Source organism: Polaribacter marinivivus (assembly GCF_042651285.1).
GTDB classification, from domain to species: domain Bacteria; phylum Bacteroidota; class Bacteroidia; order Flavobacteriales; family Flavobacteriaceae; genus Polaribacter; species Polaribacter marinivivus.
The window spans coordinates 1,321,574-1,436,916 of sequence record NZ_JBHSCY010000001.1; the positions used below are offsets into that span (position 1 = coordinate 1,321,574).

The 115,343-nt window shown below is 29.5% G+C and carries 117 protein-coding genes, 1 tRNA gene, 1 other RNA gene and 1 pseudogene (2 of these 120 running past the window's edge); 84 read left to right on the top strand and 36 right to left on the bottom strand.

Annotated features, from left to right (window positions below):
• A protein-coding gene (locus tag ACFOWD_RS06185; protein WP_377408995.1) for a GLPGLI family protein crosses the window boundary here: on the top strand, window positions 1–114 show its end. 699 nt of this gene lie to the left of the window's left edge; the window shows 114 of its 813 coding nt (coding positions 700–813); the start codon falls outside the window, past its left edge; its stop codon occupies window positions 112–114.
• 57 nt (window positions 115–171) lie between these two features.
• On the opposite strand, the gene ssrA is transcribed toward ACFOWD_RS06185, so the two are convergent.
• Window positions 172–565, bottom strand: a transfer-messenger RNA (tmRNA) gene (gene ssrA, locus ACFOWD_RS06190).
• A gap of 149 nt (window positions 566–714) precedes the next feature.
• On the opposite strand from ssrA, the gene ACFOWD_RS06195 reads away from it, so the two are divergent.
• The 4 genes and pseudogenes from ACFOWD_RS06195 to ACFOWD_RS06210 all read left to right on the top strand — a co-directional run bounded on the left by ACFOWD_RS06195 (window position 715) and on the right by ACFOWD_RS06210 (window position 4,480).
• Window positions 715–1,923, top strand: coding sequence for an NAD(P)-dependent oxidoreductase (locus ACFOWD_RS06195; RefSeq protein ID WP_377408997.1), 1,209 nt, complete (start codon window positions 715–717; stop codon window positions 1,921–1,923).
• A gap of 135 nt (window positions 1,924–2,058) precedes the next feature.
• Window positions 2,059–2,283, top strand: a pseudogene (locus ACFOWD_RS06200) (DUF3820 family protein).
• A gap of 55 nt (window positions 2,284–2,338) precedes the next feature.
• Entirely contained in the window at window positions 2,339–3,220 is an 882-nt protein-coding gene (locus ACFOWD_RS06205; protein WP_377408999.1) for a mechanosensitive ion channel family protein, read from the top strand.
• A 48-nt stretch (window positions 3,221–3,268) separates the two neighbouring features.
• Entirely contained in the window at window positions 3,269–4,480 is a 1,212-nt protein-coding gene (locus ACFOWD_RS06210; protein WP_377409001.1) for a mechanosensitive ion channel family protein, read from the top strand.
• Here the strand turns inward: ACFOWD_RS06210 and ACFOWD_RS06215 are convergent.
• On the bottom strand, window positions 4,477–5,040 hold the full coding sequence (locus tag ACFOWD_RS06215) for a hypothetical protein (protein WP_377409002.1): 564 nt from the start codon (window positions 5,038–5,040) through the stop codon (window positions 4,477–4,479). The two genes, ACFOWD_RS06210 and ACFOWD_RS06215, sit on opposite strands and share 4 nt — an antisense overlap.
• A 31-nt stretch (window positions 5,041–5,071) precedes the next feature.
• Between ACFOWD_RS06215 and ACFOWD_RS06220 the strand changes: the two genes are divergently transcribed.
• Window positions 5,072–5,443: a DUF1801 domain-containing protein gene (locus ACFOWD_RS06220; RefSeq protein ID WP_377409003.1), complete on the top strand. Its 372-nt coding sequence runs from the start codon at window positions 5,072–5,074 to the stop codon at window positions 5,441–5,443.
• Between the two features lie 2 nt (window positions 5,444–5,445).
• Here the strand turns inward: ACFOWD_RS06220 and ACFOWD_RS06225 are convergent, their stop codons facing one another.
• Window positions 5,446–6,396: a transglutaminase domain-containing protein gene (locus ACFOWD_RS06225; protein WP_377409006.1), complete on the bottom strand. Its 951-nt coding sequence runs from the start codon at window positions 6,394–6,396 to the stop codon at window positions 5,446–5,448.
• Window positions 6,397–6,435: 39 nt separating this feature from the next.
• Window positions 6,436–7,254 carry a 3-deoxy-8-phosphooctulonate synthase gene (gene kdsA / locus ACFOWD_RS06230; RefSeq protein WP_377409008.1) on the bottom strand — a complete coding sequence of 273 codons (819 nt, stop codon included), beginning with the start codon at window positions 7,252–7,254 and terminating at the stop codon, window positions 6,436–6,438.
• A gap of 66 nt (window positions 7,255–7,320) precedes the next feature.
• On the opposite strand from kdsA, the gene ACFOWD_RS06235 reads away from it, so the two are divergent.
• Window positions 7,321–8,346: a M28 family peptidase gene (locus ACFOWD_RS06235; RefSeq protein ID WP_377409010.1), complete on the top strand. Its 1,026-nt coding sequence runs from the start codon at window positions 7,321–7,323 to the stop codon at window positions 8,344–8,346.
• Window positions 8,347–8,350: 4 nt separating this feature from the next.
• A complete protein-coding gene (locus tag ACFOWD_RS06240; RefSeq protein ID WP_377409012.1) occupies window positions 8,351–8,869 on the top strand; it encodes a DUF4136 domain-containing protein in 519 nt (172 codons plus the stop codon).
• Window positions 8,870–8,902: 33 nt separating this feature from the next.
• On the opposite strand, the gene ACFOWD_RS06245 is transcribed toward ACFOWD_RS06240, so the two are convergent.
• On the bottom strand, window positions 8,903–9,349 hold the full coding sequence (locus tag ACFOWD_RS06245) for a hypothetical protein (RefSeq protein WP_377409014.1): 447 nt from the start codon (window positions 9,347–9,349) through the stop codon (window positions 8,903–8,905).
• A 168-nt stretch (window positions 9,350–9,517) separates the two neighbouring features.
• Between ACFOWD_RS06245 and ACFOWD_RS06250 the strand changes: the two genes are divergently transcribed.
• Entirely contained in the window at window positions 9,518–10,879 is a 1,362-nt protein-coding gene (locus tag ACFOWD_RS06250; RefSeq protein ID WP_377409016.1) for a UDP-N-acetylmuramate--L-alanine ligase, read from the top strand.
• On the opposite strand, the gene ACFOWD_RS06255 is transcribed toward ACFOWD_RS06250, so the two are convergent.
• From ACFOWD_RS06255 to trkA, 5 genes are all read right to left on the bottom strand, one after another.
• Window positions 10,876–12,015, bottom strand: a complete 1,140-nt coding sequence (locus tag ACFOWD_RS06255) for a hypothetical protein (protein WP_377409018.1) — start codon at window positions 12,013–12,015, stop codon at window positions 10,876–10,878. The genes ACFOWD_RS06250 and ACFOWD_RS06255 overlap by 4 nt on opposite strands.
• An 83-nt stretch (window positions 12,016–12,098) precedes the next feature.
• On the bottom strand, window positions 12,099–12,263 hold the full coding sequence (locus ACFOWD_RS06260; RefSeq protein WP_298992027.1) for a hypothetical protein: 165 nt from the start codon (window positions 12,261–12,263) through the stop codon (window positions 12,099–12,101).
• Window positions 12,264–12,285: 22 nt separating this feature from the next.
• On the bottom strand, window positions 12,286–14,577 hold the full coding sequence (locus ACFOWD_RS06265) for a T9SS type A sorting domain-containing protein (protein ID WP_377409020.1): 2,292 nt from the start codon (window positions 14,575–14,577) through the stop codon (window positions 12,286–12,288).
• A 135-nt stretch (window positions 14,578–14,712) separates the two neighbouring features.
• The gene (locus tag ACFOWD_RS06270; protein ID WP_377409022.1) at window positions 14,713–16,212 is read right to left on the bottom strand and encodes a TrkH family potassium uptake protein; all 1,500 of its coding nucleotides are present in this window, start codon (window positions 16,210–16,212) and stop codon (window positions 14,713–14,715) included.
• Complete coding sequence (gene trkA / locus ACFOWD_RS06275) at window positions 16,212–17,558, bottom strand: Trk system potassium transporter TrkA (protein ID WP_298992036.1); 1,347 nt, start codon at window positions 17,556–17,558, stop codon at window positions 16,212–16,214. The genes ACFOWD_RS06270 and trkA overlap by 1 nt, the downstream gene beginning before the upstream one ends.
• Before the next feature lie 114 nt (window positions 17,559–17,672).
• On the opposite strand from trkA, the gene radC reads away from it, so the two are divergent.
• Genes radC through ACFOWD_RS06290 form a run of 3 tightly spaced genes read left to right on the top strand, consistent with a single transcriptional unit; the run spans window position 17,673 to window position 20,619 of the window.
• Window positions 17,673–18,359, top strand: coding sequence for a RadC family protein (gene radC, locus ACFOWD_RS06280; RefSeq protein ID WP_377409024.1), 687 nt, complete (start codon window positions 17,673–17,675; stop codon window positions 18,357–18,359).
• A 46-nt stretch (window positions 18,360–18,405) separates the two neighbouring features.
• Window positions 18,406–19,710: a polysaccharide deacetylase family protein gene (locus tag ACFOWD_RS06285; protein WP_377409026.1), complete on the top strand. Its 1,305-nt coding sequence runs from the start codon at window positions 18,406–18,408 to the stop codon at window positions 19,708–19,710.
• Between the two features lie 3 nt (window positions 19,711–19,713).
• Window positions 19,714–20,619, top strand: coding sequence for a hypothetical protein (locus tag ACFOWD_RS06290; protein ID WP_377409028.1), 906 nt, complete (start codon window positions 19,714–19,716; stop codon window positions 20,617–20,619).
• Here ACFOWD_RS06290 and ACFOWD_RS06295 read toward each other — a convergent pair.
• Window positions 20,599–21,864, bottom strand: coding sequence for an oligosaccharide flippase family protein (locus tag ACFOWD_RS06295; RefSeq protein WP_377409030.1), 1,266 nt, complete (start codon window positions 21,862–21,864; stop codon window positions 20,599–20,601). The genes ACFOWD_RS06290 and ACFOWD_RS06295 overlap by 21 nt on opposite strands.
• Window positions 21,861–23,006 carry a glycosyltransferase family 4 protein gene (locus ACFOWD_RS06300; RefSeq protein ID WP_377409031.1) on the bottom strand — a complete coding sequence of 382 codons (1,146 nt, stop codon included), beginning with the start codon at window positions 23,004–23,006 and terminating at the stop codon, window positions 21,861–21,863. The genes ACFOWD_RS06295 and ACFOWD_RS06300 overlap by 4 nt, the downstream gene beginning before the upstream one ends.
• Window positions 23,007–23,082: 76 nt before the next feature.
• Between ACFOWD_RS06300 and ACFOWD_RS06305 the strand changes: the two genes are divergently transcribed.
• The 4 genes from ACFOWD_RS06305 to ACFOWD_RS06320 are packed head-to-tail and all read left to right on the top strand — an operon-like array spanning window position 23,083 to window position 26,496.
• Entirely contained in the window at window positions 23,083–23,766 is a 684-nt protein-coding gene (locus tag ACFOWD_RS06305) for a YjjG family noncanonical pyrimidine nucleotidase (RefSeq protein ID WP_377409033.1), read from the top strand.
• 24 nt (window positions 23,767–23,790) lie between these two features.
• A complete protein-coding gene (locus ACFOWD_RS06310) occupies window positions 23,791–24,336 on the top strand; it encodes a hypothetical protein (RefSeq protein ID WP_377409035.1) in 546 nt (181 codons plus the stop codon).
• Window positions 24,337–24,338: 2 nt separating this feature from the next.
• Complete coding sequence (locus tag ACFOWD_RS06315) at window positions 24,339–25,715, top strand: DUF5723 family protein (protein WP_377409037.1); 1,377 nt, start codon at window positions 24,339–24,341, stop codon at window positions 25,713–25,715.
• Between the two features lies 1 nt (window position 25,716).
• Window positions 25,717–26,496 carry a hypothetical protein gene (locus ACFOWD_RS06320; RefSeq protein ID WP_377409039.1) on the top strand — a complete coding sequence of 260 codons (780 nt, stop codon included), beginning with the start codon at window positions 25,717–25,719 and terminating at the stop codon, window positions 26,494–26,496.
• On the opposite strand, the gene ACFOWD_RS06325 is transcribed toward ACFOWD_RS06320, so the two are convergent.
• Window positions 26,493–27,764 (bottom strand): replication-associated recombination protein A, encoded by a 1,272-nt coding sequence (locus ACFOWD_RS06325; protein WP_377409040.1) that lies wholly within the window; start codon window positions 27,762–27,764, stop codon window positions 26,493–26,495. The genes ACFOWD_RS06320 and ACFOWD_RS06325 overlap by 4 nt on opposite strands.
• Before the next feature lie 75 nt (window positions 27,765–27,839).
• On the opposite strand from ACFOWD_RS06325, the gene ACFOWD_RS06330 reads away from it, so the two are divergent.
• Window positions 27,840–28,499: a rhomboid family intramembrane serine protease gene (locus tag ACFOWD_RS06330; RefSeq protein ID WP_377409042.1), complete on the top strand. Its 660-nt coding sequence runs from the start codon at window positions 27,840–27,842 to the stop codon at window positions 28,497–28,499.
• Between the two features lie 11 nt (window positions 28,500–28,510).
• Here the strand turns inward: ACFOWD_RS06330 and rlmB are convergent, their stop codons facing one another.
• The 7 genes from rlmB to ACFOWD_RS06365 all read right to left on the bottom strand — a co-directional run bounded on the left by rlmB (window position 28,511) and on the right by ACFOWD_RS06365 (window position 41,453).
• Window positions 28,511–29,248 carry a 23S rRNA (guanosine(2251)-2'-O)-methyltransferase RlmB gene (rlmB, locus tag ACFOWD_RS06335; RefSeq protein WP_377409044.1) on the bottom strand — a complete coding sequence of 246 codons (738 nt, stop codon included), beginning with the start codon at window positions 29,246–29,248 and terminating at the stop codon, window positions 28,511–28,513.
• Window positions 29,249–29,310: 62 nt separating this feature from the next.
• Complete coding sequence (locus ACFOWD_RS06340) at window positions 29,311–30,075, bottom strand: hypothetical protein (RefSeq protein WP_377409045.1); 765 nt, start codon at window positions 30,073–30,075, stop codon at window positions 29,311–29,313.
• 60 nt (window positions 30,076–30,135) lie between these two features.
• Complete coding sequence (locus ACFOWD_RS06345) at window positions 30,136–31,629, bottom strand: RagB/SusD family nutrient uptake outer membrane protein (RefSeq protein WP_377409047.1); 1,494 nt, start codon at window positions 31,627–31,629, stop codon at window positions 30,136–30,138.
• A gap of 24 nt (window positions 31,630–31,653) precedes the next feature.
• Entirely contained in the window at window positions 31,654–34,923 is a 3,270-nt protein-coding gene (locus ACFOWD_RS06350; RefSeq protein WP_377409049.1) for a SusC/RagA family TonB-linked outer membrane protein, read from the bottom strand.
• A 149-nt stretch (window positions 34,924–35,072) separates the two neighbouring features.
• A complete protein-coding gene (locus ACFOWD_RS06355) occupies window positions 35,073–36,512 on the bottom strand; it encodes a SusD/RagB family nutrient-binding outer membrane lipoprotein (protein WP_377409051.1) in 1,440 nt (479 codons plus the stop codon).
• 17 nt (window positions 36,513–36,529) lie between these two features.
• The gene (locus tag ACFOWD_RS06360; protein WP_377409053.1) at window positions 36,530–39,685 is read right to left on the bottom strand and encodes a SusC/RagA family TonB-linked outer membrane protein; all 3,156 of its coding nucleotides are present in this window, start codon (window positions 39,683–39,685) and stop codon (window positions 36,530–36,532) included.
• A 154-nt stretch (window positions 39,686–39,839) separates the two neighbouring features.
• Window positions 39,840–41,453, bottom strand: coding sequence for a hypothetical protein (locus ACFOWD_RS06365; protein ID WP_377409055.1), 1,614 nt, complete (start codon window positions 41,451–41,453; stop codon window positions 39,840–39,842).
• A 218-nt stretch (window positions 41,454–41,671) separates the two neighbouring features.
• On the opposite strand from ACFOWD_RS06365, the gene rpsL reads away from it, so the two are divergent.
• The 36 genes from rpsL (at window position 41,672) to ACFOWD_RS06545 (ending at window position 64,326) form a co-directional block, all read left to right on the top strand.
• The gene (gene rpsL / locus ACFOWD_RS06370; RefSeq protein ID WP_015482216.1) at window positions 41,672–42,046 is read left to right on the top strand and encodes a 30S ribosomal protein S12; all 375 of its coding nucleotides are present in this window, start codon (window positions 41,672–41,674) and stop codon (window positions 42,044–42,046) included.
• A 26-nt stretch (window positions 42,047–42,072) separates the two neighbouring features.
• Window positions 42,073–42,549, top strand: a complete 477-nt coding sequence (gene rpsG, locus ACFOWD_RS06375; protein ID WP_298992083.1) for a 30S ribosomal protein S7 — start codon at window positions 42,073–42,075, stop codon at window positions 42,547–42,549.
• Between the two features lie 5 nt (window positions 42,550–42,554).
• Complete coding sequence (gene fusA / locus ACFOWD_RS06380; protein ID WP_377409058.1) at window positions 42,555–44,672, top strand: elongation factor G; 2,118 nt, start codon at window positions 42,555–42,557, stop codon at window positions 44,670–44,672.
• A 19-nt stretch (window positions 44,673–44,691) separates the two neighbouring features.
• Entirely contained in the window at window positions 44,692–44,997 is a 306-nt protein-coding gene (rpsJ, locus tag ACFOWD_RS06385) for a 30S ribosomal protein S10 (RefSeq protein ID WP_068363283.1), read from the top strand.
• A 281-nt stretch (window positions 44,998–45,278) separates the two neighbouring features.
• Window positions 45,279–45,896 (top strand): 50S ribosomal protein L3, encoded by a 618-nt coding sequence (gene rplC / locus ACFOWD_RS06390; protein ID WP_288955401.1) that lies wholly within the window; start codon window positions 45,279–45,281, stop codon window positions 45,894–45,896.
• Entirely contained in the window at window positions 45,896–46,525 is a 630-nt protein-coding gene (rplD, locus tag ACFOWD_RS06395) for a 50S ribosomal protein L4 (RefSeq protein ID WP_288955402.1), read from the top strand. Before rplC ends, rplD begins: the two co-directional genes overlap by 1 nt.
• A 4-nt stretch (window positions 46,526–46,529) precedes the next feature.
• The gene (rplW, locus tag ACFOWD_RS06400; protein ID WP_288955403.1) at window positions 46,530–46,820 is read left to right on the top strand and encodes a 50S ribosomal protein L23; all 291 of its coding nucleotides are present in this window, start codon (window positions 46,530–46,532) and stop codon (window positions 46,818–46,820) included.
• Window positions 46,821–46,831: 11 nt separating this feature from the next.
• Window positions 46,832–47,656, top strand: coding sequence for a 50S ribosomal protein L2 (gene rplB, locus ACFOWD_RS06405; protein ID WP_288955404.1), 825 nt, complete (start codon window positions 46,832–46,834; stop codon window positions 47,654–47,656).
• A gap of 7 nt (window positions 47,657–47,663) precedes the next feature.
• The gene (gene rpsS / locus ACFOWD_RS06410) at window positions 47,664–47,942 is read left to right on the top strand and encodes a 30S ribosomal protein S19 (RefSeq protein WP_288955405.1); all 279 of its coding nucleotides are present in this window, start codon (window positions 47,664–47,666) and stop codon (window positions 47,940–47,942) included.
• A gap of 5 nt (window positions 47,943–47,947) precedes the next feature.
• Window positions 47,948–48,352: a 50S ribosomal protein L22 gene (gene rplV / locus ACFOWD_RS06415; RefSeq protein ID WP_288955406.1), complete on the top strand. Its 405-nt coding sequence runs from the start codon at window positions 47,948–47,950 to the stop codon at window positions 48,350–48,352.
• Window positions 48,353–48,364: 12 nt separating this feature from the next.
• Entirely contained in the window at window positions 48,365–49,081 is a 717-nt protein-coding gene (rpsC, locus tag ACFOWD_RS06420) for a 30S ribosomal protein S3 (RefSeq protein WP_298992099.1), read from the top strand.
• 22 nt (window positions 49,082–49,103) lie between these two features.
• Window positions 49,104–49,535, top strand: coding sequence for a 50S ribosomal protein L16 (gene rplP / locus ACFOWD_RS06425; protein WP_288955408.1), 432 nt, complete (start codon window positions 49,104–49,106; stop codon window positions 49,533–49,535).
• A gap of 11 nt (window positions 49,536–49,546) precedes the next feature.
• Window positions 49,547–49,738 (top strand): 50S ribosomal protein L29, encoded by a 192-nt coding sequence (gene rpmC / locus ACFOWD_RS06430; RefSeq protein WP_288955409.1) that lies wholly within the window; start codon window positions 49,547–49,549, stop codon window positions 49,736–49,738.
• A 20-nt stretch (window positions 49,739–49,758) separates the two neighbouring features.
• Window positions 49,759–50,016, top strand: coding sequence for a 30S ribosomal protein S17 (gene rpsQ, locus ACFOWD_RS06435; RefSeq protein ID WP_298947886.1), 258 nt, complete (start codon window positions 49,759–49,761; stop codon window positions 50,014–50,016).
• A gap of 1 nt (window position 50,017) precedes the next feature.
• The gene (gene rplN, locus ACFOWD_RS06440; protein WP_088323513.1) at window positions 50,018–50,386 is read left to right on the top strand and encodes a 50S ribosomal protein L14; all 369 of its coding nucleotides are present in this window, start codon (window positions 50,018–50,020) and stop codon (window positions 50,384–50,386) included.
• 11 nt (window positions 50,387–50,397) lie between these two features.
• Complete coding sequence (gene rplX / locus ACFOWD_RS06445) at window positions 50,398–50,700, top strand: 50S ribosomal protein L24 (RefSeq protein WP_298992111.1); 303 nt, start codon at window positions 50,398–50,400, stop codon at window positions 50,698–50,700.
• A gap of 8 nt (window positions 50,701–50,708) precedes the next feature.
• The gene (gene rplE, locus ACFOWD_RS06450) at window positions 50,709–51,260 is read left to right on the top strand and encodes a 50S ribosomal protein L5 (protein WP_298992113.1); all 552 of its coding nucleotides are present in this window, start codon (window positions 50,709–50,711) and stop codon (window positions 51,258–51,260) included.
• Window positions 51,261–51,263: 3 nt separating this feature from the next.
• On the top strand, window positions 51,264–51,533 hold the full coding sequence (gene rpsN / locus ACFOWD_RS06455; protein WP_068363324.1) for a 30S ribosomal protein S14: 270 nt from the start codon (window positions 51,264–51,266) through the stop codon (window positions 51,531–51,533).
• Window positions 51,534–51,694: 161 nt separating this feature from the next.
• Window positions 51,695–52,093: a 30S ribosomal protein S8 gene (gene rpsH / locus ACFOWD_RS06460; protein ID WP_377409066.1), complete on the top strand. Its 399-nt coding sequence runs from the start codon at window positions 51,695–51,697 to the stop codon at window positions 52,091–52,093.
• An 11-nt stretch (window positions 52,094–52,104) separates the two neighbouring features.
• Window positions 52,105–52,650 (top strand): 50S ribosomal protein L6, encoded by a 546-nt coding sequence (gene rplF, locus ACFOWD_RS06465; RefSeq protein ID WP_377409068.1) that lies wholly within the window; start codon window positions 52,105–52,107, stop codon window positions 52,648–52,650.
• An 11-nt stretch (window positions 52,651–52,661) separates the two neighbouring features.
• On the top strand, window positions 52,662–53,012 hold the full coding sequence (rplR, locus tag ACFOWD_RS06470) for a 50S ribosomal protein L18 (RefSeq protein WP_298992125.1): 351 nt from the start codon (window positions 52,662–52,664) through the stop codon (window positions 53,010–53,012).
• 3 nt (window positions 53,013–53,015) lie between these two features.
• Window positions 53,016–53,540 carry a 30S ribosomal protein S5 gene (rpsE, locus tag ACFOWD_RS06475; protein ID WP_298992568.1) on the top strand — a complete coding sequence of 175 codons (525 nt, stop codon included), beginning with the start codon at window positions 53,016–53,018 and terminating at the stop codon, window positions 53,538–53,540.
• An 11-nt stretch (window positions 53,541–53,551) separates the two neighbouring features.
• Window positions 53,552–53,734 carry a 50S ribosomal protein L30 gene (gene rpmD / locus ACFOWD_RS06480; protein ID WP_068363336.1) on the top strand — a complete coding sequence of 61 codons (183 nt, stop codon included), beginning with the start codon at window positions 53,552–53,554 and terminating at the stop codon, window positions 53,732–53,734.
• A gap of 10 nt (window positions 53,735–53,744) precedes the next feature.
• Window positions 53,745–54,200 (top strand): 50S ribosomal protein L15, encoded by a 456-nt coding sequence (gene rplO, locus ACFOWD_RS06485; RefSeq protein ID WP_298992129.1) that lies wholly within the window; start codon window positions 53,745–53,747, stop codon window positions 54,198–54,200.
• Between the two features lie 13 nt (window positions 54,201–54,213).
• Window positions 54,214–55,533 (top strand): preprotein translocase subunit SecY, encoded by a 1,320-nt coding sequence (gene secY / locus ACFOWD_RS06490; protein ID WP_377409617.1) that lies wholly within the window; start codon window positions 54,214–54,216, stop codon window positions 55,531–55,533.
• A 1-nt stretch (window position 55,534) separates the two neighbouring features.
• Window positions 55,535–55,750 (top strand): translation initiation factor IF-1, encoded by a 216-nt coding sequence (infA, locus tag ACFOWD_RS06495; RefSeq protein ID WP_015482241.1) that lies wholly within the window; start codon window positions 55,535–55,537, stop codon window positions 55,748–55,750.
• A 12-nt stretch (window positions 55,751–55,762) separates the two neighbouring features.
• Window positions 55,763–55,879, top strand: coding sequence for a type B 50S ribosomal protein L36 (gene ykgO, locus ACFOWD_RS06500; protein ID WP_004568720.1), 117 nt, complete (start codon window positions 55,763–55,765; stop codon window positions 55,877–55,879).
• On the top strand, window positions 55,879–56,244 hold the full coding sequence (rpsM, locus tag ACFOWD_RS06505; RefSeq protein ID WP_377409073.1) for a 30S ribosomal protein S13: 366 nt from the start codon (window positions 55,879–55,881) through the stop codon (window positions 56,242–56,244). Before ykgO ends, rpsM begins: the two co-directional genes overlap by 1 nt.
• A gap of 81 nt (window positions 56,245–56,325) precedes the next feature.
• Window positions 56,326–56,715 (top strand): 30S ribosomal protein S11, encoded by a 390-nt coding sequence (rpsK, locus tag ACFOWD_RS06510; protein WP_298992138.1) that lies wholly within the window; start codon window positions 56,326–56,328, stop codon window positions 56,713–56,715.
• A gap of 78 nt (window positions 56,716–56,793) precedes the next feature.
• Window positions 56,794–57,399, top strand: coding sequence for a 30S ribosomal protein S4 (gene rpsD, locus ACFOWD_RS06515; RefSeq protein ID WP_298992141.1), 606 nt, complete (start codon window positions 56,794–56,796; stop codon window positions 57,397–57,399).
• A gap of 96 nt (window positions 57,400–57,495) precedes the next feature.
• Entirely contained in the window at window positions 57,496–58,488 is a 993-nt protein-coding gene (locus tag ACFOWD_RS06520; protein ID WP_298992144.1) for a DNA-directed RNA polymerase subunit alpha, read from the top strand.
• Window positions 58,489–58,553: 65 nt separating this feature from the next.
• A complete protein-coding gene (gene rplQ / locus ACFOWD_RS06525; protein ID WP_298992147.1) occupies window positions 58,554–59,039 on the top strand; it encodes a 50S ribosomal protein L17 in 486 nt (161 codons plus the stop codon).
• Window positions 59,040–59,193: 154 nt separating this feature from the next.
• Window positions 59,194–60,312: a glutamine-hydrolyzing carbamoyl-phosphate synthase small subunit gene (gene carA / locus ACFOWD_RS06530; RefSeq protein ID WP_377409076.1), complete on the top strand. Its 1,119-nt coding sequence runs from the start codon at window positions 59,194–59,196 to the stop codon at window positions 60,310–60,312.
• A 274-nt stretch (window positions 60,313–60,586) separates the two neighbouring features.
• Window positions 60,587–61,873 carry a phosphopyruvate hydratase gene (gene eno / locus ACFOWD_RS06535; protein ID WP_377409078.1) on the top strand — a complete coding sequence of 429 codons (1,287 nt, stop codon included), beginning with the start codon at window positions 60,587–60,589 and terminating at the stop codon, window positions 61,871–61,873.
• A 185-nt stretch (window positions 61,874–62,058) separates the two neighbouring features.
• Window positions 62,059–63,345 (top strand): citrate synthase, encoded by a 1,287-nt coding sequence (locus ACFOWD_RS06540; RefSeq protein WP_298992156.1) that lies wholly within the window; start codon window positions 62,059–62,061, stop codon window positions 63,343–63,345.
• Between the two features lie 66 nt (window positions 63,346–63,411).
• A complete protein-coding gene (locus tag ACFOWD_RS06545) occupies window positions 63,412–64,326 on the top strand; it encodes a dimethylarginine dimethylaminohydrolase family protein (protein WP_377409080.1) in 915 nt (304 codons plus the stop codon).
• A gap of 50 nt (window positions 64,327–64,376) precedes the next feature.
• Here ACFOWD_RS06545 and ACFOWD_RS06550 read toward each other — a convergent pair whose 3' ends face one another.
• Complete coding sequence (locus ACFOWD_RS06550) at window positions 64,377–65,327, bottom strand: fasciclin domain-containing protein (RefSeq protein ID WP_377409082.1); 951 nt, start codon at window positions 65,325–65,327, stop codon at window positions 64,377–64,379.
• 164 nt (window positions 65,328–65,491) lie between these two features.
• On the opposite strand from ACFOWD_RS06550, the gene ctlX reads away from it, so the two are divergent.
• Both ctlX and ACFOWD_RS06560 read left to right on the top strand, forming a co-directional pair.
• Window positions 65,492–66,427 (top strand): citrulline utilization hydrolase CtlX, encoded by a 936-nt coding sequence (ctlX, locus tag ACFOWD_RS06555; protein WP_377409083.1) that lies wholly within the window; start codon window positions 65,492–65,494, stop codon window positions 66,425–66,427.
• A complete protein-coding gene (locus tag ACFOWD_RS06560; protein ID WP_298992168.1) occupies window positions 66,427–67,101 on the top strand; it encodes a PrsW family intramembrane metalloprotease in 675 nt (224 codons plus the stop codon). The genes ctlX and ACFOWD_RS06560 overlap by 1 nt, the downstream gene beginning before the upstream one ends.
• On the opposite strand, the gene ACFOWD_RS06565 is transcribed toward ACFOWD_RS06560, so the two are convergent.
• Both ACFOWD_RS06565 and pafA read right to left on the bottom strand, forming a co-directional pair.
• On the bottom strand, window positions 67,091–68,209 hold the full coding sequence (locus tag ACFOWD_RS06565) for a T9SS type A sorting domain-containing protein (RefSeq protein WP_377409085.1): 1,119 nt from the start codon (window positions 68,207–68,209) through the stop codon (window positions 67,091–67,093). The two genes, ACFOWD_RS06560 and ACFOWD_RS06565, sit on opposite strands and share 11 nt — an antisense overlap.
• Before the next feature lie 5 nt (window positions 68,210–68,214).
• Window positions 68,215–69,861, bottom strand: coding sequence for an alkaline phosphatase PafA (gene pafA / locus ACFOWD_RS06570; RefSeq protein WP_377409087.1), 1,647 nt, complete (start codon window positions 69,859–69,861; stop codon window positions 68,215–68,217).
• 103 nt (window positions 69,862–69,964) lie between these two features.
• Between pafA and ACFOWD_RS06575 the strand changes: the two genes are divergently transcribed.
• The 6 genes from ACFOWD_RS06575 to glpK all read left to right on the top strand — a co-directional run bounded on the left by ACFOWD_RS06575 (window position 69,965) and on the right by glpK (window position 76,950).
• Window positions 69,965–70,705 carry an MlaE family ABC transporter permease gene (locus tag ACFOWD_RS06575; protein WP_298992178.1) on the top strand — a complete coding sequence of 247 codons (741 nt, stop codon included), beginning with the start codon at window positions 69,965–69,967 and terminating at the stop codon, window positions 70,703–70,705.
• Between the two features lies 1 nt (window position 70,706).
• Entirely contained in the window at window positions 70,707–71,474 is a 768-nt protein-coding gene (locus tag ACFOWD_RS06580) for an ABC transporter ATP-binding protein (RefSeq protein ID WP_377409089.1), read from the top strand.
• Between the two features lie 62 nt (window positions 71,475–71,536).
• A tRNA-Lys gene (locus tag ACFOWD_RS06585) sits at window positions 71,537–71,609 on the top strand.
• A gap of 83 nt (window positions 71,610–71,692) precedes the next feature.
• Window positions 71,693–72,220: a CIA30 family protein gene (locus tag ACFOWD_RS06590; protein ID WP_377409091.1), complete on the top strand. Its 528-nt coding sequence runs from the start codon at window positions 71,693–71,695 to the stop codon at window positions 72,218–72,220.
• 58 nt (window positions 72,221–72,278) lie between these two features.
• Window positions 72,279–73,754 (top strand): DUF389 domain-containing protein, encoded by a 1,476-nt coding sequence (locus ACFOWD_RS06595; RefSeq protein ID WP_298992185.1) that lies wholly within the window; start codon window positions 72,279–72,281, stop codon window positions 73,752–73,754.
• Between the two features lie 22 nt (window positions 73,755–73,776).
• A complete protein-coding gene (glpK, locus tag ACFOWD_RS06600; RefSeq protein ID WP_377409093.1) occupies window positions 73,777–76,950 on the top strand; it encodes a glycerol kinase GlpK in 3,174 nt (1,057 codons plus the stop codon).
• Here the strand turns inward: glpK and ACFOWD_RS06605 are convergent.
• Together ACFOWD_RS06605 and ACFOWD_RS06610 are read right to left on the bottom strand one after the other, a co-directional pair.
• Window positions 76,947–77,546, bottom strand: coding sequence for a SprT-like domain-containing protein (locus ACFOWD_RS06605; RefSeq protein WP_377409094.1), 600 nt, complete (start codon window positions 77,544–77,546; stop codon window positions 76,947–76,949). The genes glpK and ACFOWD_RS06605 overlap by 4 nt on opposite strands.
• A gap of 12 nt (window positions 77,547–77,558) precedes the next feature.
• A complete protein-coding gene (locus ACFOWD_RS06610; RefSeq protein ID WP_377409096.1) occupies window positions 77,559–78,239 on the bottom strand; it encodes an SDR family NAD(P)-dependent oxidoreductase in 681 nt (226 codons plus the stop codon).
• Between the two features lie 65 nt (window positions 78,240–78,304).
• Here ACFOWD_RS06610 and ACFOWD_RS06615 point away from each other — a divergent pair, with 65 nt between their 5' ends.
• Window positions 78,305–79,579, top strand: a complete 1,275-nt coding sequence (locus ACFOWD_RS06615) for a metal-dependent hydrolase family protein (RefSeq protein WP_377409098.1) — start codon at window positions 78,305–78,307, stop codon at window positions 79,577–79,579.
• A gap of 306 nt (window positions 79,580–79,885) precedes the next feature.
• On the opposite strand, the gene ACFOWD_RS06620 is transcribed toward ACFOWD_RS06615, so the two are convergent.
• Together ACFOWD_RS06620 and ACFOWD_RS06625 are read right to left on the bottom strand one after the other, a co-directional pair.
• Entirely contained in the window at window positions 79,886–81,394 is a 1,509-nt protein-coding gene (locus ACFOWD_RS06620; protein ID WP_377409100.1) for a hypothetical protein, read from the bottom strand.
• Between the two features lie 44 nt (window positions 81,395–81,438).
• Complete coding sequence (locus ACFOWD_RS06625; RefSeq protein WP_377409102.1) at window positions 81,439–82,476, bottom strand: glutaminyl-peptide cyclotransferase; 1,038 nt, start codon at window positions 82,474–82,476, stop codon at window positions 81,439–81,441.
• A 220-nt stretch (window positions 82,477–82,696) separates the two neighbouring features.
• Here ACFOWD_RS06625 and ACFOWD_RS06630 point away from each other — a divergent pair, with 220 nt between their 5' ends.
• Window positions 82,697–82,948 carry a type B 50S ribosomal protein L31 gene (locus ACFOWD_RS06630; protein WP_298992204.1) on the top strand — a complete coding sequence of 84 codons (252 nt, stop codon included), beginning with the start codon at window positions 82,697–82,699 and terminating at the stop codon, window positions 82,946–82,948.
• Window positions 82,949–83,063: 115 nt separating this feature from the next.
• On the opposite strand, the gene gcvP is transcribed toward ACFOWD_RS06630, so the two are convergent.
• On the bottom strand, window positions 83,064–85,949 hold the full coding sequence (gcvP, locus tag ACFOWD_RS06635; protein WP_377409104.1) for an aminomethyl-transferring glycine dehydrogenase: 2,886 nt from the start codon (window positions 85,947–85,949) through the stop codon (window positions 83,064–83,066).
• Window positions 85,950–86,134: 185 nt separating this feature from the next.
• On the opposite strand from gcvP, the gene ACFOWD_RS06640 reads away from it, so the two are divergent.
• Window positions 86,135–86,956: a hypothetical protein gene (locus ACFOWD_RS06640; RefSeq protein WP_377409106.1), complete on the top strand. Its 822-nt coding sequence runs from the start codon at window positions 86,135–86,137 to the stop codon at window positions 86,954–86,956.
• Between the two features lie 137 nt (window positions 86,957–87,093).
• The gene (gene serA, locus ACFOWD_RS06645) at window positions 87,094–88,986 is read left to right on the top strand and encodes a phosphoglycerate dehydrogenase (RefSeq protein WP_377409108.1); all 1,893 of its coding nucleotides are present in this window, start codon (window positions 87,094–87,096) and stop codon (window positions 88,984–88,986) included.
• Here serA and ACFOWD_RS06650 read toward each other — a convergent pair.
• Entirely contained in the window at window positions 88,983–90,161 is a 1,179-nt protein-coding gene (locus tag ACFOWD_RS06650) for a C40 family peptidase (RefSeq protein ID WP_377409110.1), read from the bottom strand. The genes serA and ACFOWD_RS06650 overlap by 4 nt on opposite strands.
• 105 nt (window positions 90,162–90,266) lie before the next feature.
• On the opposite strand from ACFOWD_RS06650, the gene kynU reads away from it, so the two are divergent.
• The 11 genes from kynU to ACFOWD_RS06705 all read left to right on the top strand — a co-directional run bounded on the left by kynU (window position 90,267) and on the right by ACFOWD_RS06705 (window position 101,327).
• Window positions 90,267–91,526 (top strand): kynureninase, encoded by a 1,260-nt coding sequence (gene kynU / locus ACFOWD_RS06655; RefSeq protein WP_377409112.1) that lies wholly within the window; start codon window positions 90,267–90,269, stop codon window positions 91,524–91,526.
• Complete coding sequence (locus tag ACFOWD_RS06660; protein WP_377409114.1) at window positions 91,527–92,936, top strand: FAD-dependent oxidoreductase; 1,410 nt, start codon at window positions 91,527–91,529, stop codon at window positions 92,934–92,936.
• A 2-nt stretch (window positions 92,937–92,938) separates the two neighbouring features.
• Entirely contained in the window at window positions 92,939–93,343 is a 405-nt protein-coding gene (locus ACFOWD_RS06665) for a RidA family protein (protein ID WP_298992224.1), read from the top strand.
• Window positions 93,343–94,848, top strand: a complete 1,506-nt coding sequence (locus tag ACFOWD_RS06670; protein WP_377409117.1) for a M20/M25/M40 family metallo-hydrolase — start codon at window positions 93,343–93,345, stop codon at window positions 94,846–94,848. Before ACFOWD_RS06665 ends, ACFOWD_RS06670 begins: the two co-directional genes overlap by 1 nt.
• Before the next feature lie 111 nt (window positions 94,849–94,959).
• On the top strand, window positions 94,960–95,736 hold the full coding sequence (locus ACFOWD_RS06675; protein ID WP_377409119.1) for a DUF6090 family protein: 777 nt from the start codon (window positions 94,960–94,962) through the stop codon (window positions 95,734–95,736).
• Window positions 95,729–96,469, top strand: coding sequence for a DUF6090 family protein (locus ACFOWD_RS06680; protein ID WP_377409121.1), 741 nt, complete (start codon window positions 95,729–95,731; stop codon window positions 96,467–96,469). The genes ACFOWD_RS06675 and ACFOWD_RS06680 overlap by 8 nt, the downstream gene beginning before the upstream one ends.
• Before the next feature lie 9 nt (window positions 96,470–96,478).
• Entirely contained in the window at window positions 96,479–97,921 is a 1,443-nt protein-coding gene (locus tag ACFOWD_RS06685) for an aldehyde dehydrogenase (protein ID WP_377409123.1), read from the top strand.
• A gap of 1 nt (window position 97,922) precedes the next feature.
• Window positions 97,923–98,699 carry an SDR family oxidoreductase gene (locus ACFOWD_RS06690; protein WP_377409125.1) on the top strand — a complete coding sequence of 259 codons (777 nt, stop codon included), beginning with the start codon at window positions 97,923–97,925 and terminating at the stop codon, window positions 98,697–98,699.
• A gap of 141 nt (window positions 98,700–98,840) precedes the next feature.
• Window positions 98,841–99,362 (top strand): 3-hydroxyanthranilate 3,4-dioxygenase, encoded by a 522-nt coding sequence (locus ACFOWD_RS06695; protein WP_377409127.1) that lies wholly within the window; start codon window positions 98,841–98,843, stop codon window positions 99,360–99,362.
• Window positions 99,363–99,372: 10 nt separating this feature from the next.
• Complete coding sequence (locus ACFOWD_RS06700; protein ID WP_377409129.1) at window positions 99,373–100,209, top strand: metallophosphoesterase; 837 nt, start codon at window positions 99,373–99,375, stop codon at window positions 100,207–100,209.
• 29 nt (window positions 100,210–100,238) lie between these two features.
• Window positions 100,239–101,327: an amidohydrolase family protein gene (locus tag ACFOWD_RS06705; RefSeq protein ID WP_377409131.1), complete on the top strand. Its 1,089-nt coding sequence runs from the start codon at window positions 100,239–100,241 to the stop codon at window positions 101,325–101,327.
• A 42-nt stretch (window positions 101,328–101,369) separates the two neighbouring features.
• On the opposite strand, the gene ACFOWD_RS06710 is transcribed toward ACFOWD_RS06705, so the two are convergent.
• From ACFOWD_RS06710 to ACFOWD_RS06720, 3 genes are all read right to left on the bottom strand, one after another.
• Window positions 101,370–101,993 carry a hypothetical protein gene (locus ACFOWD_RS06710; RefSeq protein WP_377409133.1) on the bottom strand — a complete coding sequence of 208 codons (624 nt, stop codon included), beginning with the start codon at window positions 101,991–101,993 and terminating at the stop codon, window positions 101,370–101,372.
• Window positions 101,994–102,030: 37 nt separating this feature from the next.
• The gene (locus ACFOWD_RS06715) at window positions 102,031–102,459 is read right to left on the bottom strand and encodes a DUF2141 domain-containing protein (protein WP_298992258.1); all 429 of its coding nucleotides are present in this window, start codon (window positions 102,457–102,459) and stop codon (window positions 102,031–102,033) included.
• 130 nt (window positions 102,460–102,589) lie between these two features.
• Complete coding sequence (locus ACFOWD_RS06720; RefSeq protein ID WP_377409135.1) at window positions 102,590–104,746, bottom strand: TonB-dependent receptor; 2,157 nt, start codon at window positions 104,744–104,746, stop codon at window positions 102,590–102,592.
• A gap of 200 nt (window positions 104,747–104,946) precedes the next feature.
• On the opposite strand from ACFOWD_RS06720, the gene ACFOWD_RS06725 reads away from it, so the two are divergent.
• Window positions 104,947–105,492: an rRNA adenine N-6-methyltransferase family protein gene (locus ACFOWD_RS06725; RefSeq protein ID WP_377409137.1), complete on the top strand. Its 546-nt coding sequence runs from the start codon at window positions 104,947–104,949 to the stop codon at window positions 105,490–105,492.
• On the opposite strand, the gene ACFOWD_RS06730 is transcribed toward ACFOWD_RS06725, so the two are convergent.
• From ACFOWD_RS06730 to dnaK, 3 genes are all read right to left on the bottom strand, one after another.
• Window positions 105,476–106,009, bottom strand: a complete 534-nt coding sequence (locus ACFOWD_RS06730) for a hypothetical protein (RefSeq protein WP_377409139.1) — start codon at window positions 106,007–106,009, stop codon at window positions 105,476–105,478. The genes ACFOWD_RS06725 and ACFOWD_RS06730 overlap by 17 nt on opposite strands.
• A gap of 6 nt (window positions 106,010–106,015) precedes the next feature.
• Window positions 106,016–106,903, bottom strand: a complete 888-nt coding sequence (locus tag ACFOWD_RS06735) for a metallophosphoesterase (RefSeq protein ID WP_377409141.1) — start codon at window positions 106,901–106,903, stop codon at window positions 106,016–106,018.
• A gap of 99 nt (window positions 106,904–107,002) precedes the next feature.
• Complete coding sequence (dnaK, locus tag ACFOWD_RS06740) at window positions 107,003–108,910, bottom strand: molecular chaperone DnaK (protein WP_377409143.1); 1,908 nt, start codon at window positions 108,908–108,910, stop codon at window positions 107,003–107,005.
• A gap of 246 nt (window positions 108,911–109,156) precedes the next feature.
• Between dnaK and ACFOWD_RS06745 the strand changes: the two genes are divergently transcribed.
• Both ACFOWD_RS06745 and ACFOWD_RS06750 read left to right on the top strand, forming a co-directional pair.
• Complete coding sequence (locus ACFOWD_RS06745) at window positions 109,157–109,498, top strand: DUF2853 family protein (protein WP_298992275.1); 342 nt, start codon at window positions 109,157–109,159, stop codon at window positions 109,496–109,498.
• A gap of 86 nt (window positions 109,499–109,584) precedes the next feature.
• Window positions 109,585–111,009 carry an L-serine ammonia-lyase gene (locus tag ACFOWD_RS06750; protein WP_377409145.1) on the top strand — a complete coding sequence of 475 codons (1,425 nt, stop codon included), beginning with the start codon at window positions 109,585–109,587 and terminating at the stop codon, window positions 111,007–111,009.
• Here ACFOWD_RS06750 and yaaA read toward each other — a convergent pair.
• Window positions 111,006–111,764, bottom strand: coding sequence for a peroxide stress protein YaaA (yaaA, locus tag ACFOWD_RS06755; protein WP_377409147.1), 759 nt, complete (start codon window positions 111,762–111,764; stop codon window positions 111,006–111,008). The two genes, ACFOWD_RS06750 and yaaA, sit on opposite strands and share 4 nt — an antisense overlap.
• A gap of 182 nt (window positions 111,765–111,946) precedes the next feature.
• On the opposite strand from yaaA, the gene ACFOWD_RS06760 reads away from it, so the two are divergent.
• The 5 genes from ACFOWD_RS06760 to ACFOWD_RS06780 form a co-directional block, all read left to right on the top strand.
• Window positions 111,947–112,486, top strand: a complete 540-nt coding sequence (locus ACFOWD_RS06760; protein WP_377409149.1) for an RNA polymerase sigma factor — start codon at window positions 111,947–111,949, stop codon at window positions 112,484–112,486.
• Between the two features lie 37 nt (window positions 112,487–112,523).
• Window positions 112,524–113,189, top strand: coding sequence for a hypothetical protein (locus ACFOWD_RS06765; protein WP_377409150.1), 666 nt, complete (start codon window positions 112,524–112,526; stop codon window positions 113,187–113,189).
• 83 nt (window positions 113,190–113,272) lie between these two features.
• The gene (locus tag ACFOWD_RS06770; RefSeq protein WP_377409152.1) at window positions 113,273–114,151 is read left to right on the top strand and encodes a hypothetical protein; all 879 of its coding nucleotides are present in this window, start codon (window positions 113,273–113,275) and stop codon (window positions 114,149–114,151) included.
• 43 nt (window positions 114,152–114,194) lie between these two features.
• On the top strand, window positions 114,195–114,668 hold the full coding sequence (locus ACFOWD_RS06775; RefSeq protein WP_377409154.1) for a hypothetical protein: 474 nt from the start codon (window positions 114,195–114,197) through the stop codon (window positions 114,666–114,668).
• Between the two features lie 11 nt (window positions 114,669–114,679).
• A protein-coding gene (locus ACFOWD_RS06780; RefSeq protein ID WP_377409156.1) for a hypothetical protein crosses the window boundary here: on the top strand, window positions 114,680–115,343 show its 5' portion. The gene runs 245 nt beyond the window's last position; the window shows 664 of its 909 coding nt (coding positions 1–664); it begins with the start codon at window positions 114,680–114,682; its stop codon lies off the right edge, out of view.

Consider the following 115,343-nt stretch of genomic DNA (forward strand, 5'->3'; position numbering starts at 1 on the left):
GAAGCACCAACAAAAGGAACAGAAATTACTAAAAATGATTATGCATCAACTGTAAAGAAAAAGATGATGGAGATGAGAACAAATAGAATGGGTAGATCTAGAAGAAGTAGATAATTCAGTTTTAATATATTTAAAAAAAAAATCCGTAACTAAATAGTTACGGATTTTTTTTTGTGGAGACGCCGAGAATCGAACTCGGGTCCAAACAAGCAGCCAATAAGCTTTCTACATATTTAGTTCTTACTTAGTTTTCGTTGTAAAGCTGATTAAGAACAACCTACTTTACACTTAACTTCTTAAATTTCAAAAACCTAACGAAGTAATAGGTTTTCTATGTTTACTTTTACGATGCCCAAAAATGAAACGCCGTAAACCAAGGCTTTTCGTGGACATAAAGCTTGCTCACCTAGTGAGCCGAGGCTTAATCTTACTATAATTCAGATTAGGCAGCTAAAGCGTAGTTATCTTCGCCGTTTATAATTTTGAAATAAGTTTTACAAGTATCATTTCACTCCTTGATATGCTTACCAATTCACTGACCTTGCTGTCAAAACCAGTCGTCCCCAAATTGTCAAAGAACATTTTTACTATAAAAATGTGGATTGCAAAAGTATAAAAAATACTGTTGTCTATCCTTAGAAAATCTAATATCTTAGAGCAAAATTTATACCAAATGGTATAAGTTGGTATTCAGAATTTTATAAAAAACATCAAATGAAGTTTGGCATCATCAAAGAACGTAAAAATCCACCTGATAGAAGAGTTGTTTTCTCACCTAAAAAACTTAAAGAATTACAAGAAAAATTTCCAACTGCTAAAATTGAAGTAGAAAGTTCAGATATTCGAGTTTTTACAGATGAAGAATATACAAAAGAGAATATTCAAGTGTCTAAAGATATGACTGTTTGTGATGTTCTTTTAGGTGTAAAGGAAGTACCAGTAGATGCTTTAATACCAAATAAAAAATACTTTTTTTTTAGCCACACTATTAAAAAGCAACCTTATAATAGAAATTTACTTAAAGCAATTTTAGACAAAAACATAGAGTTGTACGATCATGAAACCATTACAAAAGAAAACGGAATGCGTTTAATTGGTTTTGGAAGATATGCTGGTATTGTTGGTGCATATAATGGCTTTAGAGCTATTGGGTTAACTACTAAATCTTTTCAATTACCTAAAGGAGAAACTTTAGATAGTAAAAAAGAATTAATTAAGGAGTTACAAAAAATTACACTAAGTAATAAGTTTAAAATATTACTTACAGGAAATGGTAAAGTAGCTTATGGAGCAAAAGAAATGTTAGATGCAATGAACATAATACAAGTTTCTGTAGATGAGTATCTATCTAAAACTTTTAACGAAGTTGTGTATTGCATGATAGATGTTTTAGATTATAACAAACGAAAAGATGGACAAATAATAGACAATTTAGATTTTTATAATCATCCAGAATCTTATGAATCTAATTTTATGCGTTTTGCAGAAGTTACAGACTTTTTTATTGCTGGGCACTTTTTTGGAGATGGTTCTCCTTATTTATTTACTAGAGAAGATGCTAAAAAACAAAATTTTAAAATAAAATATGTTGCAGATATTTCTTGTGATATAGATGGCCCAGTTGCTTCTACAATAAGACCATCAACCATAGCAGAACCTATTTATGGGTATCATCCTAAAAAAGAGAAAGAAGTAAATTACACAGATAAAGACGCAATTGTTGTAATGGCTGTAGATAATTTACCATGTGAATTACCAAAAGATGCTAGTGAAGGATTTGGAGAAATGTTTTTAGAAAATGTTATTCCTGCTTTTTTTAATAATGATAAAGATGGAGTTTTAGCTCGTGCAAAAATGACAGAGAATGGTAAGCTTACAGAACGTTTTTCGTATCTTCAAGATTATATAGATAGTAAAGAATAATTTAGTTATTCGTTTATGGTTTTTAGTTGTTGGTCTTTAACGACAGTCTGTTCGAGTAATTTTGAGTAAAGAGAAATTGTATCGAGAACTTAGTATTTAATTTCATAATTATTTAAGAAAGATTACATTGCTCTAATGGAAAATAATCACCAACTGTTAATAGAATTAGCTAAAGCCAAAATGCCCTTTGGTAAATTTAAAAACAGCTTTTTAATTGATTTACCAGAAGCTTATTTAGTTTGGTTTAAAAACCAAGGTTTCCCAAATGGGTAGTTAGGGAAACAAATGGCTAGTATTTATGAAATAAAAATCAATGGTTTAGAGGATATTGTGAGAAAAATTCAAAAAGACTTTTTATAAAATATTTTATATTGGAAAATAATTTACATTTGTTCGAGTTTTATTATTTAGATTTATGGAAATCAATGAAATACTAAATCATCCAATTTTTACCAAAACTGCATCTATTTTTTTGCTGTTTGTAATTGTGTATATCATTGTAAAAGTTTTACAAAAAGCTACATTCAAGATTGCAAAAGACAATAGTTCTAAATACAAATTCAAAAAATTAATTAACTTTTTAGGTTACGTATTATTTGTGTTTGGTATTATGTATATTTTTAATACTAAACTTTCTGGTATTGGAACTGCGTTAGGTGTTGCAGGTGCAGGTATTGCATTTGCTTTACAAGAAGTAATTGTAAGTGTTGCAGGTTATGTAACAGTGTTTACAAGCAACTTTTACAAAGTAGGTGATCGTGTAAAGTTGGGTGGTATAAAGGGTGATGTTATTGATATAGGTTTGTTAAGAACCACTTTAATGGAAATTGGAGATTGGGTAAATGGGGATTTATATAATGGTAAAATGGTACGTGTTGCCAATAGTTTTGTATTTAAAGAACCTGTTTACAATTACTCTGGTGATTTCCCTTTTTTGTGGGATGAAATTACAATACCTGTAAAAACTGATGGTGATTATCACTATGCAAAAGATACTTTTTTAACTATTTTAGAAAGTGAGGTAGGTGATTTTGCAAAAACTTCACAAACTGCTTGGGATAAAATGATTGGTACTTATGCCATTGAGAATGCTAGTGTTGCACCAATGGTAACTATGACATTTGATGAAAACTGGATAACCTTTACTTTGAGATACGTTGTTGATTTCAAGTCACGAAGAAGTACAAAATCTGTGTTATTTGATAAAATCTTATCTGCAATTAAAACATCAAAAGGTAAAATAGAAGTAGCTTCTGCAGCTTTTGAAATTACTGCTTTTCCTAAAAAAGAGGACTAATTAAAAATTAAGTATTTTTACTCTTATAACAATTTAAACTAATCATTTATGCTATTGAACTATGTATATTTTGGACTTTCCATTTTAGGACTCATACTATTTTTCTTTCTTATAGGAAAGTTTTTTAAGTGGTTGCAATCTAAAGCAGATAAAATAGATAGAAATGTATTATTTAAGAAGAAAGAAGTAGCTAAGCTTTTTAAATTTATTACTCCAAGAAGAGAAAAGCATATCATAAAGTTTGCAATTCGTATTTTAAGGATATCAATCAGTCTTTTTTTCTTAATTATCTATTTGCCTTTTGTTTTTAAATTTTTACCTGAAACAAAAGAATACGCAGATAAAGTTTTAGAGTATGTTATGAAACCTGTTTATTTTTTAATTGATGGTTTCTTAGAATTTTTACCAGGATTTTTCTTTATAATCGTTATTGTTTTTATAACTAAATATCTACTAAAATTTTTAAAATATTTAACTGGTGAGTTAGAGAGAGAGGCAGTTAGATTAGATGGATTTCATGCAGATTGGGCAAAACCAACTTTTAATTTAGTGAGAATTGTAGTTATTGCATTTGCAGCAATTATATGTTTTCCATACATACCTGGTTCTGGATCAGATGCTTTTAAAGGGGTTTCAATATTTTTTGGAGTATTATTTTCTTTAGGTTCTACATCAGCAATTTCTAATATTGTTGCAGGTATTGTAATTACGTATATGAGACCTTTTAAACTTGGAGATAGAGTAGAAATAGGAGATACAGTTGGTGATGTAACAGAAAGAAGCTTATTAGTAACAAGGGTAAGAACTATTAAAAATTTAGATGTAACAGTGCCAAATTCTACAATATTGGGTAATCATATCATAAATTTTAGTAAAAATGCAGCAGAAGAGGTAGGTATAATTTTACATACATCTGTTACTATAGGGTATGATGTGCCAAGTGGAGATGTTATAAAATCACTGATTAAAGGAGCAAAAAGTACAGATATGATTTTACAAAAGCCAGAGCCATTTGTATTAGTAAAAAGTTTAGATGATTTCTATATTAATTACGAAATAAATTGCCATACAAAGACTCCTGAAAAATCAGCTATAATCTATTCATTATTGCATGAGAATATAAAAAATGAGATGCATAATGCTGGTATAGAAATTCTTTCTCCTCATTATAATGCAGTTAGAGATGGAAATTCATTAACAGTTCCACCAGAAAATATACCAAAAGACTATAAAAAAACGGGTTTTAAAATTGGAGATTAATGTTTTACAACAACTCCATAAGTAATATGCGTAATTCCTAAAATAAATAATGAAGAATACCAATAGCTAGGGATAACAATACACAAGGCTGCCAACAAAACACTTACTAAAGAAATAATTAAAATATTTTTTCTTGATTTATGCTTCAAAAAAAACAAGAATATTCCATATAATATTAAAAAAGAAGGTGTTATAAAATCTACATAGCCTAAATTCTTTAAACTAATAAGAATAGTAAAAGTTGATATTAAAAAAATCACATAAACTAATAAAGCCTTTTTAGTTTTACTGTTAAAAATTTTATGTTGAAATCGTCTAGAAGCTCTTCTAGCTTTAAAATATAAAGCCATTGAAGAAAATAAGAAAGTTAAAATTAGTATTGAAATTACAGCGATTTCTATTATTTCTACAGACAACATTCCAGCTGGGTTATCATCTATTAAAAAACCAGTTAAGATATTTTTAATCAAATAAGCAGCAATTAAAACATAGATGCCTATTTGAATACTGGCAAAACCTTTTAAAGAAAAATTGACTTCGAAATTATCGTGTTTACTCATATTTTTTTTAACTTTCGTAAATATACAAAAAATGAAACCTGCTGAAGAATACATTTTAAGTCAACCAGAACCTTTTAGATCTATATTACTTCATTTACAAATTTTAATTGAAACTTCTTTTCCTGAGGTAGAGCTTCAATTTAAATGGAAAATCCCTTTTTATTATTTAGATAACAAGCCTTTTTGTTATTTAAATCCTTCTAAAAAGAAAGGTTTTGTAGATGTTGCTTTTTGGGTTTCTGCACATCTAACTAAATATAATGAATACTTAGTTTCAGAAAATAGAAAAGTTGTAAAATCGTTAAGATACTTTAAGTTAGAAGATATTAATGAAGAGGTTTTACTTTCAGTTTTAGATGAAGCTCATCAATTAAAAGAAAAAGGTTTTTACAAAAGAGATTAGCTTTAATAAACAAGATTAAATTGAACTGCATTTCTGTTTTTAATAAAAAATATTAAAGTTGTTTTTCTTTTTGGATTTTCAATACTAACTATCGATTTTTCACCTTTCTTTATGATTTTGGCTTTTTTTAAGTACTTCTCTCCAGAAAGTAAATAATACAAAGATTCGTTTAAGCCTATAAATTCAAACTCTAAATTCGCTTTATTTCTAACGTTGATAATACCATTGGTAGGATTTTTCAATTCAATACCAGAACTTAAAAACGTATTATTATATATAGGTTGATTGTAGAATTCTTCTTTAGTCATTCTACCAAAACGTAATACCCAAATAGTCTCTTCTGGAAAGTGTGTTTTAAAAATTTTATCTTTAGGGATATTATAGTAATAATTATCAAACTCTTTAACCCATTTTCTATTTAGCTCATAACCAGCAGCCCAAGTTGCATCTAAAATAATCCATTCATTATTTAATTTTACAGCATTCCAAGCATGGTTAGTATTATGTCTAATTTTACCAATTTCATTGGCATTATTTCTTACATAACCCTTAATTACAGTGCTTTCTATCTGTAATAAATCGTATATTTTTTTTAGAGATTGTGCATACTCTTCACAAACACCTTTTTTAGAGATAAAAGTTTTAATTACTAGATTATCTACAAGGGTCTGTAATTTTTGTTTTTTATCTTCTTCAGAAGAATAATAAAAACTGTATCGTCTTTGAGTTGGCTTATAATACTCTTTTAAATTATACCTAATATTTGTAGCAATCCAATAAAATGAAGCTCTAATTTTATCAGAGTCAGAAGTAAAATCAGCACTAATTTTATTTACTAAATCTTCTACTTTAGAAAATTTTGGGTATGCTTTTACAATGTTATCAACTTTACTAAAGTCTTGTGAGTAAGAATTTAAAGTTATAGTAAGGAATAAAAATAAAAGTTGTTTCATAATATGTAAATAAACAACTTTTATGCCTAAAAATTGTGGTTATAAATTATTTACAGTTTTTCTTATAGCTACTAAGTTGGTAAGTAACTTTTCTAAATTATTTAAATGTAACATATTAGCACCATCACTTTTTGCATTAGCAGGGTCAAAGTGAGTTTCTATAAATAAACCATCTACATTATTTACAACTCCAGCTCTAGAAATAGTTTCTATCATTTCTGGTCTACCTCCAGTAACACCAACTGTTTGGTTTGGTTGTTGTAAAGAGTGAGTAACATCTAAAATTGTAGGAGCAAATTCACGCATTTCTGGTATTCCTCTAAAATCTACAATCATATCTTGATAACCAAACATGGTTCCTCTATCTGTAATCCAAGCTTTATTAGATCCAGCATCTTTTACTTTTTGTACAGCATGTTTCATGGCACCTGGACTCATAAATTGCCCTTTTTTTAAGTTAACAACTTTACCAGTTTTTGCAGCAGCTACTACCAAGTCTGTTTGTCTTACTAAAAAGGCAGGTATTTGTAAAACATCTACATAGGCTGCAGCTTTAGCAGCATCAGAAACTTCATGAATATCTGTTACTGTAGGTACATTAAAAGTTTCAGAAACTTTACGCAATATTTTTAAAGCTTTTTCATCACCAATTCCTGTAAAACTATCAATTCTACTTCTGTTTGCTTTTTTAAAACTTCCTTTAAAAATATAAGGAATCTCTAATTTATCAGTAATAGAAATCACTTTTTCAGCTATTCTTAAAGCCATTTCTTCACCTTCTATAGCACAGGGTCCAGCCAATAAGAAAAAATTATTTGAGTTTACGTGTTTAATATTTGGAATTTCAGATAAAATCATTGGTAAAATTTTAGGCAAAAATAAGGAATTAAATTAGTTATATTTATAGCATAAATAGTTTTAAAAATGATGAGAACAATTAAAATACTTTTAATAAGTATACTTTTTATAGCAAGTAGTTGTAAAATTACTCAAACAGGAAAATCTGGCAATGATGGTAAAGATGGAGTAAAAAAAGAGGATATATCTACTTCTGCTTTTTTTATTGATTCTACTTTGGTAAAAAAGCATTTATATACATTGGCTTCTGATGAAATGGAAGGTAGAAGATCTGGAACCAAGGGTATTGAAAAAGCAGCTCAGTATATAGAAAATGAGTTTAAAAGAATTGGCTTAACCAATTTTGAAGGACTTGACAGTTATAGACAAACATTCACTTTTACAAACAGAAGGTTTAAAAAAGAAATTGAAAGCGCAAATATTATTGGTGTTTTAGAAGGTAAAAGCAAAAAAGATGAATATGTTATTATTTCTGCACATTATGATCATTTAGGAATAGGTAAACCTGTAGAAGGAGATTCAATTTATAATGGGGCAAATGATGATGCATCTGGAGTAACTGGTGTTTTAGCTTTGGCAGATTATTTTAAAAAAGTGGGTAATGAAAGAACCATTGTTTTTGCTGCTTTTACAGCAGAAGAAATGGGTTTAATTGGTTCTACTCATTTTGGTAAAGGTATAGATGCAGATAAGTTTGTAGCAGGCATTAATTTAGAAATGATAGGAAAAACACCAAGTTTTGGTCCAAATACTGCTTGGCTAACTGGTTTTGAACGTTCAGATTTTGGTAAAATAGTTCAAAAAAACTTAGAAGGTTCAGGGTATCAATTGTTTCCAGATCCGTATAAAAATTTCAATTTATTTTTTAGATCAGATAACGCTTCTTTAGCAAGATTAGGAGTTCCTTCTCACACATTTTCTACAACAGCAATAGATGTTGATAAAGATTATCATAAAGTTACAGATGAAGCAGAGACTTTAAATATGACTGTGATTACACAAACCATTCAAGCTGTAGCAAAAGGCACTAAAAGTATTATTGATGGAAAAGATACACCAACAAGAGTTGTAATTGTAGAAAGAAAAAAATAAGAAAATGAAATTTTTAAAATTTTTAATAGTAGTTTTTTTATTTGGTTGTTCTTCTTCTAAAGTGATGACAGATTATGATAAAACTATAGATTTATCAAAATTCAAATCTTATAACTTTTATGAAGATATAGGAAAAGGATTAAATGAATTAGATGTAAAACGTGTTACTTCTGCTTTAGATTCTGTGCTTATTTCATCAGGATTTAAAAAACAAGACACTTCAGATTTTTTAATAAATGTAATTGTAAATTATTCTGAATTACAAACTACAAATACCATTAATATTGGATTTGGAAATGGGGGAATAGGTGTTGGTGGAGGAATACCAATAGGAGGTAAAAAAATTAATGAAGAGTTAATTGTTGAGTTTGTAAATGCAAAAACAAATACACTTTTTTGGGAAGGTGTTTTAAATTCTAAAGTATCAGAAAAAAGAAAACCAGATGCAAAAACAAATCATTACAAAAAGGTTATTCAACAAATTTTAAATGAATATCCTTTAATAAAAAAAACCTCTAAATAAAATTTAGAGGTTTTTTTATGATTAATTCTTTATTTAGAATTGATATCTAACAGATATAGCAACATCAGAATTTAACCCATCTAATTCACCAGTAATTCCTATTTCTGGTCTATAGTCTATAGATAATAAAATTGGTGCACTAAAATTGTACTCTATTCCAATAACTCCAGAACCATAAACTCCAGTTCCTTTATTAGAAACAATACCACCACCAAAACCTGCATACCAGTTAAATTGGTTTTCTAAATTCCAAACCCATTGATATAAAGCAGTGGCTTTAAAATCATTAAACTCATTTGCTAATCCTAAATCAATTTCTAGTCTATTATTGCTACCTAATGCTTTTTGATATGAAATTTCACCTCCAATTCCATTTCCTCCTCCAAAACGTATACCTATTGCATTGTCAGAAACATCTTGTGCATTAGAAGATAATATAGCTGCAAAAACTAAACTAAAAACTAAAATTACTTTTTTCATGATTATAAATATTTTATGATTCTTTAACAAAAATATAGAATTTTTGAGTTGAAATTTAACTCATAAGCAATTTAAAATGATTTATATGATAAAAGTTATCGTTATTAAAAATACATTTTAGATCATTACTTTAGTAAGCTTTTGTATTTTTACTGTTCAAATTTATATATGAAAATTCATTTTATAGCTATAGGAGGAAGTGCAATGCATAATCTTGCCATTGCTTTGCATCAAAAAGGATATGAGGTTTCTGGAAGTGATGATACGATTCATGATCCATCAAAATCAAGACTAGAAAAGTATGGGTTGTTACCTAAAACTTTTGGTTGGTTTCCAGAAAAAATTTCTAATAGTTTAGATGTAATTATTTTAGGAATGCATGCAAAAATTGATAATCCAGAATTATTAAAAGCGCAAGAGTTAGGACTTAAAATTTATTCTTATCCAGAGTTTTTATTTGAACAATCTAAAGATAAAACAAGAGTTGTTATTGGAGGTTCACATGGTAAAACAACCATAACTTCTATGATTTTACATGTATTAAATTATCATGAAAGAGAAGTAGATTACATGGTTGGTGCACAATTAGATGGTTTTGAAACTATGGTGCATCTTACCACTGATAACGAATTTATCGTTTTAGAAGGCGATGAATATTTAAGTTCACCTATAGATATGCGTCCTAAATTTCACTTATACAAACCAAACATAGCATTGTTAAGTGGTATTGCTTGGGATCATATTAATGTTTTTCCAACTTTTGAAAATTATAAAGAGCAATTTTCAATTTTTACAGACTCTTTAACAAATGGAGGAAGTATGGTGTATAATGAAGAAGATGAGAATGTAGTTGATGTTGTCGAAAATTCAACTAATCACATTAAAAAATATCCTTATAGAACTCCAGATCATTTTATTGATAATGGTATCACTTATTTAGAAACAACATCAGGTGACTTGCCTTTAGAAATTTTTGGAAAACATAATTTACAAAATTTAGCTGGTGCTAAATGGATATGTCAGCATATGGGTATTGATGAAGATGACTTTTATGAAGCAATAGCAAGTTTTAAAGGTGCAAGTAAACGATTAGAAAAAATTGCTGAAAATAATGACACAGTTATCTTTAAAGATTTTGCACATTCACCTTCTAAAGTTTCAGCAACAACAAAAGCTGTAAAAGAGCAATACTCAGAAAGAACAGTTTTAGCTTGTTTAGAGCTGCATACGTATTCTAGCTTAAATGCAGAATTTTTAGAGCAGTATAAAGGCGCATTAGATTATGCAGATAAAGCTGTTGTTTTCTTTTCACCTCATGCAGTAAAAATTAAAAAATTAGATGAGGTTTCAGAAGCTCAAATTGCAAATGCTTTTCAAAGAGATGATTTAATTATTTATACAAACCCGCAAGAATTTAAAGATTTTCTATTCTCTCAAAATTTAGAAAAAACAGCTTTGGTTTTAATGAGTTCTGGTAATTATGGAGGATTAGATTTTGACGATGTTAAAAAAGTAGTTAATAATAATTAAAATAATTCATCATTAAAGATTTTAGTAACTAGATCTATCATTTCTTCATTTTTAGAATAGGTTAAACTGTAACAGTTTAATTTAGAAAACCAGTCTAAAAAAATAGCTGCATTTTCTTTATTTGGAGAAAGCCAAGAATCTGGGACTAATTGTTGAAAAGCTTCTAATTTAGAAATTTCTGAAAAATTAAGTTTAGCATCTTTTTCATACTTTATAAATATTAATTCTTTACAAGGTAAATGTTGTGTAAAATCGGTATTGTTAGGTTTTAAAAAACGTACAATTTTATTTAATCTTTCAAAATTATATTCTGCTGTAGTTTCGAGTTCTGGATAAATGGGTAGTAAAGTTTCTAAGCTGTTTTTTTTTATAGATATAGCTGCTGGAAAACTATATACTTCTTGCTCTTTTTCATCAATAGGTACAAAATCGTCTGCTAAACAGGTAAAACCATTAGCTTGTAATAAAGCTAAAGAAGTACTTTTTCCATTTCCAGAATCTCCTAAAAATAGTATAGCTTTTTTATCATTACTTAAAGCAGAGGCATGAAAAACACCCATCCATTCACTTTCTTCTTTATGATGAATTTTTTGAATTAATTCCATTGAAAATTTCCCTTGAAAATAATGAATATCATTTCTAGACCAAGAACCTATAATGTGATTATTAACCGTTAAAAAAGTATAATTATGTTTGGTGAAAACATCGAAAGCATGATGATAATCAGTTGTTTTTTTAGTTTCTAAGTGAGAAAATTTAGGGTGAATTAAGTAAAGCTCATTTTCACTAAAAAATGATACTTTAAAAATAATATTATTTACCTGATAAAATTTAACGTATTCAAAGCTATCAGGTTTTTTAACATCTCTATGATCATTAATAATTGACCTGTCTTTTTTAGTTTTAGATTTTAAAAAACGACGTTTTATATCTAAAATAAAATCAATAGTTTTTTCTTCTGGAGCATCAATTTTTTTAGATAAGGCTTTTGCAATATCTTTTATAGGAATCTCTTTGTATAGTCTTTTTATGATATCTGCAGTAATATTTTCTAATACTACATATTGATTTTCGTTACTGCACCAAGTTACAGTTTTACCCTCTATAGCCTTAAATAAAAAGTCTTGATTCTTCATTAATTTTTTATAATATCAATTATGAAATATAATAAAAATGCCTCAAAATATTTGAGGCATTTTTATTAAAATAAATTTATTATTTAAAACCCTGTTCCTGGTGCTGAAGGGCTAGCTGCTTGAGCTTTTTTTGGATTTAAAATTAGATATGTACCTAAAGCAGTTAATGCAGCATATTTTCCGTAATTACCTATTTTTTTAATAGCTTCTTTACGTGTAATTTCTTCCGTTTTTTTATGGTTTTTCATGTTATTAATTTTAAGCTATTAATTATTTTAATACAATTTTCTTATTAATTTTCCCTTTTTCAGTAGCTACTTGAACAATATAAACTCCTGTATTTAAATTAGGCAAAGAAATATCTGAATTACCTTTTGAAGAAAAAGAATGGTCTAAAACTTTTTTCCCTAAAATAGAATAGATTTTAATTGAAGCATTATTACTGTTAATACCTGAAACTCTTAATGAGTTTTTATCTAATTGATAGATATTAGTACCTTCTAAAGTAATATCATTTGTACTTAAAGCACTACTAGATTTTGTATGCAAATAAAAACGACCAAATCCATTTGTTTTTTCAGTTAAGGTAATACTGTAATTACTATTTGTTTCGTCTAGTCTTGTATAAGTGTCTTTTAATCTATCTTCTAAATATACATTAATACCATTAGGTAAGTTTAAAGCTTCAATAGTAAATTCAATGTTTAAACCTGAGTCTGCATTAATACCAATTGGTATTACCATATTTTCATAATCTGAATCTGGTAATGATTGAATAGCAAGTTTTTCTCCTTGACTATTTGTTACTAACCCAGAATATATAATGAAACTATTATCTCCACCACCAAAAATTGAACTGTCATAACCATTATCAAATCCAGTAGAAGTGCCATTTATATAATAAAGTTCAGTATTATCTGAATTACTACTATTTGTTATAAATACTTTAATTTCTGGACGACTACTTTTATTAAATACTTCAGTAGATTGATGACTTTGCATACTTTCTTTAAAGTCAATCTTCGTATCACCAAAACCACCTTTAGTTTTTAAGAAAAAACCTTGAGTAGGAGATATATAACGAGCAGGTGAACTTTGATTTACTGTTATGTATTTTGTTTGAGATTGATCCCAAAACCAAATAGTTGCTTCTGCTAATTCATCTTGTCCTGTTGCAGAATTAACAGTTAAAATATTATTGTTTGCATCAGCATTTTTGTTGGCAGGAATAAAAGAAGGGTATGGGTTGCCATATACCCAGTAATTTTCTGTCGTATCAAAAGTGCTAGGAGCATAATCAGAAGTTGGCATTTGACCAGTAAAAACTAAATCACCAGCCTTACTCGTTTTAACGGTAAAACCAAGACCTGAGGTGAAATTAGCAGAATTATATGTCCATCCATCACTATAAGTTCCAATTGCAAATTGTGTTCCTCCAACACCACCTTGTGGAATAAATCCAAATCCATCTCCTGCGTTGTTAAGAAAATCTGTAGAATTTTCACCAACAACTGGGCTAGAAACTAAATACCATTTATCTGTTGTTGCTATACTTCTAATATATTTTAGATCACCAGTAGAAGTTCCATGTACAATTAATGAACTACCACTATTTAAAATAAAACTATCATTATCAGTTATAGTTAAATTTCCATTAACTGTTAAAGCATTTCCACTATTTATGGTTAATGTTTCACCAGTTTGTAATGTTAGATTACCAGCTAAAGCTTCTGTACCTGAGCTAATTACTGGAGCATTTGTAACATTTGGGATTGTTACTAAAGAAGAAGTGGTTGGTATTCCATTATCCCAGTTTCCTGCTAAATTCCATACACTACTTGTAGTACCTGTCCAGTTTGTTGTATTTATGGTAAAGGCTTCTTGAGAAAAAGGAAGAAGAGACTCACCATCAGAACTAGATGTAGTCCAATTACCATTTGTTTCTAATTCTGAATAATATGCTGAGTAAGATGTTTGATTACTTCTTGAACCATTAAAATATCCACCATTTGGAGAAGCACTGTTATCAGCAACAATAATTGAAGAACCAATTACTAACCCAGTGTTTGTAAGTGTAATTCCATCTCCATCAAATGGACCAAGTACAGCACTATTATTACCAATTTGAATAGCAGCAATATAAGTGGTTGGTGTACTAGAATCTGAACCAATAAAAGCAATAATACCATCCTTACTTCCTGAAATATTAAAACTACCACTTCTAGTTATTGATCCAAAAGAAGAACCGAAAGAAGCGTTTGAACCACTGTCAACATCCGTAAAAATAACTATAGTACCTGCTTTTATAATATTACTACCTGAATTCCAGGTAATAACACCTTCACTACCAGCTAGAGCACTGGGTGTACCTACACCAGTTGTTTCATCATCAGTGAAATATATAGTTGTACTTGCAGAGATATCAGCTAAAGCTACAATTGCAAAATCACTATCTCCTCCAGCATTAAAGCCAACAAAAGCAATGTCTCCAGTAGATTGTGCAAAAGAAGAAATACTTAAAAGACAAATAATTAGTACTTTTAAAAAGTTTTTTTGTTTCATAGTAAATTTATTTATGAATTTAATTTACATAAAACTAAAACAAATTATTGAAAACATTGTAGAATTTATCTGAATTTATTTAATTATTAATGATTTCTTAAAAAGAATATCAATTAATTAATAAAAATTTAAAGCTTAATTCTTTCTCCAGAAGAAAGGTGTAAATAAAATAAGCACAGTAAAGAGTTCTAAACGCCCAATTAACATTAAAAAAGAACAAAACCATTTTGCAGATGTAGACAAATGTGCAAAATTATCTACTGGGCTTACAGAACCAATGGCTGGCCCAATATTACCTAAAGAAGAGGCTGCTGCACCTAGTGCAGAAACAAAATCTAACCCTAATAAATTTAAAGTTACAGAAGCCATAATAAAGATAAACATGTATATAATAAAGAAAGACAATATGTTAAATACTATAGTTTGGCTTACAGATTTCCCATCATATCTTACAGGAATAATCGCATTTGGGTGTAACGCTTTTTTAAATTCTAAAAAGCTATTTTTAAGCATTACAATATGCCTTACAACTTTTACTCCTCCACTTGTAGAACCTGCAGAACCTCCTGTAAAAAACAAGGCAAAGAAAATTCCTGTTGCAAAGAAATTCCACATGGTAAAATCTGCTGAAACAAAACCTGTTGTGGTAACCACAGAAGTAACCATAAATAATGAGTGTCTTATAGCGTATTCTAAATCACCAAAAACTTTTGGATGATTGATAGAGGTTTCTAAACTTGGGTCTTGAAAATGATATATTAAAATGATAATTAAAGAAGAGACTCCAATAATCCCAAATAAATAATACCTAAACTCTTCACTTTGAAAAACTTTTTGAATTTTACCTTTTAATGCAAAGTAGGTAAGTACAAAATTTGTACCTGCTACCAACATAAAAAAAGTAATGATATATTGTACAAAAGGTAAGTGGTTATAGTGAGCTATACTTGCATTTTTGGTAGAAAATCCACCAGTGCTAACTGTAGCCATAGCATGATTTAAAGCATCAAACCATGTCATACCAGCAACTTTTAATAGAAAGAATTCAGCAAAAGTTAATACCACATAAATTAAATACAAACGTTTAGCTGTATCAGTAATTCTAGGGTGTAATTTATCTGCTGATGGACCAGGAGCCTCTGCCATAAATAACTGCATACCACCAATACCTAATAATGGTAAAATGGCTATGGTTAAAACAATAATACCCATACCACCAATCCAATGTGTAGCAGATCTCCAAAAGAGAATTCCTTTTGGCATTATTTCGATATCTTTTAAGATAGATGAACCTGTTGTTGAATATCCAGAAATGGTTTCAAAAAAAGCATCAGGTATACTTGGTATTGCTCCTGATAATAAATAAGGTAACATACCTGTAATAGAGAGGGTTAGCCATCCTAAGGTTACAATTAAATACCCTTCTTTCTTTTGGATATTTGTGTTTTTAGGTTTATTAAATAAATATAGTAATAGACCAATAAAAATGGTAATTATACCTGCATTTAAAATTCCCCAAGCTTCATTTTCTTCGTTAAAAAAACTAAAGGGAAAAGCGATAAACATAAATAAACCGTTTAAAATAGCAGTGATGCCTAAAAAACGATATATTATTTTAATGTTTAATGAGTTCATTAATTAAAGAATTTCTCTACTGTAGATATGGCTTCTGGTAAACAAAATACTATTACTTTATCTCCATCTTTTATTTGCATATCACCAAAAGACATTAAAGCTTTTCCATCTCTAATAACACCACCAAAAACAGCTTCTCTAGGAAAACGTAAGTCTTTAATAGGTTTTTCTGTAACCTTAGCTTTGGCTTTTACTTCAAACTCAAAAACTTCTGCATCTATATTATGAAGATTTGCTAATTCTAATATTTTTCCTTTTCTAATGTGTTTAAAAATATTACTAGCAGCAATTAATTTCTTGTTAATAAGAGATTGTATTCCAATGGTTTGAGAAATATCAATATAATCCATGTTTTCTACTAAAGCAATGGTTTTTTTAACTCCTTTAGATTTTGCTACTAAACAAGACATAATATTAGTTTCTGAGTTACCAGTAACTGCAATAAAAGCATCTGTTTCTCTTATGTTTTCTTCTTCTAATAATTCTAAATCTCTTCCATCACCATTAATAACTAACGTATTATTTAGAGTTTCAGCTAAAGTTTCTGCTTTTTCTCTATCTTTTTCAATTAGTTTAACTTTAAAGTTATCTTGACATAAATTTCTGGCAGTTTTTTCTCCAATACTACTACCACCAAGTATCATTACGTTTTTGATATTAAATTGCTTTCTACCAATAATAGGGTAGAGGTCTTTCATACTATAATTTGGCACAGAAAAATAAACCTGATCATCTAATTCATAAACAGTATCTCCTCTAGGAATTATAGTTTGACTAACATTTTCTCTCTTAATAGCAATGGTTATAAAATCTACTTTAGAAAACTTTTGCTTAGCTTCTTTTACTGTTAAATCTACTAAAGGAGATTTGTAATTTAAAGTAGTACCCATTACATTAAACAATCCACTTTCAAACTCAACAGTATCATTAAAAGAAGATTGATTTAAAAGCATCTTTATTTCATTTGCAGCTAATTCTTGAGGAGAAATCATAAAATCTAGCCCAAATTTTGAAAAATCTACTTCACATTCATTTAAGAATTCAGGATTATCAATTCTTGCAATTGTCTTTTTTGCTCCTAAAGATTTACCAATAACAGAAATTGTAAAATTAGTGTTTTGGCTATCTGTTACAGCTATAAGTAAGTCTGCAGAAGAAATACCAATTTCTTTTAATAATTGAATAGAAGTGGCATCACCTTTTTTGGTAATCACATCTAAATGATTGTTGATGTAGTTTAATTTATCACCATCAAAATCTATGATGTATGTATCTTGTGATTCGTAAGAAAGTAGCTTAGCCAAGTGAAAACCAACATCTCCAGCACCTGCTATTATAATTTTCATATATAAGATATAGAAATAGAGTACAAAGATATAAAGTCTTAAGCAGCTTTAATAAAAAAAAGTAGAAATTAACGCACTTTTCTCTTTTTTTGTACTTTTATAAAAATTGCATTTATGAAAAAATTAACCATAAAATCTTGGGCTTTAGATGATAGACCTCGTGAAAAATTAGTTGCTAAAGGTAAAAGTGTTTTGTCTGATGCTGAGCTAATTGCCATATTAATTGGATCAGGTAATAAAGAAGAAAGTGCAGTAGATTTAAGTAAGCGTATTTTAAACTCTGTTAATGGTAATATTAACAAACTAGCTAAATTATCTATAGACGGTTTAACTAGTTTTAAAGGAATTGGTGAAGCTAAAGCAATATCAATAATTACTGCTTTAGAATTAGGTAAACGAAGACAATTTGAAGTCTCTACACAAAAGCCAAAAATAACAAGTAGTAAAGATGCCTTTGATATAATGCAACCAATAATTGGCGATTTACAACACGAAGAATTTTGGGTGGTTTTTTTAAATAACTCTAATAAAGTTTTAGCTAAAGAACAAATAAGTAAAGGAGGTTTAACAGCTACTATTGTAGATGTTAGGTTGTTATTTAAAAAAGCTTTAGAATTAGGAGCTGTGGGTATATTAGTTTGTCATAATCATCCTTCAGAAAAACTAACACCAAGCAATGCAGATAAACAAATTACTCAAAAAATTAAAGAAGCTGGCATTACTTTAGATATAAAACTATTAGACCATTTAATTATAACTGAAAAAGCGTATTTTAGCTTTGCAGACGAAGGTATTTTATAAATTAAATCTATTTTAAAAACTGCAAAATAGAAACTGAATACGAAAAATGTTATTAGTTTATTCACACAGAATTACACCAAGAATTCGTTATATTTTTAAACATATTTTAACAAGAACATTGTTAATTCCTGTTTCGTTTACTTCTAAAGTAGAAGATTTTGTGGCTCACAATGGGTTAAAGTTATCTTATACAAAAACAGCTTTAGGAAGTGAATTTTTTATAAAATCTAATGATTTGTTATTTGAACAAGGTGTAAATGATTTAGAAATAAATGTTCAAAAATGGGATGATGTACCCTGTTTCTTTGCAACCAATATAAACTCGAGCTTACCTTTTGATATTTTTGCAGCAAGTTTTTATTTAATAACTAGATATGAAGAATATTTGCCTCATGTTAAAGACACTCATGGACGTTTTACAGCAGAACAAAGTTTAGCATTTAAATACAAATTTTTAGAGAAACCAGTTATAGATATTTGGAGCTATAAATTTCTATCACTTTTAAAAGAGAGGTTTCCAGATTATACCTATAAAACTAGAAAGTATAATTATATTTCTACAATAGATATAGATAATGCTTATGCATATAAACATAAGAGTTTTATCAGAGGATTTGGAGGGTTTTTTATGGATGTCTTTCGTTTTAAATTAAGAGATGTTTGGAATAGAACAGCTGTTAATTTAAATCTTAAAAAAGATCCTTTTAATACATTTAATGAGTTATTAAGTTTTAAGAAAGAGTTTAATATTAAAACTATTTTCTTTTTTTCTATTGGAGATTATACAACGTTTGATACAAATGTTTCAGCATCAAAAAACAAATACAAATTACTTATTAAGAATGTTCAAGATTATGCATTAGTTGGTTTACATCCATCCTATTTTACAATGAATAATGCAAGTATGCTAAAAAAGGAAAAAGGACGGTTAGAAAACATTACTAATACAACTATAAAAAAATCTAGACAGCATTATTTAAGATTTAATCTACCAGAAACCTATCAACAATTAATAGATTTAGAAATTGATGAAGAGTATTCTATGGGTTATGCAAGTAATGTAGGTTTTAGAGCAAGTACATGTACTCCTTTTTATTTTTATGATTTAGATTTTGAAATACAAACTCCTTTAAAAGTTTTTCCTTTTGCTTTAATGGACACTACATTAAACGATTATTTAAAGCTTACACCTAAACAATCTTTAGGAAAAATAAGAGACTTAAGAAACGAAATAAAAGCTGTAAACGGAACTTTTATAACATTATTCCATAACGAAAGTTTAAGTGACTATTTGCGTTGGAAAGGTTGGAAACGTTTGTATGAATCTATGTTAAAAATAGCTACAGCTTAATACATGATTAGATTAATCAAAAGACATCAGTTAGACGAAATTAAATACAATAATTGTATTAAAAAATCTTTACAATCTAGAGTGTATGCCTTTTCTTGGTATTTAGATATAGCTTGTAAAAATTGGGACATTTTAATCTTAAATGATTACGAGGCTGTTATGCCAATTCCTTGGCGAAAAAAATTAGGAATTAAATATGTGTATCCTCCTTTTTGGATTTTAGAATTAGGTATCTTTTCTATAAATACCAATGTAAAAGTTGATGAATTTTTACAAGAAGCAAAGTTGTATTTTAAATATATAGAGAGTTTTTTAAATACAGACAGTGTTGTTGAAAATCCGTTAAATTTAAAAAAGAGAACTTTACAAAAGCTTCAACTTCAAGAAAACTACGAAGCTATAGTAGATAATTACAGAAAAGATAGAAAAAAAGATTTAAGAAGAGCCAAAGAATATTTATTAAAAGAAAAATGGCATGATCGTCCTGAAAATTTGATTGAACTATTTAAAGAAAATGTAGGTTTACGTACACCAAAAATTGGTAAAAAGGATTATGATATTTTATTAAGAATTATACAAGAATGTATTAAAAATGGAGTAGGAGAGATGCTTTCAATTTATAACCCATATGAAACTTTAGTAGCCTCAGCTTTTTTAATAAAATATAAAGAAACAGTTACAATTTTAGTTTCATCTACCGATTTTAATAATAGAAAAAATGGAGCAAATACTTTTTTAATTGACAGCGCTATTTTTAAATACCATAAGGAGTTTAAAACCTTTAATTTTGGTGGTTCCTCAATAAAATCAATCGCAAATTATTTTTTAAGTTTTGGGGCTAAAACAGATAATTATTATCAATTTAAAAGTAATAATCTTGCAAAATTATTAACCCTTTTTAAGAAGTAGCTTTTTATATAATTTTATAAATAGTAAATAAGATAATAAGCCAGTAAACCACATTAATATGGCAGAAGTTATTGCTGTACCTTTAATACCATATTTAGGTATTAAATAAAAATTAGCACAAATATTTATAACTAAAGCTAAAGTTGCTATGTAGTAATTTAAATGTGCTTTACCTATAGAAGATAAAAGATTACCAAACAATCCTCTTAAAATAAAAATTCCGCAAATACCAATCATTAGAATTATAAAAGTGTCAGAAAATTGAGTAAATTCTTTATCTAATAAGCCTAATATTTGAAAAGAAAATAACCAGGAAAATAGTAGTACTAATATGCTTACTACAGTAAAAAAAAGAACATAACTTTTAATGTATTTAAAAATATATCGAGCGTCATAAATTTTCTCAGTAAAAGCAACAAAATCAGTAGCAATAAATACTCTTGGTAAAAATAACAAGCTAAAAGGAATTATAGAGACATACCTGTAATTGGTAACCATTTCTGTATTTGATAATATAAAACCAATTAATAAAATATCAATAACAAACAAAAGTTGAGTTACTACATTAGATAGACTAGCAAAAAAACCATATTTCCAAAATTGAAAATTAATTACTTTAGTTTTTTTATAAATTAAATTATTAATGTTTAATGATTTAAAGAAAATTATAGAAGTGAGTAAAGGTGTTAATAATAAAGCAATAGCATACCCTAATTCTTTGTATAAATAACTTAATACTAAGACACTTAATAACAAAATAATACTTTGTACTCCTTCTGTAAAGGCAAAAGATTTATTATTATGTTGTAATCTAAATTGCGCTCTAATAATCTCTAATAAATAACTTGGAATAATTGTAAAAGAGAGCAAAACAACATAAAAAAGAGTGTTTTCAAATTTAAAATTTATAAATAAACTTATGCTAATAACTATGGTAATTAAAACCAAACAAGCTACTATACCTTTTTTAAAAACATAGGCTAAAATAGAATCTTTATCTTCAGAAGATTTAGCCAATGCTCCATATCTTATTAAACTTTGATGTAACCCAAAACCACTTATAGGAATTACAAATAATATAATATTATAAGCAAACAAAACAACACCTAAAGCATCATTTTCTATAAATTTTAGCGCAATCCAAGAAGCGATAAAAGATAGCACTCTACCTAATATAGTTGCTAAAAAAACATAGCTTCCAGATCTATTTAGAAAATTTTTTATGTATTGAATAATTATATTCACTTAGCTATATTTTTTACTGCTTTTTGATATAAATTATTAAAACTATTAGCAATTACTAATTCACTAAAATTATTTTTTACATATTGATGCATTATTCTTTTATCTGCAATTTTATGTTTTTTGTAATAAATGTTCAGAATCTCTTTTAACAATAATTCTTCATTATTTTTTGATATTAAAGTTCCAAAATTTTCTGGAAAATATTCTTTTATTCCTCCTACATTAGTAGAGATTACAGGTACACCACAAGAAAACGCTTCTAAAATAACACAAGGTAAATTTTCGTAATTACTAAAAAGTACAAATACATCTGCTTTTTGTAAATGAGTTGCTATTTCTTTATGTGGAATCTGATTTATGAATTCTATATTTTTAGAATCTATTCCTAATCTTTTTGCAAAATCAATATATTTAATAGAATTATCTCCAATTAACTTCAGACAAAAATCTATAGATTCTGATTGTAGTTTTGAAATTACATGTAAAATGCCTTCTACATTTTTGTGTTCGTTAATCATATTTGATATATGAATAATCGTAAATCTCTCTTCTTTTTTTTCTAATGGAAAAAATAGATCTGTATTTACAACATTAGGGACTTTTGTATAATTACCCTTTAATGGAATCTTTTTTAAAGAATCTGCTAAATCATTTGAAACAGGGCAAACAAATTCAGCACTTTTGGTTATTAAATTAGATATTTTATTCTGAAAAAAAGAAATGTTTTTAGCTTGTGGTTGGTGATAAACTGTCCAATGTTCTGAAATAATGTATGGTTTATTAAACCTCTTTTTTAAATATAAACTAAATATACCAAAAGGATAAATTTCGTTTAAATGAACAACATCTATTGAATCTATTTTTGAATATATTTTTTTAAAAATCTTAAAGAAGGTTAATGCTTTTAAAAAAACATTTTTTTGAAGATTAACATAAGCTAAGTAAGTAATTAAATTTTCTTCTTTAGAAACTATTATTTCTTCTTTTCCTGCCAACTTTTCATCTGTAACAATGTGTATAACAGACACATTGTTAAGCTTAGCAACAGCTTTTGCATGTCTTTCAATAAAATCGCCATTTGTTGGTAAAACTCTAGAAGGATACCATCCACATAAAAATAATACTGATAATTTTTTTTGCAAAAAAAAAGATTTAATTAAAACAAATATAACAACTAATTAATGGAATTTTTATCTAATAATAGTTACTTTTAAAGCCATGAAAATAGAACACGTATTTTTCGATTTAGATCATACCCTTTGGGATTTTGAAAAAAATTCTGATTTAGCTTTCCAAAAGATTTTTACAGAACAAAATATAACTATAGATATAGACTCTTTTCTTTACGTTTATAAACCTTTAAATAGAGAATTTTGGAGGCTTTATAGAGAAGAAAAAATATCTAAAGAAGATTTAAGATATCAAAGACTTAAAACCGCATTTGATAAAATTAATTTTTCGGTTTCAGACAAGCTTATAAATAAAATAGCTATATATTATATAGACTATTTACCTCACTTTAACCATTTGTTTAATTATACTTTCGATATTTTAGATTATTTAAAAGAAAAATATAGACTACATATAATTACTAATGGTTTTGAAGAAATTCAGACCAAAAAAATGAAATCTTCAAATATTTTAAATTACTTCGAAAATGTAATTACATCTGAATCTGTAGGTGTTAAAAAACCGAATCCTAAAGTTTTTCATCATGCATTAAAATTAGCGAATGCAACTGCAAATTCTTCAATTATGATTGGAGATAGTATAGAAGCAGACATTAAAGGAGCTTTAAATATAGGTATGGAAGTGTTACACTGTAATTTTGAAAACGAAATGATACAAACTAAAGATTTTAATAGTATAAAATCGCTAATAGAAATTAAACAATATCTGTAAGATAAAGTTCGTTTTAATCATTATATGAAATTTTCAAAACTTATTTTCCTTTTTGTTTTATGCTTTTCTTTAACCTCTTGTTATGAAAAACTAGATTTTGATCAACTAGACAATTATGTCTATGAGCCAATTTTTACTTCTTCTTTAACTTCTTTTACTTTAGTTCCTGGACAATTTTTTAATAGTCAAGGAGTTCAAGAAAACAGTATAGTTGATGAAACCAGGTTTGAGATTTTTGAAACTAACATTGTTAAAGATAATGTTGTTCAGCTTGATTTTTATGCAGAAATAAAAAATGAATTTGATAGAGATGTAACTATCAATATTGATTTTTTAGATGATAATGATAGAGAAATTTATACTTTTTCTACAATTAATGTAAGATCTGGTGAATTAAATTTCACGTATTTAGAAGAAATAGAAATTTCTCAAAATCCAGATATAGTAAATGTAACAAAAGTAAAAATTGAAGCATCTTTAGAAAATACAGGAACTCAGATGAATCCTAATAGTACAGAAGAATTTGAGTTTAAATCTTCTGTTACAGCTTACATACAAACTAAGCTCTAAAAATGAAAAAAATCATCTTTTTTATAATACTACTCATTACAATTAAAATGAGTTCACAAAATAAACAAGTATTGTATGATTTTGCAGATTTACCTCAAACGCTTCTTTTAAACCCAGCAATAGAACCAAATTATAAATTTCATACAGGTTTACCTTTATTGTCTGGTATTTCTTCACATATAGGTTCTAAAAATTTTACACTTACAGATATTTTTGCAAACGATGGTAGAAATATAAATGATAAGATATCTTCTGTAATAAATTCTATATCCTCAAGAGACTTTGTAGCTATAAATACACAAATAGAAATTATAAATGCAGGATTTCGTTTAAGAGATAATTATTACATCAATTTTGGGTTTTATCAAGAAATAGATGCAATTGGATATTTTCCTAGAGATTTACTAGTGTTCTTTAATGAAGGTAATGCAACAAATCTTAATAGACCATTTAGTGCTTCTCACATAAGGTATAAATTTGATTATTTGGGGGTATTACATGCTGGTATTTCAAAAAAAATTAATGATAAGCTTTCAGTAGGAGGTAGATTAAAAATCTATTCGTCTTCAATAAATTTACAATCGAATAATAACACAGGTACTTTTACCACAGTAAATGGACAAAGTAGTATATATAGACACGTTTTTAGTAATGTAAATGTAAACTTATTAACCTCTGGATTAATAGAGAATAATGAATATATAGATGATGCTTCATCAATTGTAAAAAATACTTTTTTTGGTAGTAATGCTAATGTAGGATTGGGTTTTGATTTTGGGTTAAACTATAAAATTTCTGATCAATTACAATTTTCTGCAAGTCTTTTAGATATTGGATTTATTACTTATAAAAACAATGTAAAAAATACAAGAATTCGTGGAGATCATATATTTGAAGGTGTAGATTTTGAGTATGATGCAAATAGTAATATAGATTATTGGGCACAAATAGATCAAGCTTTTAAAGATCAATTACCAAATACAGAAGATCAAGTTGCATATACATCATTTAGGCCAGTTAAATTAAATGCAGCTTTAAAATATAGTTTTGGGGAACAAAGACGATTATTATGTTATGATGATGTTTATAAAGACTACTATACAGATGCATTAGGTGTTCAATTATTTAATGTTTTTAGACCTTTAAGTCCACAACTGGCATTAACTGCTTTTTACGAAAAAGCGATATCAAAAAAAACAAGAACTAAAATTACATATACCATTGATGATTTTTCTTATGCAAATATTGGTTTTGGTTTTTCTACTCAAGTAAGCAAACTTAATTTTTATGCATTGGTAGATAATATCTTAGAATTTAGTAATTTGTCATCTGCAAATAGTATTTCTTTCCAATTAGGTTTTAATCTTATATTTAATTAAAATGATACAAAAGACATTCTTACTTTTATTCTTAATGTGCTGTGGAATCCATTTTTCACAAGAAGTAGATTTAAGTAGCTATAAGTATATTATTGTTCCAGAAAAGTTTGACTTTCTTAAAGAGAATGATCAATATCAAACAAGTTCTATTACTAAGTTTTTATTACAAAAAAAAGGATTTAAGGTTTTTATAGAAAATGAAACATTACCCTCTGAAGTTATAGAAAATAGATGTTTAGCACTTACTGCTAATGTTTTAGATAAATCTAACATGTTAACTATAAAGAGTGTTATTGAGTTAAAAGATTGTTTTGGTAAAACTGTTTATATTTCAAAAGTTGGTAAAACTAAAATAAAAGATTACAAAAGAGGATATCAAGAAGCAATAAGACAAGCTTTTGAAACAATGACTGGTTTAAGGTATAGTTATGTGCCAAAAAAAGAGGTTGTAGAAGATAAAGTAATAAAGGAAAGCGTTACTAAAAAAGACGCTACAAAAATTGATATTAAGCCAGAAAACCCTACAAAAAAGATAATACCAACAAATCCAATTGTAAAGTCAGATGGTTTTCCATTATTATATGCACAAAAGACAGATAATGGATTTCAATTAGTTAATTTAAAACCAGAGTTGGTGTTTACTTTATTAAAAACCTCGAAAGAAAATACATATATTCTAAAAAGTAAAAATGGAATAATCTTTAAAAGTGGATTATTTTGGATAGCAGAATACTATAAAGCTGATAAAATAGTTCAAGAAAAATATCAAATTAAATTTTAATACCCATACTTATTTTTCCATCTATTTTTTAGTACTTCTTTAAATTGGTTTTCTCTAGAATTATTGCCTGGTTTGTAAATTTTAGTGCCAGATATTTCATCAGGTAAATACTCTTGATCTATAAAGTTATTAGCATAGTCATGGGCATACTTGTAATTTTTTCCATAATCTAGATCTTTCATTAATTTAGTGGGTGCATTTCTTAAATGGAGAGGTATAGATAAATCACCTGTTTTTTGCACGATACTTTGAGCATCTTTTATTGCCAAATAAGAGGCATTACTTTTTGGTGAGTTTGCTAAATATACAGCACATTGACTTAGTAGAATTCTAGATTCAGGATTACCAATAACAGAAACTGCTTGAAAAGTATTATTTGCAAGAATTAAAGCAGTTGGGTTTGCATTACCAATATCTTCTGAAGCTGCTATTAATAACCTTCTAGCTATAAATTTTACATCTTCTCCAGCTTCTATCATTCTTGCTAACCAATACACTGCTGCATTTGGATCACTACCACGAATTGATTTTATAAATGCAGATATTATATCATAATGTTGCTCACCAGTTTTGTCATACCTAGTTGTATTTTTCTGAATTTTTTCTAAAACAAGTTTATTTGTAATTTCTATTTCATCTTCAGACGCAACTAAAAGTTCAAAAATATTTAGCAATTTTCTTGCATCTCCACTAGAGACTTGCAATAATGCATCAATTTCTTTTAAAGTAATTTTTTTAGAAGACAATATCTCATCTTCTTTCATTGCCCTTTCTAAAAGTTGTTTAAAATCATTTTTGTCAAAAGAATTTAAAATGTAAACTTGACATCTAGAAAGTAGGGCAGGTATCACTTCAAAACTTGGGTTTTCAGTTGTGGCACCTAATAAAGTTACCCATCCTTTTTCTACAGCACCAAGTAAAGAGTCTTGTTGAGATTTACTAAATCTATGAATTTCATCTATAAATAGAATAGGATTTTTAGAAGTAAAAAGGCCACCACTTTTTTTAGCTTTTTCAATAACATCTCTAACATCTTTTACTCCCGAACTTATAGCACTTAAAGTATAAAAAGGTCTTTTAGATTCTGTTGCTATAATATTTGCCAAGGTAGTTTTACCAATTCCTGGAGGACCCCAAAGTATTAAAGAAGGAATTATACCTTGTTTAATTAAATTAGTTAAAACTCCTTTTTTGCCAACCAAATGTTGCTGACTAATGTAGTCTTCTAATTTTTTAGGTCTAATTCTTTCTGCCAAAGGTGCATTCATAAAGTAAAAATAGAAAAGATTTCTGACAGATTTTGTTTTATTTTATTTTGGGTTAATTTTTGTTATTATTATACCATGGATAATGAGTTAAAATTTAATAGAGAAGTTTTTGTAATTCCTGCAATTATTGTTTTTTCTATATGGTTTATTTATTGGGTAGAAATACAATTTGGATTCAATTTTAATAAATTTGGTATTTATCCAAGAACTTTTAAAGGTTTTAAAGGGATTTTTTTAACACATTTTATACATAGCAACACAAATCATCTTTTTAATAATTCTGTGCCCTTATTTGTGCTTATAAGTAGTATTTTATATTTCTATAGAGATATTGCATATAAAGTTTTATTTTTTGGAACTATTATTACAGGATTATTAACATGGTGTTTTGCAAGAGAATCTTATCATATAGGAGCAAGTGGAGTAGTTTATATGTTATTTAGTTTTGTGTTTTTTAGTGGAATTATTCGAAAGCATTATAGATTAGTAGCTTTATCTTTTATCATTATTTTTTTATATGGCAGTATGATTTGGTATGTTTTACCAATAAAAGAAGGTATTTCTTGGGAAGGCCATTTATCTGGATTTATGGTAGGAGTATTTTTTTCTTTATTATATAGAAATAAAGGAATAACAATAGAGGAGTACCAATTCTCAAGAACAGAGTTTGATGATATGTTTGATGAAGATGGTAATTTTTTACCAAAGAAAAAAGAGGAAATAAAAGTAGAGTAGTGTTGGTAATCTTATTTTCTTTGTCTTATTGCCTCATATAAAAATACACCACAAGCAACAGATACGTTTAAAGATTCTATTTCACCTAGTAATGGTAATTTTGCTTTATAATCAACCATTTTTAATACTGATGGATTTATCCCTTTTGCTTCAGAACCCATAATAATTGCTAGAGGTTGGTTATAATTAAAATCATAAACAGAAGTATCTGTTTTTTCTGTAGCTGCAACTGTTTTTATATCATATGCCTGCAATAAAAATAAAGCATCTTTAATATGATCTACTTTACAAATAGGAATTTTAAAAGCGGCTCCAGCTGATGTTTTAATGGTCTCAGCATTAACTGGTGCACTCCCATTTTTTTGAATAATGATTGCATCTACTCCAGTACATTCTGCAGTTCTTATAATAGCACCAAAGTTTCTTACATCAGATAGTTGGTCTAAAATTAAAAGTAAAGGAGTCTTTTCTTTTTTATTAATGGTTTCAAGAAGTACTTCTAAATCATAAAATTTTATTGGAGAAATTTGTGCAACTGCACCTTGATGATTATTGTTTTTAGATAACCTATCTAATTTCTCTACAGGAACTGTACTTGTTGCAATTTTATTTGACTTTATTAGTTTATCTAGTTCGTAATATAAATTACCTCGTAAACCTTTTTGTAAATAAATTTTATTAATAGAAGCATCACTCTCTATTGCTTCAATTATTGCTCTAATTCCAAATATATTTTGTGATTTTTCCATAATGTAAAAAAAAGCGTAATTAAAAAATTACGCTTTTTTATGAATTTATTATTTACAAATAATTAATTAACTGTAAAAGGAACTGAAGCTCCAGCACCATATGCACCATTTGTTGAATAAACAGTAATGTTACCTGGTAATGTTACTAAACAAGCACCAGCACCATCTTGGTAAGCATCATAAATCTGGAAAGTATAACTTCCAGGAGCTAAACAACCTGCAGCATTTTGCGTACTATTTCTAGCTAATCCAGCATAACCTCCCCAAGGAGCAGGTAAACCACCACCACCAGTAGTAGTTCCATTAGAAAGTACAGTAGCTCCATTAGCATCTCTAATTCTCCAGAATACTTCTTCTGGATATCTGTCTAATGTAATAGCAACTCTTACTTTTTGCTCTCCTGTTGGACAAGCTCTAGATACATTTAATCTAAATGACTCACCTGTAGCAACTTCTGGAGTAGCTTCTAAATTAACAGTAATTCCTTTATCTAAAGCTGCATCTAAATTAATATCACTTACAGCAATTGTAAAACTACCTTCAGTAGAACCAGCAGGAATGGTTACAGAAGCAGGAATAGTATAAGCAGCAGCATCTAAAGTTACATTACTTGTAACTAAATTTAATACTCTGTCTGTAGACGTAGTATTTGTTGCATATACTTTAACTTCTCTGTTTAAAGTACCTCCTGGAGGAACTTCCATTGGTTTTTCAAAAGCTTCTAAAGAAGCATATGATGTACCTTGAGGCTCTAAATCTGCAGTTTCACATGCACTTAGCATTACTAAAGCTGATAAAGCTGCAAAGTAAAATTTTAATTTTTTCATATTAAATTATCTTTTTAGAACAGTGAGAAAAGTATAGACTTTTCTCACTGTTTAATTTTATTAATTATTTTGTGTTGAGATGAATGGATTAAACTGAATCTCTCCTTCTGGAATTTCAAAAGTTAATCTTTCATCATTGTAAGGAATAGAAGCTCCAACAAAAGAAAGGTGATTTGTACCTCTTGTAATTGTAGCTCTGTTACGCTTCATAGCTAAGTAACTTTTACCTTCTCCCCAAAGTTCGATTCTAGTTTGTAAGTAAATTTCATCTAATAAAGCATTTCCAGATAAAGCATCTATATAAGAAGCATCAGGAACTCTTTGACTAACAACGTTTTTCAAGTAAGTTCTTGCAGCAGCATCGTTTCCAGCTCTAGCTCCCATTTCAGCAGCTAATAAGTGCATTTCTGCAACTCTCATGTAAACGTAATCTGCTTTAACAATTCTTGAAGTACCATATCTAGTTCTGTCTGAATCATAAAACTTATCTAATGGCATTAAGTGAGTATAAGAACCTGGACTATTTGTAAATTGAGCCTTTCTTACGTCATTTGCAGGAATTTGTGCAAATAAACCATCATCTATAGCTTTAGCATCACCAAATGCTGGGTAACTATAACTAAAGTAATCCATTTGACCCCACCATGATACAAGGCCTAAACCTAATTCATCGTTTAAGTCAACACCCCACATCCATCCTGGAGTATTCACATTGTTGAATCCACCAGTAACTTCTGTTCCACTCATTAATGTATAACCACCAGAAATAGCAGCTACTGCCATATTATGAGCTTTTAAAGGATCTGTACCTCTAGCACCTAAAACATATGCATAAATACCTTGAGCAACAGATTTGTTGATCTCAGTTTTGTTAGATCTGTTAAATCCATCTAAGTAAGCAATTGCTTCTGTTAAATCTTTTTCCATTAAGTCATAGATTTCAGCAGCAGTTACTTTTGGTCCATTAGGTGTAATAGCATCTGTATAGATAGGTAAAATTTCTTCTGTAGCATCATATTCTTTTTGATAGAATTGAGTCAAATAGAAATAAGCATGAGCTCTTAAAGCTTTCGCTTGTCCCATAATATATTTACCTTCTGCATTACCTGGAACAGCATCTGTACCACCTAATCCATCAATTACTTCGTTACAACCTCTTACGATTCTGTAGTAGTATCTCCATACTTGTCTGTTATCACCAAAAGTAAAATCTAAAGGTGCTTGCATTTCAGTAATAGAAGCTCTATACCAACCATAAGTACTTACACTTAAAGCCATATCACTAGATAACATATCACTAAATACGTCATAAGATTTATGACCAAAGTCATCGTGTCCACCAGTACCACCTGTACCAGTTGTAAATGTAAGTGAATACACACCTGACATTAATGCTCCTGTAACACCTGGGTCAACTGCTGCAGCTTGTTCTAATTGAGAACTTGTAAGTGATGCAGAACCCTCTAAAGCAGGATCTTCTAGGAAATCATCTCCACAACTAAAACCAGTTATTACGAAAACTGATAATAATCCGAATTTAAAAAATTTATTCATTTTTTTTTCTTTAAAATTTATTAATTAAAATTTAACTCTAACACCTAATGTAATTGTTGTCATTGGCGCATAAAATCTTCGACCTGAGTTTCCTGATTCACGTGTGTTAGGTAGGAAACCATCTCGTGCTGTCATGTTAAATAGATTATCAGCAGATAACCAAAGATTAACTGATTGGATATCAATTTTCTGAAGAAATTCTTGAGGAATTGTGTATCCAAGGTTAACGTTGTTTAAAGCTAAATAATCTGTTGAAGTAATAAATCTAGTTGATTGAGAAGTTGCATTTTGATCTATACCATCAGCTAATCTAGGAACGTCAGTTACATCACCTGGCTGTCTCCATCTGTTAGCTATATCTTTATGGAAGTTGTTACCTACTGCACCAAAACGATCAGACATTAATTCTGCGTATTGACCATCGTAAGCATAACCACCTAAACTATAAGTAAATTGTGTACCTATGTTAAAGTTACCAATTCTACCTGCTAATCTAAATGCACCACGTACATCTGCAATAGCAGATTTGTTAACATATATATCTGATGCATCAGAGTAAGTTTTAGTAACAGTTTTCTTAATATTTGCATCAGATACTTTAGCTTGATATTCTACTATAGAACCTGTAGCATTAGAAATACTTGGATCAGCTGGAATCCAAGATCCACTTGAATAAGAAGATGGCTCACCAGCATCTAATAATCCGTTGTTATTTCTATCATCATAATATTGGTACCACATTGGTGCTCCATCAGCAGCATCAACACCAGCCCATTCTCTCATGTAGAAATCAAAAATTGATCTTCCTTCTGACCATGCATACGCTCCATTTGGAGTTAATACTTGTGGTAATCCAGTTGCTGGATCTAAAGGCATAGTTTTAATTTCGTTATTTACGATTTCACCATTAATAGATAAATCTAAACTAAAGTCTTTTTTATCGATAATATGTCCTGTAAAGTCAAATTCAATACCAGCGTTAATTAACTCACCATCATTAACTGTGATAGAAGAGATACCTTGAGAAGGACCTACAAAACGGTTAAAGATTAAGTTATCTGTTAATTTGTTATAGTAATCAATTGTACCATCTAAGAATTTACCAATACCAAATTCAGTACCTACTTGGAATTGCTTAGTAGTTTCCCAAGTTAAATCTGGGTTACCAACAGCACCTGGAGCTAAAGAAATACTACCTCCTAAGTTACCACCATTATACGTGTTATATCCAGAGAAGAAACCAACACCAGCTTGGTCACCATTAATACCATAAGAAGCTTTAATTTTTAAGAAATCAAATACTCCATTATCTTCCATAAAGTCTTCATTACTAATTACCCAAGAAGCACCAACTGAACCAAATGTACCCCACTTATCGTTAACGAATCTAGAAGAACCATCAGTTCTTACAGATGCAGTGAAGTAATATTTTTGATCGTAGTTATAGTTAAATTGGCTAAAGTAAGACTCAATTGTAAATCCACTTCTAGATCCAGAAGGTAAACCTAAACTAGACTGGAAGTTATCAAGATCTAATAAGAAAGGAGAAATTTGTAATCCTTTTGAAGCTGATTGGAACTGTTGTTCGAATTCGTTACTCTCATGTGCAATTAATGCATCAAAAGAATGTGCTCCCCAAGAATTGTTATATCTAATAATTTGTTGGATGTTTTGAGTTAAACTAGAAAAGTCATTGATTGTTAAATCACCTCCAGTTGAAACACCACCACCATAGAATTTATTTGTATAATCTCTATTTTTTTGTGTAGCATACTGTACACCATATCTTAATTCTGCACTTAAGTTATCTGTAATTGTAACTTGAGCTAAGAAGTTTCCATTAAATTCATGTCTATCTGTTCCGTTAAAATCATATAGAGCAGAACCAATTGGGTTAAGACCGTTTGCGTTTGGTCTATCTCTAAATCCTGATAAAGAACCATAATCATATTGGAAACCACCATAGTTAGTATCTGGAACTAAATCTCCGTTGTTATCTCTTAAGAATACTGGGAAAATTGGAGCCATTTTGTCAGCAAATTCAAATACGTTTTCAGAACCAACAATTTGTCCATTTTGAATACTTTCTGAGTAAGCATAACCAATGTTAGAGTTAATTTTTAACCAAGGCTTAATTTTAGTATCTAAATTTAAACGAGTAGTATATCTCTTATAACCAGTATTGATAGAATATCCATTATCATCTAAGTAACCAAATGATGCGAAATATCTAGTATCTCCATTACCACCACCCATTCTTAAGTTAGTTTCAGTTCTAATTGCTGTATCAAAAGCAACATCTGTATATCTTAAAGGAGTATATCTTCTTGTTGCACCAGATCTAACTGTACTAGTTGCAGGATCAATTAACTGAGCTGCAGTTTGATTCCACATATTGTAACCTGGGTCAATGTAGTTGTTTGTAAATAATCTCGCATTAGCATAAGCTACTGGGTCTGGTTGACCTGTGATTACACCTCTGTTGTAAATACCTTCCCAAACATAACCTACATACTCTTCTGGAGAAGTAATTACGTCATATCTTGGAATAATTTGATCATTTACACCTGTTTTGATATCTACTTCGATATATGAATTTGAAGAACTACCTGTTTTTGTTGTAATTACAACAACTCCGTTAGCACCTCTAGATCCATAAATTGCAGTTGCAGTAGCATCTTTTAAGATTGTTGTACTAGCAATATCTGAAGGGTTAATAGAGTTAATACTTCCAGAAAAAGGAACACCATCTACCACATATAATGGAGCTCTGTTACCATTTACTGATCCATATCCTCTAATTCTAATCGCACCAACTGTACCTGGTTGTCCAGAACCGTTAATTACGGTAACACCAGCTACCTCACCTGTAAGAGCTTGAGATACGTTAGAGAAGTTTTTTACTTCTAATTGTTCTTGTTTTACAACAGATGCAGTACCAGCAAAAGCCTTCTTTGTACTTGTTCCATATCCAACAACAACTATCTCATCTAAAACGTTAGCATCTTCTACTAAAGTAGCGTTTATAACATTAGATGCACCAACTGTTTTTTCTACTACTTTGTAACCTAAATATCTAAAAACTAAAACATCTCCGTTTTTTGCTTTTATAGAATATTTACCATCAAAGTCAGTTTCTGTACCAGTAGTACTTCCTTTAATTATAACACTAACGCCTGGTAAAGAACCTGAACTGTCAGAAACTGTACCAGTAATAGTTTTCTCTTGTGCAAAGGAAATTTGCACTACAAACGCTAATAAAAGCGTTAAAAATCCATTAAACTTTGTCTTCATTGTATAATTATTTGAATTAATTAAAGCCAAAAGTCTTAAATAAAACTTAAAAAAACAATTTTTTAACACTAAAAATTCAAATTCTTTTTTGTTAAAAATAAAAAAACCAGCCTAGCAGGCTGGTTTTTATTGTTTAATGGAAATAAAGATTATTTAAACAACCAAAGTACAGTATTTAATTCGTCTGCACCTTGAGCAGCAATTGCTGCATTGTAGTTAGCTTCATTTAATGAAGCAGCTGTTGCTGAATAACCATGTCTTTGTGGAATACCGTTAGCATTTGAAAGTAAATTAGGAGGAGCAACTAAACCAATTCTAGATTCAGTACCCATTGCCTTAAATCTTCTCCATTCTGCCCAACTGTTATATCCTTGTAAAAATAAAGATACCCATTTTTCGTAAGCGATATCATCTACACTAGTATATGCATTAGCAGCTAAATAAGTAGCAGCATCTAAAGTACTAACACCCCATTGAGTCATAGAAGCTGTAACAGCTTGACCATAAAGTGTAGCAGCGTTTTCTGTAGTCCATCCCATTGCAGCAGCTTCTGCTCTTGCAAATAAAACTTCTGCATAAGTATAAATCATTAATGGAGCATCTCCTTTATTAATGATATTATTAGTGATAAATGAATAATCATCTGTAGCTGAATTTGATTGACCATAAGGTGCACCTACATAAACTCCACCATTTGTAGATAATTCTGCCATTTGTGCTAATCTTGGATCTTCAGGTGCAGTATTTGTACCTGAACCAATTAATGCATTAACAAAAACATCACTCATTAAATAATCTCTTCTAGATTCAAATCTATCTTGCCAAGGATTATCGTTAGTGTCTTCTGTTAAATAAGTGTACTGAATATTATTTGCATTAGAAGAAATTGCACCTGCACTTAAAGCTTCGTTAAACTTTGTTCTACCTGTAGCAGCATCTGCTTTAGATAAACGTAAAGCCATAGTCATCTTAATTGTGTTAGCAAAAGTTCTCCACATAGTCATGTCACCACCAAATAGAATATCTCCATCTGGTCCATTTCCAGAATCAATACTAGCTAAAGCTGAATCTAACTCAGCAAATAAACCATTATAGATGTCTTGTTGACTATCATAAACTGGTTTAGTAGTATTTGAAGCATCATTTGCTTCTGAATATGGTAAATACCCCCATCTTTCTGTCATCATTTGGTAATACCAAACTTTTAAAATAGTTGCAGCAGCAATTTGGTTACCATTAGAACCATAAGCTTGAGCAGCTACTCGAGTATCTGGGTTAGTATTGATTTCTATAATTTGCTTAACATCTTGTAGTAAAGCATATGCACCATCTGTATTCCAGTTTAAGGTCTGGTATCTAGATTCTTCATCATATTGTCCATTAGACAAGTATTGTACATATAGGTTAGACGTAGTGCTAGCTATATATCCACTCATACCTCTTTGAACATTTGTAAGTAGTAATGATGTTACTGCATTACTAGGGTTATTTGGATCGACATTAGTGTCTCCAAAATCTACTGTATCACAAGCAGTAAAGGCTACGATTACTGCTAAGAGAATACTTTTTAATTTATTTATTTGTTTCATTATCTAATTTTTTTTAATTAAAAGGTCATTCTAACATTAACACCAAATGTTCTAGTGTTTGGTAATTGCCCACCTTCTGTCCAATTAACTCCATTTCTTGTTTCAATCTCAGAAGGATCTAAACCTGGAATAGCAGAATGGATTACCCAAACATTGTTAGCAAATACACCAACATTTAATTTCTTAAATGGAGTTTTGTCTAATAATGCAGCTGGTAAATCATAATCTAAACGAATAGTTCTTAACTTCACGTAAGAAGCATCATATAACCATCTTTCATGAAGAGCAAATAATCTACCCCAATAAGTAACTGGGTCTACATAATAAGATGCTGGAGAACCAGAAGTTTCATCTACACCTTCTATTAATACACCACCTGAGTTAGCACCAACTCCACTAGCTGGAGTATAGTAAGAAGCTCCAGTACCAACGATTGGGTCTCTCACAGGGTTTCCTAAAGTATTGTTTCCAATTGTTTCTGTACCTAAACCTGAGTAGTTGTTAAACATTCTTGTTACAGAGAATACTTTACCACCTTTTTGGAAATCGATATCAAATCCTAAGTTAAAGTTTTTGTAACGGAAGTTGTTAGATAAACCACCAGTAAAGTCTGGTAATACATTACCTAAGTATTGGTTTGTGTCATATCTTGGAGCACCTGTTGAAGATAATAAGATGTTACCATCTGCATCTCTTCTATAAGCTCTACCATAAATAGCACCCCATTCTTCACCAACTCTCTCTTGTAATTGAATACCTCTCCAAGAGCTAGATAATACATTTACATCTACACCATCAGCAATTGCATCAACTGTTCTTTTTAAAGTAGAGAAGTTTGTATATACTCTCCAATCGAAATCTTCATTTCTGATAGGTGAAAAGTTAATTCCAATTTCTATACCTTGTGTAGTTTGTTGTCCACTGTTTAAGAATGTAGAAGTAAATCCACTAGCTCCATCTAAACTAACTCTAGAAGGTAAATCTTTATCTTTTCTGTTAAAATATGTAACGTCTAAATCAACTTTACCTTTAAATAATTTTAATTCAGCACCATATTCAGAATCGATTCTTTTACCACCTTGTAATAATGGGTTAGCAAAATTACCTTGGCTACTTAAAGTACCACTACTTCCATAAGGAGTTCCAATATCGTAAGTAGGGTTTAATAAATATCTTCCAGGGAAGAAAGGACCAGAAGCAACACTTGCTCTTAATTTACCAAAAGAAATAATATCGTTTTGAGGTAAAAGTTTTGTGAAGATGAAACTTAAAGATCCACCATATGTTTCTACTCTGTTGTCATCTGGATTTGCTGTAGATCCCCAATCGAACCTTGCAGAACCATCAAAATAAAGCATGTCTTTATATCCTAATGAAGCTTTTGCAAATACACCTCTAGTTTTTTGTTTGTAAGAGCTATTATTTACAGTTGGTCTATCTTTAGAAGTACTTAAGCTATAAAAGTTTAATGTTGTTAAACCACCATTAGTACTTGCGCTTAAAGACTCACCTCCTAAAGTAATTAGTTCAAAACCAGCACTTGCATTTAAGTCTAAGTCTTCAGTTAAATCTTTAGAATAGTTGATGATACCAAAAAGCTCATCTCTGTAATTCATACTTTCAGACTCGCTGTAAGATGGAATCGGATTTACACTACCAAAAGCTAATCTATCATTTGACTCGAAAGAAGTGTAAGTTTTTCTTAATTCTACATAACCGTTTAAATTATCATTAACTGTATAGTTTAAACCAATTCTACCATATGTAGCATTTTTAGTCTGAAAATTTAAATTTTCATTAGTTTCGAAAAATGGAGAATCCCAGTATAATGGAGATAAGTTTGTTGGACTATTAATGTTCCAAGAAACAAATTGACCATTTCTTTTGTAATTTCTTACTCTATCCATATCCAATTGACGTTGCCACCATTGGTTAAAGTTAGAAGTGATGTTTCCATACCCATTATCTGGGAAGTTTCTAGTTCTTCTATCTTGATAGTTAATGTTTGCGTAAGCCTCTAATTGATCTGTAATATTAAAACGGATGTTTGTGTAAGCTTGTACTTGCCTTCTAAAAGAATTTGGTACAACACTTGTTCTGTCTATATTTACTAAACCACCTTTAATGCTATAACCTTCACCACCTTTTGTAAAGTCTACAGTTGTGTTGTTAACAGTACCTGTATCAAAGAAGTTTTTAATGTTGTCTGGGTTAGCTTCAAAAGCTCTAAGCTTACCAAATTCAGGATCACCAGGAATCCAAGAATCCCAATGACGAACCATTTGTCCATTTAATTTTGGCCCCCAACTTTCATCAGCATAATATTCTACCATTGGTTGTCCATCAAAAGATGACCAAGATGCAGGATGTTGAGTTGGGTTAAATGAAAATGTATTGAAGTTTTGTGAATAACCACCACCATATTCGTTTTGGTATTCTGGTAATAAATACACATTTTCTATTGCTGTACTATGGTTTAAAGTAATTGTAGATTGCCCTTTTTTAGCAGTCTTAGTTGTAATTACAATAATACCACTATATGCTTCTGGACCATAAAGAGCAGTTGCAGCAGCACCTTTTAGTACAGATAAATCAGCAATATCATCAGTGTTAATATCAGAAATACTGTTTACTTTAACGTTGTCTACAATATATAAAGAGATACTTTGACCTCTTAATCTAATTGCTGAATTACCAAAACCTGCAGAAGGAGCACCAACTGCTTGAACACCAGAAACTCTACCTGCTAAAGCATTGTTAAGGTCTGTTTCTCTTGTTCTTACTAGGTTTTCTGGTTTTACAGATTGTTGTGCAAAACCTAGAGATTTTTTATCTCTTTTGATACCAAGTGCAGTAACAACAATTTCATCTAAAACACTTGCGTCTTCTACCATAGAAACGTTTATGGTATTAGATGCGCCTACTTTTTTCTCAACAGTTTTATATCCTACATAACTAAAGCTTAAAATGTCACCAACATTTGCTTTAATAGAATACTTACCATCAAAATCTGTTTCTGTACCTTTTGCTGTACCTTTTATAGATACACTAACTCCTGGTAAAACTCCAGAAGACTCAGATACAGTTCCAGAAACTGTTTTTTCTTGCGCAAAATGTATTTGCACAACAAACGCTAAGAGCAGCGTTAAAATTCCTCTAAACTTTGTTTTCATTATTTAATAAATTTGAATTAATTAATCACAAATATTAAAATATTATGTTAATTGGCAAATATTATTTGTTAAAAATCGTTAAAAACTGTTAAAAAGTTGAAAAGTTTAAAAAATATTAAAAAACGTTAAACAAAATAAGCCTTACTTAGATTTATTAAAAATAATTCACCCAGCTTATTGCTAATTTTAGGTTGTTAAAATCAAAATTATTGTTGCTTGTTTTTCCTAAAGCTACATTTAGGTTTATTTTAGATTGATTATTGATGAATAAATACCCTAATCCTAATCCTAAAATACTTTCGTTTTCTGTAGTTTTTATGAAGCCTAAATCTGTTATTGTATAGAAATAAGAAGTTGTAGAAGCTAAAAACCTATATTCGAAGTTAAAGTAAGAATAATTTTTTGTAAAAATACTTTGCTCATTGAATCCTCTTATAGAGTTAACTCCTCCAATTCTAAATAGTTCGTTTGTAAAATATTGATCGGAATTTAGCAATCCTGTATTGTTTTTTATAGAGATAAAATTTCTTTGATTTAACTCCCATAAATACTCAGTAGTTAATTCAAACTTAAATTGATTAGAGTTGTTGTTTTCTGCTTTTCTTTCACCTAAAGAAGGGTTTATGTTAAAATACAATTTTTTATTGTTAAATATATCTTGATTAAATTGATTGTAATTTATGTTTATGCCTAAAAACTGATTTGTAAATGAAGTAATTTCGTTATTAGTGTTTTGTAAACTCTCTGAAGTTTCAGCATTGTAAGAGAAAGCTAATTTTAATTTTGAATTTATATCATAATTTAAAAGTGTTTTAAATTTTGTATTAGTAAAGCTTGAATCTTGTCTGTAAATTGAGAATTCTACATTAGGGGATATAGGTGAATTGAATAGGTAAGGTATAAATGTAGATATTTTAAACTCTTGTCTTTCTTTAGCAATACTATTCCAGTATAAATTAAATTCTTCTCCAGTATTCAGTACATTATTTAGTTTTAAATCAATGTTTCCATTAAGTAAAAATGAACCATCTTCTTGAGTTGCAAAATTTAGTAAAGCGTCTATACTGTTGTTGTTAATTTTCTTTAAATAAATATATAAAAACGTAGAGTCTTTTGTAAATAGAATTTCTGGAGGTTTTATTTCTTGAACAAATATTAAGTTTTTAGATTCCAAAGAAATTTTTTCTACTGTACTTTTATTAAAAACTTGATCTTTCTTTAGTTTAAAAAATCTGTTTAGGTAAGATGTTGGAAAATTTTCATAACCTTTAACGGTTACCTTATTTATAGTTCTTTTAAAAGATTCATTTATAATAATCTCTCCAAATAGGGTATCAGCTTTTATTTTGATATTTGATAACTTTACTTTAGAAAATGATTTTCCTGAATTATCTAAAACAGATGTAATTTTAGATAAATTTGATTGTAAGTTTTCAATAGGAAATTTTACACTGTCACTCGCAACCTTATAATCACTCAAGATTTCATTTAATTCTTTGTTGATTTTAAGTTTTGCAAAATTAATTTTTTTGTTCAGACTAATAAATACTTGATATTTATAATCTTTCTTTTTTATGCTATCGATTGTGTTTGTGAAATAACCAATTTTCTTTAGGTAAGATGCAGTTTTGAATATTTCATTAAATAGTGAAGTGGAATCTTTGTGTTTTTTAGTGTAATTTATCTTTTTTAGAATTTTTAATTCACTTTTTTTTAAAGAAAAGAATTCTAATTTTAATTCTTGACAATTTATTTTTGGAAAAAACATCAAGAAAAAAATAAAAAAAAAGAATAGAAGTTTTTTGCTCAATTTGTTATGTTCTATGGTTTCAAAAGTAATTTAAAATCATAAAAAATCAATATTAAATAAGCATTTCTAAAAAATAACTTACTGATATTTGAATAATTAGAAATTAGTTGTACATTTGCACACCCTTAAAAATAGGGTAAAAGTTTAATATAAACGAAAAACAGTAATTATTTAGTATGCCAACTATTCAACAATTAGTTCGTAAAGGAAGAACCAAAATAACTAAGAAGAGTAAATCGGCTGCGTTACAAGGGAGTCCTCAAAGACGTGGAGTTTGTACACGTGTTTATACTACAACACCAAAAAAACCAAATTCAGCAATGCGTAAAGTTGCTAGGGTTAGGTTAACAAATGGTAATGAGATAAACGCATACATTCCAGGAGAAGGACACAACTTGCAAGAGCACTCGATAGTATTAGTTAGAGGTGGAAGGGTAAAAGATTTACCAGGTGTTAAATATCACGTGGTACGTGGAGCATTAGATACTGCAGGTGTTGAGGGAAGAACTCAACGTAGGTCTAAGTACGGTGCAAAACGCCCAAAGAAGTAATTTATTAACTTTTTTAATGTAAAGACATGAGAAAAAGAAGAGCGAAAAAAAGAGAGCTTTTACCAGATCCAAAGTTCGGAGATCAATTAGCAACGCGTTTTGTGAACAACTTAATGTGGGATGGTAAAAAATCTGTAGCGTTCAAAGTATTTTACGATGCGTTAGAAATCGTAGAAGAAAAAAAGACTGATGAAGAAAAGTCAGCTTTAGAAGTATGGAAAGAAGGATTGTCAAATGTAATGCCTCACGTAGAAGTACGTTCTAGAAGAGTAGGTGGTGCAACTTTCCAAATTCCAATGCAAATTAGACCAGATCGTAAAGTATCTATGGCTATCAAATGGATGATTCTTTATGCTAGAAAGCGTAATGAAAAAACTATGGCTCAGCGTTTAGCAGCAGAGATTTTAGCTGCAGCTAAAGAAGAAGGAGCAGCTGTTAAGAAAAGAGTAGATACTCACAAAATGGCTGAAGCAAACAAAGCATTTTCACATTTTAGATTCTAAATATAATGGCTAGAGATTTAAAATATACAAGAAATATTGGTATTGCAGCACATATTGATGCTGGTAAGACAACAACAACAGAACGTGTATTATATTACACAGGTGTTTCTCATAAAATTGGTGAAGTACATGATGGTGCTGCAACAATGGACTGGATGGAGCAAGAGCAAGAAAGAGGTATTACTATTACTTCTGCTGCAACTACTTGTACATGGCAGTTTCCTTTAGAGAACGCTCAACCAACTCCTGATACTAAAGGTTATCACTTTAATATAATTGATACTCCTGGTCACGTAGATTTTACTGTAGAGGTAAATAGATCATTACGTGTATTAGATGGTTTAGTATTTTTATTTTCTGCTGTTGATGGTGTAGAACCTCAATCAGAAACAAACTGGAGATTAGCAGATAATTATAAAGTGCCAAGAATTGGTTTCGTTAATAAAATGGATCGTCAAGGGTCTGATTTTATGAATGTAAACAAGCAGGTAAAAGAAATGTTAGGTTCTAATGCAGTACCTATTGTTTTACCTATTGGTGAAGAAGCTGATTTTAAAGGAATTGTAGATTTAGTTAAAAACAGAGCTATTGTGTGGCACGATGAAACACAAGGAGCAACATTTGACGTTATCGATATTCCTGAAGAATTAAAAGAAGAAGCAAGAGAATATAGAGCTTTATTAATAGAGGAAGTAGCTAGTTATGATGAAGACTTGTTAGAAAAATTCATGGAAGATGAAGATTCTATCACTGAAGAAGAAATTCATGCTGCTTTAAGAGCTGCTGTTATGGATATGGCTATCATACCTATGATCTGTGGTTCTGCATTTAAAAATAAAGGTGTACAATTCTTATTAGATGCTGTATGTCGTTACTTACCTTCTCCTTTAGATAGAGATAATATTGTAGGTACAGATCCAGCAACTGGAGAGAAAATTACAAGAAAACCAGATGTAAAAGAGCCATTTGCTGCTTTAGCATTTAAGATTGCAACAGATCCTTTTGTAGGTCGTTTAGCTTTCTTTAGATCTTATTCAGGTAGATTAGATGCTGGTTCATACGTATTAAATAATCGTTCTGGAAAAAAAGAACGTATCTCAAGAATATACCAAATGCATGCTAACAAGCAAAATGCATTAGATTTTATTGAGGCTGGAGATATTGGAGCTGCTGTTGGATTTAAATCTATTAAAACAGGAGACACTTTATCTGATGAAAAAAATCCTATTGTATTAGAATCAATGGATTTCCCAGATCCAGTAATTGGTATTGCAGTTGAGCCTAAAACAAAAGCTGACGTTGATAAGTTAGGTATGGCTTTAGGTAAATTAGCTGAAGAAGATCCAACATTTACTGTAAGAACTGATGAAGCTTCAGGTCAAACTATTATATCAGGAATGGGTGAGTTACACTTAGATATTATTGTTGATCGTTTAAAGCGTGAGTTTAAAGTAGATGTAAATCAAGGACAACCTCAAGTTGAGTACAAAGAGGCTATCACTGCATCTGCAGATCACAGAGAAGTTTACAAGAAACAATCTGGTGGACGTGGTAAATTTGCTGATATTGTATTTACTATGGAGCCTGCAGACGAAGGTGTGCAAGGTTTACAGTTCGAATCTATAATCAAAGGTGGTAATGTTCCTAAAGAATTTGTTCCATCTGTAGAAAAAGGATTTAAAGAAGCAATGAAAAATGGTCCATTAGCAGGTTATGAAATGGATTCTATGAAAATTACTTTAAAGGATGGTTCATTCCACCCTGTAGATTCTGATCAGTTATCTTTCGAATTAGCTGCAAAATTAGGTTATAAAGCTGCTGCTAAAGCTGCTCAAGCTAAAATTATGGAGCCTATTATGAAGTTAGAGGTATTAACTCCAGAAGAAAATATGGGTGATATCGTAGGAGATTTAAACAGAAGAAGAGGTCAAGTATCTGACATGTCAGATAGAGCTGGTTCTAAAGTAGTAAAAGCTACTGTACCATTATCAGAAATGTTTGGTTATGTAACTTCTTTAAGAACTATGTCTTCTGGTAGAGCAACTTCTACAATGGAATTTTCTCATTATGCAGAAACTCCATCTAACATTTCAGAAGAAGTAATAGCAGCTGCTAAAGGTTAATCTACTAATATTATAAAAGATGAGTCAAAAAATTAGAATAAAATTAAAGTCTTACGATTACAATTTAGTAGATAAATCTGCTGAAAAAATAGTAAAGACGGTAAAAAGTACTGGAGCTGTAGTTAACGGTCCTATACCATTACCAACACACAAAAAGATTTTTACAGTATTACGTTCTCCGCACGTAAACAAAAAATCTAGAGAGCAATTTCAATTAGCTGCTTACAAAAGATTATTAGACATCTATAGTTCATCATCAAAAACTATCGATGCTTTAATGAAACTTGAGTTACCTAGTGGTGTTGAAGTTGAGATAAAAGTATAATTTTATAAATAACTTTCGGTTTATTTTGATAAACCGAAAGTTATTTATACTTTTGCAGCCCGAAATATAGTAGGGTGATACTATTTCTAATGAGATAGTTACATGTCCAGAGCGTTTCGCGAAGGAAAAACGGAAAAAACAGAATCAGCGTTGAATTTGTTTTTGCGCTGTTTTTTTTGATTGAAATTTAATGGACAAAAACCGAAACAATTGTTTCAAATAATTAATTAATAATAGACGCGCTGGATAAATAAGATCTAATCGTCTAAAATTTTAACTAAATGTCTGGGTTAATAGGAAGAAAAATTGGAATGACCAGCTTATTTGACGAGAATGGGAAAAATATCCCTTGTACCGTAATTGAAGCAGGTCCTTGCGTTGTTACCCAAGTCAGAACCGAAGAGGTTGACGGATACAATGCGTTACAACTTGGTTTCGATGACAAAAAGGCGAAGAGTTCTAACAAAGCGTTAGACGGTCACTTTAAAAAAGCTGGCACCACTGCTAAAAAGAAAGTTGTTGAATTTCAAGGGTTTGAAGAAGAGTACAAATTAGGAGATTCTATCACAGTAGAGCATTTTGCTGAGGGAGAATTTGTTGATGTGTCAGGTGTTTCTAAAGGTAAAGGTTTTCAAGGTGTAGTAAAACGTCACGGTTTTGGTGGTGTAGGTCAAGCTACTCATGGTCAGCATAACCGTTTAAGAGCTCCTGGTTCTATTGGTGCTGCTTCTTATCCTGCAAGAGTATTCAAAGGAATGCGTATGGCAGGAAGAATGGGTGGAGAAAAAGTGAAAGTACAAAACTTAAAAGTATTAAAAGTAGTTGCTGAAAAGAACTTACTTGTTGTAAAAGGTGCAATACCTGGTCACAAAAATGCTTTTGTAACTATTCAGAAATAATGAAAGTAGCAGTTTTAGATATTACAGGAAAAGATACAGGTAGAAAAGTTGAACTTTCTAAAGATGTATTTGGTATAGAGCCTAATGATCATGCTATTTATTTAGATGTTAAACAATACTTGGCAAATCAACGTCAAGGAACTCATAAATCTAAAGAAAGAGCTGAAATTGTTGGTTCTACAAGAAAGATAAAAAAACAAAAAGGAACTGGTACTGCTAGAGCAGGTTCTATCAAGTCTGGTGTTTTTAGAGGTGGAGGACGTATGTTTGGTCCAAGACCAAGAAATTATTCATTTAAATTGAATAAGAACTTAAAGCGTTTGGCTCGTAAGTCTGCTTTAAGTATTCAAGCAAATGATAAAAACTTAGTGGTTATTGAAGATTTTAATTTTGATGCACCAAAGACAAAAAACTTTGTTGATGTTTTAAAAGCTTTAGAATTAGATACAAAAAAATCATTATTTGTTTTAAACGAAGAAAATACAAATGTGTATTTATCATCTCGTAACTTAAAAAACTCTAAAGTTGTAAAAGCTTCAGAAATTAATACTTATGGTGTTTTAAATGCTAATAAAGTAGTAATTACAGAAAGTTCTTTAGAAGGTATTAACTCAAACTTAAGCAAATAAGGTCATGAGTATATTAATAAAACCGATTATAACAGAAAAAGCAACAAACGATAGTGAATTATTCAATCGTTACGCATTTGTTGTAGATAAAAATGCTAATAAAGTAGAAATCAAAGATGCTGTAGAATCAGCTTATGGAGTTTCTATTTCTAGTGTAAAAACGCTTAATTATCCTATACAAAGAAATACGAAGTATACTAAAAAAGGTTTAGTTACTGGTATTAAAAGTGGATACAAAAAAGCTATTGTACAATTAGCAGAAGGAGATAGTATTGATTTTTATAACAATCTTTAAGAAAAGACGAAATGTCAGTTAGAAAATTAAAACCAATAACACCAGGTCAGCGTTTTAGAGTTGTAAATGGGTTCGACACCATAACAACTGATAAGCCGGAAAAAAGTTTACTTGTACCGCAAAAAAGATCTGGAGGTCGTAACAATCAGGGAAGAATGACAACTCGTAATATTGGAGGTGGTCATAAACAAAAATATCGTATTATCGATTTTAAAAGAGATAAAAGCGGTGTTCCTGCTACAGTAAAAACTATAGAGTACGATCCAAATCGTACAGCATTTATTGCTTTAGTTCATTATGCTGATGGAGAAAAAAGATATGTAATTGCTCAAAACGGTTTACAAGTTGGGCAAACAATAGTTTCAGGTTCTGGTTCAGCACCAGAAATTGGAAACGCAATGCCTTTAAGTGAAATACCTTTAGGTACTACAATTTCTTGTATAGAGCTAAGACCTGGACAAGGTGCTGTTATGGCTCGTTCAGCCGGTTCATTTGCTCAGTTGATGGCAAGAGAAGATAAGTATGCAACTGTTAAGTTACCTTCTGGTGAAACAAGATTAATCTTGTTAACATGTATGGCAACAATAGGTGTTGTTTCTAATTCAGACCATCAATTATTAGTATCTGGTAAAGCAGGTAGAAGCAGATGGTTAGGTAGAAGACCTAGAACTAATGCAGTTAGAATGAACCCAGTTGATCACCCAATGGGAGGTGGTGAAGGACGTTCTTCTGGAGGTCATCCAAGATCTAGAAATGGTATTCCTGCAAAAGGATTTAAGACTAGATCTAAAACTAAGGCAAGTAATAAATATATTATAGAACGTAGAAAGAAATAAGTAAGATATGGCAAGATCATTAAAAAAAGGACCTTACGTTCACTATAAGTTAGAGAGAAAGGTATTGGCTAATGTTGAGTCTGGTAACAAATCAGTAATTAAAACATGGTCTAGAGCTAGTATGATTACACCTGATTTTGTTGGACAAACAATTGCAGTTCATAATGGACGTCAGTTTGTTCCAGTATATGTAACTGAAAACATGGTAGGTCATAAATTAGGAGAATTTTCACCAACTCGTTCTTTTAGAGGACATGCTGGTGCTAAAAATAAAGGTAAAAAATAGTAGGTATGGGAAGTCGTAAACACAACATGGCACAACAGTTAAAGGAAGCTAGAAAGCAAAGAGCATTTGCTAAGCTTACTAACTGTCCTACGTCACCAAGAAAAATGCGTTTAGTTGCTGATCAAATTAGAGGTGTAGAGGTTGAAAAAGCTTTGCAAATCTTAAAATTTAGCCCTAAAGAAGCATCAAGAAACTTAGAGAAATTATTGTTATCTGCTATAGCTAATTGGCAAGCTAAAAACGAAGATGCAAGTATCGAAGATGCTGGTTTATTTGTTCAAACAATTTGCGTAGATAGTGCAGGTATGTTAAAAAGATTAAGACCAGCTCCTCAAGGTCGTGCACACAGAATTCGTAAGCGTTCTAATCACGTTACTTTAGAGTTAGGTAGTAAAAATTTAAGCAATTAATCAAAGTATAAAATGGGACAAAAAACAAATCCAATAGGAAATCGTTTAGGAATTATCAGAGGATGGGAATCAAACTGGTATGGAGGTAATGATTACGGAGATAAAATTGCTGAAGACGATAAAATTAGAAAATATATACATGCTAGATTATCTAAAGCTAGTGTGTCTAGAGTAATCATTGAGCGTACTTTAAAACTTATCACAGTTACTATAACAACATCAAGACCTGGTATTATTATTGGTAAAGGTGGACAAGAAGTAGATAAGTTAAAAGAAGAACTTAAGAAAATTACAGGTAAAGAAGTTCAAATTAATATTTTTGAGATTAAGCGTCCTGAATTAGATGCAAGATTAGTAGCAACTAGTATAGCACGTCAAATCGAAAATAGAATTTCTTATAAGAGAGCTATCAAAATGGCTATTACTGCCACAATGAGAATGAATGCTGAAGGTATCAAAGTTCAAATTTCTGGACGTTTAAATGGTGCTGAAATGGCAAGATCTGAGCACTTCAAAGAAGGAAGAATTCCTTTATCTACTTTCAGAGCAGATATAGATTATGCTTTAGTAGAAGCTCATACTACTTATGGTAGACTTGGTATTAAAGTATGGATTATGAAAGGTGAGGTTTATGGTAAAAGAGAATTATCTCCATTAGTTGGTTTATCTAAGAAACAAGGTGGTGGAAAAGGAGATAGATCTAAACGTAATCCTCGTAGAAGAAAATAATTTATAAAATTAGAGACTTAAGATGTTACAGCCAAAAAGAGTAAAATACCGTAAGGTACAGAAAGGCAAAGGAAATATGTCTGGTAATTCTCAAAGAGGAAATCAACTTTCTAACGGAATGTTTGGTATTAAATCTTTAGACCAGAACTTATTAACTTCACGTCAAATTGAAGCAGCTCGTATTGCAGCTACTCGTTACATGAAGAGAGAAGGTCAGTTATGGATTAAAATATTTCCAGATAAACCTATTACCAAAAAACCATTAGAAGTACGTATGGGTAAAGGTAAAGGTGCACCAGATCATTTTGTTGCTGTTGTAAAACCAGGAAGAATTTTGTTTGAAGTTGGTGGTGTGCCAATGAATATTGCAAAAGAAGCTTTACGTTTAGCAGCTCAAAAATTACCAGTAAAAACAAAATTTGTAATTGCTAGAGATTTCGATTTCAAAGCATAATTCTATACACTATGAAACAATCAGAAATTAAAGAATTATCTACAGCTGATCTTAATGAAAAGTTGGGAGCGATGCAAAAGAATTATACTGATCTTAAGATGGCTCACGCAATAACTCCATTGGAAAACCCATTGCAGTTGAGAAGCTTAAGAAGAACTGTTGCAAGAATTGCAACAGAATTAACAAAAAGAGAATTACAATAATTCTATAGTCAGTTTTAAAGATGGAAAAAAGAAATCTTAGAAAAGAGAGAATTGGTGTAGTTTCAAGTAACAAAATGGAGAAATCTATCGTTGTTTCAGAAACTAAAAGAGTTAAACACCCAATGTACGGTAAATTCGTTTTAAAAACGAAAAAGTATGTTGCACACGACGAACAGAATGATTGCAACGAAGGAGATACTGTTAGAATCATGGAAACAAGACCTATGAGTAAATCTAAACGTTGGAGATTAGTAGAAATCCTAGAAAGAGCTAAATAATATGTTACAGACAGAATCAAGATTAAAAGTAGCAGATAATACTGGAGCTAAAGAAGTTTTAGTAATTAGAGTTTTAGGAGGAACAAAAAAACGTTACGCCTCAATTGGAGATAAAATTGTTGTAACTGTTAAATCTGCAACTCCTAACGGAACTGTAAAAAAAGGTCAAGTATCTAGAGCAGTTGTTGTAAGAACTAAAAAAGAAGTTAGACGTAAAGACGGATCTTACATCAGATTCGACGACAATGCTTGTGTACTTTTAAATCCTACAGAGGAAATGAGAGGTACTCGTGTGTTTGGACCAGTTGCACGTGAACTTCGTGAGAAACAATTCATGAAAATAGTATCATTAGCACCTGAAGTGCTTTAAATCATTATAAAATGAAGAAGTTCAAAATAAAATCAGGAGATACTGTAAAAGTAATTGCAGGAGATCACAAAGGAACAGAAGGTAAAGTTTTACAAATCATAAAAGATAAAGATAGAGTTTTAGTAGAAGGTGTAAACTTAGTATCTAAGCACACTAAACCTAGCGCTCAAAATCCTCAAGGTGGTATTGTAAAGAAAGAAGCTTCATTACATATATCTAACGTTATGTTAGTAGAAGATGGTGTTGCTGTAAGAGTAGGTTATCAAGTTGATGGAGATACTAAATCTAGAATCTCTAAAAAAACTAAAAAATAAGAGTAATCATGAGTTACGTACCAAGATTAAAAGCAGAATATAAAGAAAGAGTTATAAAGGCTCTTACTGAAGAATTCAGTTATAAGAATGTAATGCAGGTTCCAAAATTAGAAAAGATTGTTGTTTCTAAAGGAGTTGGTGCTGCAATTGCAGATAAGAAATTAATAGATTATGCTGTAGAAGAATTGACTAAAATTACAGGTCAAAAAGCAATTTCTACAATGTCTAAGAAAGATGTTGCGTCATTTAAATTACGTAAAGGAATGCCTATTGGTGTAAAAGTTACGTTAAGAGGTGATAAAATGTACGAATTTTTAGACAGATTAGTTACTGCATCTTTACCACGTGTAAGAGATTTTAACGGTATAAAAGCTAATGGTTTTGATGGAAGAGGTAATTACAATTTAGGAATTACTGAACAAATCATCTACCCAGAAATTAATATTGACCAAGTAAAGAAAATTAACGGTATGGATATTACTTTTGTAACATCTGCAAATACTGATAAAGAAGCAAAGTCATTATTAGGAGAATTAGGTTTACCATTTAAAAAAAATTAAGGAATGGCTAAAGAATCAATGAAAGCTCGCGAACGTAAAAGAGCAAAAACTGTTGCAAAATATGCTGAAAAAAGAAAAGCTTTAAAAGAAGCTGGAGATTATGAAGCATTGCAAAAATTACCAAAAAATGCATCACCAGTAAGAATGCACAATAGATGTAAATTAACTGGTCGTCCAAAAGGATATATGAGACAATTTGGTATTTCTCGTGTAACGTTTCGTGAAATGGCTAATCAAGGATTAATACCAGGTGTTAAAAAAGCCAGCTGGTAAAAATCAAAATAAACCATACAAATAAAAATAGAATGTGTATCTTTGCACGCTCTATTTTTTTTGAGTATTAGAATTTTAACTGATTATAGGTTCAATTATCACAGAGTAATCTGTAAGTAAAATAGAGATATTTGAAAACCGTAATCGCAATTTAAATAAATATGTATACAGATCCAATTGCGGATTTTCTTACAAGAGTAAGAAATGCTATTGCTGCAGGACACAGAGTAGTAGAAATTCCAGCTTCAAACTTGAAGAAGGAAATGACTAAAATTTTGTTCGATCAAGGTTATATCTTAAGTTATCAATTTAATGATAATAAAGTTCAAGGAACTATCAAGATAGCTTTAAAGTATGACAAAGACACAAAAGAGTCAGTAATTAGAAAAATCCAACGAATTAGTACACCAGGTTTACGTAAATACGTGGCTTCTAAAGAGATGCCAAGAGTATTAAACGGTCTTGGAATTGCTATTGTTTCTACATCAAAAGGTGTAATGACAAACAAGAAAGCTCGTTTAGAGAACGTTGGAGGAGAAGTTTTATGTTACGTTTATTAAAATCTTGAGAAATGAGTAGAATAGGAAACAATCCAGTTAGCATTCCACAAGGTGTAGATGTAAACATTAAAGATAACGAAATTACAGTAAAGGGTAAATTAGGTGAGTTAACTCAAACAATTTCTAACGGTATTTCTGTAAAAGTAGAAGACAATGCTGTTTTATGTGAAAGAGCATCAGACAGTAAAGATCACAAAGCTCAACATGGTTTAATGAGATCTTTAGTTAACAACATGATTGAAGGTGTTAGTAAAGGATGGACTAAAGAATTAGAATTAGTAGGTGTAGGTTATAGAGCTTCAAATCAAGGGCAAAAATTAGATTTAGCTTTAGGTTTTTCTCATAATATTGTTTTAGAATTAGCTCCTGAAGTTAAAGTTGAAACTGTTTCAGAAAAAGGTAAAAACCCAATTATAAAATTAACTTCATTTGATAAACAATTAGTTGGTCAAGTAGCAGCTAAAATTCGTGGTTTCCGTAGACCAGAGCCTTATAAAGGAAAAGGAGTTAAGTTTGTAGGTGAACAATTAAGAAGAAAAGCAGGTAAATCTGCATAATTATAAGAATTATGGCATTATCAAAGCTACAAAGAAGAGCAAGAATTAAAAACAGAATTAGAAAGATTGTTTCTGGTACAGCGAACAAACCAAGACTTTCTGTTTATAGAAGTAATAAAGAAATTTACGCTCAGTTAGTAGATGATATTAATGGAGTAACATTAGCTTCAGTATCATCTAGAAGTAAAGAAATAAAAGCAAGCACAAAAGCTGAAGCTTCTGCTGCTGTAGGAAAAGCAATTGCAGAAAAAGCTACTAAAGTAGGAGTTGAAACTGTTGCTTTTGATAGAAATGGTTATTTATACCATGGTAGAGTTAAAGTATTAGCAGACGCTGCAAGAGAAGCTGGTTTAAAATTTTAAGAAATTATGCAAGGTTATAAAAACGTAGAAAGAGTTAAGCCAAGCGGATTAGAGCTTGTAGATAGATTAGTAGGTGTACAACGTGTTACTAAAGTTACAAAAGGTGGTAGAGCATTTGGTTTCTCTGCAATTGTTGTTGTAGGTGATGGTAATGGTGTTGTAGGCCATGGATTAGGAAAATCTAAAGATGTTTCTTCTGCTATTGCGAAAGCAGTAGAAGACGCAAAGAAAAATTTAGTTAGAATTCCAATTTTAGATGGTACGTTACCTCATGAACAAAAAGGAAAATTTGGTGGTGCAAAGGTATTCATAAAGCCTGCTTCTCCTGGTACAGGGGTTATAGCTGGTGGTGCAGTACGTGCAGTATTAGAATCTGTTGGTGTACATGATGTATTATCTAAGTCTCAAGGATCTTCTAACCCTCACAATGCAGTAAAAGCAACTTTTGACGCTTTATTACAGTTAAGAAGTGCTGCTGCAATTGCAAAACAAAGAGGAATTTCTTTAGAAAAAGTATTTAACGGATAAATCTAAAAGAGATGGCAAAAATAAAAGTTACACAAGTAAAAAGTCAAATCGGTCGTTTAAAGAATCAAAAGAGAACTTTAGAGGCATTAGGTTTACGTAGATTAAACCAAACTGTAGAACATGAGGCAACTCCTTCTATCGTTGGTATGGTAAATAAAGTTTCACATTTAGTTTCTGTAGAGGAATTAAAATAAGATATTTAAAATGAGTAGTAGTTTACATAATTTAACACCTGCAGAAGGATCTGTAAAGAAAGAGAAAAGAATCGCACGTGGTGAAGGTTCTGGTCATGGAGGTACTTCTACAAGAGGACATAAAGGGGCTAAATCTCGTTCTGGATATTCAAGAAAAATTGGTTTTGAAGGTGGTCAAATGCCTTTACAAAGACGTGTGCCAAAATTTGGTTTCACTAATATCAATAGAAAAGAATATCAAGGCATCAACTTAGACAAATTACAGTCTTTAGTTGATAGTGGAAAAATAACTGATACAGTTAATTTAGATATTTTAGTTGCTAATAGATTAGCATCTAAAAACGACTTAGTAAAAATACTAGGAGGAGGAGAGTTAAAAGCTAAATTAAATATAACTGTTCATAAATTTACAGCATCAGCAAAGGCAGCTATTGAAGCAGCTGGAGGAGAAGCTGTTACTTTATAATATTAAGTAAATGATGAATTTAATCACTAGATTAAAAGATATTTTCAGTATTGAAGAGTTAAAAGACAAGATTCTTTTAACAATAGGTTTAATTGCGGTATATCGTTTTATGGCTGCTGTTCCATTACCTGGAGTAGATCCATTACAACTTGCAGCATTAAAAGAAAGTACTGATGGTGGTCTTTTAGGTTTATTAAACGCATTTACTGGTGGTGCATTTGCTAGAGCCTCTGTTATGGCTTTAGGTATAATGCCATACATTTCTGCGTCAATTGTAGTACAGTTAATGGGAATAGCTGTTCCTTATTTACAGAAATTACAAAAAGATGGAGAAAGTGGTCGTAAAAAAATTACACAAATCACTAGATGGTTAACCATTGGAATTACATTGGTTCAAGCACCTACTTATATTACAGCTATTAAAACTCAATTTGGTTTAGGACCAGAAGCTTTTTTAGTTAGTGGTGCAACTTTTTGGGTTTCATCTATTATTATTTTAACTGCAGGTACAATTTTTGCAATGTGGTTAGGTGAGCGTATTACTGATAAAGGAGTTGGTAATGGTATATCATTATTAATTACTGTTGGTATTATCGCTAATTTTCCAGCTGCATTTTTACAAGAATTTGTTGCTAAAACAACAAATGCAGGTGCAGGTGGTATAATGATGATTTTAATAGAAGTTATTGTTTGGTTCATTGTAATTTTATTAACTGTTTTATTAGTGACTGCTGTTAGAAAAATAGCTGTACAATATGCAAGAAGAACAGTAGCTGGTAATATTCAAAATGTTGCAGGTTCAAGAGATTACATACCATTAAAGTTAAATGCAGCAGGCGTAATGCCAATCATTTTTGCACAAGCAATAATGTTTGTACCAATAGCTTTAGCTCAACGTTTTCCTGCAATTGCAAGTTTACAAGATATAAATGGTTTGTGGTATAATGTAATTTTTGCATTGTTAATTATCATTTTTAGTTATTTCTACACAGCAATTACTATTCCTACGAATAAAATGGCTGAAGATTTAAAAAGAAGTGGTGGTTTTATACCAGGAATTAGACCAGGTAAAGATACTGCTGATAGATTAGATTCTGTATTATCTAGAATTACGTTCCCTGGATCGTTATTTTTAGCAGCATTATCTATATTACCAGCAATAGTAGTTCAATTTGGAGTTCAACAAAGTTGGGCAATGTTTTATGGTGGTACATCTTTAATCATTATGGTTGGTGTAGCTATAGATACATTACAGCAAATTAACTCTTATCTTTTAAATCGTCATTATGATGGTTTAATGAAAGCAGGAAATTCAAAAAGAAAATCTAAATAGTATGGCTAAGCAATCAGCAATTCAACAAGATGGAACAATTACAGAAGCATTATCTAATGCTATGTTTCGTGTAGAATTAGAAAACGGACATATTGTTACAGCACATATCTCTGGTAAAATGCGTATGCATTATATTAAATTATTACCAGGAGATAAAGTAAAATTAGAAATGAGTCCTTACGATTTAACTAAGGCCAGAATTACATACAGATACTAAAAACATAAACAGATGAAAGTAAGAGCATCAGTTAAGAAAAGAAGTGCCGACTGCAAAATTGTTCGCAGAAAAGGTAGATTATACGTAATAAATAAACAAAATCCTAGATTTAAACAAAGACAAGGGTAATGGCAAGAATAGCAGGTATTGATATTCCAAAGAACAAAAGAGGAGTTATTGCTTTAACTTACATCTTTGGTATAGGAAACAGTAGAGCTAAAGAAATTTTAGCTAAAGCAAAAGTTGACGAAAGTATTAAAGTTCAAGATTGGACAGATGATCAAATCGCAGCAATTAGAGAACAAGTAGGTAATTTTACTATTGAAGGTGAATTACGTTCTGAAGTTCAATTAAGCATCAAGCGTTTAATGGACATTGGTTGCCAAAGAGGAATTCGTCATAGATTAGGTCTTCCTTTAAGAGGTCAAAGAACAAAAAACAATTCTCGTACAAGAAAAGGTAAGAGAAAAACAGTAGCTAACAAGAAAAAATAAGTTAGAGATTAACCTAATTATGCTATTAGTGTGCCGTGTTTTACACAATTTACTAATAAGGATAATTAAACACTAAGAATTATGGCAAAAGCAAAAGCAAGTTCAAAAAAACGTAAAGTAATAGTAGATGCTATTGGAGAAGCACATATAAACGCTTCTTTTAACAACATCATTATTTCTTTAACAAATAAAAAAGGTGACGTAGTTTCTTGGTCATCTGCAGGTAAAATGGGTTTTAGAGGTTCTAAAAAGAATACTCCATATGCAGCTCAGTTAGCAGCAGAAGATTGTGCTAATGTTGCAAAAGAGGCTGGTTTACGTAAAGTAAAAGTTTACGTTAAAGGTCCAGGAAATGGTAGAGAATCTGCAATTAGATCTATACATAATGCTGGTATTGAAGTAACAGAAATTATTGACGTTACTCCAATTCCTCACAATGGATGTCGCCCTCCAAAAAGAAGAAGAGTATAATTATATTTTAATCGATTAGGAATAAGATTTTCGAAGGATAAGCCTTAATTCATAATCCCTAATCATAACAAAAACAAAATGGCAAGATATACAGGACCAAAAACTAAAATTGCTCGTAAATTCGGTGAAGCAATTTTTGGCGAAGATAAAAACTTCGAAAAAAGAAATTATCCTCCAGGACAACATGGAAACAACAGACGTCGTGGAAAAAAATCTGAATACGCTACTCAATTAGCTGAAAAGCAAAAAGCAAAATATACTTATGGTATTTTAGAGCGTCAATTTAGTAACTTGTTTAAGAAAGCTCAAGCTGCATCTGGTATTACAGGTGAAATTTTATTACAATTATGTGAGTCTCGTTTAGACAACGTAGTTTATAGAATGGGTGTTTCTAACTCTAGAAGCGGAGCTCGTCAATTAGTTTCTCACAGACATATTACAGTTAATGGAGAGATCGTTAACATACCATCTTATAGTTTAAAAGAAGGAGATGTTGTTGCTGTAAGAGAAAAATCTAAATCATTACAAGCTATTGAAGATGCTTTAGCATCTAATAATAATGTTTATGAATGGTTAACATGGAATAACGATACTAAAACTGGAACTTTTGTAAAGGTACCAGAAAGATTACAAATTCCAGAAAACATCAAAGAACAATTAATAGTAGAATTATATTCTAAATAATAAATTAATCATATTGGTATTAAGCCAAAGGGTTTATTTGTACTTCTTCAAACTCATAAACCGCGCAACTTAATAACAATTAAAACGAAGAACAAAATGGCAATTTTAAATTTTCAGAAACCAGATAAAGTAATAATGATAGAATCTACAGATTTTTCTGGAAGATTCGAGTTCAGACCTTTAGAACCAGGTTTTGGTTTAACAGTTGGTAATGCTTTAAGAAGAGTACTTTTATCATCTTTAGAAGGTTTTGCAATCACATCTTTAAGAATAGATGGTGTTGAGCATGAATTTTCTACTGTATCTGGTATTGTAGAAGATGTTACAGAAATCATATTAAACTTAAAACAAGTTCGTTTTAAGAAACAAATAGACGAAACTGATAAAGAAACTGTATCAATTTCTGTATCTGGTCAAGAGCAGTTTACTGCTGGAGATTTACAGAAATTTATTTCTGGTTTTCAAGTTTTAAACCCAGATTTAGTTATCTGTAATATGGATAGTTCTGTAAAGTTAAACGCAGAAATTACAATAGAAAAAGGTAGAGGTTTTGTACCTGCAGAAGAAAATAAGAAAGCTTCAGCTCCAATTGGTACAATTTTTACAGATTCTATTTACACGCCAATAAAAAACGTAAAATATTCGATAGAAAATTATCGTGTTGAACAAAAAACAGATTACGAAAAATTAATCTTTGACATTGACACAGATGGTTCTATTAATCCAAAAGATGCATTAACTGAAGCTGCAAAAATATTAATTCACCACTTTATGTTATTCTCAGATGAGCGTATCACTTTAGAGGCTGATGAAATTGCACAAACAGAAACATATGATGAAGAATCATTACATATGCGTCAATTATTAAAAACTAGATTAATCGATATGGATTTATCTGTTAGAGCTTTAAATTGTTTAAAAGCTGCAGAGGTAGATACATTAGGAGATTTAGTTTCTTTTAACAAAAGTGATTTAATGAAGTTTAGAAACTTTGGTAAAAAATCTTTAACAGAATTAGAAGAACTAGTTATTGTAAAAGGTTTAAGTTTCGGAATGGATTTAACAAAATATAAATTAGATAGAGATTAACTTTTCATAATTTGCTCACCAAAGAGGTTAGATGCAAGATGAAAGACTAAAAACAAACGTCAAAAATGAGACACGGAAAAAAACACAATCATTTAGGAAGAAAAACAGCGCATAGAAAAGCGATGTTAGCAAATATGGCTTGTTCTTTAATTGAGCACAAACGTATTAACACTACTGTTGCAAAAGCAAAAGCTTTAAGAACATTTGTAGAGCCATTAATTACAAAATCTAAGTCAGATACAACTCATAACAGACGTATTGTATTCTCTTATTTAAGAAATAAATATGCTGTAACAGAATTATTTAGAGAAGTTTCTGTAAAAGTAGCAGATAGACCTGGAGGTTATGTAAGAATCATCAAATTAGGAAATCGTCAAGGAGATAATGCTCCTATGGCTATGATAGAATTAGTTGATTACAACGAATTATATGATCCAAAAGGAAACAAAGCTAAAAAATCAACTAGAAGAAGTAGAAGAGGTGGAAAGAAAAAAGAAGCTACTACTGCACAAGTTGAAGAAACTACAACTGAAGAGAAATCTGAAGAATAGTAATGAAATTATTTCAAAATCATATAAAAAGGATAAACTTAGTTGTTTATCCTTTTTTATTGTCAATAAAATCTAATAACTCTATTATTTATTAAAAATCATAATCTTTACTTTTGTAAAGTATTGCTCTATAAAATAAAATATATTACCTAAAATGAAATATCAAACTAGAAAAAAAGCATTAGTATTATTAGCAGACGGAACTATTTTCTATGGAAAATCTGTAGGTATAGAAGGTACAGCTACTGGTGAAATCTGTTTTAATACAGGTATGACTGGATATCAAGAAATATTTACAGACCCTTCATATTTTGGTCAATTAATGGTAACAACCAATGCTCATATTGGTAATTACGGAGTTAATGATAATGAAGTAGAATCTGAAGGAATAAAAATTTCTGGATTAATTTGTAGAAACTTTAGTTTTACACATTCTAGAGTAGACTCTCATGGTAATTTAAAAGATTGGTTTACTAAACATAATTTAGTTGCAATTTCAGATGTAGATACAAGAGCTTTAGTTTCTTATATTAGAGATAATGGAGCTATGAATGCTATTATTTCAACTGACGTAGATAATATTGATACTCTTAAAAAACAACTAGCTGCAGTGCCAAGTATGGAAGGTTTAGAGTTAGCGTCTAAAGTATCTACTAAAGAACCTTACTACATAGGAGATGAAAATGCTGATATAAAAATTTCAGCTTTAGATATAGGAATAAAAAAGAACATTTTAAGAAATTTATCTAAGAGAGGAGCTTATATTAAGGTTTTTCCTTATAATTCAAGTTTTGAAGAATTATCATCTTTTAATCCAGATGGATACTTTATTTCAAACGGACCTGGAGATCCTGAACCTTTAGAAGATGCACAAAAATTAGCAAAAGAAGTTATCTCAAGAGATTTACCTTTGTTTGGTATTTGTTTAGGTCATCAAGTTATTGCTTTATCTCAAGGTATTTCTACTTATAAAATGCATCATGGTCACAGAGGGATAAATCATCCAATTAAAAATTTATTAACTGGTAAAGGTGAAATAACCTCTCAAAATCATGGTTTTGCCATCAATAGAGAAGAGACAGAAGCAAATAAAGATGTAGAAATTACACACGTACATTTAAATGATCATACAGTAGCAGGAATTCGATTAAAAGATAAAAATACTTTTTCTGTACAATATCATCCAGAGGCTAGCCCTGGACCACATGATTCAGAATACTTATTTGATCAATTTATAGAAAACATAAAGCAGGCTCAGAATGTTTTATCGTAACATTTTATTCATTCGTCTATACTTTATCGTTTTTAATCAATAATTTTTTTTGTATTTACAAAGAAAGTAATACATTTGAAGTGTGATAGAAATATCACATTTCTTTTTCATAGCAATTTTCCCACTCAAATTTTGAGTGGGTTTTTTATTTCTTCTAGTAAACGTTTTCGTAAATTCTTAGAATCAATATTTTAAATGGCTAATACATTTTGTAAATTAGCATCATAAATATAAAAAACCAAAACTCTTCTTAGAGTTTATAAAATGTAAATAAATGAGTATTATAATTAGTGTACACGCACGTCAAATATTTGATTCAAGAGGTAATCCAACTGTAGAAGTTGATGTTGTTACAGAAAGTGGAATTTTAGGAAGAGCAGCTGTTCCTTCAGGAGCATCTACAGGAGAACATGAAGCAGTTGAGTTAAGAGATGGAGGAAAAGATTATATGGGTAAAGGCGTGTTAAAAGCAGTATCTAATGTTAATGATATTATTGCAGAAGAATTAATTGGTACTTCTGTTTTTGAACAAAATGCAATAGACCAACTTATGATTGATTTAGATGGTACTCCAAATAAATCAAAACTAGGAGCAAATGCAATCTTAGGAGTTTCATTAGCAGTTGCAAAAGCAGCAGCAAATGAATTAGGAATGCCATTATACAGATATGTTGGAGGTGTTTCTGCGAATACATTACCTGTGCCAATGATGAACATTATTAATGGAGGTTCGCATTCAGATGCACCAATTGCTTTTCAAGAGTTTATGGTAATGCCAGTAAAAGCTAAAAACTTTACTGAGGCTATGAAAATGGGTTCTGAAATTTTTCATAATCTAAAGAAAGTTTTACATGATAGAAATTTATCTACAGCTGTAGGTGATGAAGGTGGTTTTGCTCCAACATTAGAAGGTACAGAAGATGCATTAGATACCATAGCATTAGCAGTTAAAAATGCAGGATATTCTTTTGGAGATGAAATTAAAATCGCTTTAGATTGTGCTGCAGCTGAGTTTTATGTTGATGGTAAATACGACTATTCAAAATTTGAAGGAGAAACAGGTAAAGTAAGAACTAGCCAAGAACAAGCAGATTATTTAGCTGAGTTAGCAGCAAACTATCCTATTATATCAATAGAAGATGGAATGGATGAAAATGATTGGGAAGGATGGAAGTATTTAACTGAAAAAATTGGAGATAAAGTACAATTAGTAGGAGATGATTTATTTGTTACTAATGTAGAGCGTTTATCTAGAGGTATAGAAAACGGAATAGCTAATTCAATCTTAATTAAAGTAAATCAGATAGGTAGTCTAACAGAAACTATTGCTGCTGTAAATATGGCTAAAAATGCTGGCTATACTTCTGTTATGTCTCACAGATCTGGTGAAACAGAAGACAATACAATTGCAGATTTAGCAGTAGCTTTAAATTGTGGACAAATCAAGACTGGTTCTGCTTCACGTTCAGATAGAATGGCTAAATACAACCAATTGTTACGTATAGAAGAAGAATTAGAAGACACTGCATATTTTCCTCAAGAAAAAGCATTTAAAATCTAATTTAGGACGTATAAAATGATTTTAAAAACCTCACATATTAATGTGAGGTTTTTTTATTTATTAAATATTTGTTAAATCGTTTAAGCTTATATTTTTATATCTAAAATCTATGAATACTTGCTTTTAAAATTCTACAAAAATTGGTATCTTCGCGAAACACAAAAAACACACTTAAACACACGTAAATGTCAGACATAGCAAAATTACAAATTGGTGATAATTCTTATGAATTTCCTCTAGTAATAGGAACAGAAAATGAAGTAGCAATAGATATTAAAACTTTAAGAAATGCTACAAATGGAGTAATTACGATAGACCCTGGTTTTAAGAACACAGGTTCTTGTGAAAGTGCTATTACATTTTTAGATGGTGAAAAAGGTATCTTAAGATATAGAGGATATCCAATAGAACAATTAGCAGAGAAGGCTGATTTTTTAGAAGTAGCTTATGCACTTATTTTTGGAAATCTTCCTACTACAGAACAATTAGAAACTTTTAGAAGTGATATTAAGAAACAATCTGTAGTTGATGATGATATTAAAAAGATACTAGATGCTTTTCCAAAGAGCGCTCATCCAATGGGTGTATTATCATCTTTAACATCTGCTTTAACAGCATTTAATTCATCTTCTGTAAATGTAGATTCAGAGGAAGAAATGTACAGGGCTATTACTAAAATTATGGGTAAATTCCCTGTATTAGTAGCTTGGACAATGCGTAAAAAACAAGGTTTACCTTTAAACTATGGTTCAAACTCGTTAGGATATGTAGAAAATATTATGAAAATGATGTTCGAACAACCAAACGAAACATATGAAGTAAATCCTGTAATTAAAGATGCTTTAGATAAGTTATTAATTTTACATGCAGATCATGAGCAAAACTGTTCTACATCTACAGTTAGAATTGCTGGTTCTTCTCATGTTGGATTATTCTCATCTTTATCAACAGGGATTTCTGCACTTTGGGGACCACTTCATGGAGGTGCAAACCAAGCTGTATTAGAAATGCTAGAGGCTATTAAAGCTGATGGTGGAGATACAAAAAAATACATGGCTAAAGCTAAAGACAAGTCAGATCCTTTTAGATTAATGGGATTTGGTCATAGAGTGTATAAAAACTTTGATCCTAGAGCAAAAATCATTAAAAAAGCAGCAGATGAGGTTTTAAATGATTTAGGTGTAGAAGATCCAATTTTAGAAATTGCTAAAGGTTTAGAGCAAGAAGCGTTAAATGATAAGTATTTTGTAGACAGGAAGCTTTATCCTAATGTAGATTTTTACTCAGGAATTATTTACAGAGCAATGGGTATTCCTGTAGATATGTTTACAGTAATGTTTGCTTTGGGTCGTTTACCTGGATGGATTGCTCAATGGAGAGAGATGCGTTTAAAGAAAGAACCAATTGGTAGACCAAGACAAATTTATATTGGCGAAAACGAAAGAGATTTTGTTAGTATAGATAAAAGATAATCATTAATATTATTTTTAATAATTTAGAGCTTCATAATTTTATGAAGCTTTTTTTATAAAACATATATGTTAGAACTAAACATACAAAACGAAACAGCAACATTAAAAGCTGTTGTATTAGGAACAGCAGTATCAAATGGCCCACAACCTACATTAGAGGAGGCTTATGATCCTAAAAGTGTGCAGCACATTCTAAAAGGTACTTACCCAAAAGAGGAAGATATGGTTGCTGAAATGGAAGCTGTAGCAAAAGTTTTAGAGAAGTATAATGTAAAAGTATTCAGGCCAAAAGTTATTGAAGATTATAATCAGATATTTTCTAGGGATATTGCTTTTGTAATTGAAGATAAATTAATAAAAGCAAACATTTTACCTGATAGAGAAAAAGAATATGAAGCAATAAAACATGTAATCAATCAAATTGATTCTAATAAAATAATTACTCTACCAGAAGCTTGTCATATAGAAGGTGGAGATGTTATGCCTTGGAATGATTATATCTTTATTGGCACATATACAGGAAAAGATTATTCAGATTTTATTACAGCAAGGACTAATAAAGAAGCTGTAGAAGAAATAAGAACATTATTTCCAAACAAAAAAGTAATATCATTTGAGCTCAGAAAATCAAATACTGATCCTAAAGAAAATGCATTGCATTTAGATTGCTGTTTTCAACCAATAGGTAAAGACAAAGCTATCATTCATAAAAATGGTTTTTTAATTGATGAGGAGTATAATTGGTTAATCAATTTTTTTGGAAAAGAAAATGTTTTTGAGATTGATGAAAATGAAATGTATCATATGAATAGTAATATTTTTTCAATTTCTGAAGATGTAATCATTTCTGAAAAAAACTTTACAAGATTAAATACTTGGTTAAGAAATCATGGATTTACAGTTGAGGAAGTTCCATATGCTGAAATTGCTAAGCAAGAAGGGCTGTTAAGGTGTTCAACTTTACCTTTAATTAGAGAATAAAAAAAAGGCTTGTATTTTTACAAGCCTTTTTATTTTATGAAAATAATATATTATTCTAATACTACTTTATTTATAGCATGTATAACACCATTATCTGCTTGTACATCAGTTGCTATAATAGTACTTACTCTGTTTTGAGAATCTGTTAATGTAGCACCATTAGAAGTAATATTTACAGTTAATTGACCACCTAAAGTATTAACTGGTAAATTATCTGATAAATTTGACTCTAAAACAATAGCACCAGCTACAACATGTGTGTTTAATGTAGATGATAACGTAGCTTTAGAAATATCTCCTAATCCATTTACTTGTAACTCTCCTAATAAATCTACAAAAGCATCATTTGTAGGAGCAAATACTGTAAAAGGAGCAGGACTAGTTCCATTAGGAGTAGAAAGTGTATTTACATAAGTAAAATCGTTTTCTCTTGTTAATGCTTGTACTAAGATTGAAAAGTTAGGATCAGCAGTTGCAAAAGTTACAACATTTGGTAGGTCTATAACTTTATCAACGACATGTACAATGCCATTATCAGCTTCTACATTTGCAATATCTACAGTAGATTCTCCATTAAATACTACTCCATTACTTGTATTAATGTAAATAGACATTTCAGTACCAGAAGCTGCACTAGTAGCATTTGATTTTGCATATCCAGTAGATAAATCTGTACTTCTTAAATTACCTGTAATAACATGATTTAATAAGATGTTTCTTAAAACATCAACAGGTACATCATTTACAGAAGCAAAACCTTTGCTTTGTAAAAACGTTTCAAAAGCTTGATTTGTTGGAGCTAAAACAGTAAAAGAACCATTACTTGATAAAGTAGCTCCTAAGTCTGCTCTTGTTACTGCAGCAACTAAGCTAGTTAGGTTATTCTTTACTGCAACATCAACAATTGTGTTAGTTTCAATTACAACATCTTCATCATCGCTACAAGAAGCTAAGAATGAGAATGCTAAAACGAGGGACAAAATTTTAGTGATTTTTTTCATTTTAAATTAATTTATGTTTATTTATTTCGAAACAAATTTAAACAAAGTGAAAAATGATAATTGTTAAACAAAATAAAAAAAAAGTTAAACAAAACTTAAAATACTTTTTTGAATATGTTTTTTTAATGGTAAGAAAAAAATCTATTTTTGTCTTTTTTAAATAAATGTCTCAAACTACAAATTCAATATTAATGATTCGTCCTATAAACTTTAGGATGAATGAACAAACTGCAGTTAATAATTATTTTCAAGAAGATTTATCTTTAAGAGATTCATTAATTAATCTAAAAGCTCAGAAAGAGTTTGATGATTATGTAGATAAATTAAGAAAATTTGGTGTTGAAGTTATTGTTGTGTCAGATAATCAAGAAAATGATACTCCAGATTCAGTTTTTCCAAATAATTGGGTTTCTTTTCATAAAGATGGCACCATGGCCATTTATCCAATGTTTGCAGAAAATAGACGATTAGAAAGAAGAGAAGATATTATTCTTGAACTAGAAAAAGAAGGTTTTTTAATCGAGAATATAGTAGATTATACTTCTGCTGAAGATCAAAATATATTTTTAGAAGGTACTGGAAGTATGATTTTAGATAGGCAAAATAAAATAGCCTATTGTGCAATTTCTCCAAGAGCAGATGAAGAGTTGTTTATAGAGTTTTGTGAAGATTTCGAATATACTCCTGTAATTTTTACAGCCAATCAAACTGTTGATAATTCTAGAGAAGCTATATATCATACCAATGTAATGATGTGTATAGCAGAAACTTTTTCAGTAATATGCTTATCATGTATAGATGATAAAAAAGAGAGAAAGAATGTAATTTCTCATATAAAAAAATCAGGAAAAGAAATAATAGATATTACAGAAAAGCAAATGCACCAATTTGCAGGAAATATGCTTCAAGTAAAAGGTAAAAATAACGAGCTATTTCTGGTAATGAGTCAAGCTGCATACAATTCATTGACAAAAGAACAAATTAAAAAGATTGAAAAACATTGTAATATAATTTCAAGTTCTTTAGAGACAATAGAAACTTGTGGGGGTGGAAGTGCACGTTGTATGATGGCTGAAGTTTTTTTACCTAAAAATAAATAATGACATTACTCTTACTTTCTATTGCGCCTGCAATGATTATTATCGTTTTTATCTATTTAAAAGATAAATTCGAAAAAGAACCAATTCATTTTTTATTTAAGAATTTTTTAATGGGTGCTTTTTTTAGTATTTTAGTAACTTTACTATTAGGTACTTTACTTAGTAATTTTTTACAATTAAATGATGCTAAAAGTATATTTCAACAATTTATAAAAGCATTTATAGTAGTTGCTTTAGTAGAAGAATTTTCAAAATACATCATTGTAAAATATTATGCCCAAAAAAATAAAGAGTTTAATGAACCTTTTGATGGTATTGTATATGCAGTAATGGTTTCTATGGGTTTTGCAGCTCTAGAAAATATATTATATGTCTTTCAATATGGAGTTTCTACTGGTATTATTAGAGCTTTTACTGCTGTTCCTGCGCATGCAACCTTTGGAATTTTAATGGGTTATTTTATGGGTAAAGCTAAGTTTTCTAACCATAGGGTATATTATAATATTTTAGGATTAACTATGGCTACATTATTTCATGGAGCTTATGATTTTTTCTTGTTCATTAATTTTGTGCCTGGTATTGCTGTAGGTGCTTTTGTATCTTTAATTATTGGAATTGTATTGTCTAAAAAAGCGATAAAAAAACATCAAGAAGACTCTTTCTTTAAAGTTTGATGATTTTTTTTGATGTAAAACTCCTATCATCAAAAAGTATTTTTATCATATAAACTCCTTTTTTTAAAGCACTTATATTTATATTTTTTGAAGAAGATTTTAATACTTTCTTACCTAAAAGGTTATAGATATAAATATCTTTAATAGGTTTGTTTGAATTTATTATAAAGCTAGTTTTTATTGGATTAGGATAAATATTAGCTAAACTTTTATTGTTAAACTTAGTGCCTAAAGTTAAAGCCCTATTGTCTGTAAATTCAAATAGTTTTTGAGTAAAAGTAAAAAACTGATTATTACTAGCTTCTCTAGAAATGTAAAATTTACCATCATCAAAAATTGTGATTCCTTCAACTTGATGGCCAGCTCCAAGCTCATTTGTGAAAGAATATTTTTCAAAACCGTTACTAAATACATTTTCATCAGGACTTCTATTAGCACTAATAAATATCAAAAAAGGAGCAGTTGCATCATATCCACATAAAATAATATGATCATTAGAAGTTACAGCTCCTGTTATTAAGCCTTCAACATTAGCTTTACTAATCTTTATTGCTGTATAATTACCAGATAAAGTAGGTAGTTTATAAACTCTAGTTTCTACATTTAACCAATTCTTACTAAAAATGTAAAGACTATTATTATATGCTATTAAAGCTTCAGCATCAAAATTATTGTTATTAGGTCTAGTTGTAAAATCAGTTTGATCTTCATAATCAAAAGAAATAATTTCTGCAGTAACAGTATTGCTGTTCTCGAAATCTGATTTCAAAATTTTATAAATTTTTAAATCTGTTCTGTTACCATTATTATTACCAAAATCTCCAATGTAAATATGAGTATTATCTTCTGCAATATCTTCCCAGTCTACATTTGTAGCATTGGTTATATTAATGGTTCTAAGTAAATTACCATTTAAACTATCTAATTCGTATAAATTTGCTGAATCACCACTATCATTATGGGTAATGATTTTTCCTTTAAAAAATAACAATCCAGATGTTTCTTTTACTTGATCTGGTAATTCGAATTTATCTTTAAAATTACTTATTTGACAATGTATAGATAAATTAAAACCAATGAGTAAAATGTAAACAATAAGATCTTTCAATTGTTTTATTTTAAAGCTTCAACTATAACTCTACCAGTTGCTGCATTAGAGGGCTCTATTTGTAATAAATTAGCAATAGTTGGTGCTATATCTATAATATGATGTCTTTTACTAGATTTACCAGTTTTAATACCATTTCCATAAAAGATTATAGGTACATGTGTGTCATAATTATAACCAGAACCATGTGATGTTCCTTTTCTACCACCTGTTAATGTAGCAGGATAAGGTATCAATAATACATCACCAGAAAATTTTTGATTATATCCGTTTTGTAAAGAATTTAATATACCAGAATTAAAGTATGTTGTTTGTAATGTGTTAGCAGTAATTGCTTTATAGATGCCTTCACAATTAATAATTTCTTCTACAATTTTTTCAGCAACTTCTTTTTTTGAAAAACCTAAAGATTCAATAGTTTCTTTATTTAAAAAGATTTGATAATTAGAAAAGTTCTCTATGAGCTTGTCAGATTTAAAATATTTAAGAGTTACTTTTTTTAAGAAATTTTTGATATTTAAAGTTCCTAAATAATGAGCTGGTATTTTTAATGATTGCAAATAAGCAGGAACATGAACTGCTCCATGATCTGCTGTTAGAAAAAGAGTATAATTAGATTTGCCTACTTTAGTATCTAGGTAATTAATTAATTTTTCTATGTCTTTATCTAGCCTTAAATAGGTGTCTTCAATTTCTATAGATTGTGGCCCAAATTTATGGCCAATATAATCAGTTGATGAAAAGCTTATAGCAAGAAAATCAGTATAACTTCCTTTTCCTAAATTTTCATTTTCTATTGCAGCTTTAGCAAAATCTAAAGTTAAACTATTACCATAAGGCGTATTGTTAATCATTCCTAAATTACCATTTTCATCCTTTAATTCTTTTAGATTATATGGAAATGTAGGTGTTTCTTTTCCTTTAAAAGTTCCTTCAAAATCATTATTATCATCAAAACTATTTGTATAAGTTTTTATATCATACAAGGTATTCCAAGTATTAGAAAGATATTTTTCAGGTACTTTTTTGTTATTAAAATCATTTACCCAATTAGGTAAATTATCCATGTAAAAAGATGAGGTGATAAAATTTCCTTGTAAACCTCCATCATACCAATAAGCAGCATTTGCTGTATGTCCAACTGGTAAAATTGCAGACCTATCCTTCAGTGCTATTCCAATAGTTTTTCCTTTATTATTTTGAGCTAAATGAAGCTGGTCTGTTATCGTGGTTGTCATTAATCTAAAAGGAGATCTTTGTCCTCTTTTAGAATCAGAGCCCACAGAATTATAATTGGTATCAGTTACACAATAAATGCTTTCTTTTAAATATTTATCATACCAATTGTTAGAAATAATACCATGATTATTTGGTGTTGTACCTGTATAGACAGAGGTATGTCCAACAGCAGTATAGGTTGGAATATAATTAAAATGTGCGTTTTCTAATGTAAATCCATTTTCTATTATTTTTTTAAAGCCTCCATCACCAAAACGATTGTAGAACCTAGTTATATAATCGTATCTCATTTGATCAACAACAATACCAACAACCAATTTAGGTTTTATATTATTTTTTGAATTTTTCTTTTGAGAATATGTTTTTATAAATAAAGATAAAAACAACAGGAGTAAAGTCGACTTTTTTATCATAAAAATAATCTGTTTTAAATTACAAATTTACCAATTTTAATATTGAGGTAACTAATTTTATATAGTATAAATGTTATTTCTTAATTTAGCTTAAAATTATTCCATGAATTATTTAGAGCATATTGGAAAATACTTTATGATGCTTGGTCAAGTTTTTAAAAAGCCTCAAAAGTTTAGAGTATTTTATGAATCTCTTTTTAAAGAAATTGAAGAGTTAGGAGTAAAGTCTTTAGGCATTATAATGTTTATTTCCTTTTTTATTGGAGGAGTTATTGCATTACAAACTGCACTAAATTTAGAGAGTCCTTTTATCCCAAAATCTTTAATTGGTTTTGCTGCAAAAAGATCTATTATTTTAGAGTTTGCACCAACTTTTTGTTCTATAATTTTAGCTGGTAAAGTAGGCTCATATATAACTTCTAGTATTGGTACTATGAGGGTTACAGAGCAAATTGATGCTTTAGAAGTAATGGGTATAAACTCATTAAATCATTTGGTTTTGCCTAAAATTTTAGCAACTGTATTTTTTTATCCTTTTTTAATTGCATTAGCAATGGTGCTAGGTATTTTTGGTGGATGGATTGCAGGTGTACTTTCTGGTTTATTTAGTGGAGTAGACTATGTAGTTGGCTTACAAACAGATTTTAATCCTTTTTTAGTTACTTACGCAATCATAAAAACTTTGGTTTTTGCATTCTTAATTGCAACAGTGCCTTCTTATCATGGTTATTATGTTAAAGGAGGTTCAATTGCTGTTGGAAAAGCGAGTACACAATCTGTTGTTTGGACAACTATACTAATTGTTATCGCTAATTATTTCTTAACACAAATGCTACTTACATAAAATGATTCAAGTTAAAGATTTACATAAAGGATTTGGTGATGTTCAAGTTTTAAAAGGTATTACAACAACTTTTGAACCTGGAAAAACAAGTTTAATAATTGGGCAAAGTGGTTCAGGAAAAACAGTATTTCTTAAGTCTTTAATTGGATTGCATACCCCAGAAGAAGGTACAATTGCATTTGATGGTAGAGTTAATACTAAATTTACTAATGAAGAAAAAAGGCAATGGAGGCAAGAAATTGGTATGGTTTTTCAAGGAAGTGCATTATTTGACTCTCAAACTGTAGAAGAAAATGTTATGTTTCCTTTAAAAATGTTTACAGATCAATCTCAATCAGAAATGTTAGATAGAGTAAACTTTGTGTTGAATAGAGTAAACTTAGAGAATTCTAATTATAAACTACCAGCAGAATTATCTGGTGGAATGCAAAAAAGAGTTGCTATTGCAAGAGCAATAGTTATGAATCCTAAATATTTATTTTGTGATGAACCAAATTCGGGTTTAGATCCTCAAACAGCAACAGTAATTGATAATTTAATTCAAGAAATTACAGATGAATATAAAATTACAACAGTAATTAATACGCATGATATGAATTCTGTGATGGAAATTGGAGAAAAAATACTTTTTTTAAAAAATGGTATAAAAGCATGGGAAGGTACTAATGAAGAAATCTTTAAAACTGATAATGAGGCAGTTGTTGGATTTGTGTATTCTTCTAATCTTTTCAAAAAAGTAAGAGTTGCATATTTAAATGAAACTAATTAGAAAATTGGTTTGTTTTTTTAAAATTAACTTATATATTTGCACCCGCTAAAATGAAAAAGAATGACCTGGTAGCTCAGTTGGTAGAGCATCTCCCTTTTAAGGAGAGGGTCCTGGGTTCGAGCCCCAGCCCGGTCACAGAAAAAGCCTTGTATTTAATACAAGGCTTTTGTTTTTTTTAAAATAACGTATTTTTAAAATTCAATTTTAATAAAATAAAAATGAATTATTTATTCATAATACTACTCTTTATGAACTTATTTTCTAATATAATTTTTGATTTTAAAGAAAATAGTAATCTTAATAATTGGCAGATAGTTGATGATGTTGTTATGGGAGGTAGATCTCAGGGAAATTTTAAAATTAATGAATTTGGTAATGGAGTTTTTTATGGAAATGTTTCTCTAGAAAATAATGGTGGTTTTTCATCATTAAGATACCAGTTAAATAAAAAAAATATTAGTTCTTTTTCTAAAATAGTACTTAAAGTAAAAGGTGATGGTAAAAAATATCAATTTAGAATAAAAAATAAAATACAAGATTATTATTCTTATGTAATTGAATTTGAAACTTCAAAAAATTGGCAAGAAATAGAATTAGAAATATCAGATATGTATCCTGCTTTTAGAGGTAGAAGATTAAATATGAATAATTTTTCATCAGATTTTATAGAAGAAATTCGATTTTTAATAGGTAACAATAAAAATCAGTCATTTCAATTAGAAATAGATAAAATATACTTGAAATAATTTTTTAATAATTTATACTTGTTTTTGTATCTTTCTGCAATACTAAATTTATAGATTGATGGAAGAAGACATCAAAAAAGAAGCAGAAAAGAAGTCATATTCAGAGATTGACGCAAAATCAGAAACTGTTAGAATTATTGAAATTCTAAAAAGCTTTTTAATTAGTCTTTTTGACTTTAAAGACGATACAGACCACAAAGCAACAATTGAAGCAATTAAAGCAGATATTCCTTTTAAAGGAGCCACTGCATGGATTTTAATTTTTGCAGTATTTGTAGCTTCTATTGGGTTAAATGCAGATTCTACTGCTGTTGTTATTGGAGCCATGTTAATATCGCCATTAATGGGGCCAATTTTAGGTTTAGGAATGTCTTTTGCGTTAAATGATATTAATACCTTTAAAAAATCATTAACTCATTTAGGAATCATGATTGGGCTAAGTTTATTTGCCTCATTTATGTTTTTTTATTTTTTTCCATTAACTTCAACAACAGAAGGAACTTCTGAATTATTAGGTAGAGTAAGTCCAGATATAAGAGATGTTTTAATTGCATTTTTTGGTGGTTTAGCACTTATGGTGGCAAGAACAAAAAAAGGTACAATAGCTTCTGTTATTTTTGGAGTAGCTATTGCTACAGCTTTAATGCCTCCACTTTGTACTGCTGGATTTGGTTTGGCAAGTGGTAATTTTTCTTTCTTTTTTGGAGCAATGTATTTATTTATCATAAATACAATTTTTATTGCTTTGGCTTCTTTTATTGTACTCAAATTATTAAAATTTCCAATGCATAAATACGCAAATTCTGTAACAAGAAAGCGTTATGCAACTATTGCAACTGTAGTTGGACTAGCAGTGATGATTCCTGCAATATTTACTTTTATAAGTGTTTTTAATGAAAGCCAAACAAAAATTCAATTTAGTAGATTTATAGAAAATGAGGTGAAGAAAATTCCTAAATTTCAATTACTTGGAGATCCTGATTTTGACTACAAAAAGAAAGAAATAAGAATGAGTTTTTTTAATGAAGTAACAGATGATGTTAAATACGTTTTAAAAAATCAACTTAATGATGAAGAATACAATAGACTTAAAGACTTTGATTTAAAAATAAAAGGTAGTGATACCAAGAGTTTTGAATTAATAACAACTGCATATCAAGAAAAAAGAGAAGAACTACAACAAAGTAAAAACATCATAGACGGTTTACACAAACAAATTGCAGATTTACAAGAAACAATTTCTAAATTAAATGCAAGAATTGAGCAAGATGCTTTAAACCGAAATGAAAAAGCGGTTGCATTTAGTAGAATAGCTAAAGATGCCAAAATTAGATATATAGATATAGAAGAAATTGGTTTTGCAAGTATGTTGTCTTCTAAAGATTTTATTAAAATAGATACAATTCCTGTTGCAACAATTAAATGGAATGTAAAACTACATGACAGTATTATTTCCCCAAAAGAAAGAGAATTAAGAACTTGGTTACAAAAAGAATTGGAGCTAGATACTTTATTCATAAAAAGGGATAAATAATAACATTACTTACAAATCTTAAATGATGGAAAAAAAATATGTAGTTGCATTCGATCAAGGAACAACAAGTACAAGAACTATCATATTTAATAAAGAAGGAGAAATTGTTGCTGTAGCTCAAAAAGAATTAACTCAACATTATCCTAAATCTGGTTGGGTAGAGCATAATCCTGAAGAAATATATCAAGATCAACTTTATACGTTTAAAGAAGCAATAAATAAAGCAAAAATTAATGCTAATGAAATTGTTTCAATAGGTATTACAAACCAGAGAGAAACTACTGTTGTTTGGGATAGAAAAAGTGGAAAACCGATTTATAACGCCATTGTTTGGTTAGATAAAAGAACAGCTTCTATTTGTGATGATTTAAAAAAACAAGGATTAACTAATTACATAAAAGAAAACACAGGTTTAGTTGTAGATCCTTATTTTTCTGGAACAAAATTAAAGTGGATTTTAGATAATATTGATGATGCTAAAGAAAAGGCAAATAAAGGTGACCTTTGCTTTGGTACTATAGATAGTTGGTTAATCTACAAATTTACAGAAGGTATAAAACATGTAACAGACCATACAAATGCATCTAGAACATTAATTTATAATATAAAAAATTTAGAATGGGATGATACATTGCTAAAAGCATTAGAAATTCCTAAATCTATGTTGCCTACTGTTCAAGAGTCTTCCTCTAATTTTGGAACAGTTTTTATTGATGGTGTTCAAATCCCAATTCAAGGTGTTGCTGGAGATCAACAAGCAGCTTTATTTGGACAAGGTGGATATAAATCTGGAATAGCAAAAAACACCTATGGAACAGGTTGTTTTATGTTATTAAATGTTGGTAAAAATCAAGTAATTTCTCAAAAAGGATTATTAACCACATTAACTTGTAGTATTGAAAATGAACCTATTAATTATGCTTTAGAAGGCAGTGTCTTTGTGGGTGGTGCATCTATTCAGTGGCTAAGAGATAAAATACAATTGATTAAAAATGCTGCAGAAACAGAGGCTATTTGTAATAGTATTCCACCATTAAAAGATATTTATGTTGTACCTGCTTTTGCTGGTTTAGGAGCTCCTTATTGGGATGCTGAGGCCAAAGGAAGTATCTATGGAATGACTTTAGATACTGGAAAAAACGAAATCATAAAAGCTACTGTAGAATCTTTAGCTTATCAAACAAGAGATGTCTTAGATGCTATGATTCAAGATTCTGGTAAAGAAATGATTGCACTTAAAGTTGATGGTGGTGCAAGTGCAAATAATTATTTAATGCAGTTTCAATCAGATATTCTAAATGTTGATGTAGATAGACCAAAAATGATTGAAGTTACTGCTTTTGGTGCTGCTCTTCTAGCAGGAATTAAAGCAGGTTTTTGGCAAAAAGAAGAAATAGATGAGTTAAGAAATACAGATGTTTTGTTTTCACCAAAAATGAAATCAAAACAGAGAAATAAAAAGTATAAAGGTTGGTTACAAGCCATTGAAAAAACAAGAACAACAAAATCAACTACAAAAGAAGATACTTTACGTTTTTCGGTTTTAGATAGAGATAAGCAACTTAAAAAAATAGTTTCTAAAAAATTTGATATTGTTATTATTGGTGGAGGTGTTACTGGAGCAGGTATAGCTCTAGATGCTGCATCTAGAGGGATGAATGTGTGTCTAATAGAAAAAGACGATTTTGCTTCTGGTACAAGTAATAAATCAACAAAACTAATACATGGTGGTTTACGTTATTTAAAACAATTGGAAATTGGTTTGGTACGTGAATCTGGATCAGAAAGGGCTATTGTACACAAATTAGCACCACATTTAGTTATTCCAGAAAAGATGTTATTACCACTAACAGAAGGTGGTACTTATGGCAAAATGATGACTGCTATTGGCTTAAAAGTTTACGATTTATTAGCCAATGTTGGTGGAGATGATAGGAGAAGAATGTTAGACAAAAAAGAAACGTTTCACAAAGAGCCTTTATTGGATAAAGATTTGGTTTTAGGAAGTGGCTATTATGCAGAATACAGAACAGATGATGCAAGACTAACTTTAGAATTACTAAAAAAAGCAGCTGAATTTGGAGCAACGATTATCAATTATTGTGAGATGGAATCGTTTGTTTATGATGCCAATCAAGAAATAGAGAGTTTAAATTGTATCGATTATAATTCAGGAAAAAGAATTAATATTAGAGCAAGAAATTATGTTTCTGCAGCTGGTCCTTGGGTAGATAAAATTAGAAAGAAAGATAATTCTATCAATCATAAATATTTACACTTAACAAAAGGAGTACATATTGTTTTCCCTCATGAAAAATTACCTATAAAACAATCTGTTTATTTTGATGTTGAAGATGGTAGAATGGTTTTTGCAATTCCAAGAGGTAGAGTTACTTATGTAGGCACAACAGATACTAATTATAATGGAAATTTAAATAGAGTAGTAGCTACAAAAGAAGATGCTTTGTATTTAATAAAAGCAGCTAATGATGCTTTTCCAGACATCAATTTAACCATTGATGATATCGAATCTAATTGGGCTGGTTTACGTCCTTTAATTCATGAAGAAGATAAAGACCCATCTGAGTTGTCTAGAAAAGATGAGATTTTTATTTCTAAAAGCGGATTGATTTCTATAGCAGGAGGTAAATTAACAGGCTATAGAAAAATGGCTCAAAGAGTGTTAGAAAAAGTTACAGATAAGTTACCTAACAAACGCAAAAGAAAATTAAAGAAATCTTACACAGACGAAATTCCATTAGTTAGTCCTACTTTACATACGTATGAAGAAGTTGAAGTTTATGAAAAAGAGTTGCAAGATGAATTGGCTTCAAAAGGGATTACTCAAAATTATTATGCTTGGTATTTAGTGTCAACTTATGGTAAAAATGCAAACCTGATTAGTAAACGAATGGATTTTTATGCAAAAGGAACTCCTGTTGAAAAATTAATTAGAGCTGAGGTTTGGTATAGTATCCATTTTGAAATGGCTAATAGTTTAGCTGATTTTTTTATTAGAAGAACAGGAAGTCTTTATTTTAATATAGAAAGTGTAACTACATATTTTGATTTAGTAGTAAAAGATTTTATAAAATACTTAAGTTGGGATGATGTAAAAGTTGAGTGTGAGAAAGAAAAAATGAAACTTTTAATTGCTGATGCTAAAACCTATTATGATAAAGAGTTTGAAGCTTAATTAGTTTGATTATATAAAATTACTTCAGCATTTTTATTAAACAAATAGGTTTTATTGGTTTGCAATTGTAAACATTCAAATCTTGTTCTTCTTAATTTTCCTTTTTTATACACTTGATTTTTATAGATAAATAAAGATGAAAACGGAATTTCAAAAACAAATACCTTTCCATTTTCGGCCTCATTATTTCGTAATACTAAAGATAAATTAGTATCTGAATCTGTGCTAGCTTTTGGTTTTTTTAAATAATTAGCTAAATAAGGCAGCATTTCTTTAGGATAAATCTCAGGAGTCAAAAAAGGCAACATTAAATGCTGAAAAACAGTTTTCCATTCTTTTCCATGAGGTTGTACTCTTCCAAATTTTTGATGTGTTACATGATGTGCAATTTCATGCACTAAAGTCAATAAAAATTGATATTTATTTAAGTTATTATTTACGGTTATTTGAAATCTTCCATTTGGTAATTTTCTAAAATCACCATGTTTGGTTTGTCTTTGATTTACAATTTTTAATTCAAAAGAATGTTCATCAATTAAAAATTGAACAAAAGGAATAGCTTTTACAGGAATATAATTTTGATAGTTAGTACTCAAACAAAAACTAAATTAAGGAGTTGTAGATGAAACTTGTAAAATTTTACCATTATAAAATTGATGACCAGTTAAACTAAAATTATAGATATAATTAGCCATCTCTTCTGCAGAAACAGGAGCTTGAAAACCTGGGAAAGCCTCTTGTAACATTTCTGTTTGTACAGCACCTAATGCCAAAACATTAAAAGCAATTTGTTGTTCTTTATACTCTTCAGCTAATAATTCAGATAAGGTAATTACAGCTCCCTTTGCAGACGAGTATGCTGCTAAACCTGGGAATTTCATACTACCTTGTATGCCTCCCATAGAACTAATAGTAACAACATGGCTGCCTTTTTGTAAATAAGGTATTAAGCTTTTTGTTAATTCTGCAACACCAAAAACATTTACTTTATAAACTTCTAAAAAATCATCAGAAGTTAATTCTGTAAAAGGTTTATTTACTAGTTTTCCAGCATTATTAATTAATATATCAACTTGTTTCCAGTTGTTTTTTACAAATTCTGTTACTTGTAAAATTTCATCATTTTTACAAAGATCTACAGAAAGTGTTTTAATGTTTTTATGATTTAGAGCTACAAGGGGTTCTGTATTTCTTGAGATTGCTAAAACATTATGGTTTTGATTTGCAAATAATTTTGCTAATTCATAACCAATTCCTCTACTAGTTCCAGTAATTACAACATTCTTCATATAGTAAAATTTTCAAGAAGCAATCTACTTAAAATTTCATACATTTAAGAATTAAAATCTTAGAAATGAAAAAATCGTTTATCCTTTTATTTAGTTTACTTTTTATTCAAAACATCATATCTCAAACCACATATATTTTATGTGGTAAGCTAGTAGATACAAAGTCTGGAAAAATTGAATCAAAAAAAACAATTTTAGTTGAGAAAACTAAAATTATAGATGTTATGGATGGGTATATCATGCCTAAAGGAGCTAATCTAATCGATTTAAGAGATAAAGTTGTTATGCCAGGTTTAATTGACATGCATGTGCATTTAGAAATGGAATATGATAATAAAACTCAAATTAGAAAGTATATTACAGATGAAGCTGATATTGCATATAATTCTGTAAAATTTGCAGAAACTACTTTGTTAAATGGGTTTACAACTGTTAGAGACTTAGGAGGAACAGGAGTTAATATTTCTCTTAGAAATGCCATAAATGCAGGTAAAATTCCTGGTCCAAGAGTATTTACTGCTGGTAAATCTATTGCAACAACAGGTGGTCATGCAGACCCAACAAATGGTAGTAGTAGAAAATTAATTGGAAATCCTGGACCAAAAGAAGGAGTTGTAAATTCTGTAGAAGATGCAAAAAAAGCAGTTAGACAACGTTATAAAAATGGAGCAGACTGTATAAAAATAACTGCAACTGGGGGTGTTTTAAGTGTTGCAAAATCTGGAGATAATCCGCAATTTACAATAGAAGAAGTAAAAGCAATTTGTGATATGGCTAAAGATTATGGTATGCATGTAGCTGCACATGCTCATGGAGATGTAGGTATGCAAAGAGCAATCATTGGTGGTGTAAAAACTATAGAACATGGTACCTATATGAGCGATAAAACTATGGATTTAATGATAAAACATGATGCTTATTTAGTGCCAACAATTACTGCAGGAAAAGAAGTTGCTGAAAAAGCAAAAGTTAAAGGATTTTATCCAGAAATTGTAGTTCCTAAAGCTTTAGCTGTTGGGCCACAAATACAAGGTACTTTTGGTAGAGCTTATAAAAAAGGAGTAGGTATTGCTTTTGGTACAGATGCAGGTGTTTTTAAGCATGGTGTTAATGGTAAAGAGTTTGGTTTTATGGTAGAAGCTGGTATGCCTGCTATAGAAACTTTACAATCTGCAACAATTACAAATGCGATGCTTCTAAAAATGGATGATGAGATAGGACAAATTAAAAAAGGTTTTATAGCTGATATAATTGCTGTTAATGATGATCCTACTAAAAAAATTGAAACTATGGAAAATGTAGTTTTTGTAATGAAAGAAGGTAAAGTTTATAAAAAATAGTATGCTTAAACCTAATAGGATGTTTTGATTGTCTTCAAATCAATATGTTAGGATTTTAATTGATAGTTTTGTATATTTGAGTATCAATTCGCTTTCCCCCAAGAAAGTACATTTATATGAAAAGTAAATATTTCAATCTTTTTTGGGCCTTTGTTGCAAGTGTAATTATTCTCAATGAATTTATAGATCAAGTTAATTTTGTAAGTTTAGATTCTAAATCATCTAATGCTTGGTTATTGATAATAATATGGTCTTTTATTGCTATAAAGAATTATTATTCTTTTTTTAATAAAGCTAACAAAAAGCTTAATCAAAACTAATATGTTGATAAGCTCCTATATCTGGAGTACTACTTCTATCTACTCCCAAAATATCTAAATTAAATAGTGTACTAGTTGCTTTATTAATGGCATCAGAATCTTTACCTATTATAAAATCTTCTCTATTAGTTTCTCTAAAATTAGAAAAACCATTTAAAATAATATTTTGATAGTTGGGATTGTTATCAAAATCTAACTCTAGCACTCCATTAAAATTATTACCAGTATCATTAAATGAAATCATAGAATTACGCACGTTAAAATTAAATAAACTACCATCAACTTTATCTAATACAAATTCAATATTGTTATTTCCATCAAAAATACAATTGGTAAAATTAGCTGCGTGTAAATCTCTTGTTTCTGTTATTTCTTGTCCGTTTTCATTTTGATAAACAAAAAAGTTATTTACTAATACAGCAGGTAATTGTCTAATTCCGTTATTCCAAAAATTTGCAAAAGTACTATGAGTAAAATTATAAGTACCTCCAACTGTTGCAGCCAAAGAAGCTTGACCTGCAGAGCCAATTACAACATTATGTGCTTCTATATTAGTTTCTCTTGCAAGGATACCAAAGTTTGAGTTATTGTAAATTTCAGTATTTTCTAGTTTTAGTGTTGGTGCAGAGTTAGAGCCTATACTGTCTATTAAAATTCCAATAATACCATTTTTAATTTGTGCGTGTTTAATTTCATTTTCTTTACTTCCAGCACGCATCCAAATGGTTCCCCATTGACCAGGAATTCTAGAGAACGAATTTTCTAAACGATCACCTTCAAAAACAACTTTTTCTGATAAGGTTCCATTTACTTTTAAAGTAGCTTTATCATCTATAATTAAACCAGAATTACTATGAAAATGAATTCTTGCTCCAGCATCTATTGTTAGTGTTTTATTGGCAGCAACAGCAGCATATCCATAAATAACTGTTGGCTTTGTGTTGGTGATATTTAATTCAGCATCTGTTAAAAAACGACCTTTAATAGTAGTAGGCTGTCCATCTAAAGTTAGACTATCAATTTTCATGTTGATAGGATCTCTGCCAGGAAAAATAAAGTTTGCATCTTGTACTAAAGTAACTAAATCTACATCTTGTTGATTTATACCTGTATCAAATAAAATTCTATCTGTGTACAAAGGGTTTGTTACTGAGTTTGCATCAATAGTAGTTTCTACAAAAACATATATGCTGTCTTTGGCTAAAATATCAATATCGTTAAATTCTTTACCAGGAATACCATCAACATTTAATCTATAATTAGAGTTGGTGCCATTTTCAAGTGCAATTTTAGGAATAGTGATAGCCTTATCACCTCTATTGTATACTTTTAAATTATAAGTAGCAGAACCAATATTTGTAAAAACAGTATCTAAAAACACAGTGTCTTTAGAAAACTCTAATTTTCCAAAATTAGGAATTGTAGAAAAATCTTTTCGACAAGAACTTATAGAGATTAGTACAATACATATAATAAAAGAGATAAAATAACGCATACATCAATTTTGTATAAAAATAGAACTTTAATTAGATTGTTTTATTATTTCTTAATCAATTTGATTTCAAATAATTTTCCCCAATTTTTCCCAGTAACAAAAAGTCTATCATTTTCAGCATCGTAAGCTATACCATTTAATACTTCGTCTTGTGGTACTAGTTTTTGAGTTTTTTCCATTACTTTTTTTAAACCTTTAAGATTTGCAATACCTTCAATAATACCTGTATTGATATCTATAATAACAATGGCATTTTGTTGATATTTATTTGCGTAAAGCTTATCACCTATTAGTTCTAATTCATTTAAATTATCTACTGCATATTTATTAGTATACACTTGCAAAGACCTTTCTTCATCTAATGTTTCTGGATTTAAAAACCATATTTTATTGGTTCCATCAGATTTAATTAGAGATTTTCCATTATTAGTTAAACCCCAGCCTTCTTTGCTATTTTTATAGCTAAACTCTTTTTCTCTTTTAAATGTTTTTAAATCATAGACAAAGCCTTTTTTAGACTCCCAAGTTAACCAGAAAATCTGGCCATTTACAATGGTCATACCTTCACCAAAATAATCTTTTTCTAAATCTATTTTTTGTAAAACTTTACCAGTAGTAATGTCTACTTTTCTTAGTGTTGATTGTCCTCTTCTTCCTGTAGTTTCATATAAATATCCATTGTAAAATTCTAAGCCTTGAGTGTAAGCTTTTGTGTCATGAGGATAAGAGTTAATAATTTTATAATCATAAACTTCAGGAGCTTTATCTGCTAAAACCTCAAAAGAATTATTTACTTTTTTAGTTTTACCTGGATAAAATGCAAGCACAGAAACGCTATGTTTTCCTAATCCTATTTCTGAAGTTTTTAAAATAACAGAATTACCATCAGATTTTAATTTTTTACCATCTATATAAAACTCAACATTATCTATTTGTTGATTGTTTTCTTCATTTAAAGAAATCTTAATTTCTGAGTTATATATTGTTTTTTTAGGAACTTCAAGTTTAAATTTATAGTCAGAATCACAAGAAGTGAATATTAGTAAACCAATAAAAGATAGTTGTATTAATTTTTTTGTCATATTACATTTTTTCTAACAGCTTTACATGTAATTATTTAAAGCGTTTTGTCTATTTTATTCTTGTTTTCAAATAAAAGTAATTTATTTATTTGTAAATTAAAAAATATCGTTAAATTTGCATCCTCAAAATAGTAATATACAACTATTTAGAATTTTAGAGTAAAACCTTACCAACTTTACTCTTTGCAAACATAACATTAAAGTATTAAAATATTATAAAATGAAAAAAGGAATTCATCCAGAAAATTACAGAATGGTAGCATTTAAAGATATGTCTAATGATGATGTGTTTTTAACACGTTCTACTGCAGACACTAAAGACACTTTAGAGGTTGATGGTGTTGAGTATCCTTTAGTAAAATTAGAGATCTCTAGAACTTCTCATCCATTTTACACTGGTAAATCTAAATTAGTTGATACAGCAGGACGTATTGACAAGTTTAAAAATAAATATGCAAAATTCAAGAAGTAATTCTGAATTTAAGAAGATAGTAAAAACTCCAACAATATTGTTGGAGTTTTTTTATGCAATAAAAAAACCATTTCTTTATAGAAATGGCTTTTTATTATGTATTAAATCTTAAATTTTACATATAATCTTCAATAGGATTACAAGAACAAATTAAGTTTCTATCTCCATAAGCATCATCAACTCTTCTTACAGTTGGCCAAAACTTATTATCAGCTATATAATCTAAAGGAAAAGCAGCTTGTTTTCTAGAATAAGGTAAATTCCATTCATCTGCAGTTAACATAGCTTGTGTATGAGGCGCATTCTTTAAAGGATTATTAGCATCTTCTTTAGATACTTCTTCAATTTCTTTTCTAATAAAAATCATAGCATCGCAAAAACGATCTAATTCTGCTAAACTTTCAGATTCTGTAGGTTCAATCATCATTGTTCCAGCTACAGGAAAAGATACTGTTGGAGCATGAAAACCATAATCCATTAAACGTTTTGCAATATCAACAACTTCTATTCCTTTTTGTTTAAAATCTCTACAGTCAATAATCATTTCATGAGCAGCTCTACCATTTTCTCCAGTATATAATGTGTCATAATGACCTTGTAAACGCTCTTTTATATAGTTAGCATTTAAAATGGCGTTTTTTGTAGAATTAGTTAATCCTTTAAAACCTAACATTGTTATATAGCCATAAGAAATTAAACAAGCTAAAGCAGAACCATAAGGAGCTGCAGAAATAGCTGTAATGGCTTGTTTTGTTCCTACAGGAATTACAGGGTTTGATGGTAAAAAAGGCACTAATTGTGGAGCTACACAGATAGGTCCAACCCCTGGTCCTCCACCTCCATGAGGTATTGCAAATGTTTTGTGTAAGTTTAAGTGACAAACATCTGCACCAATAGTTGCAGGGTTTGTTAACCCAACTTGAGCATTCATATTAGCTCCATCCATATAAACTTGACCTCCATGATCATGAATTATTTGAGTTATTTCTGTAATAGCACTTTCAAAAACTCCATGAGTAGATGGATAAGTAACCATTAATGCTGCTAAATTTTCTGAATGTTCCTCTGCTTTAGCTCTTAAATCATCTACATCAATATTTCCATGAGCATCTGTTTTAGTTACCACTACTTTCATACCAGCCATAACTGCAGAAGCAGGGTTTGTTCCATGTGCAGAAGCAGGAATTATACAAATATTTCTGTGTTCTTCGCTTCTAGATAAATGGTATGCCCTAATTGTCATTAGACCAGCAAATTCACCTTGTGCACCAGAATTTGGTTGTAAAGATGTACCTGCAAAACCAGTGATTATATTTAATTGATGTTCTAATTTTTTAAGAACTTCATGATAGCCTTCTGCTTGGTTAATTGGTGCAAAAGGATGAATGTTACCCCATTGAGGGTTACTTAATGGTAACATCTCTGAAGCAGCATTTAGCTTCATAGTACAAGAACCTAAAGATATCATTGAATGATTTAAAGCTAAATCTTTACGCTCTAATTTTTTTATGTAACGCATCATATCTGTTTCTGACTGATACGTATTAAAAATTTCATTATCTAAAAATGAAGTATTTCTTTTGATATTATTAGGAATTACATCAAAATTAGTAGTAAATGATTCTTGAGTTAAAATTTGGTGAAACTCGCCTTCACTTTCAGCAGCTGCAGTGTCAGGTTGTTTTTTTAATTGACCAAAAATCATAAATAACTTCATTAAATCTTGCTGAGTTGTAGCTTCGTTTAATGATATAGAAATATATTTATCATTGATGTAGTTAAAGTTTACTTTTTCTGATTCTGCTATAGGTCTTAATTTAAACGTATCAATTTCTACTAAAAGTGTATCAAAATAATTTTCATTTAAAATTTTAAAACCTGATTTATGTAAACAGTCTGCAACTAATTTTGTTTTATTGTGTACAGAATCTGCTATAAATTGGATGCCTTCTTTACCATGATAAACAGCATACATACCAGCCATAACTGCTAATAAAACTTGAGCAGTACAAATGTTAGAAGTAGCTTTTTCTCTTTTAATATGTTGCTCTCTAGTTTGTAGAGCCATTCTTAATGCTCTATTGCCATCTGTATCTTTAGTAACACCAATTATTCTTCCAGGTATACTTCTTTTGTACTTTTCTTTAGTAGCAAAGTAACCTGCATGTGGTCCTCCATAACCTAAAGGAATTCCAAATCTTTGAGTAGTACCTACAACAACATCTGCTCCAAATTCTCCTGGAGCTTTTAATTTTACAAGTGATAAAATATCTGCAGCAACAGCAACTTTTATGTTATTTTCATTGGCTTTAGCTACAAAATCTGAATAATCAAATACATGACCATGTTTACCTGGATATTGTAAAATAGCCCCAAAAAATTCTTCAGAAAAATCAAATTCTCTATGATTACCAACTACTAATTCAATTCCAATTGGAGTAGAACGAGTTAATAATACTGATAAAGTTTGAGGTAATATTTCTTCTGAAACAAAGAACTTGTTAGCGCCAGCTTTTTTCTGAGCTCTTTCTCTAACATCAAATAATAATGCCATAGCTTCAGCAGCAGCTGTACTTTCATCTAATAAAGAAGCATTAGCTAATTCCATTCCTGTTAAATCACAAACCATCGTTTGAAAGTTTAAAAGAGCTTCTAAACGTCCTTGAGCAATTTCTGCTTGGTAAGGAGTGTAAGCTGTATACCATCCTGGATTTTCTAAAATATTACGTTGTATAACACTTGGTACAATTGCTTCGTGATAACCTAAACCAATATAGCTTTTAAAAACTTTATTTTTTTCAGAAAGCTCTTTTATATGAGATAAATATTCATATTCACTCATTGCAGGAGCCAAATCTAAATCTTCTTTTAGACGAATATTTTCTGGAACAGTTTCGCTAATTAATTGTTCTAAACTATCTGCATTTATAGTTTGTAACATTTTCTCACGCTCACTTTTGTTAGGTCCAATGTGTCTTAATTGAAACGTATTTGTATTCATTTAATATAATTTATAGTCTTTATTTCAAACGATTTAGTTAATTAAAATTATAGTATATTAATTACCTAAAATTTAACGATGCAAAAATAAGGATTTTAGTATTCTTAATTCCTAAAATTTTATCATCACAAATATTAATTATCAACTAAATAGAATAATTATAAACAATAAGTTATTTTTGTTTAATGAAAGTTCTAAAGACAGTTTTCGATTTTTACATAAATGCTAGTATTCATGTGGCTATAGCAGTTTATGCATTTGTAAGAATTACAGAATTCTATTTTAATTTACCTTATCATCAAAATTTAGATTTCTTTATATTTTTTGCGACAATAACAGGTTATAATTTTGTAAAGTTTGCTGGTGTAGCTAAATTACATCACAGAAGTCTTACAAATAACTTAAAAATCATTCAAATATTTTCTTTGTTTTGTTTTGTAGCTATGTGTTACTATGCTTCTAAAATACAAACAGAAACATTACTTTTTACAGTTCCTTTTTTCTTGCTAACAGCACTTTATGCTATTCCATTATTAAGCGGATTTGAAAAAAACTTAAGACAAATAAGTCATTTAAAAAATATTGTTATAGCCTTAGTTTGGGTAGGTTTCACAGTGCTTCTCTCAATAATAGAGTCTAATAAAGAATTAGACTTTAATATTAGTTTATTTTTAATACAGCGTTTTTTAATTGTATTGGTCTTAATTCTTCCTTTTGATATTAGAGATGTTAAATATGATGCAATATCATTGCAAACTATCCCTCAAAAAATAGGTGTTGAACAAACAAAAAGATTAGGAATCATTTTAATGGTAATTGTATTAGTATTAGAATACATTATTGAGTCAGTAGCTACTGTAAAATCTCCTTTTATGTTATTCTTTTTTATGACCATTATTTTGTTAATGAGAGCAAAAACAGATCAAACTAAATACTATAGTTCATTTTGGGTAGAAGCAATTCCTGTTTTTTGGTGGTTATTACTTTTAGGATTTGATAATTTTTAAAGATTAAAACGTTTGTTTTTAAAGATATTTTTATAAAACGTTGTTAATAAAATTGATAATACAAAAATTTAAAAACGTTTCTAATTTGTAGATCATCTTTGTAGATTTACCAACTTAAATGTGTTAAGTTTTACCTAATGATAGTTACAAAAAGAAATTTCATTTTTGATTTTGACAGTACTTTAACAAGAGTTGAAGCCTTAGATGTTTTAGCAGAAATTACATTATCTGATAATCCTAAGAAAGATGAAATTATACAAGAAATTATAGATATTACAAATCTAGGAATTGATGGTGAAATATCATTTACAGAATCATTAGAAAGAAGAATAAAACTTTTAAATGCTAATAAATCTGATTTAGATCAACTTGTAGAAAATTTAAAAAAACAAGTTTCTTTATCAATTGAAAGAAATAAAGAATTTTTCGAACTTTACTCAGATGATATTTATGTAATTTCTTGTGGATTTAAAGAATTTATAGATCCAATTGTAGCTGAATATAATATTCCTTCAGATCGTGTTTTTGCAAATACTTTTGAGTTTAATGAAGAAGGGAAAATAGTAAGTTTTGATACTGAAAATCCTTTATCACAACATAATGGAAAAATCAAGTGTTTAAAAGACATGAACCTTGAAGGGGAAATACAAGTTATTGGTGATGGTTACAGTGATTATGTAACTCGTGAAGCTGGTGTTGCAGACAAGTTTTTTGCTTACACAGAAAATGTATCGAGAACTAAAACAACAGAAAATGCAGATCATATTGCACCAAATTTAGATGAATTTTTATACGTAAACGATTTGACAAGAAATATAAGTTATCCAAAGAACAGAATTAAAATCTTATTATTAGAAAACGTACATCCAGATGCTTTTACAAAGTTATCTAAAGATGGTTTTACAGTAGAAACTGTATCTAAAAGTTTATCTGAAGAAGAGTTAATTGAAAAAATAAAAGATGTACATGTTTTAGGTATTAGATCTAAAACAAATGTTACTAAAAAAGTTGTAGAAGCAGCCAATAGATTAATGGTAGTTAGTGCATTTTGTATAGGTACAAAACAAATAGATTTAGAGGCTTGTAAAGAAAACGGAATTGTAGTTTTTAATGCACCTTACAGTAATACAAGATCTGTTGTAGAGCTTGCAATTGGAGAAATTATTATGTTAATGCGTTCTGTTTTTCAGAGAAGTACAGAAATACATAATGGGCAATGGAATAAAACAGCAGATGGTTCTAAAGAAGTTAGAAGTAAAAAATTAGGTATTGTTGGTTATGGTAATATAGGTAAGCAATTATCTGTTTTAGCAGAAGCTTTAGGTATGGATGTCTATTACTATGATGTAGAAGATAAATTAGCTTTAGGTAATGCCACTAAAATGGATACTTTAAAAGAGTTATTAGAAATTTCTGATGTAGTAACACTTCATGTTGATGATAATGCAGCAAATAAAAATTTCTTTGGAGAAAAAGAAATTTCTCAAATGAAAGATGGTGCTCATTTAGTAAACTTAGCAAGAGGTTTTGTTGTAGATATTCCTGCTTTAGTAAAAGCTTTAAAATCTAAAAAATTAGCTGGGGCAGCTATTGATGTTTATCCTGAAGAGCCAAGAAAAAATGGAGAGTTTTATACAGAATTACAAGGCTTAGATAATGTGATTTTAACTCCACATGTTGGTGGTAGTACAGAAGAAGCACAAAGAGATATTGCAGATTTTGTACCAGGCAAAATTATGGCTTATATCAATTCTGGTAATACAGTAGATGCAGTTAATTTTCCAAATATTCGTTTACCAAGACAAGTAAATGCGCATCGTTTTTTACATATACATAAGAATGTACCAGGAGTTATGGCTAAAATTAATAAGATATTAGCTAAATACGATTTAAATATTATGGGTCAATATTTATCTACAGACCCAAAAGTAGGTTATGTAATAACAGATTTAGATAAAGAATACAATAAAGAAGTTATAGATAAGCTAAGAAATGTAGAAGGTACAATTAAGTTTAGAGTGTTGTATTAATACAATTCTTTTAAGTTAATAATATTTTTATCTGTAACACCTAAATAACGTCTACTTCCTAAATAACGGTTTTTATTAAATTCGTCATATAAAGGGTGAGTTTCATCCATTGATGAAATATGCACATTGCCTGAAGCATGAATAAATTCTTGCTTGTCATTATTTAACCAAATACCTACATGAGTTACTTTTTGTTTACTGTCTTCAGTAGCTTTTTTGCCAAAAAATAATAAGTCTCCTTTTTCTAAATTTGTAAAATCTAAGTTTTTATCAACCACTTCTCCTGCATGTACTTGTTGTGATGCATCTCTTGGAATAATAAGGCCATTCATTAAATACACCATTTTAGTAAATCCACTACAATCCATTCCTTTAGCAGAAGTTCCTCCCCATAAATAAGGGAAACCATCCATTTTTTTTGCAATAATTTCAATGTTTAAATCACTAGGTTTAAGATTATCTAACCACTCATTATAAATAAATGCTTGTTCTTTTTTTATAAAACCAGTTCTTTTATCAGGGTAAACTATTTGATAAGAATTAGTATTTTCATTCATAAATTTTAATAGACCACCTAAAGAGATATCAGAGATGATTTCATTAAAACTTTCATCTTTATAAACATATCCAAAATTTTCTGTAAAAATTACTTTCTTAGCAGTTTTCCAAGCTTCAAATTCTTGTTGGTTTAAAGGGGTTATTCCTCCTTTGTCTACCCAAGAAATATAATTATCAGGTGTTTGAACTCTATAAAAATCTCCTTTTTTGTCTAAAATTTTTAAAGGCATACCTAATAAACCTTGTGTACCTAATTCAGCTGAATGTTTTGGGTTAGAGCGTATGTTAATCACTGAGTTTCTTGCAATAGCAAATTGTTTATCACCAACTGCAGAATCTGGTAAAAACCTTACTTTATTTACATAACCAATATCTAAAGATTGTAAGCTGTCTAACAATTTGTCATAGGCTTTTTTTAGATTAGTTTCTCCAGAAATTACAATTTTATTTTTTTGACTATTAATCACAACATCATAAATTGCTACTCTTTTGTCAGGCGCATATTTTTCTTTTATACTTTTATTTACACCTTCTAAAGCAGATTCTAAAATTGAACTGTTTCTGCAACTTATAACAAATAATATTAATAAAATGTAAACGAATTTTAGGTTTTTCATCCTAAGAAATTAAAGATTTATAAAACATAAAGATACTAATTTATCATAGTAAATAATTCATTCTAAATAGAGATTGTTTTATATTTGGTGAAAACCAATTTTTAAATGAACTACCAAAATTCTTTAGACTTTGCCAAACAATTAGATGAAAGAGATCCTTTAAAAGAGGTAAGAAATAAATTTTATATTCCTAAGGATACCAATGGTAAAGATTGGCTTTATTTTACAGGTAATTCTTTAGGATTGCAACCAAAAGTAACAGCAGATTATATACAACAAGAATTAAAAGATTGGGCAAATTTAGGAGTAGAAGGACATTTTGAAGCTAAAAATCCTTGGTTACATTATCACGAATATTTAACGGATAATATGGCTAAAATTGTGGGAGCAAAACCTAAAGAAGTTGTAGTGATGAATACACTTACTACAAATTTACACTTGTTAATGGTGTCATTTTACAGACCCACAAAAGCAAAATATAAAATTGTCATAGAAAGTGATGCTTTTCCATCAGACAGATATGCAGTGCAATCTCAATTAAAGTTCCATGGGTTTTCTGAAAACGATTTAATAGAGTGGAGACCTAGAAGAGGAGAAGAATTACTTAATATAGAAGATTTAGAAACAATTATTGATGAGCAAGGTGATGAAATTGCAATGTTGTTAGTAGGAGGTGTGAACTACTATACAGGTCAGTTTCTAGATATAAAGAGAATAGCAAAAATAGGTCACTCAAAAAACTGTATTGTAGGTATAGATTTAGCTCATGGAGCAGGAAATATTCAACCTAATTTACATGATTCAGGTGTAGATTTTGCAGCTTGGTGTACTTATAAGTACTTGAATTCTGGTCCAGGAAGTTTAGCAGGTTTATTTGTACACGAAAAACACGCCAAAAATAAAGATTTACCTCGTTTTGCTGGTTGGTGGAATCATAATAAAGAAACTCGTTTTAATATGCGAATGCCTTTTGATGTGATGGAAGGTGCAGAAGGCTGGCAATTAAGTAATCCTCCAATCTTATCTATGGCTGCAATAAAAGCTTCTTTAGATTTATTTGAAGAAGTAGGAATGGATGCATTAAGGGAAAAGTCAGAAAAATTAACAGGTTTTTTTGAATTTTTAATCAATCAAATAGAAACAGATAGAATTAGAATCATCACTCCCAAAAATCCAAAAGAGAGAGGCTGTCAATTATCTATTCAAGTAAAAAATGCGGATAAAAGTTTACATCAAAAATTAATGGATCATCATATCATTACAGATTGGAGAGAGCCAGATGTAATACGTTGTGCACCTGTGCCAATGTATAATAGTTTTCAAGATGTTTATCAAATGGTTTCAATTTTAAAAGAATTAGTTTAAATGAAAAAAGAAGATAAAGTTTTAATAATAGGTGCTGGGCTTTGTGGTTCTTTATTAGCGTTAAGAATGGCTCAAAGAGGTTATAAAGTTGAGGTATATGAAAGCAGACCCGATTTAAGAAAGGTAGATATTTCTGCAGGACGTTCTATTAATTTAGCTTTATCAGACAGAGGTTTAAAAGCGTTACGTTTGTGTGGAATGGAAGAAAAAGCTAGAGAAATCTGTATACCCATGTATGGTAGATTAATGCATGATACACAAGGAAATACTTTTGCTTCTAATTATTCTGGTAGAGAAGGTGAGTACATCAACTCAATTTCTAGAGGAGATTTAAATGCTATTTTATTGGATGAAGCTGAAAAACATAAAAATGTAACGATTCATTTTAATAGTGGATGTAAAAAAGTAGACATAGAAAATAAAGTTGCTCATTTTAAAAGTTATGATACTGCTGAGAAATTTAAAGTTAAAGCAGATGTCATATTTGGGACAGATGGGGCAGGTTCTTCTCTAAGAAAGAGTTACGTTTCAGAACGTAAATTTTTGTTCAGTTATTCACAAAACTATTTAAATCACGGATATAAAGAATTAGAAATTCCAGCTGATAAGAATGGAAATCATCAAATTAGTAAAGGTCATTTGCATATTTGGCCAAGAGGAGATTTTATGTTGATAGCTTTACCTAATATGGATGGTAGTTTTACAGTTACACTGTTTTTAAGCTATGATGAAGGTGAGTATAATTTTAATAACTTAATATCAGAAGAAAAAATCACAGCTTTTTTTAAGAAAGAATTTCCAGATGCTTTGGCTTTAATTCCTAATATAAAAGAAGAGTTTGTTAACAATCCAACAGGACCTTTAGGGACTATAAAATGTTCACCGTGGTTTTATCAAAACAAAACCTTATTAATGGGCGATTCTGCTCACGCAATTGTACCTTTTTATGGACAAGGAATGAATGCTTCTTTCGAAGACGTTTTTGTGTTTGATGAAATTCTTAATCAAAATTTGGGTGATTGGAATGCTGTTTTTAAAGCTTATCAAAAAGCTAGAAAACATGATACAGATGCTATTGCAGATTTGGCAATTGACAATTTTTATGAAATGAGAGATCATGTTGCAAACCCTTTATTTAAAGAGAAAAGAAAAATTGAAATGGATTTAGAAAAACATTTTCCAAACCAATATTCATCTAAATACTCTTTGGTTACTTTTAATGAAAACATAGGTTACAATGAAGCCATGCAAAGAGGTAGAGCTCAAGATAAGGCCTTATTAAATTTAATTGCTGATGATAAAGTGCATACCAATTTAGAGATGACAAAAAATGAATTGGCAGTTATTTTGAAAAAAGTAGAGCAGCAAACCAAAGAAATTTTAAAAGAAGATAAAATAGCAGGATTATAATTATGGAAGAAAAAAAAGTAACACCAAGAGGCGCATATCCACATGTTAAAGTTGTGGGAGATTTCATTTTTATATCTGGTACTAGTTCTAGAAGACCAGATAATACAATTGCAGGAGTTGTAATTATAGATGAAATGGGTACTAAAAAGTTAGATGCGTATTTACAAACAAAAGCTGTACTAGAAAACATAGATCGTAATTTGCAAACAGTAGGAGCTAGTTTAAAAGATGTTGTTGATGTATCCTCTTTTTTAGTAAACATGAATGATTTTGCAGATTATAATAAAGCTTATGCTGAGTTTTTTAACAAAGAAACTGGCCCAACAAGAACCACAGTTGCTGTGCATCAATTACCACATCCAGATTTGGTTGTAGAGATTAAAGTTACAGCTTATAAAAAACAATAATGAAAAAAATATTACTTCTTTTTTTATTAAGTATAACTTCTTTTTTTGCACAACAAGATTGGGAAAACAAAGTGGATGCAAAACTATTAACTGTTTTACAAAATCATAGAGAGTTTGTAAGCATACCCAATTTGCCTACGAAAATACAAAACATGTATAAAAATATTTCTTGGGTAAAAAAGAAATATAAAAAAATAGGATTTAGTTTTAAAAATTTAGAAGCAAAAACACTACCTGTTCTGTTTGCAGAAAGGATTGTAAATCCCGATTATAAAACGATTTTATTTTACTTTCATATTGATGGGCAACCTGTTGATCCAAAAGCTTGGAATCAGAAAGATCCTTTTATTCCAGAATTAAAAGAACTAACTGAAAAAGGTGACTGGAAATCTATTTCTTGGGATAAATTAAACACTAAAATAAATGATGATTGGCGCATTTTTGCAAGAGCTGCTGCAGATGATAAAGCACCAATAGTTATGTTTTTATCTGCTTTAGAACTTTTGGAAAGTAATAATCAAAAACCAAAATTCAATATTAAAATTATTTTTGATTTAGAAGAAGAATATGGTTCTAATGCTTTTTTATCAACTTTAGATGCATACAAAAACACCTACCAATCTGATTATATGATTATAATGGATGGTCCTGCACACAATACCAATAAACCTACGTTAACTTTTGGTTGTAGAGGTATTGCAACTTGTAGTATTACCACTTATGGAGCAAAACTTCCACAACATAGTGGACATTTTGGCAATTATGTATCTAATCCTGTTTTTACCCTTTCTCGTTTATTAGCTTCTATGAAATCTGAAGAGGGTAAAGTATTAATTAAAGATTATTATAAAGGCATATCAATTTCTGATGATATAAAAACCATCTTAGAATCAGTTCCAGACAATTCAGGTTTTATGAATAATGGTTTAGTAATTAAAGATGCTGAAAAAGTTGGTGGTAGTTATCAAGAAGCATTACAATACCCTTCATTAAATGTACGTCAAATAGGAACTTCATGGAAAGGTAAAGGATTAAAAACAGTAATTCCTGAATATGCAAAAGCAGATATTGATGTGAGATTGGTAGTGGAAACAGATGGAAAAGAACAATTAGAAAAGATAAAAAACCATATAAAATCAAGAGGTTTTTTAGTTTTAGATAGGCTACCAACTGATAAAGAAAGATTGTCTAATAACAAAATAGTAACATTTACATCTAACTCTGGTGTAAATGCTTTTAGAACGCCATTAAACTCGACTTTTGGGAAAAAACTAAGAAAAAGTTTAACAAAAACTTTTGGAGAAGAACCAGTTAGCATTAGAACTATGGGAGGTACAGTTCCTATAATACCAGCTATAAATAAGTTAAAAATTCCTGCAATTATTGTTCCTATGGTAAATATGGATAACAATCAGCATAGCCCTAATGAAAATATTAGAATAGGTAATATTAGACAAGGCATAAAAATTTGTTTGTCAATTTTAGAAACAGATTTTATAGAATAAATACTACTAAAAAAAAATATTCATATAGTTTATTTGTAACTTTTATAAAATCAAGGTATTGTAACAATTTTTGTATCTTAACTACTTAATTATTGATTAACCAAATTAGCTGTGATAAAATTCTTTCGTAAAATTAGACAACGTTTGTTGGCTGAAAACCGTTTCAACAAATATTTACTCTATGCTATTGGAGAAATTTTGTTAGTTGTGATAGGTATTTTAATTGCGTTGCAAATTAACAATTGGAATCAGCAACATCAGAATAAAATAAAAGAATCTTACTACCTCAAAGAAATGCAAAAAGAGTTTTTAAATGACCAAAAAACGTTAGAACGATTTACATCACTTACTGAAGCTAAAAAATCTAGGGGCATTTTAGTAAAAAACAATTTGAAAAATGACACAATAAATAAAAAAGAACTTTTGCCTCATCTTTTTTTTAATGGCAAAATAGTTGCTTTTAAGAGTTTTACTCCTGTTTACGATGAGTTAATATCTTCTGGACAAATGAATTTAATTAAAAACGATTCCTTAAAAATTCTTATTAGGGAGTATAATGATGTAATTAATAAATCAGAAAGTTTCTTATATAAAGAAAGTCAAAGTATCAAAGAAAAATACAATTTGCATTTATTCAAGTATTTTGACTCAGAGATAATTACAAAACTATGGGATTCTGAATATGGTAAAAATTTGCCAAAGGAAAAACTTAATGGCTTAAAGCACGATTTTGAAGGTTTTAGAAAAGACCCCAATAGTTACTATTATGTAGCAATGTGTATAGGTGTTGATAGCGAGTTAAATCGTTGGTACTCTAAAGTAATTAGCCCAAAACTTAGTAATATTTTGAATTTACTAAATAATGAGATAAAACATTTAAATGATTAAATTCTTCAGAAAAGTCCGTCAAAAGCTATTAAAAGAAAATCGTTTTAACAAATATGTACTCTATGCCATTGGAGAAATTGTGTTAGTTGTGATAGGTATTTTAATTGCACTACAAATAAATAATTGGAATGAAAACAGAAAAGAAAAATCAGAAGTAAGTTCAGTTTTAAAAAATTTATATGATGAGTTTACAGCTAATAAAACACTAATTAAAACTACAAAGCTTGAAACAGCTAGTGTAAAAAAAGTGGGTTTAGATTTAATGCAACTTTTTGGTAAATCTAAAGAAGAAATCATTACAAAAAATCCTGATAGTCTACTATATTTAGTACTAGAACCAGGTGATTTTAGAGCCAGTGAAAATACAATTAATGATCTTGTGCAATCTGGAAGGTTAAAACTTCTAAGCAATAAAAAACTAAAAGAACAATTGTACAAATGGCAAAGTACTTTAAAAGATTTTGATGCTGGTTATAATCGCATAGAAATAAAAATTGATGAAGACATACTTCCTTACTTATCAAAAAATTATGCTTTAAAAGATATTGATAAATATGGTGACTTAAAATGGAAAAAACCTTCAAATTTAAAAGTTGATAAGTTTAAAATTTTTAGTGATATTGAGTTCGAAAATATTTTAGACGATTATCTGTATAGAATTTCTACCACTCAAATAACTATTGATGATTTAGAAAAAATAATTGATAATATTTTAATAGAAACCAATCAATAGCTTTCGTAAATGAATATAAAAAATTACATCAATGGCGAATTTGTAAATCCAGTTTCAAAAGATTGGATTGACAATTTTAATCCTGCAAAAGGTGAAGTTTATGGTCAAATTCCAAATTCAACCAAAGAAGATGTAGAAAATGCTTACCAAGCAGCAGCAGATTCTTTTCCAAAATGGAGTAATACTCCTTTAGAAGATAGAAGTAAAATACTTTCTAAAATTGCTAATTTAATTTTAGAAAAGTTAGATGTTTTAGCAATAGCAGAATCAAAAGATAATGGAAAACCTGTAAACTTAGCAAAAACAGTTGATATACCTAGAGCAGCCAGTAATTTTCAGTTTTTTGCAAATGCTATTACTCAGTTTTCCTCAGAAGCACACGAAAGTGTAGGTTTAGATGCAGTAAATTTTACTTTACGTCAACCTTTAGGAGTTGTAGGTTGCATTTCTCCTTGGAACTTACCTCTGTATCTCTTTACATGGAAAATAGCACCAGCTTTAGCTGCAGGTAATTGTGTGGTTGCAAAACCTAGTGAAGTAACACCAATGACTGCTTATTTGTTAGGAGAAATTTGCAATGATGCAGGTTTGCCTAAAGGCGTTTTAAATATTGTTCATGGTTTAGGCACAACTACAGGTCAAGCCATAGTAGAACATCCAAATATTAAAGCCATTAGTTTTACAGGAGGTACAAAAACTGGCGCTCATATTGCTAGAGTTGCAGCTCCAATGTTTAAAAAACTATCTCTTGAATTAGGAGGTAAAAATCCTAACATCATTTTTGCAGATTGCGATTATAACAAAATGTTAGAAACCACTGTTCGCTCTTCATTTGCAAATCAAGGACAAATTTGTTTATGTGGTAGTCGAATTTTAGTCGAAGAAAAAATATATGAGAGGTTTAAAATAGATTTTATCAAAAAAGTAAAACAATTAAAAGTAGGGCATCCATCAGAAGAATCAACAGATATTGGAGCATTAGTTTCAAAAGAACACTTAGAGAAAATAGAGTCTTATATAGAAATTGCTGAAGATGAAGGAGGAAAAATATTGTGTGGAGGTCTAGAGGTTACCTTACCAAATTATGAAAATGGATATTATTTTCAACCCACAATTATAGAAGTAACTAACAATCAATGTAAATTAAACCAAGAAGAAATTTTTGGTCCAGTTGTAACTATAATGTCTTTTAAGACTGATGAAGAAGCTTTAACTTTAGCCAATGATGTAAAATATGGTTTATCATCTACTTTATGGACAAATAACCTTAATAGAACCATGCAATTTGCTAAACAATTACATACAGGAATTGTTTGGGTTAATACTTGGATGTTACGTGATTTAAGAACTCCTTTTGGAGGAGCAAAAGAAAGTGGAGTAGGTAGAGAAGGAGGTTTTGAAGCCTTACGTTTTTTTACAGAACCAAAAAATGTTTGTATAAAATACAATTAAAATGGATTTAAAACTTAAAGATAAAAATGCTTTAGTATGTGGTAGTACACAAGGCATAGGTAAAGCAACAGCAATTTTGTTAGCACAAGAAGGAGCTAACGTAACTTTATTAGCAAGAAATGAAGAAAAATTAAAAGCTGTATTAAGTGAATTGCCAAATTCAAATCAAAAACACAATTATTTAGTTGCAGATTTTTCTAAACCAGAAGAATTAAAAAAAGTGTTGTTATCATCAGACTTGCAATTTCATATTTTGGTAAATAATACAGGAGGACCTGCAGGTGGTCCAATATTTAATGCAAAAATTGGAGAGTTCGAAAAAGCGTTTACGCAACATTTAAAATGTAATCATATTTTGGTGCAAACACTAGCTCCGTTTATGAAAACTCAGTGTTTTGGTAGAATTATAAATGTCATTTCTACATCAGTAAAACAACCATTAGATGGTTTAGGAGTAAGTAATACAATTAGAGGTGCAGTTGCAAGTTGGTCTAAAACTATGGCAAATGAATTAGGCGAATTTGGCATTACAGTTAATAACGTTTTACCAGGTGCAACAAATACAGAACGTTTGCTTGAAATTATTACAAACAAAGCCAATAAAACTGGCTTAACAATAGATAAAGTTGCAGAAATAATGAAAAATGCATCACCAGCTAAACGTTTTGCTCAGCCAGAAGAAATTGCAAACGCTATTGTTTTTTTAGCTAGTGAAAAAGCAGCATTTATAAACGGAATTAATGTTCCTGTAGATGGTGGAAGAACAAAAAGTTTATAAGCCCACCTCAATCCTCCTAAAGGGAGGAAGCTTTGTAGCATAAAATAATTATATTAGTAGAATTAAATTATTAATAAAATTCCAATTCTCACCCAGATTGGAGTTTCTTCCCTTTGGGAAGGTTAGGATGGGCTTTTTGATATGAGTAAACTAGTTACACCTTTAAATTTTAAAAAGTGGATAGATGAACATCGTCATTTATTAAAACCACCTGTAGGTAATAAGCAAGTTTGGGAAAATGGAGAATACATTGTAATGGTAGTTGGTGGACCAAATTCTAGAAAAGACTATCATTATAATGAAACACCAGAATTTTTTTATCAAATAGAAGGTGATATGGTTCTTAAGATTATTGATGAAAATGGGAAACAACAAGATGTAGAAATTAATGAAGGTGATATTTACTTATTACCAGGTAAAGTACCTCACTCTCCACAGCGTAAAGAAAATACTGTTGGTTTAGTTATAGAATATCCAAGATCAGAAGGTATGTTAGATGCTTTAGAGTGGTATTGTGAAAATTGTGGAAATCAATTATATAGAGAAGAGTTTGCCTTAGATAATATAGAAACAGATATGCCAATTATTTTCGATAAGTACTATTCAGATAAAGGTAAGTGTACTTGTAGTAAATGTAACACTGTAATGCAACCTCCTAAATAGTTTTTATATTTTGAAAAGAAGAAAATTCTTAAAAAAAAGTTTCTATACTTTTTTTGGAATAGGTCTATTAACAGGCTTTTATTCTTGGCAAATAGAACCTTTTTTATTGGAGTTTGTAAAATTAAAAATGCCAATAAAAAACTTACCCAATCACTTAAAAGGTAAAACTGTTATGCAAATAAGTGATATACATGTTGGTAATAGAGTAAGTAGTAAATATCTAAAAGAATCATTACAAAAAGCCCAACAGTATAAGCCAGATTTTGTAGTGTATACAGGCGATTTTGTGCATTATGAATCTCCAGAACAATTAGAACAGCTTAAAGATGTTTTGCAATATGTAGTTAAAGGAAATATAGCTACAATTGGTGTTCTTGGGAATCACGATTATGGAAAAGATTGGAAAGAAAGTAAGGTGGCTGATGAAATTGAAAGTATATTAACAAATCATCATATTCAAATATTAAGAAATACAAAAAAAGAAATAGAAGGGTTGCAATTTATTGGTATTGATGATTATTGGGGAACTAATTTTTATCCTAATCAGGTAATGAACCAATTAGACAAAGAAAAACCATCAATTTGTTTATGTCATAATCCAGATGTTTGTGATTTAGCTATTTGGAATAATTTTGAAGGTTGGATTTTAAGTGGTCATACACATGGAGGTCAAGTAAAACCACCTTTCTTAGATCCTCCAATTTTACCTGTAAAAAACAAAAGATATTCATCAGGTAAAATACCACTTTCTAATAACAGAATATTATATATTAATAGAGCTTTAGGCTATTTACATCAAGTTAGACTAAATGTTAAACCAGAAATAACTTTATTTGAATTAGCTTAAACTTAAGCTTTTTCTTAACTTTCGAACAAATGAAACATAGAAAACTACGTATTAACGGTCATTCGCATTTGCTTCCTTATCCAGAGGAAATCCCTGATTTTATGCAAAAAAAAGGTATTTTTTGGGTAGATAAAGATAGAAAGTTTATGCTGCAAAAAGATTGGAATAGACCAATTACAGACTCTAGTTTTTTCTTAAATGAAAAATTAGAATGGATGGATAGATACAAACTAGACCATGCTGTAGTTTTAAATTTGTCTCAATTATATGGTAATGGTTTACGTGTAGAAGAATTAAAACAAGCTTTACGTTTTCAAAACGATTTTAATGCTAGAATACAAAGAGATCATCCTTCTAAATTTACTTGTGGTTTTGTGGTGCATCCAAGTTTTATAAGAGGTGCTTGTTGGGAAATTGAAAGATGTGTAGAAGAATTAGGTATGCGTTTATTGTGTTTACCTACTCATTATATGGATACTATTGGTACTTGGAGATGTATTTTTGATGAAGAAAACGAACCAATTTTTGAATTAGCAGATAAATATAATTTAGCTGTAGAAATTCATCCTTATGATGGAGAAAAGTTTATAAAATTAGAAAATACAAGTTGGCGTTTTCATCTAATTTGGATGTTAGCACAATGTGCAGATGCTTATCATTTTTTAACCTTAAATGGCTATTATGAAAAGTATAAAAATATGCGTGTTTGCTTTGCACATGGAGGTCAATTAGCCCAGATTAACTTAGGTAGAAGAATACAAGGTTTTGATGGTAGATCAGATTTATTCGAAGGTAAAGTGCATCCAAGAAAAGCAGTTGGTCATAAAAATATTTTCTTTGATACTTTAGTGCATGACACAGGTGCTTTAGAGTTATTAATAAGAAATCATGGCTCTAAGCAAGTATTAATGGGGTTAGATGATCCTTACCCTTTAGGAGAAATGGAAAGTGATCCACAATCTTCTTATCCTGGTAAAATACTAGATTTAGCAATTGAAAGAAAAATTATTACAGAAGATGAACGTGAAGATATGTGGGAAAATAATGTGTTACAATGGTTGTTTGGAGATGATGAAAAAGCGAAACAAGATTTAGTTTCAAAAATTTTAAATTCTTAGCTTTTTGATTAAATAAAAAACTAAGAATTTAAAACGATTTTTTTATCCTTGACATTGTTTTAAAACTTCTTCTGCTCTTTTTACTTGAAATTTAGGATAAAATTCTTCTTCAATTTTTTCTTCTTTCCCAAGTTTAATTGCTCTTTTAATTTCATCACAATAGGGTTTTGTAGATTTACCAAAAAAACGTGCAGCTCCCATATTCCATTCTGCATTTCCTAAAATAACTCTTGGGTTTTTTGGAGCAATAGCTAAAGCTTTTGCATATAATTGTGCATTTTTTCCAGATAAAGTCATCCCATATTTTTGACCATCAAATGCAATATAAGCTGTATTTAATAAAGCTTCTGTAATCATAATTTCTGGATTATTTTCAGAATTCGATTTAGCATTATTTAAAAACTCTTTTGCTTTATTAAGTTTAGCTGTTAAAGTAGCTTCTTCTTTTACGCCAAACGCTCCTAAAATTTCTATTTGAGCTGCATAAAAAGGAGGAAGCCAATTTTGAGGTTCTGCTTTAGAAATTCTTTCAAATAATTGTGATGCTTCTGTGTTTTTTCCTTCTCCCCAAAGTGTAAATGCTTTTTGCATTCCTTTTTGATATTTGCTCTGTGCTGCTACATTTAAGGACATAAGTATCCCAATGAATAAAAATAATTTTTTCATAATTAATTGATTTTTAAAAAGTTAATTGTTTTAAGTGTTAGTTGACTTTTATGGTGATTGTTTTATTGGTATCAACTATAAATTTTGCATCTTTAAATTTAGGAGGGCCCATAAAACCTTTAGCGTCATTAGAAAAACCATAAGGTTCTTTTGGGATGCCAAAAATTTTAGTGTCCATTTTGTTATTATCATTTTCATCATGAAATAACGAAATTGCATATTCGCCTTTTTTTAATCCTTTAAAAATAGCAATTGCTCTTTTGTCTTTTACAATAGCATTTGCTCCTTTAGTGTCTTCACTTTTTTTAAGAAAAGTAGCTTCACTATTGTATAAAGCCAAAAATACTTTTCCTTTATCTGTATCCATTCCAGTAATTTCAACTTTCAAATCAAAAGTTTCTTCTTGTGCTTGTAAAGAGAATGTCCCTAGAAAAATGATTGCTAATAGTAAAAGTATTTTTTTCATAATATATTATTTTAATGATTCAAATATCTGATGTTTTTTTGACTTTATAACAATTATAATACCGAATTGTAAATATTCTAATCTGAGTTGTAATTATTTTTCTTTTTCTTTTAAATGAATTTATTAAAAGTTACAAATTGTCTAATTGATTAGATTTTTTATCATCACTAATAGTCCAAAAGAATCCAATAAAAAAGAAGCTGTCTGCATTTGGTAAAATAGCTTGTCTGTCAAAATTTCCATTCATATCTGGAGTGTTTTTATAATTATAGCCAAAAACGTTTCTTGTACCTAAAGCATTGTTTACAGAAAAATATAAAATCTTTTGTTGGTCTATTAAATATGCCCAATTTAAACTTACAGAATTATAATTTTTAGTGGTATTGTTTAAAAAACCTGTTTCATTTGGGTTTGTGTAAGTTCTGCCAGAAGCAAAATTGTATGCTAAGCCTATTTGACTTTTCCATTTTTCTACCCAATGCTTACCAACTATAGATAAATTATGAGTTGATGCAAAATTAGGAGTTGCTGCTGTAGGATAGTTTCTAAAATCTCTTTCTGTATCTAAATAAGAATAAGAAATCCAATAATCTGTATTTTTTATTTTTTGATTTTGTCTCCAAAAAATATCTATACCTTTTGCATAACCAAATCCATCATTTGAAAAGTTAGAATTATAATTAGCCATCTGAGAATCAAACTTCACCAAGTCTTTATAATTTTTATAATAGGTCTCAATTCTAAAAATTTGATTTTGTTTAGTATGTTGAAAATTTGCTATGAAGTGTGTTGTGTTTTCAGAGTTTAAATCTTGATTAAATTTTAAATAGTTATTTATTGGATTTTGATAAAACTGCCCATAAGCCAAAGAGAATTGAGCATTTTTATTCGCTTTATATGCTAATGATATCCTAGGAGATAAAGTAAACTCATTAAAAATGCTTGAATGTTCTCCTCTAAAGCCAATTTGAGCAGCTAAATTTTTAGAGAAAAAGATATCTGTTTCTACAAACGTTGCAAAAATATTATTATTAAAACCATAGTTAATTGAGTTACTATTTACAGCAGTATAAGATTCATTAAACTTTGTTATAAATGTTTCAGATCCAAGACTTAAACGAAATCTACTTGAATATAATTTTTTCAATCTTACCTTAAAATGTGCTGAGTTCTCACTGTTACTTATTTTATCATTTTCAATTTTCATATTAGAAATATCATTTGTAAAACTAATACCAGTTTCAATCCTCCATTTATTTCCTATTTTGTTTTTGTAAGAAGTATTCATGTATAGATTTCTATTTTCTAATCCAAATCTAAACCCATCAGCATAATTAATATCTTCTTGAATTAAATCGATGTCTGTATAACTAAAAGCACCATAAACTTTTAACATAGAATCATCTTTAAAAGTATGTCTATAAACAGCTTCTCCACTAAAAGATTGAAAAGGACTTAACCATGTGTTTCTATCAGGAAATAATTCTAAATAAGGTTGTAGATTAACATATGATGTATTTATGCTTAATGAATTTTTACCCCAAATTTGTGTGTTTCCAACACCTGCTCCAACAGTCATTATAGAAACATCTGTTTTTTCTTGATCTGGTTTATCAATAGTGTTTAAAACTAATACACTACTTAATGCTTGTCCATATTCTGCTGAATATCCACCAGTAGAAAAAGTGATTCCTTTAAATAAAAAAGGAGAGTACCTACCTCTTGTAGGAACATTATTTGCACTAGGTGTGTAAGGAGTAAATACTCTTAAACCATCTATAAAAATTTGAGTTTCTTCAGCTTGCCCACCTCTAACAAATAAACGTCCATCTTCTGCAACTGCAGAAGTGCCAGGTAACGTTTGTAATGCACCCATAACATCTCCAACAGCACTTGCAGTAGTAACAATATCTAGAGGTTTTAACACAGTAACTTTTGCTTTTTCACCAGTTTTAAATGTACCTGCGTTAATTGTGACTGCATCTAAAGTATTTACATCGTCTCTAAGTTTTACAACTAAATTATTTAGTTTTTTTACGTCTTCAGTTTTTATAAAAGTTTCAAAGGAAACATATGAAATTACAATGGTTTGATGTCCTGTTTCTTCAGTTGTAAATAAAAATTCTCCTTTTTCGTTTGTAGAAGTTCCATCATAAGTGCCATCTAAATACACATTTGCACCTACAATTGGTTTTTTATTTGAATCTACTACTTTTCCTGATATTTTAAATTGTGAGAATACATTTAATTGAGATAGAATAAAGAAAATAAATAAAATGCGTTTCATCGTTTATTAGTTTTTTGATGAAACAAAGGTGAAAGTAATCTAAGTTTTAAAATAAAAAGAAATACTGAATTGTAAAAAATATAAGATGAGTTGTCTTTTTATTATTTGTTGTAGCTAGAATTAAAAATATATATGGAGTATACACATTAAAAGTATATTTTTTTTATATTTTAGTAAAAATTAAGTCCCTCAGATATTCGATGAAAAATACACTTAAAACTGCCCTTTCTTTTACTAAAAATCTTTTTACTGTTGGTGCCATAAATGAAACAAAACCAGAAACTGTTTCTGAAATGTGTTCAAAAATAGACATCAATAAAAAAATAAATGTTATTGAATTTGGTATGGGTCATGGAAACATGACTAAAGAAATATTAAAAACTATTTCTGAAGACTCAATACTTTATTCTTTTGAAATAAATACAGATTTCTGTAAACATGTAGAAAAACATATAAAAGATGATAGATTAAGAGTTATTAATGATAGTGCATTAAATTTTAAAGAATACGTTTCTGAAAAAGTAGATAACTTTATAATCTCTATACCTTTTACATTTTTAAAAGATGAAGAAGCAATAGAATTGGTAAAATCATGTTTTAATCAATTACAAAAAGAAGGTACTTATAGCCAAGTTGTTTATAGAGAAAACACTCTTTTAAAAGCTATTGGAGATAGACCTTATGAGAAGAAAGTAGTAAAGGCTTTAATAAATGAAAAAATTTTTCATATCAAGAATAATTCTTAAGTTCATTTTTGATTTGTTGTAAAGACTTATCTGTAGATATAAATTCAGTAATCACTTTCTCTATAATTCTCTCTTCTTCTAAGTTGAAATATGATGCCCAACTTTTCTTTTTAAAAAGATTTTTAATTTTTTGTTCTCTTTTTAAAGCTTCAGTAAAGGTAAAATTATGTTGTAGGTTTAATTTGTTATTGGTTTTAATTTTAACAGATTCTTTCTTAAAATCAACTTGAATAATATACAGTTTGTTGTCTGAATTAATAGGGTAGAAGTCACTCCAATTTGCAAAACCAATTACTGTTTTTTGATTTTTATAATTTTCTTTTGTAATTAATTTCCATCTACAATTTGCAACTCTTCCCCAATGATTTGATTTTCGATAAACTCCTTTCTCTGTATAAAAATAATAGCTGTTAGATTTACTTTTATAATTGGTATTTTCTGGAAAATCAAAATCATCAACTTGATGAAATTCGCAAAAAGTATGTTTAAAAAAGTTAGATGAGTTATAAGTTTTCAAAGAGAATTATTTAATCACTAATTTTCTTGATGGTTCTCTTTCAAACCCTTCAACAAAAATGGTGTCTTTGTCAAACTTTACTTTTGCAAAAGCTGATTTTTTTTCTGTATCAACCATGCCTTTAAAAGTTAAATAGTGCACATTATCTGCAAATTCGTAGGCGCCTGCATGATTATGTCCGTTAAAAAAAACTTTTACATTTTTATAAGGTTTTATGAGTTCTACAAACTGATCTCTATTCCAAATATTATGTTGATCTACAGGATAAATTGGAAAATGACAGTAAAATCCAACTTTTTGGTTTTCTCTTTTTGAAGCTTCTAATTCAGATTTTACCCAATTTATTTGTTTGTTGCTTAAGCCACCATTCCATTTTTTTAAATAGGATAAGTTTTTGTTTTTTAATAAGTTAAAAAGAGAGTCTGTTTGTAGCTCTTTCTCTTTAGTAGTTGTTCCATAAAAACTTAAATCATTACCATCTAAAACAATAAAACGCCAATCGTTTTGAACAAAACTATAGTACCTGTTTTTTAAATTTAACTTTTTTAATATTTTTTCTTTATTTACTTGGCCTACATCAAAATCATGATTTCCTAATACATGATAAGATTTAGATTTTAAACTATTCCAAGTAGGTAATAAACTGTCTAAGCTCCAGATTTGTTTATCAATAAAATCACCTAGATGAATAGTGTAACTTAAAGAATCTTTATTTAAGGTAGCAACTGCTTCTTTTAATCTTTGAGGCGCTTTTTTATAATACCTATCCCATTTAACTTCACAGTTGCAATATTGGCAATCTGCAATTACGCCTATTTTAAATGAGTCATATGTTTTTTTTTGACAAAAATTTAAACTGATAAAAAGAGCAGCAAAAAGAATAATTTTTTTCATCAATCAAAAATAGAGAAAACAATTAGAAAAAAGAAAACGCAACCAAATTAATGATTGCGTTTTTATATATAGACTCTGAACTTAGTTCAGATGTTGGACTTATTTTACTTCTTCGAAGTCTACATCCTCTACATTATCTCCTTGATCTGTATTAGCTTCTGGCTCACCTTGTGCACCTGCTCCAGGATTTGCTCCTCCAGCTTCTTGCTGAGCTTTATACATTTCTTCTGAGGCAACTTTCCAAGCTTCGTTTATCTTTTCCATTGCAGCATCTATTTGAGCAATATCTTTAGATTCATGAGCCTTTTTTAATTCTTCTAAAGCAGCTTCAATTGGTTCTTTTTTATCTGCAGATAATTTATCACCAAATTCTTTTAATTGCTTTTCTGTTTGAAAAATCATAGAATCTGCTCCATTAATTTTATCAGCAGTTTCTTTTGCAGCTTTATCAGCATCAGCATTTGCTTCTGCTTCTTGTCTCATTTTTTCGATTTCCTCTTCAGTTAATCCAGATGAAGCTTCAATTCTAATATCTTGCGTTTTGTTTGTAGCTTTATCTGTTGCAGAAACTTTAATGATACCATTTGCATCAATATCAAAAGTTACTTCAATTTGAGGAATTCCTCTTCCAGCTGGTGGAATACCATCTAAATGGAAACGTCCAATAGTTTTGTTGTCAGCAGCCATAGCTCTTTCACCTTGTAAAACATGAATTTCTACAGAAGGTTGATTATCTACAGCAGTTGAGAAAACTTGTGACTTTTTAGTAGGAATCGTAGTGTTAGCGTCAATTAACTTTGTCATTACATTCCCCATTGTTTCGATACCTAATGATAAAGGCGTAACATCTAATAATAATACGTCTTTTACATCACCAGTTAAAACTCCACCTTGTATAGCAGCACCTAAAGAAACAACTTCATCTGGGTTTACACCTTTGCTTGGCGCTTTTCCGAAGAATTTTTCAACAGCTTCTTGAATTGCTGGTATTCTTGTAGAACCACCTACTAAGATAATTTCATCAATATCAGAAGTCGATAAATCAGCATTTTTTAGAGCTGTTTTACATGGCTCTATTGTTCTTTTTACTAAATCATCTATTAACTGCTCAAACTTAGCTCTTGATAATGTTCTTACCAAGTGTTTTGGTCCACTTGCAGTTGCAGTAATATAAGGTAGGTTTATTTCTGTTGATGTTGAACTAGATAATTCTATCTTCGCTTTTTCAGCAGCTTCTTTTAAACGCTGTAAAGCCATAGGATCGTTACGTAAATCCATGTTTTCTTCAGACTGGAATTCATCTGCTAACCAGTTAATGATTTTTTCATCAACGTCATCACCTCCTAAGTGAGTATCACCATCTGTAGCTAACACTTCAAATACACCATCTCCTAATTCTAAGATAGAAACGTCATGTGTACCACCACCAAAGTCAAAAACAACAATTTTCTTATCGTCATTAGCTTTATCTAAACCATAAGCTAAAGCAGCAGCAGTAGGCTCGTTAATAATTCTTTCTACTTTTAAACCAGCAATTTCACCAGCTTCTTTAGTAGCTTGTCTTTGTGCGTCGTTAAAATATGCAGGTACAGTAATTACTGCTCCTGTAACATCTTGACCTAAGTAGTCTTCTGCAGTTTTCTTCATTTTTTGAAGAACCATAGCAGAAATTTCTTGTGGCGTATATAAACGTCCATCAATATCTACTCTTGGAGTATCATTATCTCCTTTTACTACTTTATAAGGTACTCTTTTTACTTCTTTAGAAGACTCAGAGAATTTGTTTCCCATAAAACGCTTAATAGAATAAACAGTTTTAGTTGGGTTAGTTACAGCTTGTCTTTTTGCAGGGTCACCAATTTTACGTTCACCACCTTCAACAAAAGCTACAATAGATGGTGTTGTTCTTTTTCCTTCAGCATTTGGGATTACAACTGGCTCATTTCCTTCCATTACAGAAACACATGAGTTGGTTGTTCCTAGATCTATTCCTATAATTTTACTCATAATATTTATTTTTATTAATTTTTATTTCAATTTTACATCTTCATATTGTCAAAGTGTGTGCCAACTGATTTTTGATAAGGAAATGTCAGTTTTTTTAAAAAAGTCATTCATAGTTATGACAATATGACACAACTTGTAATTCTTACCACTTAACGAATTCTGTTTTTCTTACATAATTAATTTTTATATATTTGAGTAATTCAAATAGAATAAAAGGGAATATTAAAAAAAATTAAATCAAAAATCATGAGTAAATTTGACGAAAAAGTTGCTTTGTACAAACAATTTATGGACGATAGAAATCTGCGTTCTAACACAGAATTATTAGCTGCTGTAACAAAAGGTTTAGGACCTTCTATCTACAAAGCAGATGCAGAAACTGTTTCTGGATCAGATGCAAAAGAGTTAGCAACTGTAAAAAATAATTTTTTAATAAAAAAATTAGGATTAACAGATAGCAAAGAATTAGATGAAGGGATTGAAGAAGTTATGGAAAGAATTGGAAAGTCTGAAAGAAAAAAATACAGAGCTGTTGTTTACTATATGTTAGTAAAAAAGTTTGATAAAGAATCAGTTTACGGTTTCTAAATTTGTCTTTTAAATATTATAAAAAAATCCAACTCATTGAGTTGGATTTTTTACATTTACAGCAATTTTAAACTTGATTTTTACGAATGTCACAATTTATTAGTGTTTTTGATATGCTCAAGATTGGTGTTGGGCCATCAAGTTCGCATACATTAGGTCCTTGGAGAGCTGCACAAACTTGGGTACAAAAATTAAGAGAACTTACTATTTTAGATAGTATAGATACTATAAAAGTAGATTTGTATGGATCTCTTTCTTTAACTGGTAAAGGGCATGCCACAGATTTAGCAATTCTTTTAGGGCTTAGTGAAGCTGATCCTGAATATATTCCAATAGAAGATATTGCTATTATTGTTGAGCGTATAAATATTCAAGAAGAATTGTATTTAAAAGGAGGTAAAGTAATTAAGTTTCCAAATAATTCAATATCATTTAATAGAGAGTTTTTACCATTTCATGCAAATGGAGTAACATTTAGAGGTTTTTCTGAAGGTAAAGAAATATCTACAGAAACCTATTATTCTATAGGTGGAGGGTTTATAGTACAAGAAAAAGATAATCTTGAAGAGGAAATAGAAATTAATAAAAAGAATTTTCCTTATCCAATTAATAGAGCTATACAATTAGAGGAGTTTTGTGAGAAAGAAAATCTTTTAATTTCTGATATCGTTTTTAAAAATGAATTAGAATTAAAATCTGAACAAGAAATAGATTTTGAACTCAATAGAATTTGGGAAACTATGCTAGAATGTATGTATATTGGATGTCATACAGAAGGTAAACTACCTGGAGGACTAAATGTAAAAAGGCGAGCTTTTGGTACTCATCAAAAATTAATTAAAGATTCACAATATTCAAATCCAGAAGAGTGGATTACTGCAATTAGAAGTACAGAAGTTAAATTTAGAGAAATTTTAAAATGGGTTAGTTGTTTTGCGCTTTCTGTTAACGAAGTAAATGCTTCATTAGGTAGAGTTGTAACAGCACCTACTAATGGTAGTGCAGGTGTAATACCTGCAGTATTAATGTATTATATGGTGATAGAAAATCATGAAGCAGATTTTAATCATATTCGAAGATTTTTATTAACAGCAGGTGAAATAGGTAGTATCTTTAAAAAGAATGCTACAATATCTGCAGCAATGGGTGGTTGTCAAGCAGAAATAGGAGTCTCTTCTGCAATGGCTGCAGCAGCATTAACAGAATTATTAGGAGGTTCTGCAGCACAATGTTTGGTTGCAGCAGAAATAGCTATGGAACATCACTTAGGTTTAACCTGTGATCCTATAGGTGGTTTGGTACAAGTACCATGTATAGAGCGTAATTCTATGGGTGCTATAAAAGCCATAAATGCTGCTGAAATGGCTTTAGAAACAGATCCTAAAGAAGTTAAAGTCCCACTAGATAAAGTAATTGACACAATGTGGGAAACCGCCAAAGACATGAATAAAAATTACAAAGAGACTTCAGAAGGTGGTTTGGCTGTAACAGTTAGATTAGCTGATTGTTAACGCGTAAAAACTAAATCATTTCCAGAAGATAATTCCTCAGAGAAACCATAACCTTCAACATCAAAACCTTTTAATTCTTCTAAAGTAGTTACATTATGATCTATAATATAACGAACCATATAACCACGTGCCATTTTTGCATAGGTCATAATAGTTTTATACTGGCCATTTTTAAAATCTTTAAAAACAGGAGTAATCATGGGCACTTTTAAAACTTTTTTTGGAATGACTTTAAAGTATTCAGAACTTGCTAAATTTATTAAAAGTTCATCATCTGCTAATTCTTCATTTAAAGCATTTGCTACAGTATCATCCCAGAACTTATACAAATTATCTTTTCTACCAACTTTTAGTTTTGTCCCCATTTCTAGCCTATAAGGTTGAATTAAATCTAAAGGTTTTAAAACACCATATAAACCTGATAAAATTCGTAATCTTTCTTGTAATAGAGGTAATTTCTCTTCAGCTAAAGAATTTACGTCTATACCTTGAAAAACAGCCCCTGTAAATGCATAAATGGCTTGTTTGGCATTTTCAGGATTAAATGGAGTTTGCCATTCTTGATTACGATCATAATTTAAACTAGCTAAATCATCTGAAATAGACATTAAATCTGCTAATTTTTTTCGAGAAAGTGTTTTTAATTTTTTATTCAATTTTTCAGAGTGTTCTAAAAATTGAGGTTGTGTATGTAAACTTGTAGGCACTTTATTTTCGAAATCTAAAGATTTAGCTGGAGATATTATAATTTTCATAAGTGATTTTCAATGATTTATTATAAATGTAAAATTACAAATCATGTGATATAATTTCAAATTGATTTCTTATTAAATATTGATTATCGTATTAAGAAAATTGATAGCCTAAAATTATTTTATATTTACATTCAACTATTTCGATTTTTTAAGGTCAAAGTAAAAGAACTAACAAAATATACTTGAGTAAAGAAGCAGAACTTGTAGAGAAATTACAAAACTCTGCACTAAAAGATATAGCTTTTAGTGAGCTGCTTGACGTCTATCAAGAACGATTGTATTGGCATATCAGAAAAATTGTACAAACCCACGAAAATGCAGATGATGTTTTACAAAATACATTCATAAGAGTGTATAAAAGTATAAATAACTTTCAAGAAAAAAGTAGTCTGCATACTTGGATGTATAGAATAGCTTATAATGAGTCTATGCGTTTTTTAGAAAAAAACAAAAAGAAAAGTTATGACAATATAGATGATGTAAAAAGCTCACACTTAGAAGTTTTATTTGAAGATGAATATTTTAATGGTGATGAGATTCAGAAAAAATTACATAAAATTATTGACAGTTTCACAGAAAAGCAAAAACGAGTCTTTCATCTAAAATATTTTGATGATTTAAGTTTTAGGCAAATTTCTGAGCTTTTAGAAATTTCTGAAAGCACCTTAAAATCAACATATTACACAGCTGTAAAAATAATCGAAAAAAAAATATTAGAATAAACCAAACTATTTTTTAAAAAGAGGGTCTAACTAAATAATGAAAAAAAATACTTCAAATAAATCTTATAAAAAATTCCTAAAAAAAGGTATTTCTGATGTTACTCAACTTCATAAAGAATACTTAGGTACAGATATTCCTGCAGATTATTTTGAAAATTCTAAACTGTCTATTTTAAATAAAATTAATTCAGAAACTTCTACTGGTAAGTTTCTAAAGGAAGAAAAGTCAGACATCACAAAACATCATAAAAACTACTTAGGTAAAGAAATTCCTGAAGATTATTTTAAGAAGTCTAAAAGTTCAATTTTAAATGCAATAAAAGAAGATGCTTTAGTAGAACAAAAGCCTAAAAAACAACTTGTTTTTTATTTACGACCTCAATTTAAATTTATTGCTGCTGCTGCTATTTTATTTTTATTGACCTTAAGTATTTGGTTACAAAACTCAGAAAGTAAAAATAATTTTGATGATATTACTATAGAAGAACTAGCCCTTGAAGATGATGTCTTAATTAAATCTTTATTGGTAGAAGATTCAGATTTAGATGAGTTTACAGATGCTACTTTATTTAATGAAGTTGTTGTTAAAGCAGAAATTAAAGAACAAAAAATGGATGATTTAATTTTAAACTCCTTAATTTTAGAAGACTCATTATTAGATAATTACATGGATGAGGAACTAGTGGAAACAATTATTTTATAAAAAAAATAAAATTTTTTCAAACTATTTAAAAAAACAAAGTTCTAAATAAACAGAAACAATTATTAATTAAAAAATTACCAATTATGAGAACTTTAAATTTAAAAGAAACTACTTCAAAGTCAAGTTTTTTATTATTAGCAATTTCTACTTTTATTTTATCTTTATTTCTATTTACTTCATGTTCAGAATCAGAAAGTATAGATGGTTTACAAGACGATACTACATTAATTGAAAAGATAGAATCAGCATCTAAAATTACAGTAAGTGATACAGATTTGCCAACTTCTACTTCTATAGCATTTAATGGAGATTTAGCTGACAGCTTTGTTACAAACGTAGAGCTAGCCTCTGGTTTAGGTTATAAAGTAGCAATAGAAACCGACAATGAGGCAAGAGAAGAAAGTAAAAGTGATGTGTTTTTTACTTTACAGGGCAGACAGTTAAATGATACTAATGAAAGAAGAGCAAAGAAAAGACGTAAATGTTTTGAGTTTGTCTTTCCAATTGATTTTATAATGCCAGATGATACTACAATTACGTTAAGCGCAAAAGAAGATTGGACTTTAATAAGAGCTTGGTATCAAGAGAATCCAGATACTAGAGAAAGAGCTCAATTAGTTTTTCCTGTAGATATTATTTTAAAAGAAGATGGTTCTACACAAACGTTAATAGATAGAGATGATTTAATTGCAGTAAAACAAAATTGCAGAGCAGGTAAAGACAAAAGAAAGTGCTTTAAGTTAGTTTTACCAGTAACCTTTACAATGCCAGATGCATCAATTATTGAAGTGAATGAAAGAGATGATTTTAAGTTGGTTAGAGAATGGTATAAAGACAACCCAAATGCAACAGAAAAAGGTTCGTTAAACTTTCCTGTAGATGTTGAATATAGAGATGGTACAGTAGCTACTATTGAAGATCAAACAGCATATGATGCAGCAAAAGAGAGTTGTCGAGATTAATTATAAATTTGTAATTTAGAGTTTTGAGATAAAAAGAAAAGTAATGAATTTAAAAAACAGCATATTTTTATTTGGTTGGTTAATTACAATGCTATTTAACATTCCTGCTTTTGCTCAAGACTCTAGTTACAACTTAATTAAAAAAGAGTTGACCAAAGAACAAAGAGCATTGCTTCAAAAAGAAAGAGAAATGATAAAGTCTAATCGTGAAGCATTTAAAGCATCTCTAACTAAAGAGCAACTAGCTATTTTAAGAGATAAAACCATTTCTAAAGCTGAAATAAGACAAAGATTAGTTGCTACTTTTTCTAGAGACCAAAAAAAAATGGTGCAAAGTCAACAAATAAGACTTAGAAATACCAGAGAAACATTCAGAAAATCTTTGACAGAAGAGCAAAGAAAGATGTTAAAAGAACGTATAGATAAAATTAGAAATTCAAAAGATAGAGGAGAGTTGAAAGATGGGCCTAGAATTAATAATGCAGATGGCAAAAAGAAAAGAAATAGAGGCAATTAGATAAGACTTATATGAAGCTTCTTTACCAAAAAGTTAAAAAACGACTACAGTTTTATGGGTTGCTATTATTTTCAATAGCAACCTCTTTTTGTTGTTATGCACAAGAAGAAAATTTAGATGATATTGATGGTTTAATAGATGAGCTTTTTTTTAATGATCAACAATTTTTAGATGAACTGATAGAAGGTGGATTAACTTATAATTTTTTATATACTTCAGTTTCATATAATACAAATACCTTTTTTTCTGGTAGAGACTCAGGTACAGATCAATTTAATATAATTCCGCAAGTTTCTTATTATCATTCTTCAGGATTTAATGCTAGTATATCAGGTATATACTATCAAAATTTTGCGCCTGCTTGGGATTTTACAAGTGTATCTGTAGGTTATTTTAATACTATTGGAAAACAAAAAAACTTCAATTATAATTTAGGTTATACTCATTTTTTCTATTCAGATGATTTTGATGATTTTACAAATTCAATAGATTTAAGTGTAGGATTTAGAAATACAAAAAGAACATTAGGTACAACTTTAGCAGCATCATATTTATTTGGTACAGATACTTCTTTACAATTAGTTTCAAATAGTTTTTTAAATATAAATTTAAAAAGAACTTCTAATTTAGCTTTACGCTTTAGACCTAATATTAGTTTTATTATAGCAGACCAAA

Excerpts from the sequence above, each read along its gene's own strand:
- ACFOWD_RS06195 (WP_377408997.1), top strand. The coding sequence starts at position 715 with ATGAAGTTTGGCATCATCAAAGAACGTAAAAATCCACCTGATAGAAGA.
- ACFOWD_RS06205 (WP_377408999.1), top strand. The coding sequence starts at position 2,339 with ATGGAAATCAATGAAATACTAAATCATCCAATTTTTACCAAAACTGCA.
- ACFOWD_RS06210 (WP_377409001.1), top strand. The coding sequence starts at position 3,269 with ATGCTATTGAACTATGTATATTTTGGACTTTCCATTTTAGGACTCATA.
- ACFOWD_RS06215 (WP_377409002.1), bottom strand. The coding sequence starts at position 5,040 with ATGAGTAAACACGATAATTTCGAAGTCAATTTTTCTTTAAAAGGTTTT.
- ACFOWD_RS06220 (WP_377409003.1), top strand. The coding sequence starts at position 5,072 with ATGAAACCTGCTGAAGAATACATTTTAAGTCAACCAGAACCTTTTAGA.
- ACFOWD_RS06225 (WP_377409006.1), bottom strand. The coding sequence starts at position 6,396 with ATGAAACAACTTTTATTTTTATTCCTTACTATAACTTTAAATTCTTAC.
- kdsA (WP_377409008.1), bottom strand. The coding sequence starts at position 7,254 with ATGATTTTATCTGAAATTCCAAATATTAAACACGTAAACTCAAATAAT.
- ACFOWD_RS06235 (WP_377409010.1), top strand. The coding sequence starts at position 7,321 with ATGATGAGAACAATTAAAATACTTTTAATAAGTATACTTTTTATAGCA.
- ACFOWD_RS06240 (WP_377409012.1), top strand. The coding sequence starts at position 8,351 with ATGAAATTTTTAAAATTTTTAATAGTAGTTTTTTTATTTGGTTGTTCT.
- ACFOWD_RS06245 (WP_377409014.1), bottom strand. The coding sequence starts at position 9,349 with ATGAAAAAAGTAATTTTAGTTTTTAGTTTAGTTTTTGCAGCTATATTA.
- ACFOWD_RS06250 (WP_377409016.1), top strand. The coding sequence starts at position 9,518 with ATGAAAATTCATTTTATAGCTATAGGAGGAAGTGCAATGCATAATCTT.
- ACFOWD_RS06255 (WP_377409018.1), bottom strand. The coding sequence starts at position 12,015 with ATGAAGAATCAAGACTTTTTATTTAAGGCTATAGAGGGTAAAACTGTA.
- ACFOWD_RS06260 (WP_298992027.1), bottom strand. The coding sequence starts at position 12,263 with ATGAAAAACCATAAAAAAACGGAAGAAATTACACGTAAAGAAGCTATT.
- ACFOWD_RS06265 (WP_377409020.1), bottom strand. The coding sequence starts at position 14,577 with ATGAAACAAAAAAACTTTTTAAAAGTACTAATTATTTGTCTTTTAAGT.
- ACFOWD_RS06270 (WP_377409022.1), bottom strand. The coding sequence starts at position 16,212 with ATGAACTCATTAAACATTAAAATAATATATCGTTTTTTAGGCATCACT.
- trkA (WP_298992036.1), bottom strand. The coding sequence starts at position 17,558 with ATGAAAATTATAATAGCAGGTGCTGGAGATGTTGGTTTTCACTTGGCT.
- radC (WP_377409024.1), top strand. The coding sequence starts at position 17,673 with ATGAAAAAATTAACCATAAAATCTTGGGCTTTAGATGATAGACCTCGT.
- ACFOWD_RS06285 (WP_377409026.1), top strand. The coding sequence starts at position 18,406 with ATGTTATTAGTTTATTCACACAGAATTACACCAAGAATTCGTTATATT.
- ACFOWD_RS06290 (WP_377409028.1), top strand. The coding sequence starts at position 19,714 with ATGATTAGATTAATCAAAAGACATCAGTTAGACGAAATTAAATACAAT.
- ACFOWD_RS06305 (WP_377409033.1), top strand. The coding sequence starts at position 23,083 with ATGAAAATAGAACACGTATTTTTCGATTTAGATCATACCCTTTGGGAT.
- ACFOWD_RS06310 (WP_377409035.1), top strand. The coding sequence starts at position 23,791 with ATGAAATTTTCAAAACTTATTTTCCTTTTTGTTTTATGCTTTTCTTTA.
- ACFOWD_RS06315 (WP_377409037.1), top strand. The coding sequence starts at position 24,339 with ATGAAAAAAATCATCTTTTTTATAATACTACTCATTACAATTAAAATG.
- ACFOWD_RS06320 (WP_377409039.1), top strand. The coding sequence starts at position 25,717 with ATGATACAAAAGACATTCTTACTTTTATTCTTAATGTGCTGTGGAATC.
- ACFOWD_RS06325 (WP_377409040.1), bottom strand. The coding sequence starts at position 27,764 with ATGAATGCACCTTTGGCAGAAAGAATTAGACCTAAAAAATTAGAAGAC.
- ACFOWD_RS06330 (WP_377409042.1), top strand. The coding sequence starts at position 27,840 with ATGGATAATGAGTTAAAATTTAATAGAGAAGTTTTTGTAATTCCTGCA.
- rlmB (WP_377409044.1), bottom strand. The coding sequence starts at position 29,248 with ATGGAAAAATCACAAAATATATTTGGAATTAGAGCAATAATTGAAGCA.
- ACFOWD_RS06340 (WP_377409045.1), bottom strand. The coding sequence starts at position 30,075 with ATGAAAAAATTAAAATTTTACTTTGCAGCTTTATCAGCTTTAGTAATG.
- ACFOWD_RS06345 (WP_377409047.1), bottom strand. The coding sequence starts at position 31,629 with ATGAATAAATTTTTTAAATTCGGATTATTATCAGTTTTCGTAATAACT.
- ACFOWD_RS06350 (WP_377409049.1), bottom strand. The coding sequence starts at position 34,923 with ATGAAGACAAAGTTTAATGGATTTTTAACGCTTTTATTAGCGTTTGTA.
- ACFOWD_RS06355 (WP_377409051.1), bottom strand. The coding sequence starts at position 36,512 with ATGAAACAAATAAATAAATTAAAAAGTATTCTCTTAGCAGTAATCGTA.
- ACFOWD_RS06360 (WP_377409053.1), bottom strand. The coding sequence starts at position 39,685 with ATGAAAACAAAGTTTAGAGGAATTTTAACGCTGCTCTTAGCGTTTGTT.
- ACFOWD_RS06365 (WP_377409055.1), bottom strand. The coding sequence starts at position 41,453 with ATGTTTTTTCCAAAAATAAATTGTCAAGAATTAAAATTAGAATTCTTT.
- rpsL (WP_015482216.1), top strand. The coding sequence starts at position 41,672 with ATGCCAACTATTCAACAATTAGTTCGTAAAGGAAGAACCAAAATAACT.
- rpsG (WP_298992083.1), top strand. The coding sequence starts at position 42,073 with ATGAGAAAAAGAAGAGCGAAAAAAAGAGAGCTTTTACCAGATCCAAAG.
- fusA (WP_377409058.1), top strand. The coding sequence starts at position 42,555 with ATGGCTAGAGATTTAAAATATACAAGAAATATTGGTATTGCAGCACAT.
- rpsJ (WP_068363283.1), top strand. The coding sequence starts at position 44,692 with ATGAGTCAAAAAATTAGAATAAAATTAAAGTCTTACGATTACAATTTA.
- rplC (WP_288955401.1), top strand. The coding sequence starts at position 45,279 with ATGTCTGGGTTAATAGGAAGAAAAATTGGAATGACCAGCTTATTTGAC.
- rplD (WP_288955402.1), top strand. The coding sequence starts at position 45,896 with ATGAAAGTAGCAGTTTTAGATATTACAGGAAAAGATACAGGTAGAAAA.
- rplW (WP_288955403.1), top strand. The coding sequence starts at position 46,530 with ATGAGTATATTAATAAAACCGATTATAACAGAAAAAGCAACAAACGAT.
- rplB (WP_288955404.1), top strand. The coding sequence starts at position 46,832 with ATGTCAGTTAGAAAATTAAAACCAATAACACCAGGTCAGCGTTTTAGA.
- rpsS (WP_288955405.1), top strand. The coding sequence starts at position 47,664 with ATGGCAAGATCATTAAAAAAAGGACCTTACGTTCACTATAAGTTAGAG.
- rplV (WP_288955406.1), top strand. The coding sequence starts at position 47,948 with ATGGGAAGTCGTAAACACAACATGGCACAACAGTTAAAGGAAGCTAGA.
- rpsC (WP_298992099.1), top strand. The coding sequence starts at position 48,365 with ATGGGACAAAAAACAAATCCAATAGGAAATCGTTTAGGAATTATCAGA.
- rplP (WP_288955408.1), top strand. The coding sequence starts at position 49,104 with ATGTTACAGCCAAAAAGAGTAAAATACCGTAAGGTACAGAAAGGCAAA.
- rpmC (WP_288955409.1), top strand. The coding sequence starts at position 49,547 with ATGAAACAATCAGAAATTAAAGAATTATCTACAGCTGATCTTAATGAA.
- rpsQ (WP_298947886.1), top strand. The coding sequence starts at position 49,759 with ATGGAAAAAAGAAATCTTAGAAAAGAGAGAATTGGTGTAGTTTCAAGT.
- rplN (WP_088323513.1), top strand. The coding sequence starts at position 50,018 with ATGTTACAGACAGAATCAAGATTAAAAGTAGCAGATAATACTGGAGCT.
- rplX (WP_298992111.1), top strand. The coding sequence starts at position 50,398 with ATGAAGAAGTTCAAAATAAAATCAGGAGATACTGTAAAAGTAATTGCA.
- rplE (WP_298992113.1), top strand. The coding sequence starts at position 50,709 with ATGAGTTACGTACCAAGATTAAAAGCAGAATATAAAGAAAGAGTTATA.
- rpsN (WP_068363324.1), top strand. The coding sequence starts at position 51,264 with ATGGCTAAAGAATCAATGAAAGCTCGCGAACGTAAAAGAGCAAAAACT.
- rpsH (WP_377409066.1), top strand. The coding sequence starts at position 51,695 with ATGTATACAGATCCAATTGCGGATTTTCTTACAAGAGTAAGAAATGCT.
- rplF (WP_377409068.1), top strand. The coding sequence starts at position 52,105 with ATGAGTAGAATAGGAAACAATCCAGTTAGCATTCCACAAGGTGTAGAT.
- rplR (WP_298992125.1), top strand. The coding sequence starts at position 52,662 with ATGGCATTATCAAAGCTACAAAGAAGAGCAAGAATTAAAAACAGAATT.
- rpmD (WP_068363336.1), top strand. The coding sequence starts at position 53,552 with ATGGCAAAAATAAAAGTTACACAAGTAAAAAGTCAAATCGGTCGTTTA.
- rplO (WP_298992129.1), top strand. The coding sequence starts at position 53,745 with ATGAGTAGTAGTTTACATAATTTAACACCTGCAGAAGGATCTGTAAAG.
- secY (WP_377409617.1), top strand. The coding sequence starts at position 54,214 with ATGAATTTAATCACTAGATTAAAAGATATTTTCAGTATTGAAGAGTTA.
- infA (WP_015482241.1), top strand. The coding sequence starts at position 55,535 with ATGGCTAAGCAATCAGCAATTCAACAAGATGGAACAATTACAGAAGCA.
- ykgO (WP_004568720.1), top strand. The coding sequence starts at position 55,763 with ATGAAAGTAAGAGCATCAGTTAAGAAAAGAAGTGCCGACTGCAAAATT.
- rpsM (WP_377409073.1), top strand. The coding sequence starts at position 55,879 with ATGGCAAGAATAGCAGGTATTGATATTCCAAAGAACAAAAGAGGAGTT.
- rpsK (WP_298992138.1), top strand. The coding sequence starts at position 56,326 with ATGGCAAAAGCAAAAGCAAGTTCAAAAAAACGTAAAGTAATAGTAGAT.
- rpsD (WP_298992141.1), top strand. The coding sequence starts at position 56,794 with ATGGCAAGATATACAGGACCAAAAACTAAAATTGCTCGTAAATTCGGT.
- ACFOWD_RS06520 (WP_298992144.1), top strand. The coding sequence starts at position 57,496 with ATGGCAATTTTAAATTTTCAGAAACCAGATAAAGTAATAATGATAGAA.
- rplQ (WP_298992147.1), top strand. The coding sequence starts at position 58,554 with ATGAGACACGGAAAAAAACACAATCATTTAGGAAGAAAAACAGCGCAT.
- carA (WP_377409076.1), top strand. The coding sequence starts at position 59,194 with ATGAAATATCAAACTAGAAAAAAAGCATTAGTATTATTAGCAGACGGA.
- eno (WP_377409078.1), top strand. The coding sequence starts at position 60,587 with ATGAGTATTATAATTAGTGTACACGCACGTCAAATATTTGATTCAAGA.
- ACFOWD_RS06540 (WP_298992156.1), top strand. The coding sequence starts at position 62,059 with ATGTCAGACATAGCAAAATTACAAATTGGTGATAATTCTTATGAATTT.
- ACFOWD_RS06545 (WP_377409080.1), top strand. The coding sequence starts at position 63,412 with ATGTTAGAACTAAACATACAAAACGAAACAGCAACATTAAAAGCTGTT.
- ACFOWD_RS06550 (WP_377409082.1), bottom strand. The coding sequence starts at position 65,327 with ATGAAAAAAATCACTAAAATTTTGTCCCTCGTTTTAGCATTCTCATTC.
- ctlX (WP_377409083.1), top strand. The coding sequence starts at position 65,492 with ATGTCTCAAACTACAAATTCAATATTAATGATTCGTCCTATAAACTTT.
- ACFOWD_RS06560 (WP_298992168.1), top strand. The coding sequence starts at position 66,427 with ATGACATTACTCTTACTTTCTATTGCGCCTGCAATGATTATTATCGTT.
- pafA (WP_377409087.1), bottom strand. The coding sequence starts at position 69,861 with ATGATAAAAAAGTCGACTTTACTCCTGTTGTTTTTATCTTTATTTATA.
- ACFOWD_RS06575 (WP_298992178.1), top strand. The coding sequence starts at position 69,965 with ATGAATTATTTAGAGCATATTGGAAAATACTTTATGATGCTTGGTCAA.
- ACFOWD_RS06580 (WP_377409089.1), top strand. The coding sequence starts at position 70,707 with ATGATTCAAGTTAAAGATTTACATAAAGGATTTGGTGATGTTCAAGTT.
- ACFOWD_RS06590 (WP_377409091.1), top strand. The coding sequence starts at position 71,693 with ATGAATTATTTATTCATAATACTACTCTTTATGAACTTATTTTCTAAT.
- ACFOWD_RS06595 (WP_298992185.1), top strand. The coding sequence starts at position 72,279 with ATGGAAGAAGACATCAAAAAAGAAGCAGAAAAGAAGTCATATTCAGAG.
- glpK (WP_377409093.1), top strand. The coding sequence starts at position 73,777 with ATGATGGAAAAAAAATATGTAGTTGCATTCGATCAAGGAACAACAAGT.
- ACFOWD_RS06610 (WP_377409096.1), bottom strand. The coding sequence starts at position 78,239 with ATGAAGAATGTTGTAATTACTGGAACTAGTAGAGGAATTGGTTATGAA.
- ACFOWD_RS06615 (WP_377409098.1), top strand. The coding sequence starts at position 78,305 with ATGAAAAAATCGTTTATCCTTTTATTTAGTTTACTTTTTATTCAAAAC.
- ACFOWD_RS06620 (WP_377409100.1), bottom strand. The coding sequence starts at position 81,394 with ATGCGTTATTTTATCTCTTTTATTATATGTATTGTACTAATCTCTATA.
- ACFOWD_RS06625 (WP_377409102.1), bottom strand. The coding sequence starts at position 82,476 with ATGACAAAAAAATTAATACAACTATCTTTTATTGGTTTACTAATATTC.
- ACFOWD_RS06630 (WP_298992204.1), top strand. The coding sequence starts at position 82,697 with ATGAAAAAAGGAATTCATCCAGAAAATTACAGAATGGTAGCATTTAAA.
- gcvP (WP_377409104.1), bottom strand. The coding sequence starts at position 85,949 with ATGAATACAAATACGTTTCAATTAAGACACATTGGACCTAACAAAAGT.
- ACFOWD_RS06640 (WP_377409106.1), top strand. The coding sequence starts at position 86,135 with ATGAAAGTTCTAAAGACAGTTTTCGATTTTTACATAAATGCTAGTATT.
- serA (WP_377409108.1), top strand. The coding sequence starts at position 87,094 with ATGATAGTTACAAAAAGAAATTTCATTTTTGATTTTGACAGTACTTTA.
- ACFOWD_RS06650 (WP_377409110.1), bottom strand. The coding sequence starts at position 90,161 with ATGAAAAACCTAAAATTCGTTTACATTTTATTAATATTATTTGTTATA.
- kynU (WP_377409112.1), top strand. The coding sequence starts at position 90,267 with ATGAACTACCAAAATTCTTTAGACTTTGCCAAACAATTAGATGAAAGA.
- ACFOWD_RS06660 (WP_377409114.1), top strand. The coding sequence starts at position 91,527 with ATGAAAAAAGAAGATAAAGTTTTAATAATAGGTGCTGGGCTTTGTGGT.
- ACFOWD_RS06665 (WP_298992224.1), top strand. The coding sequence starts at position 92,939 with ATGGAAGAAAAAAAAGTAACACCAAGAGGCGCATATCCACATGTTAAA.
- ACFOWD_RS06670 (WP_377409117.1), top strand. The coding sequence starts at position 93,343 with ATGAAAAAAATATTACTTCTTTTTTTATTAAGTATAACTTCTTTTTTT.
- ACFOWD_RS06680 (WP_377409121.1), top strand. The coding sequence starts at position 95,729 with ATGATTAAATTCTTCAGAAAAGTCCGTCAAAAGCTATTAAAAGAAAAT.
- ACFOWD_RS06685 (WP_377409123.1), top strand. The coding sequence starts at position 96,479 with ATGAATATAAAAAATTACATCAATGGCGAATTTGTAAATCCAGTTTCA.
- ACFOWD_RS06690 (WP_377409125.1), top strand. The coding sequence starts at position 97,923 with ATGGATTTAAAACTTAAAGATAAAAATGCTTTAGTATGTGGTAGTACA.
- ACFOWD_RS06695 (WP_377409127.1), top strand. The coding sequence starts at position 98,841 with ATGAGTAAACTAGTTACACCTTTAAATTTTAAAAAGTGGATAGATGAA.
- ACFOWD_RS06705 (WP_377409131.1), top strand. The coding sequence starts at position 100,239 with ATGAAACATAGAAAACTACGTATTAACGGTCATTCGCATTTGCTTCCT.
- ACFOWD_RS06710 (WP_377409133.1), bottom strand. The coding sequence starts at position 101,993 with ATGAAAAAATTATTTTTATTCATTGGGATACTTATGTCCTTAAATGTA.
- ACFOWD_RS06715 (WP_298992258.1), bottom strand. The coding sequence starts at position 102,459 with ATGAAAAAAATACTTTTACTATTAGCAATCATTTTTCTAGGGACATTC.
- ACFOWD_RS06720 (WP_377409135.1), bottom strand. The coding sequence starts at position 104,746 with ATGAAACGCATTTTATTTATTTTCTTTATTCTATCTCAATTAAATGTA.
- ACFOWD_RS06725 (WP_377409137.1), top strand. The coding sequence starts at position 104,947 with ATGAAAAATACACTTAAAACTGCCCTTTCTTTTACTAAAAATCTTTTT.
- ACFOWD_RS06735 (WP_377409141.1), bottom strand. The coding sequence starts at position 106,903 with ATGAAAAAAATTATTCTTTTTGCTGCTCTTTTTATCAGTTTAAATTTT.
- dnaK (WP_377409143.1), bottom strand. The coding sequence starts at position 108,910 with ATGAGTAAAATTATAGGAATAGATCTAGGAACAACCAACTCATGTGTT.
- ACFOWD_RS06745 (WP_298992275.1), top strand. The coding sequence starts at position 109,157 with ATGAGTAAATTTGACGAAAAAGTTGCTTTGTACAAACAATTTATGGAC.
- ACFOWD_RS06750 (WP_377409145.1), top strand. The coding sequence starts at position 109,585 with ATGTCACAATTTATTAGTGTTTTTGATATGCTCAAGATTGGTGTTGGG.
- yaaA (WP_377409147.1), bottom strand. The coding sequence starts at position 111,764 with ATGAAAATTATAATATCTCCAGCTAAATCTTTAGATTTCGAAAATAAA.
- ACFOWD_RS06765 (WP_377409150.1), top strand. The coding sequence starts at position 112,524 with ATGAAAAAAAATACTTCAAATAAATCTTATAAAAAATTCCTAAAAAAA.
- ACFOWD_RS06770 (WP_377409152.1), top strand. The coding sequence starts at position 113,273 with ATGAGAACTTTAAATTTAAAAGAAACTACTTCAAAGTCAAGTTTTTTA.
- ACFOWD_RS06775 (WP_377409154.1), top strand. The coding sequence starts at position 114,195 with ATGAATTTAAAAAACAGCATATTTTTATTTGGTTGGTTAATTACAATG.